This is a genomic window from Dyadobacter frigoris (assembly GCF_005280585.1).
GTDB lineage: Bacteria > Bacteroidota > Bacteroidia > Cytophagales > Spirosomataceae > Dyadobacter > Dyadobacter frigoris.
In genome coordinates this window covers 173,014-288,356 of the sequence record NZ_SZVO01000008.1, presented here as the reverse complement: position 1 = coordinate 288,356, position 115,343 = coordinate 173,014, and the positions used below count along the sequence as shown (strand labels likewise).

The window sequence follows — 115,343 nt, the reverse complement described above, 5'->3', positions numbered from 1 at the left end:
GATATATCGACAACAACAAGTTTGATCGATATAGCCGCGGCGGTTCCGTTGTGATTTGCTTTCAAAATTCGATCTTTGATATATCGACAACAACTGGGATATGCGGGGAACGCTGAACGTCGAGTTGTGATTTGCTTTCAAAATTCGATCTTTGATATATCGACAACAACCGGATGGCCTTTTTTTATGTGCAGTACCTTGTTGTGATTTGCTTTCAAAATTCGATCTTTGATATATCGACAACAACCCTTATGATCAGCAAAGGTCTTGCGTGCCGTTGTGATTTGCTTTCAAAATTCGATCTTTGATATATCGACAACAACACGGCAATGTCCCTGTAATAATTAGATACTGTTGTGATTTGCTTTCAAAATTCGATCTTTGATATATCGACAACAACTTAAAATGCCGCGTTGAACTTTCTGCATTAGTTGTGATTTGCTTTCAAAATTCGATCTTTGATATATCGACAACAACATCTTGAATATAGCAAAGATCGCGCAGGGCGTTGTGATTTGCTTTCAAAATTCGATCTTTGATATATCGACAACAACTTTACAGGAACTGATGAAATGTTAGACAATGTTGTGATTTGCTTTCAAAATTCGATCTTTGATATATCGACAACAACCCAGCAAACTCAGCAGCTTTAACACCTTCCGTTGTGATTTGCTTTCAAAATTCGATCTTTGATATATCGACAACAACAATCTTTCTGCACATCCGGGACAGTCCACGGTTGTGATTTGCTTTCAAAATTCGATCTTTGATATATCGACAACAACTGGCAATTAATTCTTGAAACAGCTCAGGGTGTTGTGATTTGCTTTCAAAATTCGATCTTTGATATATCGACAACAACCCTCTGGTAGATGTTCGCTCAGTATCCATAGTTGTGATTTGCTTTCAAAATTCGATCTTTGATATATCGACAACAACTAAGATGTAGAGTTAAATAATAGGCTTACGTTGTGATTTGCTTTCAAAATTCGATCTTTGATATATCGACAACAACTTACAGTTTTTCCTTTACCTCTCTCTATAGGTTGTGATTTGCTTTCAAAATTCGATCTTTGATATATCGACAACAACTATAAACAATTTAACCATGCTCCATGTCAGTTGTGATTTGCTTTCAAAATTCGATCTTTGATATATCGACAACAACAACAGCTGATTTTTGTACCTGCAGCACCGCGTTGTGATTTGCTTTCAAAATTCGATCTTTGATATATCGACAACAACCGCTTCTTGCAGCCAGCCCATGACCTGTTGTTGTGATTTGCTTTCAAAATTCGATCTTTGATATATCGACAACAACTAGAGAATTCCAAGCAAGAATTAATGAGCTGTTGTGATTTGCTTTCAAAATTCGATCTTTGATATATCGACAACAACAAGAATTCCCACATAATGTCCTGCATTGTCGTTGTGATTTGCTTTCAAAATTCGATCTTTGATATATCGACAACAACGAACCTGAAGTATTTCATTATATTTTGTCAGTTGTGATTTGCTTTCAAAATTCGATCTTTGATATATCGACAACAACATCAAAACCTTTGGCCGTACCAAGCTCCATGTTGTGATTTGCTTTCAAAATTCGATCTTTGATATATCGACAACAACTTCTCGTATCTGGGAGATTTGCAAAGCTAAGTTGTGATTTGCTTTCAAAATTCGATCTTTGATATATCGACAACAACGCATCGTCTGCACAGACGATGCAGCTCCTAGTTGTGATTTGCTTTCAAAATTCGATCTTTGATATATCGACAACAACACCGTCCCGTCGCTTTGGATAACAATTTTGGTTGTGATTTGCTTTCAAAATTCGATCTTTGATATATCGACAACAACAGATATACTAGCAATTGACTACGATATGCTGTTGTGATTTGCTTTCAAAATTCGATCTTTGATATATCGACAACAACCAACGGTCAGATACGACACAATTAGAAATAGTTGTGATTTGCTTTCAAAATTCGATCTTTGATATATCGACAACAACTAAAATATGCCCTATACCTCGTGCCACTGGTTGTGATTTGCTTTCAAAATTCGATCTTTGATATATCGACAACAACCCGGTTAGTTCGTTGATAACGAAAGAGCGGTTGTGATTTGCTTTCAAAATTCGATCTTTGATATATCGACAACAACTTTATCAAGAATTTAGAAGCTCGTTGTATTGTTGTGATTTGCTTTCAAAATTCGATCTTTGATATATCGACAACAACAGGTGTAAATTTACTTCCTTCACTAACTTAGTTGTGATTTGCTTTCAAAATTCGATCTTTGATATATCGACAACAACTATATACCTGATAATGAGAATACTACAGTGTTGTGATTTGCTTTCAAAATTCGATCTTTGATATATCGACAACAACAAGTTTGGCAATTCCGTTTCTGCTGCCTAGTTGTGATTTGCTTTCAAAATTCGATCTTTGATATATCGACAACAACAATTTCGAAAGAAAGTGTTTATCCTAACAGTTGTGATTTGCTTTCAAAATTCGATCTTTGATATATTGCATATTCCGGGAAAACTTTACCACCGTTCCGAGCTGTATATTTACCAGTAATTCCGAAGGAAACTTTACCAGCAGCTAAGTACTTACATCACTGAGGATGTCAAGTTGAACATTCAATATTAGTTTTTTATTTTCGTCTTCTCAAGGAGCTCCCCACAAGATCAATTTTATTTGCCGATGCTGTCAGTCGATCGAGCACTGCGTCGGCAACTGAAGGTTCGTTTATGAACTCATGCCATTTGTCTACGGGCAGCTGCGAGGTAACGATAGTAGCGGATTTTCCATACCTGTCTTCCAGAATATCCAGCATAGCCAGCCTTGCGTCCGGCGATAGTGGTTTCAGACCAAAGTCATCAAGAATCAGTACCTGATGGCCCGCTATATTACGGATCCATTTCAGGTAAGAACCATCGAGCTTTGCCTGAGACAGGTTTTCCAGGAATTTATTCATCGAAAAGTATAAGGTCTTATAGCCCAGCAAGCAGCAGCTGCGACCTATTGCGCACGCTAAAAAGCTTTTACCTGTTCCGGTTTGACCACAGATAAGTATATTTTCAGCTTTCTCAATAAACATTCCGTCAGATAACCGTAGCAGCATCTCTCGGGACAGCCCCCTTTCGGGGGTGCAGATAACTTCTTCAAGCAGGGCGTTGTAACGTAGTTTGCTGTTCTTTAGCAACCTTTCTGTTCGGTAATGATTTCTGTATTCGAGCTCGGACTGGCACAGTAAAGCAATGAGTGAATGTGCGTCTTCTTGTTGATGTGAGGGCAGTGCCAAAGCGGCTTGATAGCGTTTAGCCATGCCCGTAAGTTTAAGAGCATTTAGCTGCTCCACAGTGATTTGAGTGTTCATGATCAGTACTGTTTATTAAATTGTTTTATAAAAATCTGCACCTCTGATGTTGGTATGGGCCGGAATCTGGGAAGGTAATTCGGTAAGTTCTACGATCAGATCCATATTGTTTTTAAGGATCGTTTTAACTACACCATAATTGTATTTACTTCCCATCAGGGCTCTTTTACAAGCTGATTCCACTCTGGCAGGACCATATTCTGTAATGAGCCTCAGTATACCAAGGCAAGGGCCGTAGGCCTGGTGAATCGTTATTTTACTTTGCATTAGCTTATCAAAAAACTCCCGGGTAAAGACACCATTTTCAGAGGCCTTTCTGAGGTAGTATTCCGGATTCCATCCTTTTTGTTCAGCAATCCTTTTATGATTCTCGGGCATGTGCTCCCATTCGGTAGTGTAGGCATGTTTTTTAAAACTTCTCTTATGAAGAGCAATCCGCTCCTGACGGTGGTAGATCTCTACACAATCGCTATCGTACACAATCTGTACTTCTTTACCTACATAGGTGCTGGGAACGCTGTAAAAGTGCCAGTCTTCGCCTACCACGACGTAGTAGTTTTTATGTACTTTGCCCCGTGTGTAATGACGGAGTTCATAAGGTGTCTGAGGCAAGGGTTGTAATAAGGGCTTTTCCTCAGAGTTAAATAGCTGGTATCTGCTGTATGTTTTCTTTTGAAAGTTTTGCCGGTGATGTTCTTCAAGCTTTTGAAGAATGGCGTTATTCAGCTCGGTACGGCTATGGAAAGTTGTATTGCGGATCAGGGCGTAAACACGACGGTAGGTGATCAATACCTGATTCTCTACAGAAGGCTTGTCTTTGGGGAAACCTGGTCTGGTGGCCAACAGGCCTATGTGGTTATGGATAGACCACTGCTCAAGCATCTGTGGAAAGGTCGGCTCATAACGACAGGATTTGCTTACCCACTGTCTCATGTTGTCTGAGATTGCATTTAAGGGCACTCCACCCAGGTAATTGAGCATGTTGTTCAAGCCTTTGATTACCTGCGGCAGGCTCGCATTGTCAAGGGCTTCCACATAAGCGTAACCGCTGAACGGCAGCACACCGATTAGTACGGGACATTCGATTATCTCACCACTTTTCTTATCGACATAATGCAGTTTTGAGCCCGCAAAGTCGATCTCCATCAGCTCGGCTGGATTATGGCTAAAATGCATACTGGGCTTCCTGCGGCCCGTTTCTATATCAAGAAGTTCACAGAACCTGGAGTACTGAAAACCAGAAGGGTGCGCTTCGAGGTATTCCTGCCAAAGAAGCTGACGGGTGACACCAACCCTTTTTAATTCCAGTATAAAGTAATCAATCTGGTCTAAAAACTGGCTTTTACGCGTATCCCGGACCTGCTCCTTTTCTGGTTTATTCCCTTCAATAATGGAGTGCAGCTGATGATCACTAAGGGTTAAAAGGGTATTATAATCACTTCCGGTTTCCAAAAACAATCTGGCGTACTGATGCACAGTCTGCCTTGAAATGCCGGTTTGCTTCACAATAGAGCGCTCGGAATAGCCTCGTTTCAGGAATAAAAGTATCTGACGTAATTTTTGCATACTAAGTGATTTATTAGCCATTCTCCGGATAGTTTTTGATCGTAATCAAATGTATCCCAGAACGGTATGAAATCCTCAGTGGTAAAGTATGTAGCGGAAAATCCGGTAAAGTATCTGTCGAAATGACAGATTTTTAATGCCCTGATTTTACTTCCAATTGGTAAAGTTTGCAGCGGAATAACTGGTAAAACCTACCGCGGAATAACTGGTAAACTATTCCGGAACACTGGTAAAGCATGTTCGGAATTTCTGGTAAAATATGAAATCGGAATCGTGGTAAACTATAGAGTGGAATATGCAATATATCGACAACAACTTACCAATGTCTGATTCAATGATCCTGCATGTTGTGATTTGCTTTCAAAATTCGATCTTTGATATATCGACAACAACTATGTATATGTTGGGACTTTTTCTACTGAGTTGTGATTTGCTTTCAAAATTCGATCTTTGATATATCGACAACAACCACTGGCTGTTTTATCCTTTTCTACTTCACGTTGTGATTTGCTTTCAAAATTCGATCTTTGATATATCGACAACAACTTCAGTCCCTTCTGGCATCGCTCAGAGATAGTTGTGATTTGCTTTCAAAATTCGATCTTTGATATATCGACAACAACTTGTCCGAAATCCTTTATGACATCGATCATGTTGTGATTTGCTTTCAAAATTCGATCTTTGATATATCGACAACAACGATCTTCCAATTGATTGGTCTATTGGCTGGGTTGTGATTTGCTTTCAAAATTCGATCTTTGATATATCGACAACAACCCTGAATCTTTTCAGGGAACAGAAAAGGGTGTTGTGATTTGCTTTCAAAATTCGATCTTTGATATATCGACAACAACTGCAAGAGCATTTAAAAAACTTGGAAGTAGTTGTGATTTGCTTTCAAAATTCGATCTTTGATATATCGACAACAACGCGCAACGTCTATAATTGAATTTAGCAACGGTTGTGATTTGCTTTCAAAATTCGATCTTTGATATATCGACAACAACATACTATGGATTATTTATCTAGTAATCAATTAGTTACAGTCGACATATCAAAGAAAAAAAATCGGAATATCTTAACAGATTTCCGATTTTTTTTGTCATTTTAATTATCCTATTCTAAAACATTTCAAGCTGTTGAGGGACATTTGGCCTGTCTTTCACTTTTCTGGCCTGAAATAGCTCCATCATTCCAAACTGTTTGTCAGTAATTGTTAAAATTCCTACGTACCCTTTTTCAGGTAAAAACCCTTTAACCCTTTTGATATGTACATCTGCATTTTCGCGGCTGGAACAATGTCGCAGATAAATAGAAAACTGAAACATAGCGAAACCGTCTTTCATCAAATCCTTGCGAAATCCGGCATGATCTTTCTTCTCCTTTTTCGTTTCAGTTGGCAGGTCAAAAAGTACAAGTATCCACAAAATTCTATATTCGTTTAAACGCATGATAGACAGAGTTATGACCAATTTAATCCGGGAGATGAATTACAGAATAATTGGATAATTGATTTTACGTTGCTTTCCCTCATAACATTTCACCAGTGATGAGGTCGTTTTTTGAAGTCCAACCATTAATGGGCTGGTTTCGTTATCAATCATAATATCACAACTGGCTATATCCATCAACTTTGATTTCAGGGAAGTTGACAATTCCAGAAAGTTTTCGCCATTATCTTTAATTTTCAAGACAATTTGATCTACAAATGGCCGGTATGGTTCCATAATATCATCCGCCAGACAATAGGCATTATATTGATTGTGATGATGAATACCCAACGTGGGCAGAAGCCCGGAAGAGACCAATCCTCTTGCTACAATGGCACGTAAAATCGCGTAGCCATAATTGAGTAAATTGTTAGGTGGATTACCTTCACGTCCTCGAAAAAATTCGACTTTCTTTGGAAATACATTTTTCCAGTAATATGCGGCAGCCCTTCCTTCAAAATTATCAGGATCACCGGAACGAACACTTTTTACCCAATGAAGCATATTTTCCATTGGAATTCCACGCTCACGAAGTACTGCCGCCTGATTATAGATCTTAGCCTGAATAGTTTGTTGCCACAATTGTTTTTTAAGCGGCTGTGAAGCTTCTATCTGGTACCGGTAGGTTTTACTTTGTAATCCATTACCTTCAAGCGGCAGCAATAAGCCGGTAGGATGATGAGAATGATTGCAGGTGATAATCGCGACATTATTTTCAAGCAATGCCGCAATACAGCCATGTGTGATGGTAATTTGTTTATGTTCCAGAATAAGTACACCAATATCTTCAATCGCTATTGATTTCTTGGAATGTTCTTCTCCAAATTCACGCAAATGTGGAAGATCAATACTTAATTGGGCATTATTAAGGCTCAGATATGCGGGATTACCGAAGTGAAGCGTTCGTTTAATCATATAATTTGGGAGGATTATGACATTGAGTCCTCCCAAATTATAAATTAGTAGTTACATATCGAAAATTCCGTCGGAATTGTTATTTAACGGCAGTTAAAATACTAATATTCACCGACTTTCACAATTTTCCCAATGTGGTTGACACGAACTTTGATTATGTTCTCAAAATTTGACACACTCTTTATGCTTTTATAGGCTACATCCTTTAAAGCCTTTTTTTCTTCAACAGAAGTTTCAAGATGATGTCTAAAAACATAGTCACGAACAGAAGAATTTCCATACGTGACTTTTGAAAATTTTTGAACTCTGAATAAATTTGGGCTAATTAGTTTATTGTTAGCCGAATTCAACAAATCAACCTCAGAAGGATCAAAATCGGATGCAGGAAAAACAAAATACTCATTTTGTTTCATGGAAAAGAGAAATTTCCATCCTTTATCTTGATTATATGATCGGTCAATGATAGAAAGTCCCTGATTAACGCGCTCAACAGTTTCATAAAATGATATTACCTGATCCTGCAAGTTTCCTTCCTCATCACGGTATATCGCTACATGATGATTACTTCCCGTACTCACAAAATCAGTAGGAATACGTTTGCCAAGATTATCTTCAACGTAATTACCAAGATTATCCTTCTTATAATGAAGAGACTCAGCATTTTTCACACCGCTTATCTTCACTCTTTTTATAGCAATTCCCGCTTTTTCATTTAGCCAAATTGGATTTTTATCAAGATTCGAGAACGCTTCTTTGGCATTACCATCAAAATCCATTAGTCTGTTTTCCAAAATTTTGCGAATACCGGAATCAATAACTTTGTCAATTTTCAAATCAGGCGTAATTTCTTTCCGAATTGTAAAATCATCTTCAAGCCACACAAGTTTTACTTTTTCAGGGACAACATCCACTTTTCCAGAATTAATATAAATTGGTTTTTTAATTAATGAATTGGCTCCGGTAAAGGCTTTTTTAGGATCATTTTCATTGTTAAGAAGTCTGTCTGTTAGCAAATCCCGGTAAGTACTGTTAGCGACAGTTTTAATAGTTTCAAGGTCAAACTTAGCACCTATTTTTTCTTCTTTCGTTTTGTACTGCCGGATTCTTCCATAAACAGTCTCTTTGTGCAATGCGCCACGTGGCGTTAATTCAATTCGCGTTTTAGTGCCATTTTTAACTTTTACCTTATTTTTATTTTTCGTAGTAACTTTATTTTTTGATTTACAAGAGATCAGAAGATTTTCAAGATGACTTTTAGCTTCATTTCTGAAATTAGGAAGTGGTGCTTTAAACTTTCTTTTCTTACTTCCGTTTTCTCCTTCTAGAAAAGTTATCTTTTGTTCAATACCGTAAATTTCTTTTCCTTTTTTATCCTCTTTATTCTTAGCATTAAGATTATTGAGATATTGAATATGTTCGTGTCGTGTAAATGCAATCGTTAATGCATCCATACCATGGTGACGATGATCATTTCTCTTTGTCCATTCAGTGATTCGTTCCTTAAAACTTCCATCCTTTTTTTCGACCATTTCAGTCAGACCAAGTTTCCGGAATTTATCCATATTCAATTCCTGCATTACGTTGACAAGGTTCCAATCTTCCCGGAGACGATCTGTAACGCTTCCAGTTGTCGATACCACCGTTCTGCAAATCCGGAGTAACATTTGTTTCGCCTTTTTTGCAATGTATTGGCTGTCCCGAAGATCTCGTTCAATAAAGCCCTCTCCAATATCGCTACCTTTCATCAGCAATTTTTTATATTTTGCTTTACTGATAGACCCATCTTTTGTTTTAAACATCATTTCCACTCTGGCCAAATAATCTTTGAGATCATTAGAATAGGTGTTGGAAATAAAGTCGTATGCAGTTGCCTTATCCTTATTTGCATTTACAGACCTTGGAACAATGGTTTTATTTGAAAAACTATCGTCAAAGAGCCTGGACTTGGGAATGATATGTTCTATATCATATTTATTTGTAAACAATTCCTGCGGCGAAATATAATGATTCGTGTATAAATCTTTATAACTGTTCAGTTTTAATTCATCATATAATTTGAACCTAATGATATCATTTCTTGTAGGATTTTTAACACCAAACTCATTTATCAGTTTCTTTCTAATAGCCTCATGATTAGTCTTTGCCGAGTTAATCTGAGAAGTCATCTCCTCACGCTCTTTTGCATTCTTTTTTAGCTCCCTTGCCAGTTCAATTCTTATCTCATCCGGCCTACCCAAAGACGGATCATCAATAATTGCATTTACGACATTTACCATTTGATTGAGAATCTTTTCAACCACAGGGTTTCGCAAACTGTTTTTTGGTAATATTTTCAATCTTTCCTTTAAATCACGATTGTCGTTTTCTTCTTTTGTGATTGAAGAAGAATCCTTATAGCCGGCTAGTAACCTGGCACTTAAAGAGCCGTCAAATTTAGATTCACCTGATAGCGGGTGTCCCGCCTTTAAAAAGGGAAGTATTTTACGAATCGCTTTGGCACTAAGATTTCCGTAATCATTTTCAAAATTAATGTTGGACAACAATATTGCATGCTCCTTTTTGAAGCCAAATTTAGATTGAAGTATTTCCAGAAGTTGTTTATCACCAGTTGTACTACTGTCATCCGTGTAGGAATAAAGAAGATGCCAGAACAGATAGGCAGGTTGTTTTTCAAATGCCTTACCATCCAGATCAGCACTAAAATTAAGTATAGAAATTTCAATACCCATTGATTCAAAAAAGGAAAGAATTAATTCTTTAATCTCTTTTCCCGAAAAATCAGATAAGACATACTCTTCGTGCCCTTCCAATTCCAGCATTTTTAGAAATGTTTCATAAAATATCTGATTGGTCTTATTTCCTTCCAGACTCGAAAAATTGGCATCCCATTCTTTTGGATTATATCCCAGTATATTAAGCGCATCATCAGTTTTCAAATTTCCTTTTGAATTCAGTTCTTCAAAAAGAATTCCTTTCGCGTCCAGATCCAGTGGAATAATTTCTTTCGATTTCTTATTTTGAAAAAGTAGATTATTTAAATTTTGCCAGATTTTGAATTCCTGAAAAAGCGGGGAAGATTTTGGTATGACCTTTGCTCCAATAGTCCGCGTAACCTTTTTGCCATCTATTTCAAGATCAATTTCCTTGTTTTCTAACTCGCAAATACCTACCTGGCCTTTTTGCGATTTTAGTTTTCTCTGGTAAAAAATGATTATATCTCTAATCTCAATTTTCAAATCCTTGGTAAGCTCCGAATGATATCTAGACTGAGTTTCCCAAATTGTTTCAAATTCATCAAAATAGTCCTGACGATAAAAAACCTGACCTTTCATTCTCGAATGGGGGCTAACCAATAATTGTTTGTACAAATATTGGCCAATAGTTTCCTTATTGAAATAAAGCTCTTTACTTCTGTCACTAATCTCGCCAAGGTATCCGCTGGAATTACTGATATTGTTGTTCACTTCCGTCAGGACGTAGGCAACCTCTTCCGCACTGAGTTTTGTGTTAATAGCCTTACTTCTCCATTCATAACTTCTCAGTCTCTTTTCAGCTTTTGTCCCCTTATTTTCAGCAGTATTAAACTTATACCTATTCCAAAATGACGCCGCTGTTGCGCGCTGACCCTTTCCAGCAATTTCATTTTTAAATCCATCAGTTAAAATGTCCGGATAAAATGATTGGTGAAAGTCCCAAATCCCGTTAAACTCAGTTTGTAGATCAGAGCGATAAAAATCAGGGAGAACCTTTCTACCTTCTTTCAGTAATGCACAACTGAGTTGCCCAGGCGTTAAATTTTCATCATAAAGTCTTTTGGCAATAGCCATTCCGTCAATAGCCTGGCCTTCTTCTTCGTTTTTAGCCTTTCTACTGCTTTTATAACCCCGTTTTTTATTTATCATTAACAAAATTCTGGCGAGTTCCTCTTTTTCAACTTTCTCGGAAGCTGCTCGTGCTCTAATCTCAAAAGTAGAATGAGTGGTATTTTTATCGTTTTCAGCCAAAACTGAATCACTTGTAATAAGATTATTATTTTTTAAAACCTCTACCAGATTTTCACGGCGTTGTTTATAACGTTGTAAATTTCTTCTAGCTCCTCTTTTAAGTGTTCTGTCTGCGTTAACAGATACAGGCTTACCTTTTTCAAAATTGGTCTGTTCGTCTGTTGTAAGCGGATTAACTCTTACACCAATTTTCTTAATTTCGGAATATTCTTGGTTATCAGCTTCTATTACAAATGCCCAACCAATTGAGGTTGTGCCTAAATCAAGACCTAGTATTTTTTTGCTCATATTTGGGAGGGACAGTTTTATTTTATCAAAAATAATTTAAATATCCAATATTTTGTCACTTGTTTTATATTATTCATATATTTGCATTGAAGCAAATCACAATAAGGATTTTTCCGCTGTGAAAACATTAAGTTCGTCTCTCGACTTTTAACGGGAGACATTTTTGTTTTTAGACCACTCCAAAATTCCCTCCCCGAATTGCCCTGGTACACTTTTTTAACACCATTAAGCATCACAACTAAAATAACCAGCTTAATAATTAAAAAATGAATCTTGAATCTTACGGAATGAATCCTGAAAACTTATTGATGGCCAAGACAGATCTTGCCGTACTAAGAGATCTGTTCCACACGCTTAATGATGCCGGCATCAGCTTTTCTTCTTTGAATTGCTCCATTGCCTTACTTGAAGAATATATTGAAAAAACAGATATTGAATCAATAGTTACCGAAACATTTGTAAAAACGAAGCCTAAAACTACGCAGGCAGGAAGTTACAAGATGTGGAGAAATAGTAACGTTATATTCGCGCATTGCGCAGTTTGAGGAAACGGAATTAAAAGAAGCCAGGTTAAGTTTTGCTTGACCTGGCTTTTTCATGATTAAATAATTGTTACTTCTTCGTTACCCTGATTGATATACGCCGATTCTCAGCTCTGCCTTTTTCAGTGTCATTAGATGCAACCGGATGTTCTTCGCCGTAACCTTCCGCTTCCAGACGTGATTTATCAATACCCAGATCTTCCAGTGATTTTTTTACTGATTCCGCCCTTTCGCTTGAAAGTTTAACATTGGCGGCCGCGTCTCCGGTATTATCCGTATAACCTCCCAGCTTGATTGCCACATCAGGATATGCTTTTAATATTTCGGCAACATTTTCAAGCTGTTCCTTAGACTTTTGTTCAAGTTTGTCACTTCCGGTTTTAAATAATAAACGGTCAAAATCAAACCAGGTTTCCTTGTCCACTTTTTTATCAGATTTGATAAAATCCAGCAAAGCAGCTTCCACAGGATTTCCCGAGGCGGCGATATTTAGCTTCATTCCGTTCAAATCAAGTATAGTCGTTTCCACTTCTGTCATAGGCATTTCAATAATTTCTTCTTCAACTACCTCTACACCAGCAGGAATAACAGCGATATGCGGGGCGATTACCAAGGAAACAATTGACATCAATTTGATCAAAATATTCATCGATGGTCCGGAAGTATCTTTAAATGGATCACCAACCGTATCACCCGTCACCGCGGCTTTATGTGGATCGGAGCCTTTGTAATACGTTTTGCCATTAATGACAGCACCTTTTTCAAAAGATTTTTTCGCATTATCCCAGGCACCACCGGCATTGTTCATAAAAATACCCATCAAAACCCCGGAAACTGTTACACCCGCGAGAGTCCCGCCCAATACTTCGGGGCCAAAAAGAAACCCGACAATAACGGGTACCAGTAAAGCAATCAATCCGGGAGCCACCATTTCTTTGATAGAAGCTTCCGTAGAAATCGCTACACATTTATCATACTCGGGTTTGGCAGTTCCTTCCATAATTCCAGGAATTTCACGGAACTGGCGGCGCACTTCTTCCACCATTTTCATAGCGGCACGACCTACTGCGGCAATAGCAAGAGAAGAAAATATAAACGGAATCATCGCTCCTACGAAAAGCCCGGCCAGTACATTGGCTTTGTAAATATCAATGGAACTGATCCCAGCCACACCACAAAAAGCAGCAAAAAGAGCCAGTGAAGTAAGTGCAGCCGACGCAATTGCAAAACCTTTTCCGGCAGCGGCGGTAGTATTTCCAACAGCATCCAGAACATCCGTACGGCCACGAACTTCTTCCGGCAAATGTGCCATTTCCGCAATTCCACCCGCATTATCTGCGATGGGGCCGAAAGCATCGATGGCAAGCTGCATAGCCGTAGTCGCCATCATGCCAGCAGCAGCAATGGCCACACCATATAAACCAGCAAATTCATAACTGATAAAAATCCCGGCAGCCAAAACCAACGTAGGAATAACCGTTGATTCCATACCCACAGAAAGTCCGCCGATAATGTTGGTAGCATGGCCTGTTGAAGACTGATTTACAATGGATTGAACCGGACGTTTGCCCATTGCAGTATAATATTCCGTTACCGTTGACATAATAGCGCCAACAATGGAACCTAGTAAAATCGCGTAAAAAACATGCATGGAAGTGAACTCAACGCCGCGAATGGTTAGTATCCCTTCCGGTAACATCCACATCGTCAAAGGATAACAGGCAATTAATGTCAAAACAATTGATCCCCAGTTTCCCCGGTTTAAAGCACCTTGCACGTCACCATGATCACCACTGATCCGAACGAAAAGCATACTGATAATTGATGCGATCAAACCCACGCCTGCGATTACCATAGGCAATAATATAGGTGATATTCCTCCAAAATTATCTGTTCCTTCGGCAATGATTTCTCTTCCCAAAACCATGGTTGCCAGAATCGTGGCCACATAAGAACCAAACAAATCAGCTCCCATCCCGGCAACGTCGCCCACGTTATCACCCACATTATCAGCAATTGTAGCCGGGTTTCTTGGATCGTCTTCGGGAATTCCTGCCTCTACTTTTCCAACCAAATCGGCTCCTACGTCAGCGGCTTTGGTGTAAATCCCACCACCTACACGTGCAAAAAGTGCGATAGATTCTGCTCCAAGAGAAAAACCGGCCAGTACTTCAAGCACCTTCTCCATGCCAAGTCCGTTGACATCACTGCTATTTCCCACAAAAACACTGTAAAGAATTATAAACAAACCGCCCAATCCGATCACGGCCAGACTCGCTACCCCGATTCCCATTACGGAACCGCCGGTAAATGAAACTTCAAGCGCTTTGGTTAGACTTGTACGCGCAGCCTGCGTGGTCCGCACGTTGGATTTGGTAGCAATATTCATCCCGATATATCCTGCAAAGGCCGAGATGAAGGCGCCAACCAGAAAGGAGGCACCAATAAAAACACTGGAATTTGCAACCAGTGTGCCGGAAAAACCTAATAAAATACTAACAATAATACCGAAGACGATCAGCACCCGCCATTCGGCTTTGAGAAATGCAAGAGCACCATCTGCGATAGCATCCGCAATTTCTTTCATGTTGCCGTCCCCGGCATCCTGCCTGATTACCCACCCTCTTTTGAAAAACATAACCACCAAGCCAATCAGGCCTAAAACTGGCACTAAATAGGTAATATTACTCATGCGCGATATGAATTAGTTAAAAGGTTTTAAATTCTCGTAAATATAGAGAATGCGACCTCATAACAAAATCAAAAACGGCTTATTTTTGTTTAATTCATATTTTTTTTGTGAAAAAATACAGAAATAAAATGTGAGTAAATTAATAAAAAAATTAACTGGTTAAAGTTAACTATACCAATAGTATATTTATATCACTGTTAATCAACTTATTAATCAGAAAGCTGGCTCAATATGATAAAATTTGGAGAGAATTTCGTATAATTCAGGATGTTTGCGCTGGAATTCTTCCGGATTATTGAAGAAATATTCACTAACAACAGCGAGAAATTCTGCATTGTTTGTAATCGCATAAGGATTTATATCTGACTCGCCGCTCCGGATATTTTGCATTTCTTTTTTGATCAGATGAAGCCACGGTAAAGCGTAAGCGTTGTCTGCAAGTCGTTCAGGAACTCCGTCGGTATCGCCATCTTCCCGATCCAGAAGATGGACGAATTCATGAATACCTACATTATTTTCTCCTTTCCTTCCATTGAATCCGCTTAACAACGCAGGTTTTGACAAAAGCAACGAATGGTTCATATATCGGTTACCAACCATGCCTTCAATATTTTCATCATGCTTGTGTGCCCCGATTTCAAATTTTTCGCTGAAGGATGCAGGGTAAACCAAAACCTCATTTAAATCAGGATAATCGAATGCAGGGAATGCAAAAGTCGGAATGATAGAACTGGCCGCCACTAAGACCCGTATTTCATCGTCAATTTCAGTATCGATGCCCTCCACTCTTTTTCCAATCAAAAACAATTGCACTCTTTTTTCAAATAGCGTCTGTTTTTGACCATCAAGATTTTTAAAGAAAACCGAATGTTTTTCAAGAATCTGACGCCATGCAGCCGGAAACGGAGTTTTAAAAACAGCCAGTCTCTTGTAAGATTTGTTGTGATAGCGGCGATGAAAAATGGCTATTATTCCTACGACTAAAAATCCGGCAAGGTATAAAACCGTTTTATGACTAAAATAAGCCAGCAAACCAAATAAAATCATAACACCCAATTCCCAGCCGATAGCCCTTACCCGCGCCGATCTGAAAAGATTCTGGTAATAATTTTTCAGGTCTTGTGCAGTCGTAATAGTAGTGCTCATAGTTGGTAATTGATTTGGATGAAGGAAGTAATTTGAATTGATTTATCCGAAAAATCATGCCTCTTTTCTGAGCACTTTAAAAATAAGCCACGAAATACCAAAAGCCAAAAGGCCTGTGAAGGAAGCTAATAAAGTACCGCCAAGAAAATACTGGACAAAGTTTTTATTGATAGAATCCAGCGTAAGATCTTTAATTGAATCAAGCTGGACGCCATTTTTATAAAACAAACCACCGAATTTATAACTGAAAAAGATAATAAGAGGAATAAGCGGCGGAAGACTGATATTGGCCGCTGTAAGAAAAAGGACTTTGTTCATTTTGAAATAAACGGATAACGGAATACCAACCAAAAGCTGAAAACCCCAGATTGGAACGATTCCCATAAAAACGCCAAAAGCAATTGAAAGCGCCTTACTGTAATTACTCTCATCCGGTTTGACCGCCTCCTCCTTTATGATCTCCCAAAGTCCTTTTTTTTTTACAAAAAGGAAAAGGCGTTTGGGTAAATAATATAACAAAGTGAGAATGACGAAATAAGTGTTTAAAATACTTATTCTGGTAAAATCCTGAAACGGACGAAAGTGGGTTACCCGTTCATTGCTATCGTAAATCACCTGAATATCAATGGGTATAATCTTAACGTTACGCCAGGCCAGTTTTACAATAACCTCAATCTCTGTTTCAAATTTCGTTGTGAGAAGTCTGATTTTGCTAACTTCTTCAAGCGGATAAAGCCGAAAACCAGTTTGCGTGTCCGGTAAAACCAGTCCAGTTTCAACCTTGAACCAAAAGTTAGAAAACTTATTCCCAAAAGAGCTTTTTCCAGGTACGCCTTCCTGCTCCATGTTACGGGAGCCCATCAATAAAGCACCCGAATTTTGATAAGCCGTCTCTATAAAAAGAGGAATATCGGATGGCAAATGTTGTCCGTCTGAATCTATTGAAATTGCATTTTTATAACCCAGATTAAGCGCTTCTTTGAATCCACGTCTCAGCGAATATCCTTTTCCCCTGTTTCTATCGTTATGAATTACCTGAATTCCGCTTCCGTATTCCGATAAAATACTGACTGTTTCGTCTGTTGAACCATCGTTAATAACAATGATATCTTCGCCGCCACTATAAGCCAAAACGCTGTCAATAACGCGACGGAGCGTTTTTTGGTTGTTATAAGTAGGAATCAGAATGCAGCAGTGTATATCTTTTAAAATCATTAGATCAGAACGATGAAACGGAAATTCTTATGTTGACAGCAATATGTTGCATGAGCAGGAATGTTAAATATAAGAAACTTGTGCTTTAAAAAAAGTTGCGTTTTCCCAACTTCCGGAGGCCACAACTTCTAAAAATTCACCGTTCTTAAATTTGATGTCAATATATACGTCCTGCGTTTCTTTTGGATTTATTACCTTAAGAAATTTACTGGTTCGCATGGTTTTCATTTTCAAAGTTTTCCCAAAGTGTTTTTCCAACAATTCTTTCACGATTTGCAGCTGCACAACTCCAGGCATTACAGGAGAATCAGGGAAATGCCCTTCAAATATAGCATGATCCGGATTTATGGAAATAGTAGCTAAAATTGTTTCCGGTGTAACATCTAAACCGGTTATTTTATAAAGACTATCGAGAAACATTTGTCAGGTAAATTTGAGAAAACCAGGGTTGAAATCTACATTATAAATTGGTAAAAACAGTCTCCGCAATAGGCTGATTAAACTTTTCGTTCTGGAATTTCATAATACTTTTATCTCCGCCTTTCTCAAAAAAAGTAAGCTCTTTCAACCGTAAGCCATTTTTGGGAAACAATAAATTAATTTTAGCATATACATTTCTCATCCGCTTGTTTGTCGGTGTTAATGTGACCTGATAATAATCTGCATTTTCCATACAAACCTGCGTAAAAGTCTTACTTTTCTGAAAATCCCCATTGACAAGTCCAAGCATAACCTGCTTTATTTGTCCGGCCATTTTTCCTGCGGAACCTACATTTTTCTCTTTTCCGGCATCCAGCACACGGAGTTTTTCGCCGTTAATCAGGATTACGTATTTAAAGGGTGTTTGTTGTTCCCAACGCATCTGATCTTCTTTTTTGTAATAAAATACACCAGATGATTTTTCAGGTTCTTTCAAAAAAGACAAGTATTTCTCTTCTCTGAAATCGGCCTGGATGGAAGAAGTTGCCAGCGATGATTTTCTTAGATCAGCCAATATTTTATCCGGATTAGCTGCCGGTTTAAATTCCTGTGCAAGTATTGTCCCGCCAAATAAGCTGAAAAACAGTACGAAATATACTTTAAACGGTTTCATAAGGTTCTTTATTAATGATTATTGAAAGCGGCTGGATTTCGATATTTTTATTGAAACAATGTTCAATAAGATCTTCCAGCGCATCGGCAGTGACGGCACGGTTGTCATGCAGCAAAACGATATCTCTTCTTTTTAAATTTGAAATTACTTTTTCAATCAGCTGGTATTTGTTTTTCGCCCGGGTATCAAAACTGCGAAGCGACCAGCCAATCGACTGCATTTTTAATCCCTTCAAAACGTTTGCATAACGTGGGTTAGTTACACCAAAAGGAGGACGAAAAAAAACAGGCGATTTCCCTAGTGCTGCTATTATCGCTTCGTTACAATGAGTCAAATCCTGATTCAGTCGTTTCTTTGAAAAAAATCCGATGAGATGATTATGACTGTAAGAATGATTGGCCACAATATGTCCCTCTTCATCAATCTGCCTTAGTAAATCCGGATATTTTTCAGCCTTTTCCCCAATCACAAAAAAGGTCGCTTTCACTCCTTTTTCTTTTAAAACCGCCAAAATTCGAGGTGTGATTTCCGGATCAGGCCCGTCGTCAAAAGTGAATGCTACCGATTTTTTATTGCCTTTGTGGATGGATTTTACAAAATAATTTGCCCTGATTTGAAAGGATCCGTAAGTCGTACTGGCCAGATAAAAAATCACAATCAAACCGAGGATTATCTCAACATAACCTGTTTCCCAAAAGGCAAACCCGCACAAAACGAGGGCTATAGCGGAAATTGCCGTAACGATGTTATGCTTCAATGGATTCGATTAATATTAAGCCCAAATTTATTTTATTTAATCCGTTAATGATCAATACAGATTTTATCTTATTGTTATCCCGAATTCTGTCTACCGCATAGTGTAATGCAAAAGCAGAATTTGACGGGTAAATGCCTATAATATTCGTATAATTTATTAATTCTGAGCTATTTTCAAAACGTTTAAAAACATCCGAAACCTGACCAGAATCTTTTAAATCGTTAAAATCACTATAAAGAACCAGATCAATTTCAGATTCTTTCAAAGTATTGTTTATCAGAAAATTTTCTATCGATTCCTGAATATCCTGCACCAGCCCAACCGTTTCAATATCTTTAATTTTAGCGATTGATTTGCCGGACTGTTCCTTAGATACAATAAAAAATGATGCGCCGGAAGTTAAATTCACTTCTGGTTTCACATGCAAATGTTCTCCGATTGTGCTCAGTATTTCAATGTATTCATCCGCAGCACCTACAATAATATTGTCATTTCCTTCACCCAAAAGCAAACCGGCATCGATCAAAGCATGTTCGAAAGAAAGTGTGTTTTGTGTGTGCGTCATGTTATAGCCGTGATTTCCAATGCTTAAAGAAATCTGTCCGGCTATGGTATTATGCGTAGATTGAATAAATGAAGTCGGCGGTAAAAGTCCCTCAATCGTCAGGAAGTTATTGAGGAATTTTTCTGTATCCTGCAAACAACCCAAACCAGTTCCCACAATTATTGCTCCTGGCTGATCAACTTCTGCCTGTTGCAAACAATCTTTTGCAGCTGTTACAGACATCCGCAAAATCTTGCTCATGCGGCGAAGCAAACCTGCGTCAATATATTCCTTAAAATTAGGGCTGATTAATTCAGAATCAATTTTTAATGGCTCTATCAATTTCGAAAAACCTGCATTTTTGAATGTAGGCTGATGAGAAATCGTTGAAGCGGCAGTTATATACATTTGACTTTTAGTGAAAATCGATAGCAAAAAACGCGTCAGTTATGAATTATTAACTGAGAAAACCAATGAAGAATTATTCCCTCCAAAACCGAATGAATTGGATAACACCGAAGTCACGGGCTGATTGGATTGAAATTCAGTAATGGGTATAAGTCCTGTTTCAGTAATGGCCCGACTATAATTCAGGTTTGGAAAAATGATACTGTTTTGGATTGCTAATACCGAAAGAACTGCTTCAATTGCCCCAGCCGCTGCAAGTGTATGTCCGGTAAACGGCTTGGTCGAGCTAAAATCAGGACAATTATCTCCAAAAATATTAAGCAAAGCAACCGACTCGGAAAGATCATTATTCTTCGTTCCGGTGCCATGCGCATTGATGTAAGAAATATCCAAAGCACTTAATCCCGAAACTTCAATGGCATTTTGAATGGCCAGCGTCGCTCCTTTTCCATCCGGAGAAGAGGCAGTCTGATGATAAGCATCGGCGGCATTTGCCCAGCCGCTTAAACAACACAGGGTTTCGTTGCCGGAAAAATCTATACTTTTTTCATTTTCCAATAACAAAAACGCAGCACCTTCACCCAGATTCAGCCCGCTTCTGGATTCATCAAAGGGCCTGCACCACTGATCGTCGTAGATCATTAAAGAGCGGAAACCATTCAATGTAAATTGTGTCAAAGCGTCCGTTCCTCCAACCAGAACACGGTCAAGTTTCCCCTGTTCGATCAGGCGTGCACCCAGCATAATCGCATTCGCCCCGGAAGAACAAGCCGTTGAAAGTGTGTTTATATAACCTGAAATACCTAATTCAGCAGCAATCCGCTCTGTGGTATTCCCGCTGTCGTGGCATTTCAAAACATGAAAATCAGGATTATTCTGATTCAGATAATCGCGGTAAAAATGTTCGGTCTGGTCCATTCCGCCAACCGACGTAGCCGAAATGATACCGGTTCGTAATTTGGATGAATGTTTGTTTTCTCCCCAGGCTTCTCTTGCCGCGGCCAGTCCCAATAATGACGTTCTGGAAATTGGCTGTGATTTCACGCCAAGTCTACTTATCAATTCCCGATTTGAACACTTCACTTCACCCACCAGATAGTCTCCCTTTTGATCAAGATATTGTATCTTGCCAATACCGGATTTGCTGTTTTCAAGTGAAGACAGATTTTCAGCAACAGTTAATCCTATTGCTGAAACAATTCCAATACCTGTTATTCGAACGGACATTTTTTAGTGGAAAGTTGAGAGTCAATTTCAGTAAACACTTTTTAAGTTCTTCTTTTCGCTATGTAATCGGCCATGGTATTAATTGACAGGAACGCTACTTTTCCTTCCTCAGGATTTGTAACCTGAATGCCGTAATATTTTTCCATCAGCACGATCAGTTCAAGTGCATCAATCGAGTCCAGGCCAATTCCATCCGTACTGAAAAGCAAAGCGTCGTCATCAATGTCCGATACCTGCAAATCTTCAAGATTCAATTGTTCTATAATGTGTTTTTTTAAATCTTCCTTTAATGTGTCCATTGATAATAAATCGTTTATTCAGCTTGCTGTGAGTATCCTTTTTTATTTATCCGATTAAAAACCGGCGTATTTTATAATATTTTCTATATCAAACGGCTCGCCCTTATTGCTTTCTGTTTCAACTAAAAATAGAAAAACCTCGACCCTTCCCTCCAATATTCCAAGCCATCCAGCAAGTACTGCTTTTGAACCTGTAGTTAATAAAACCATTCCATATTGAACGAAAAAATCCGGTGTGAATTTAGGCAAAACGGCAAACATATTTTCACCAAACCATTTATTTCTAATTGCAATTTCACCCAAAACAATATTAGGCAGCGTGTATACAAATAAGGATGGGCTTGGTGTTTTCTTATCCAAATAAGATTCTTTAAAACGAATATCGGTGTCTGCGCTGGATTCGCTATTGGCAAAAAGAAGTGCTATTTCATCGTCATTGTAATTTGAAATCAAATCAGGATTTGCTCTTTTTATTAATTCTGATCCGATAAAACCTGCTTGGGAAAGCATATCCATTTTATAAAATTTTGGATATTCTATGGCGAGGTCCTTATACAATTGTTTGAACCAGCTATCCGAAGATTCCTCGTTTTTCTGTAAAACAGTTTCGCCGTTTACAGAACAGGAGTTTTCGTCAATATGACAATAAACGGTAATAAAACTCATAATTTCCGAATGACTAGGGATGCATTACAACCTCCGAAACCTGAGGCCGTTTTCAAAATCGTATTTAATTCGGAAGATTTATTTTCTGTTGCAATATTTAAAGTTTTTGAAGTACCCGACTCTTTATAACCAAGACTTTTAACAAGTAAATTATTTCGCATCATTTGTATGGAAATCGCCGTTTCAATAACCCCTGCTGCTCCCAGTGTATGCCCAAAATATCCTTTCAGGCTATTCAGCGGTTTATCGTTGATTTCCAGACGATCAAAGGCAATGGCTTCCATTTCATCATTAAAAATGGTAGCCGTTCCATGTGCCGAAATAAAATCAATTTCATCAACAGAAATCTGATTTTGTTCAAGCGTTTTCTTTACACTTCTAAACAAACCTTCGCCTGTCCGGGAAGGACCGGAAATATGATTTGCATCATTAGCCGACCTGCCAGTAAATAGCTGGAAAGAAGTTTTCTTGAATATTTCTTTTGAATTGGACAAGACAACTGCGGAGCAACCTTCTCCCAAGGTAATCCCGTTCCTGTTTGCATCGAATGGCGCGCAAGGCGTAGAACTTACTGCAAAAAGGGATTGAAAACCATACAAAACGAAGTCAGAAATGACATCGCACCCTATAACAATGGCGTGATCATATAATCCTGTTTTGATAAAATTGCCTGCTGCATTGATTGCCAAAACACCGGAGATGCATGCATTTGAAACAACTAGCGGCTCGTTTGCCAGCTTAAAATATTTAGCAAAAGCTGCAATGGAATCAGTAAAAGGACTAGAAATATTTCTATCCAAATCTCCCTTTGTTGAACTGACAATTACAATAGTTTTTTTTGAAGAAACAATTTGAGGATCAATCTGTTTTAATACATTTTCCAGTATGTCAATCAGCAGATACTCAAATTTATTCTGACTTGAAATAGAAGTAATTTTTGACAAATGAATCGATTCATCATTAAAACCAGCATGAGGAATTAAAGAGACCCCCGAACGGTTTTCACAAACCGCCTGGAAATTTTCTTCCATATTTTGTCCTAACGGACTTATTATTTCCTCGGCACCGATATAAATCATTCTGCAATTAAAATTCTGTCAAGTATTATTAAAGTGTAACGTTTATCCAACTAAGCAAGATTATCCTCTTTCCAAATCCGGTAAAAATCCGGTGTTAACAATTCCAGCGTTCGCGTTTCACGGTCCAGAAATACCTGCATTGTTTTTCCTACGGCGCAAAGTTCATTTGTAGACAAGTTAACCACCTGATATTCAAACATTATTTTTGCGGCTTTGGAAGAAACAAATTTGGTAATAACTTTAATTTTCTGTCCGTAAAAAACCGATGCTTTATGATCAATTTCCGACTTCACAATGGGTGTAAAATAGCCCTTATCGAAAATTGTTAAATATTCCAGTCCGTATTCCCTGCCAAAAGCTTCTCTTCCATCTTCAAAAAATTTGAGATAGTTGCCATGCCAGACAACGCCCATGGCATCTGTTTCACTAAACCGTATGTCAATTTCAATTTCAGAAGAAAGCATATTTTTTATAATCAGTTACGTCAATCGCGGACTAAAACGATTTAAGTAACCACAATTTTAATTTCACATTCAAGCAATTTACGTCCATTACAGTAATTTCCCCCTTTTACAAGAAAAATATTCCCTAACTGGTGGGTTGGCGTAACAACCGTTTCGATTTTGGATAGAACCAGAGGAAGCTCAAAGACTTCCAGTTTTGTCACGGCGCCAATAAAACCGATTTTGGGTTCTGCCCCATTTCCGTGATCAAGATATCCAAAACCGGCAGCGCAGGTTTGAGCAATATTTTCTATTAAACCAGATTCTTCAAAATAACCAGAACGAACTAAGACATTGTTTTCCTCAATAAAAAAATCCGATTCGAAACGCTCTCCGTTTGCAAGAATCAGATTATCTATCATTAGAAACGGTGCTCTGTGCGGAATGAAATTCGTTATATTTTCTTTTGTTATGATCATTCCTGAAAAAAATTGAAATAGTTAAACCATTGCTCCGGATACTGCCGGACTTTCCGCTCTAACTCTGCCACATATAATTGAGCAATTTCTTCCGGCTTCATTTTGCCCTCAATCGGAGTAGTAGCACTTAAATGATAACTGAATTTTCCATCTTTTGCAGCAAAAACAAACGTTACCGGCGCGTCAAATTTCGATGCAATTACAAAAGGTCCGTAGGGAAATTTTGCTTTTTTACCCAGGAAATCCAGTTCGATAAATTTTGCACCTTCCAGATAACGGTCTGCATGAATTGCTACAAACTCATTGTTCAACAACGCATTACGTATTGAAATAACGTGAGACAAATCGTTTTTGATAGGTATGATCTTAAATTTGGAACCTCCTGTGGAAAGATCCATGAATTTTTTAATGCTTTCTACCTCGGCATCCAGCATGACAATATTAATTGTGGGAGTAACTCTTCCTTTAAGCAAATTGCCCGCAGTTTCCCAGTTTCCCAGATGCGCGCTCAGCAAAATACCTCCTTTTCCCTTATCTCTTATATCGAGTAAATATTGCTCGTTTTCAAAAGTATGGGTAAAGTTCTTATCCTTACCTAAAAGAAAAGCAGCCCGGTCAAGCAAAGTTTGGCCGAGAATAAAAAAATTTTGTCTTACCAGATGAAGCGCCGGCTTACCTGAAATATGTAGTGCTTTACTATAAAAATCAAGAAGTGCTTCCTTCGCTTTTTCGGCAAACAGATAGTAATAATACGACACTATCCGCAAAAGCCCATAGGCAAAATTAAGGCCCAGGGCGTTAATCAGAAAAAGGAAAATTTTATAGCCTAATAAAGATCCTTTGGTTTTACCATCCCAACGGTTCATTCGTTAAAGAGATAGTTTCTTTTGAATGAGTGCGTAAAAATCGCCGAAAGTTTCAATTTCTTTGAAATCTTCACCGGTAACTTTAATATTTAAATTCTCCTCAATCAACACAACGAGATCAACATAATCCAGACTATCCAGATCCAATGTCTCTTTCAAACTATTCTCAGGAAGAATAAGATCTCTATCTACCTCAAACTCCTCTGACAAAAAATCCCTGGTATCCTCGATAATATCTCCCAATCCCATTGTAACAAATGTTTCATTCATGAGTACAAAATTAATTTATTCTTTGGTTATAGTTTTCAAATTCGCGTTAATTTTTAACATATAATCTATTATTTCATATAAATTTCACACAGATTATAATTTTTCAGCACATAAAACGTTACCCGCCAGCTTTATAAGTACAAAAATGTTAAAATTTGCTTTGAAACTATGAACCGGTCAGTAATAATAGCAAATGATATTATTCTATGGCAATCGCATAGTTTACCAGTATTCCGGAGCTTTTACCAGAATAAAATAGTCTATGCGTAACTTCTGATTAGATTTTTTTTATTATCAATGTAGAATTAGTACCACCAAAACCAAAAGAATTTGAAAGAAAACAATCAATATTCTGCTCTTTGGTTTGCGAGATAATATTGATTTTAGCAGACTCTTCGTCCGGATTTTCAAAATTGATATTAGGAGCTACAAAGCCTTCCTTCATCATTAAAAGTGAATAAACAATTTCACTGGCACCAGCCATCCAGCATTCATGTCCCGTCATGGATTTGGTTGAACTCACCGGAACTTCACCTCCAAAAACTTCGTAAATCGCTTTTGCCTCACTACTGTCGCCAACCGGTGTTGAGGTTGCATGTGCATTGATATAGTCGATTTCACTAACCGAAGTACCGGCGTTTTTCAAAGCCATTTCCAAAGATCTGACCTGTCCCTGCATACTTGGATTTGAAATATGATCCCCGTTTGAAGAAAAGCCGTACCCTACAACTTCGGCAAGGATCGGAGCTCCGCGCTTGACAGCGGCTTCATACGATTCAAGAATAACCGTTGCTGCTCCACCGCTTGGAACCAGTCCGTCTCTGTCACGGTCAAATGGTCTGGATGCTTTTGCAGGATCAGACTCGTGAACAGAAAAAGTGCCTAAACCATCAAAACTGCACATAGCTGCCATGTTGATTTCCTGGGCACCGCCACAAATAATTCTATCCTGCAATCCCTGTTTGATCATAATATATCCCATCCCGATCGAATGAGAACCGGAAGCACAGGCTGCGCTTAATGTAAAATTGATCCCTTTCAGCTTGAAAATAGTCGAAAGATTCATATTCACTGTGCTATTCATATTCTGAAAAATAGCACCGCTTCCGATTAGTGTCGTATCAAATTTTTCTCTGGCTTTGTCAAAAGCTTCTACAATAGAAGCGGCCGTGCTGTCATTTCCAAAAATTATTCCGGTTTCTGTCGTTTCAAGAAAATCAATATCAAGACCAGACATTTCTATCGCTTCCTTTGTTGACATATAGGCATACATAGCGGGCTGGTGCATGCCCAAACGCTGTCTTCTTGACAAAAAAGGTTTCAAATCGGGCTCTTTTACAAAACCGGTAAGCGCAGAACGGAATCCAAAATCTTTTCTGGGCTGATCAAAAATAATACCACTTTTTCCGGCATATAATGACTTGGTAACCTCTCCGAGATTTTCTCCCAGACAAGAATAAATGCCAATTCCGGTGATAACGACTCTATGGTTCATTATGAATAAATTCCTCCGTTGATATTAATTACTTCTCCTGTAATATAAGAAGCTTTTTCCGATGCCAAAAAACTTACGAGGTGCGCAACCTCTTCCGCTTTCCCAAAACGATTCATCGGGATCATTTGTTTCAATTCATCCTCGTTAAGATCTTTGGTCATATCGCTGGTGATAAAACCGGGAGCCACTGCATTAACTGTTATTTTTCTTTTGGCAACTTCCTGAGCCAAAGCTTTTGTTGAAGCGATCATGGCACCTTTTGCCGCTGAATAATTGGTTTGTCCGGCAACGCCCTTCAATCCCGATACCGATGCGATATTAACAATCCGCCCGGTTCTTTTACGAAGCATTTGCTGGATTACATTCTGTGTCACATTGAAAAGTCCTTTGGTTGAAGTATTTAGCACATCATCCCAATCCTTTTCGGGCATCCACATAAATAATCCGTCGCGCGTGATACCCGCATTATTAACCAGAACACTAATAAAATTATCGGGATTTGCTTCTTTCCAACCATTCAAGGCTTCATCTACTTCGGTTTTGGTTTGCACATTAAACTGTAAAAGTTCGCCGTTTCCGCCATTTGCCTTTATTTCTGTGAGCGTTTCCTCGGCTGCTTCCTGGTTTGTTGAATAATTGACCAGTATAAAAAGTCCATGATCCTTAGCCAATTGCACCGCTATCGCTCTTCCCAATCCTCTGGATGCTCCTGTTACAAGTGCGCAATTCATATCGTAAACGGGGTTTCCTTAATTAATTGATATACATCAGCGATGCTTTCCGCCGGCGGAACATCTTCTTTGATAAATGAAGCTTTCGTCCGAATTTGTGCATAAATAGCTTTTGTTTTTGCTGATAATCTTTCCTTTTCTTCCGGTTCCAGCAAGTCAATGGCCTGACAAATGGCCATAATATGGATTGACATCACCTGATAAGAATTTTCCAGAACCTGTTTCGCAAGAACGGCACTATTTGTACCCATGCTCACAATGTCCTGATTATCATTATTATTTGGAATGCTATGGATATAAACCGAAGTCGACAGAGCCTGGCTTTCAGCCGTTGTGGATGTAGCGGTAAACTGAATTCCCTGGAACCCGAAATTTAATCCCCAGGTTCCTGCATTCAGGAAAGGCGGGAATTTACCGTTCAGCTTACTATTCATCAAAAAGTTAAGCTGGCGTTCCATCAGCATGGAAAGTTTTGTCAGTACAATTTTGACCTTATCCATTTCCAGCGAAATATAATCTCCGTGGAAATTACCGCCATGGAAAACATTATTTTCATCCGGTCTTACAATCGGATTATCATTTGTAGAATTCAATTCATTTTCAATAACTTCCTGTGCATAATTGATCGTATCAACAATGGGCCCGATAATTTGCGGTACGCAACGGATTGAATAATATTCCTGAATTTTCCTTTCAAATTCTCTCGTCTGAAGCGCAGTATCGTCCTTAAACAATTCCTCACGATTACGGATCATTTCACTTCCTGCAAGGAAATCACGCATCTGTGCAGCAACATATTGCTGGCCTTTGTGATGTTTTACAGCATTTAATTCCTTTGAAAAAGAATCATCAAAAGCTTCCATAATCTCATTCAGCATCGATGATGCCGCGATAGACCACTGAACAAGTCGCTGGGCATAAATCAAATTAACAGCTGCAATTCCCGTCATGCAGGACGTTCCGTTAATCAATCCCAAGCCATCACGAAGTTCCATTTTCAAAGGTGCGATACCATGTTTTGCCAAAACATCTGCCGTTTTCTGACGGACGCCATTTTCATAAACATACCCTTCACCAATAAGATTTAACCCCAAATGCGAAAGCTGAACAAGATCACCGCTGGCACCAACGCTGCCGTGTTCAAAAATTTCAGGAACAATTCCCTTATTTAAAAATAGAACTAATTGCTGAATGACACCAGTGCTGATTCCAGAATTTCCCTGTAAAAATGAATTCAGACGGGCAACCATCACACTGCGCGCATATGTTTCATCCAGCGGTTTGCCAATTCCACTGGAATGGCTGCGGATGAGATTATACTGCAGATGATTTAATTTATCCGTGTCAATCCGGTACTGCGCCATAGGCCCAAAACCGGTATTGATACCGTATATGATTTTATCTTTTGAAAATTCAGTTAAGAAATCGAATGACTTTGAAACGTTGTTGAGTGCGTCTTCAGCTAGTAAAAATTCTTTCTTATCAATGGCATATTGCTCGATCTGAGCTAATGAAATACTATTCATTTATAGTTACTGTAATTAAAACCCATGTAAAATAAATCTTTTTTTATGGCTTTGACAAGAAACGCAATTTACCGGCAAGGACATCAATATTTTGTCAGGACACGTACATTTGTATAAATTTACCCCAAACTCACGTTCAAATCCATGATTGGAGATTTATTACTTAGGCTAAATACCCTCCTTTCCCGCCATAAAACCGCTTTCTTTCTCTCGCTGCTCTTCATCATTGCCATTCTTGGTTTTGGAATATCACGGTTAAAGATCACCGAAAGTATTTTTTCAACCTTACCAAAAGGCAAAACATTTGAAGAATTCAACAGGCTGGTTGAAAATAAAAGCATCATTAATCAGATTGTTTTTTCTATCAATATAAAGGAAGAAACCGATACCGAAGATGCCAAAACGTTGGCGGAGAATTTTGCCGGCGCTCTCGAAAAAAATACAAAAGGATATATCAAAAACATTCAGGCAGTGCGGCCAAACATTCAGCAGGATGTTTATGAATATACTTTTGGACGATTTGCTGAACTGATCGATTCTTCATATTATCAGCATATTGCTAATAAAACAAATACAGATTCCATAAGAATTTCTGTTTCAAATTCTTACAAACAACTGTTAGCTCCCGGCGGAACATTTCTTCGTCAGTTTATATTGAATGACCCGCTGGGAATTTCAGGTAAATATTTCAGCGACTTAAATGCTATCAATAATTCAAACGGCATGACGGTTGATGACGGTTTGATGTTTTCCAAAGACCGAAAGCAGATCATCGTTATGGCCGGTACAAATTACGATTCCGGAAATTCTGCCAAAAACATTGAATTATATAACCGTGTTGAAGATTTTAAAGCCAGTTGGAGCAAACAACATCCTGATAATCAGTTCTCCTATTTTGGCACTTTTGAAATTGCAGCACAAAATGCAATACAGGTAAAACATGATTCCTACACGACGATGATCATCGCTTTATCGGCGATTCTTCTCATTATGATCTTGTATTACCGGAAAGTTTTGATTCCGTTTTATATCGTATTGCCGGCTATTTTTGGTGGTGTTTTCGCATTAGGGATTATCGGTTTTTTCAGACCGGAAATTTCCGGAATTTCCTTGGCAACAGGCGCAGTTTTGTTCGGTATCTTACTCGATTATTCCTTCCATTTTTTTACACATCTCCGGCATACCGGATCGGTAAAAATTGCTGTCAAGGAAGTTAGTGAGCCGCTTTTGACAGGAAGTTTGACAACAATTCTGGCTTTCAGCGCACTTCACTTTGCCAATTCTGTCGTTTTGCAGGACTTTGGATTATTTGCTTCTTTAAGTTTATCAGGCGCAGCATTTTTTACTTTAATGGGCTTGCCGGTTATTTTACAGGCTTTTAATTTTGATTACAAAAATATTCCGGGGGAAATCAAGTTTTTCAACTTTCCGAAAATTCCGGTAAAATTCCGTTCGGCCATTCTGTTTTTAGTAGCAATTCTGACTGTTGTTTTTCTCTACTTTTCTCAGTTTACAGAATTTGACAACAGCTTCGAAAACCTGAGTATTCATAGTGCCGATCTTAAAGAAAAAGAACAGTTGCTCACCGGAATAAATCCCGAAAATGAGAAAAGAATTTATGTTTTTTCAATGGATAAAAACAAAGAAAAAGCGGAAGAATTGAATTACCAGGTTTTTCAAAAACTGACGGCACTTAAAGCAAATAAAAAAATCAACGGTTTCGTTTCGTCGGGCTCATTTCTTATTCCGGAAAAACTAAAAAAAGAAAGAAAAGAACGCTGGCTTAACTTCTGGAATACTGATAAAAAAGCGCGGACTTTTTCAATAATGGATCAATCCGCTTCTCAAAACGGATTTAACGACACTGCTTTTGATAATTTCAAAACATGGATTTCAGGAGAAAATGAAAATCCGGTTGACGAAAAAGAATTGTTTTCTGAATTGGGGTTAAACAATCTGATTGAAAGCAATCCCGGAAAAACGACGCTAATTACTACAATTGTAGCTAAACAGGATCAATTATCGGCCGTAAAAACTGAATTAAGAAAAATCAGCGGTGTTGAAATTTTTGATCGGGGCGAACTGGCAGCGGAACTTCTGACGATGGTAAAAGATGATTTCAATTACATTCTGATCATTTCTGCCTCCATTGTTTTTCTGACTTTGTTAATTGTATACGGCCGGTTTGAATTGACTTTTTTGTCATTTATTCCCATGGTAATCAGCTGGATATGGATTTTAGGAATTGCCGCTTTATTGGGAATAAAATTCAATTTTGTCAATGTTGTCATAACCACATTCATCTTCGGACTTGGTGACGATTTCAGCATTTTTGTAACAGAAGGACTTTTAAGTAAATATAAATATGGAAAAGATACACTCCGCTCCTACCAGTCCGCGATTGTACTTTCTGCTTGCACAACCATTGTCGGAACAGGCGTTTTAATTTTCGCAGAACATCCCGCCATTCATTCGATTGCGCTGATAAGCGTTTTAGGTATTGTTTGCATTCTTTTTGTGTCCTTCATTGTTCAGCCTGTTGTATTTAATTTCTTTGTTGAAAACCGTATCAAACGTAAAAAAGCGCCGGTAACGTTGCTTCCTTTTATTCTTAGCATCAGCAGTTTCACCTATTTTCTTTCAGGCTGTCTTTTTCTTCATTCCAAACTGGTACTTATCATTCTTCTGCCAATTTCAAAAATCAGAAAAAAACAGATGATCAATAATTCCCTGGCATTTTTCGCTAAAAGTGTCATCTATTCTGGGCCGCATGTGAAGAAAAATTTTTCTGGTACTGAGAACATGAACATCTCAAAACCAGTCATTTACATAGCAAATCATACTTCTTTCCTTGATATTTTGCTTGCCATTATGATCAATCCGAAAATTGTTATGATGGTGAAAGGCTGGGTTTATAATTCGCCGTTTTTTGGGCCGATAATTCGTTTTGCAGGTTATATTTATACAGAAGCAGGCCCGGAAGAAAACATTGCCCGAATGAAAAAACTGATCGAAGAAGGTTATTCGATTCTTGTTTTCCCGGAGGGAACGCGTTCCGAAGATGGGAAAATTGGCCGCTTTCACAAAGGCGCATTTCACCTTGCCCAGGAATTAAACCTTGACATTCAACCTATATTAATACACGGTGCTTCTGATGTTTTGCCAAAAGGCGATTTCCTGATCCGTCCCGGTGCATTGAATGTGCGGGTTTTGCCAAGACTAAGTTATAATGACCCGAAATGGGGAGAAAGTCTTCGCGATAAAACAAAAAATATCTCGGCGCATTTCAAATCAGAATTTGAGTTGTATAAGGATGAAATGGAAGATACTACCTATCTCAAACCGAAAATATTCACAAATTACGTTTTCAAAGGGCCGGTTCTTGAATGGTATTTCAAAACAAAATGGAATCTGGAAGCGAAAAATTATACGTATTACAACGAATTAGTCGGAGATCGGAAAAACATTCTGGATATTGGATGCGGCTACGGTTATCTTTCATTTTATCTTCATTATAAAAATGAAAACAGAGTAATTACAGGAATCGATTATGATGAAGACAAGATCTTAATTGCTCAAAATAGTTATAACAAAACCACCAATCTGCAATTCCGGTATGAAGATATTATGGCCACCGATATGGCAAATCAGGATATAATATTTTTAAATGATATACTTCATTATCTTTCAGAAGAAAAACAGCAGATAATCCTTGACCGATGTGCAAGAGCCCTTAATCCGGGTGGAATTTTGTTCATCCGAGACGGCATTACAGACCTGAAAGAGAAACACAAAAATACAGAACGCACAGAAGCATTGTCGACCGGGTTATTTTCATTTAATAAAAAAGATAGCGAATTTCATTTTTTCTCCTCCTCCGATATAAAAACATTTGCCGAAAAAAATCAACTGGATTTTGAAATGCAGGAGCACTCAAAAAATACATCCAACGTATTGATCATTCTAAGAAAACAAGCGCTGACTTATGTCGCGGAATAAGTTTTGAGAAGTTGAATTAGGATTCACTACCAATAACCGTTCAATCAAAAAAAGAGAAAATAACAAAATATTTATAAATCTTGTCGGGTTTTCCGGCCGGATAATAAATTTGAAACAATCAGTTACATGCAGCAGGAGTCTGAAAAGGAGTATGATTTTGTAATCGTTGGCAGTGGTTTGGGAGGATTGGTGTGTGCATATATTCTGGCTTCGGAAGGCCACAGCGTGATTGTTCTTGAAAAAAACCACCAGATTGGTGGCCTTCTTCAGGTATATAGCCGTGATAAAACCATTTTTGATACAGGCGTACATTATGTGGGAAGCTTGGATAAGGGAGAAAATCTTTATCAGTTTTTCAAATATTTTGGCATTCTGGATAAAATGAAGCTCAAACGAATGGACGAAGAAAAGTTTGATGTCATTCGTTTTGATGATGGGTCAGAATATTTTTATGGACAGGGATATGATCAGTTCAAGAAAAATATGATTGGATATTTCCCTGACGAAAAAGATGTAATTGAAACGTATTGTACCAAAATAAAAGAGACATGCGGCAAATTTCCGCTATATAATCTGACGGTTACAGGACCAAGTTATCAGATGGATAGCGATATGATGGAGCTCAATGCCTATGATTATATTGCTTCGCTGACTACAAATGAAAGACTGAGAAATGTACTGGCCGGTACAAATCTGCTCTATGCCGGCGTAAAGGAAATGACCCCATTTTACGTTCACGCACTTATTTTAAATAGTTATTTATCAGGATCTTACAAATTCATAAACGGTGGCTCTCAAATTGCTATTCAACTCAGCCGGGGGATAAGAAATTTTGGTGGTGAAATTTTAAAAAGGAAAAAGGTAGTCGGTGCACAGTATAATGATGCGGGACAAATTACCAGCGTTGTTACTGAAAACGGCGAAATTTTTAGAGGTAAAGAATTTATTTCAAATATACATCCAGCCGTAACCATTGATATTTTTGGAGAAAACCGGTTTTTACCCGTTTACCGAAACCGTATTCGGTCACTTAGAAATAGTATTTCAACCTTCATTGTACACCTTACTTTTCAGGAAAATTCTGTTGAATACCTGAATTACAATATTTATCAGCATCATAATGAAGATGTTTGGGGAGGTGTCGAGTACGATCAGGAAACATGGCCGCAGACTTATTTTGTTTGCACGCCCTTCATTTCTAAAAATGAAAAATACGCAGAATCCATGTCCATCATGACTTACATGAAAAGTGAGGAAATCGAGGAGTGGAGCCATACTTTGCGAACCGTGTCTGAACCCGGAGAACGTGAAGCGTCCTATCTCAGATTTAAAAAACACAAAGAAGAACAGGTCATGGTGCGGGTTAAAAAACTTTTCCCGGGCATTGAAGATAAAATCCGATCCGTTCATAGTACGTCTCCGCTAACTTTCAGGGACTATATTGGTAATAAAGACGGGTCTTTATATGGTGTTTTACAAAATTCTTCTTCACCCACCAGAACTCAGATTAATACAAAAACAAGAATTCCGAATTTGCATTTAACCGGACAAAATATTGCCATGCACGGCATATTAGGTGTTACCGCCAGTGCGTTTGTGACCTGCTTTTCATTTGTAGATAAAGATAAACTTATTCAAAAAGTCAAAGATGCCTAATCATGCCAAAGTTGATGTGGTGGTTATCGGTGCCGGACCTGCCGGAACCGTTGCTGCATCCTATTTAAAAAAACAGGGATATGATGTTACTATTTTAGAAAAAGAAAAGTTTCCACGTTTCCAGATCGGCGAAAGCCTTCTTCCCTGCTGCATGGAACACCTGGATGAATCAGGACTTTTGGAAGCGGTTATTCCAAAAAATTTCCAGAAAAAAACCGGAGCAGCATTTATGCGTGGCGAAAATCGCTGTGAATTTTTCTTTTCTGAACAATTTACAAAAGGCTGGACATGGACATGGCAGGTAAAGCGTGCTGATTTTGACTTGACACTCGCCGAAGCTACCCGTGCGAAGGGTGTAGCTGTTAATTTCGAATGCGAAGTTTTAAACGTCACTTGCAGCAAAGACAAACAAATTGTTGACTATAAAGACATTGATGGAAATAAATTTACGATTGAAGCAAAATTCATAATTGATTCCAGCGGTTATGGGCGCGTTTTGCCACGATTATTTGATCTTAGCAAACCGTCCGCATTCTCGCCTCGTGGTGCTATTTTCGCCCACTTGGAAGATAAAAACCGGACAGAAAAGGCTAGTAATAATATTTTTGTGCACTCTTTCGACGATAATAAATCCTGGATCTGGGCGATTCCATTTTCTGATGGCTCTACTTCCGTCGGTGTGGTTGGGAATCGTGAGAAAATTGAAGAGATGGCCGAAAATGGCGGGGAAAAATATAAAAATTTCATCCGTGAATTTGAGGATTTAAAAGGCCGTTTTAAATCCTCAAAGTTAAAATGGGAACCTAAACATATCCTTGGTTATTCGGTTGGGGTGAAACAGATGTACGGTGAAGGTTTCGTATTATCCGGAAACAGCACAGAATTTCTTGACCCGATTTTTTCATCCGGCGTTACGTTCGCTACGGCGTCAGGATTACTTTCTGCTAAAATGACCCACAAACATTTGCAGGGAGAAACAGTGGACTGGAAAAAAGAATATGAAGATGTAGTTCAGGGAGGAATCAACGTTTTCAGAAGCTACGTAAGCGGCTGGTACACAGGAGACTTCCAAACGATTGTTTTTGCACAACAGATAAATGAAGAAATAAAAAACCAGATATGCTCTGTTTTAGCAGGTTACGTATGGGATCAGTCTAATCCTTTTGTAAAAAAACATGACACCATTTTGTCGACGCTTGCGAAAGTTATCAAGATGAAAGAAAGCCCCAAGGCGGATTTGTAATGGTATAACTTAAATGCTCCTGACCTCAACTATATTTTGTCAGGAGCATTTTAGTTTCCAACTATCGCAGGCCTGACATCAGGATAAATCCATGCTGAATTCCCTTGTGATGGTTATAAACAAGGATTTTCTCTGACTTCCTTTTTACTACTTTCGTTAGCAAAGTCTCGTCCGGCATTTTCTTTCCGGTCAAAATATGAACGCCCATCCAGACCGCAAAAGCAGTAGCGGTTGGAAACTCTCCTACCAGGTTTTTATAGTTATAAACTACACTTTCAGAAAATAGGTTTTCGTGCAGCCAATTATACCAATGATCACTTCGACTATCGCCGCTGTAACCTAAAATCAGTGTATCAATTTCTGAAAGTTCAATATTATTTTTGCTTAAAAAATAAATCAGCTTTTCTTTTACCTTGTCTTTATCGGCATAGCTAATCTGCTCAACGTCAACAATTTCAACCAGTGAATCAACCGATTTTTGAGCTTCAACAACAACCATTACAGCCGCTTCACCGCAAACAGTTCCCGGTGTAGCTGAGTTCAGCAGTGTTTCGGATGTCGTTTCCTCCTTTTTCCAGGAACCGGCAAGCATGTCGATATTATAATTGTAATCCGAAATTTCCTCTATACTTCCCAATAGCAAAGACTCCGCTTTTCCTTCATCGAAAAGTAAAAATGCATCCATTAAAGCACCTTCAAAAGCCAGACCTTTATTAACATGTGTGGCATTGTAACCAGTATTTTTGCTCATCAATGCCAGATTTCCGGCAACCGCATTGGGAGTGCTCTGGACAAAATTGGTGGGTGTTAAAGTCCCTTCGTTGTAATCAACGATCTGATTCAGAAATTTAAGACAATCTTCCAAACCGCCGTTTGCTGTTCCAAGTATGATGCCATCAAGTTCCGCATTTTTCTGTATCAGTGGAAGTCCAGCCCCCACGCCCATCCGAACCGCCTTTCCCATTCTTCTGAGTAAACCGGCGGGTATTAAATTTCCATAACCTGGCTCCAAAGCCGTATATCTGTTTCCTGTATTTACTCTCAGCTCAATTTCAAAGAAAGCATCGTCATATGTTTGCTGAGCTGAAATACAGGATAAATCTTTTATAAACATGTTCTGTTTTTCACTAAAACCGGCTGTTACACAGCCAGTTCGCCTGCGGCAGTTGCCATAAATTGCTTTATTTCCTGACTATATTCCAGAATATTTTTTTCTTTCAGGGTGCTGCTCCATCCCAGTTCCTCTCCCATTAGATCCGCTACTTCGGGCAGACATTTCAACGTTGTGTACCAATCCGTAATTTCCAAACGGATTCTTCTTGCCAAAATATCTCTTGGCGTTATCGCCATTTCTTTACGGACACTGTAAATTATTTCTGCTTTGATATAAGGATAATTTGAGTCAAGTTTTTCGTTAAGCGCAGGATTGTCCCTAACAAGTTTTCCAATTTCACTAGCCCTTGAACCATATTTACTCACCAAATGCTTGCTCACATCTTCCGGCAAATTAAAATCCTTGACAAGAAACTTCCAGGAATTATAATCAAAATTCGCGCCACCAGTCAGTAAATGATCTGCTGTTTTACATTCATTACTTTTTCCAAAAATAAGATCTGCCTGATCAATGGTATCTTTCGCCATCAAACGGTACGTCGTCCACTTCCCACCTAACAAACTTACAAGCCCGGAAACCTTATCTATTTCAATTTCATGGTCTCTCAGCAATGTTTTTGTGGACTTATGCGGATCAGCAGACAGCAATGGCCGTAATCCACCATAACCCGCTTTGATTTTTGAAATATCGATCTCTTTATCCAGATATGGATTTAAGGTATTTACCAGATAGTCAACTTCTTTTTTATTTAAAACAGGCTCATTTACGATATCTTGCGAATCTGTATCGGTTGTCCCAAGCAGCATAGAACCTTCAAAAGGTATAGCAAAAACGACTCTTCCATCCGGTGTTTTCGGAATCAGCATGGCGTTTTCACTATTCAAAACTTCATAAGGAAGAACTACATGAACCCCTTTACTCGGCCTGATCCGGCTCTGTAAAGCACTATTTGCAAAATGCCGGATTTTATCAGAAAATGGTCCGGTACAGTTAATCACAATTTTAGTATTAATCGTAAATTCTTCCTCAGACTGTGTATCCCGAACCTGAACACCATTTAATTTCCCATCCTGACTTTTTTCAAATCCGCTCACTTCGATATAATTGGCTACTGCTGCTCCCGCTTCCGAAGCAGAAGTTGACAAGGCAAGACAATACCGCGCATCATCCAGCTGACCATCATAGTACATAACAGCACTGTGCAATTTGCTTCTGTTCAGTGTAGGCATTTTCGCTAAGACCTCTTCCTTTTTTAACCACTTGCTTTTTGGCAGAGAATCGTTTGTTGCAAACCAGTCGTACATTCTAAGACCAATACTAAAATAAAGCCCTTCAATCCAGGAATTTACAGGAGTCATTAATGCCAGTGGCCTGGCCAGGTGGGGTGCATTATTCAATACAATATGCCTTTCTTCAAGTCCGTGACGCACCTGCTTTAATTGTGCAAAATCAAGATTTTTGAAAGCTTGTTCAAGATAACGAACACCACCATGAATCAGTTTTGTAGAACGTGAAGAGGTTTCTGAAGCAAAATCTTTTCGGTCAATTAGCGCCACTTTATAGCCTCGTAAAACTGCATCCAACGCGCAACCCGCACCGCTTGCCCCCGCGCCAATTATACAAATATCAAAATGCTCATTTTTTAATCTTAGGAGTGACTCGTTACGATTCATGCAAAGCGGGTATAATATTTGTTTTAGTTCTTCAAATGCAAAAGTACAAAGTTGAGCATTGTTATTGCATTAAATTATTGATAAAATAAATTCTATAAATGATGTGACCACTTTGCTATTTTTCCGTCTGAGAGTTGTTGTATTTAAAAAATACAGTAGCTTTGAACTCAATAGTTAAACTTTTTTTACACACAAAAAACAAATTTTACAATGGGACTAATGTCATTTTTTCAGGGAGTAGGAGAAAAAATTTTCCACAAAGAAACCGCAGCAGCTCCAACGCCGGAGACAGAACCACTTCGTGCCAGCGCTCTTTTAGCTCACGTAAAGCAACTTGGACTGGCATATAATTCCCTTTCTGTAAAAACTGCTACCGATACTGTAACCATCGAAGGGGAAGTTGCCAAACAGGAAGACGCAGAAAAAATTGCTCTTGCAGTTGGCAATGTTGAAGGAGTCAAAATTGTAGATAACCGCTTAAAGGTTGCTACGCCTGCTCCGGAAGCTACTTATCATACTGTTGTAAAAGGAGATACACTTTCTCTGATTGCGAAAGCAGTTTACGGAGATATGATGAAATATCCGATTATTTTTGAAGCGAACAAACCGATGTTAACGCATCCTGATAAAATTTATCCGGGCCAGGTTTTGAGAATTCCGGCACTTTAATTTAGCTGTTGCCTTTTAGGTATTAGCTTTTAGCTAAATATCAGACATAAAAAAATGACAACTCTTTCGGGTTGTCATTTTTTTATGTCGAAGAAGACTGATAATTAATCTTCTGCTGCGATTACGTTCAAAGTTACTTTGTGTTTCACTTCTTTGTGTAGATCGATAAGTGCTGAGTAAGTACCAACAGATTTTACATCATCAACAGTAATTTTCTTACGGTCAATATCAAAACCTTTTGATTTAAGTACGTCTGCAACCTGAGTGTTGGTAACACGTCCGAAAATACGGCCGCTTTCTCCCACAACAGTGCGAATGTCAATGATCAAATCGCCGATTGCAGCAGCAACATCTTCTGCATCTTTCTTAAGCTTTTCAGCTTTGTGAGATGCCTGACGTACGTTTTCAGCAACGATTTTACGATTAGAGTCATTAGCCAATAAGGCAAAACCCTGCGGAATAAGGTAATTACGACCGAAACCCGCTTTTACGTTCACGATGTCGTTCTTATAACCTACTCCGGCAATATCAGTTATTAGTATGATTTCCATTGTTAGTATCTCTTTCTATTTTATTTCAATTGATCAGCAACAAATGGCAATAAAGCCAAATGACGTGCTCTTTTAATTGCCTGAGATACTTTACGCTGGTATTTCAAGCTAGTACCTGTAAGACGACGTGGCAAGATCTTTCCTTGCTCATTTACAAGTTTCAACAAAAAGTCAGGATTCTTGTAATCAATGTATTTGATGCCTGCTTTCTTAAAGCGGCAATATTTTTTGCGGTTGATATTTTTTTCAACCGGTTCGTTTACGAGTGACATAGCTTATGCTTCGGTTTTAGATTCAGTTGTTTCTTCCTTCTTTCTGCCAATCAGACCTTTACGTTTTTTCTCGTTGTAAGCAAGAGAATGTTTGTCAAGGGCAATTGTTAAAAAACGCATAATGCGTTCGTCGCGACGGAATTCCGTTTCCAAAACATCAACAACGGCTCCATCTTCTGATGAATACTCAAACACATTGTAATAACCTGTGTTTTTCTTTTGAATGGGGTAGGCTAGCTTACGCAATCCCCAGTTTTCTTCGTGTACAAGTGAACCACCATTCTCAGTGATCAGCGTACGGAATTTTTCAACGGCGTCCCTCATCTGAGCCTCAGACAAGATGGGAGTTAGAATGAACACCGTTTCATACTGCTTAGACATACGGCAAATATTTAAATATAAATTGATTTTAATACTCATTCGGGATTACTGGAATCCATAATGAGGGTGCAAAAATAGGGCTTGGAATTGACAATTCCAAGCCCTATTTGTATTTATCAGAAAGTTAGACTGTTATAGGTTATTTAACCGTAAAATCTCCCTGTCCGATTTTGAATCCTTCGCTATAAACTTCAACTGCATATTTACCATCTTTCATCGGAATTCCACCGCGGCCATAGAAAATATCGACTGACTGACGGCTATTGGTGAAGTTAACAGTTTGCTTCGAGCTGTAAATCATTTCTTTACCATTGAAACTGAATGCGCCTGAGCCGGTTGCCATATCCGAAAGTACCGCTCCATCAGGATCCAGAATGCGCAGATAAATATCTTTCTCGTTTTGTTTCGCGACTGCATTTTCTCCAAGTTTGAAGCTAACTCTCAATTTATCAATTCGTTTTGCTCTGAACTTATCACCGTCACGTTCTTTTCCTTTTGCAGAAACTGCATGAATCAAAAGTTCTTCAGTACGTAACGCGGATGCCAACGTTACTTTGTCCGCCAACTCACGGTTTTGAGCCGAATAGTTATTAACCGAATCATTCAATTGCTGTTTTTCAGATTCAAGTCCCGTTACCTGCTGGCTCAGTTCCTGGTTTTTATTTGTTACAATACCCAGTTCTTCACGCAAATTAGCAATTTCGGTATCCTTCTGAGATAAAACGTTTTCATAGGATTTAATCTTCTTGTTGAAATTCGCAGCAGAGAAATTATTTACATTTTTCAGCTCCTCTTTATCTTTTTCAAGTTGTTTTTTCAATTCAATCAAAGAAGAAACGCTTCCGCCCAATTGTTGTATCTCTGCAATTTTTGTATCAAGTTCGGCAGATATAGAATCAAGTTTTGTTTTGGTAAACAAAACTTCTTCGGTTTTTGCTGTGATAATATCGTCCTTAACTCTATTTTCCTGTTTTTCGTGATAGATAAAATAAACAAGTACCAAATTAAGCAACCCTAAAACAGCCAGAGCAGCCCATAAAAGAGTTTTTCGATCTTGCTTTTGTTCTTGATTATAGTCCATAAAGAGAGTTAATTTTTTAATTAGTTGGTAAAAGAACTATGTTTTTTTCAATTTTGAAATAAGTTAGAGCCTATTTGTGAAAACTAACTTTCAAATATTCGGTATAAATCATTCATTATCAAAAATTTCATATCCATATAATGCCTGAAATTGCTCAAAACATCAAGCAAATTGAAGATCAGTTACAACAAAAAGCACGGTTAATTGCTGTAACTAAAACTAAACCAATTGAGGCTCTGGAAGAAACCTATCAGGCAGGATTCCGTTGTTTTGGAGAAAACAAAGTTCAGGAAATGACGGCAAAGTACGAAGTTTTACCCAAAGATATCGAATGGCACATGATTGGGCACCTTCAATCGAATAAGGTAAAATACATGGCACCCTATGTTTCCATGATTCATTCCGTTGATAATTTCAAACTTTTAAAAGAGATCAATAAGGAAGCGGCAAAAAACAAACGGGTTATTGACTGTCTTCTTCAAATATTTATAGCTGAGGAAGAGACAAAATTTGGCCTGTCTGATGAAGAAGCAAAAGAAATCCTGGAATCTGAGGCACTCGTTTCGCTTACCAATATCCGGATCGTTGGCCTGATGGGCATGGCTTCCAATTCTGATGATGAAGAAAAGGTACGCCTGGAATTTCGTCATCTAAAAACGCTTTTCGATTCTTTCAAAACATATGAGAAAGCTAACGTTGAAATGCGTGAACTTTCCATGGGTATGAGCGGAGATTTTCTGCTCGCAGTGGAAGAAGGAAGTACGTTAGTGCGGGTTGGCAGCGCTATTTTCGGTGCAAGATAATTCACTATTAATTTTAAAGAGGGAATTATAAGAATATTATTCTCTCTTTAAAATAGCTTTATCAAGCACACTGACCACTTTTTCTTTTACAAATTCAAAGGAAAGCTCAGAACACATTTTCCCTTCCTGACGTACAAAAAAAGCATTTTCCTGCCGCCCGTAACTTCCCGAATAAGGGTTATACGAAGGAAAAGCGCCCAAAGATCCCATTAAAATAACGCCTGCTGTACCTACAGCATTAGCCAAATGCGACGGACCACTATCAAGACCAATGAAAAAATCAGCCCTTTTGATAACTTCGGCGGTTTCCAGAATGGACAATTGTCCGCACAAATTTCTGTAATTCATTTCCTTTGTTGTTAAATTACTTTTCAGACCAATTTCAACAATTTTGTAAGAATAATTTTCAGAAAGCCATTTCACAAGTTGATCCCAACGCTCTGCGGGCCAGTCTTTTGGCACATAATTGGATTGACAATGTATGACAACAAAACGTTCCGGCAAATGTAGAGAATCAGCTTTTTGCCTATGCTGATCCTGTAAATATAATCTGGGCTGATCATCAGCCGGAAATGAAATTTTGCTATTAATTAAATCTGCCGTCTGAGCAAAAACTTCAAGTAAATTTCCGAAGTTAAAGTAAGTATGTACATTGATTCCTTTTCGGTCAGCAATTGGATTCCCGATGGAAACCTGGCATTTGGTACAATGATTATTGTTGCTGAATTGAAGTGGATATATCTTATCAAAAACATTTTTTTCAAACAAAACCCTACGCTGGGTTACACAAAACTCTCCGAAAGTTTCATCCACCGATGGGTTAAAATCGATTAATTCGTGATAGGACGGCTTAACAAACCATACGATATGAGCATTTGGATGTAGCGAACGGACATATCTGCCAATAGGTTCAGCGGCTACAATATCTCCGAAATGTTCGGTTCTTACAATCGCAATCAGTTTCTGTCCTTTTGCAAATTTCGCCTTTTTTGTTTTGAAATAAATCCAGGCCTGGTAAGCCAAAAAGTGAGCTTTAAGAATATGTGAATACTTAAAATAGCGGTGTGTCCAAAGCTGCCTGAAACGTTCTATTGTCATTTTGTAATCTTTTCCCGGATATTATATTTCAAGATTGCTGATTCTGCCTGCAAGTTAAAATAAATTTCCGTCAAAGAGTTGGTTGTCCTTTTTCTCAAACCTAACTTTGCTCATAAGTAATCACGACAGAGTAGCAAACTTTCAACGCTCAGTTTATATGAAATTTATTATTCAGGCAGGCGGCATTTTTGGCGCCTTAGCCGTAGCACTTGGCGCTTTTGGCGCACACGCATTAAAAGGAATGCTTGAAGCATCTGGCAGAATGGAAACTTTTGAAACTGCAGTAAAATATCAATTCTACCACGCTTTGGCCATGGTTTTGGTGGGACTTTTGCTGCAACGGGCGGGAGAAGATGCAGTAAAATTATTGGCTTGGTCCGGTCATGCGTTTATTTTTGGGGTAATCATATTCTCAGGATCATTATATGCGATCTGTTTCACAGGTATAACAAAATTTGGTGCAACTGCGCCTATTGGCGGTTTGCTTTTGATTGCAGGCTGGATTTTGTTAATAATGGCGGCAGGGAAATTGGCTTAAATTTCTTCTATTAAGCAAGGTGATTCCCATTAATTAACTGATAATTTACAGGTTGACTGTTGATCATAAGTTTATTATATTTGTTTAAAAGGATAACAAATGATAATTGAACAGCAAAATCAGGATCTGATTATAAGAGTTACCGCACCGGCTGATATCAGAGCGACTCAAAAGGTTGTGGACTACCTTAATTTGATGGAATCTATTTCCAAAAATCAGGGAACAGAGGAGCAAGCTACCGAATTAGCTCGTGATGTTCACAACGAATGGTGGATAAAAAACCGCAGTTTGTTCATTAGATGATCGTCATCATTGACATGAATATTATGTTTAGTGCAGTAATTGCACCAGACAGCCGGATAGGACAAATAATTGCTCACCCCTCATCTCCATTTGAGAAAATAAGCTGTTATTATGCTTTCATTGAGTTATTTAAACATCAACCCAAAATTATAAAATATTCAAAAAGATCTCAAAACGAGGTTTTGGATATTTTGTATGCAGCACTCAGACATATTGAGTTTTTTAACGAGACACTAATCGAACAACAGCATTGGAAAGAGGCTGAACGTTTAACCATTGGTGTCGATGCTTTTGATATTAATTATGTAGCCCTGGCTTTGCAGACAAACGGCTGGCTATGGACAGGAGATAAAAAACTAGTCAACCATTTAAATGCGTTAGGCTTTGACCGTACAATTAGCACTAGCGAATTATTTGAAAAATTGATTTAAACTTTCTCTATAATTTCTGTAAAAATTATCCTCTCGAAAGCGTAAACGGTCTTTGCGCATCTATCTTTAAAAAGATAAAAAGCAAAACAGAAAATGACCATAATGAAGATCCTCCATAACTGAAAAACGGCAGAGGAATTCCAATAACCGGCATTAACCCGATTGTCATTCCGACATTTACCAAAAAGTGGAAAAAGAAAATTCCGGCGACACAGTAACCATACACACGTGCGAATCTGCTTCGCTGTCGTTCTGCCAGGACAACAAGACGGGAAATCAGTAAGATAAATAGAGAAACTACTACCGCGGTTCCAACAAAGCCGTGCTCCTCGCCTACTGTACAGAAAATAAAGTCGGTACTTTGTTCGGGTACGAAGTCAAATTTTGTTTGTGTTCCCTGTAAAAATCCTTTTCCTGTAAATCCGCCCGAGCCAATCGCAATTTTGGATTGAATTACATTCCAGCCAATTCCACGGGGATCAGAATCCGGATCCAGAAGTACCATAATACGTCCACGCTGATGCTTTTGTAAGACGTTATTCATGAAAAAATCTACCCCAAAAACAATTGATATCATGACAAAAGCAATTAAAACAGTTGCCATAAGTCCTCCCCTCCGACGCGTCATAACCGGCATTACCCAGATCACAATTCCTGCAATAAAGATAATTGCACCGGCAATGTACCAGGAGTTATAAAGCAAAGAAATAATTAGCAAGGCCGCTGAAACGATACCAATCGCCGGAATAAAACCAGGCATTCCTTCCCTGTAAAGAATAATAGCAAATGATGCAAAAACAAGCATGGAACCCGTTTCATTTGACAAAAGAATCAAAAAAGAGGGAAGTGCGATAATTCCTAAAATTGGGTAGTAGTCTTTGAGCTTTCTGGTTAAACTAATGGCCGGATCACTTAAATATTTCGATATCGCTAAACTAACAGCAAGGTTCGCAAACTGAGCTGGTTGTAAAGAAATAGCTCCAAACTTGATCCAGGATCTTGATCCATTGATATTAGACCCGGCAAATAAAACGACGACCAATAGAAATATTACTATCGCATAAATGATAAACGAGAACGTCTCATAAAATTTATAATCGATGACTAAAATGCAGATAATCAATATAAAAGTAGTACCGATCCACATCAGCTGCTTACCGGCATTATTCGATAAATCGAAAATACTGCTATGTGTTTCCGGATTGTAAACAGCTGCATAAATATTGACCCATCCTATGCCAAGACATGCGATATAGATCAGCACGACCATCCAATCGACATTTTTGGTTATGGGTTTTCCCTCTTCCATTACTTAACTTTTATACTATTGATGAATTAACGACTATTGAACTGACTGGAATCAAAATCTCTTAAACCAGTTAATCTCCGACGGAATTGGTTTTTCAAGCGGCGCCATCGGAATTCCCTGTCTTCTTTTAACTGTATCTTTGGCAACTGGCTTAGGCGGAGCTGGCAGAATTACGTTTTTCATAAAATCCGCTTTCATGATCCTTTCTTCCAACGCCTTGTTTGTAATTTTCCTGGTCAGGTATTTTTCAATGATAAGGTTGGCAATCGGTGCTGCTGCTGAACCGCCTGCACCCGCATTTTCAACAAAAACTGCTATGGCGATTTTCGGATCATCCACTGGCGCGAAAGCGATAAAAATAGAATGGTCCATCCCTCTTTTATTTTGGGAAGTCCCTGTTTTACCAGCGATTTCAATCCCTTCAACTTTTGATCTTCTGGCCGTTCCACCTTCTACTGCCCCCACCATTCCTTCAATCACCGGTTCAAAATTATGAGGCGCAACACCGGTTTCATGTCGTACTGTAAAATCAGGATTTACTGTTCTGCTTTCTCCAACACTATGAATAACGTGAGGAGTATAGTAATAACCCCTGTTTGCAATAATGGCAGCCACATTCGCCATTTTCAAAGGCGTGATCAAAATTTCACCCTCCCCGATACTTAATGAATAAATGTTTGAGAATTTCCAGCGATTTTCTCCGTAGATCTTATCGTAATATTTTTTATCAGGTAAATTACCTTTTCGCTCACTTGGCAAATCAATTCCCAGCTGTTGGCCTATACCAAATTTACTGATCCTATCATGCCAGACGTCCAACCCGGCAGCGGATGCTTTGAAGGTGTTTGAAATTTTATTATTGTAAATAATCCGACGAAAAACATTGTAGAAATAAGGATTACAAGAATGCGTTACCCCCAGCGCAACTGTTGGGGTACCGGGGTGATTGTGGCAGCCAATCGGACAATTTGCGTGGGTGAAACCACTATTTGGTGTAATGACTCCTTCCTGCAAACCGATCAGGGCCTGAATTAATTTAAAAGTAGAACCTGGTCGGTAACTCGCCATGACCGGACGATTAAACAAAGGCTTGTATGGATTCCGGTAAAGTGCCGTATAATTTTTCGAAAAATGCCTTGTCGCCAAAAAATTGGGATCGTAGGTCGGAGCAGAAACCATGGAAATAATCTGCCCGGTCTTTGGTTCGATCGCAACGACACTTCCTACTTTGTTCATCATTAAACTATCCGCATATTGCTGAATATCGATATCTATTCCTGAGTAAAGATTGGCTCCCGCAACCGCCATCGTATCCAACTCACCGCCTTTCCAGGCACCCTTGTAAACACCGCTTACATTTTGCATTACAAACTTGGTACCGCGTTTTCCCCGCAGTTCGTTTTCATAAATTTTTTCGATACCCGTTTGTCCAATATAATCGCTTTGACGATAGTACGGCTCTTCCTGCTTTTCCAGCTGTTTTTTACTAATTTCACTTACATAACCCAACGTGTTGGCAAGCGTCGCACCTTTGTAAGTCCGCATAGAACTTTTTGCAAATTCAAAACCGGAATAATCCACCATAATATCCTGGATAGATGCGAAATCTTCCTTGGATAATTGTCGCAAAAACAACGACGGTTTAACTCTGGAATAAGCACTGGCTGCGGTAATGAGGCTGTCAAATTCACGTTTTTCAATGCCAAGTACTCTGCAAAAACGCAGCGTATCGTCCACCTTTACTTTGTAAGGCGTAACCAGCAAATCATAAACAGGTGTATTGTATACAATCAATTTCCCGTTGCGGTCATAAATCTGGCCGCGGAAAGGAACTTCAATTACACGTTTGATGGAGTTACTGGATGATTCTATGGAATAACTTTCATCCAGGACTTGTAAATAAAATAAACGAAACAGGTAGATAAAACCTATTAAAGCAAAAAAGCCAATAATAACAAAGCGACGATTTTCAAGCATTCTGCACTAAATATTCCTGTTCTCACAATTTTCACACGAAGTTCGTGATATCGAAAGACTTATCAAAGCGCTTTGATACCTAAAATATCATACTTTATTCTCCCGTCGGAACCACCATGATTACATCCTCTTTATCAATCACTACGGCACCTTCCGGAAGTCCTTTGGGTTTACGAACATATTTTTTTGGGGTAACAATAACCGGACACAAACTATCCGTCCGCCTTTTTGAATGCCAGGCGGCCAGCTGTGCGGCTCTTTCGATCACAGGAGCAGGAAATTTTTTACCTGATTGATGTTTTATTACAACGTGAGAGCCCGTAACGTCTCTTGCGTGCAGCCACAAATCTTCCTTATGCGCATATTGTTTGGTTAGCAAATCGTTGTTTTTAGCATTTTTCCCGATCAAAATCGAAAAACCCAGAAAGTCTATTTTTTTGAATAAATCCGCTTGTTCTACCGAAACTGCATTTCCGCCACTCAATCCATTTGCTTTGATAAATGTACGGAGCTCTCGTAATAATTCGATGGCTTCAATCGATTTTACAAACCCCGTCATTCTCTCTTTCTCCTTTTCTCTTGCATCAAGACTATCGTGCAAACGGGCAATTTCTATTTTTTCGTTTTTTGATTTCCGATAATATCCCTCCGCTGTTTTCTGTGGCGTAAGATCTTTTTTCAGACGTATTTTTATTGGTTGGTCACGATAAAAATCATATAATTCCACTGTTTCTGCCCTTTCTGGAATCTGATGAAGATTTGCCATAATAATATTGGCGATTTCATCATTTTTGGTTCCCTCTTCCAGCTCGACTAATTTTTTAAATGTATTCTCGAGATAATTTTCAGTTTGCGAAATACGCTTTTTCAGTATTCTTAGTATCTCCGCTTTTTCTTTTTCAATACCCGTCAGACGAATAAATGCATAGTAATAAGCATTTAACGCTTCAATCGGATTGCTATAAGTTTCTACAATTTCTCCTGCCGGCAACAAGGAAAGTACCGGTACAAGCTCGATGTTAGTAATATAAAAAACAGGATTTTTAAGTTGATTTAAAACAGACTGAACAATATTCCACCGCTCTTCTGGTTTGGTTATTTCTTTTAATAAACCATTCAGATATTTATTTACAAGTTTCCCAAAAGTCGGAAAAAGAGGCTCAAACCGCAGGTCATTTTTTTCAAAAGCTTCAAAGGACTGATCAATCGGCCGGTCCAGCGTTTCGAGCGAAAGTGTTAAGTCAGTTGCAAGCTTATTATTAAATAATTGATTAACAGCTCCGTTCTTATCAAAAGCAATAAGGTTGGAACGGTTTCCAAATAGCTTTAAAACCAGAACTTCACCATTTTTAAAAATGATTTCAATAGCTCTTTCATTTGTAAAAACCCGCACATGAACAATCTGCCGGTTGTATAAATGTGTGAAAAGATTGACACTGTTTCTACGCGCCCGGTCAAACTTGTCTGGAAAGCTCAGACAGGCGAAATCAGAACGTAAAGTAGCTTTGATAAAGAAAGGTTTTTGTAAAACCTCATCAATTTCAGATTCAGCAAAAACCAAAACAATCTCATCCTTTTCCTGACTGAATGCTTCAATGAATTTTTTTCCGGTCAATTCCTGATTAAGGCGCGGAGCAAGTTTTTTTAAGAAGTAATAATTTTGGTGCACTTTGTTTGTTTTAACTTTTTGTTTTTCTTGCGATTCTTTCGTCAAAACCTGCTTTTCCTACTACCAGCTATGGTTACACAGAGAAACACGGAGCTAAAAAGAGGGGCACCGAGTTTTTTATTCAACTCAAATTTATCGCCAACTGATGTCTCGAAACTTCCTCTGAATAACCATTTATTTCAAGCCATTCTTCATTATAATAAGTATTCATATAACGTTCTCCCGAATCACATATTAGCGTAACAATCGAACCCGCTTCTCCGTTTGCTTTCATTTCTTTTGCCAATTCCAATACGCCCCAGAAATTTGTTCCGGTTGAACCGCCAACTCTTTTATTTAGCAAAGTAGTAAGCTTTAACATGGCAGCAAAACTTCCCGCATCAGGTACCTGAATCATATGATCAACAACTGTTCTTAAAAACGATGGCTCTACTCGCGGCCTGCCGATTCCTTCAACTCTTGATCCAATTTCACTGCAAAGTTCCGGATCGTTATTTTTCCAAAAGTCATAAAAAACCGAATTTTCAGGATCCACAACGCAGATTTGCGTGGCATGTTGTTCATAACGCACATAGCGGCCAAGTGTCGCCGAAGTTCCTCCGGTGCCGGCGCCTGTTACAATCCATTTTGGAACCGGATGATTTTCATATTTCATCTGACGGAAAATAGATTCGGCAATATTGTTGTTTCCCCGCCAGTCCGTTGCCCTTTCTGCGAAAGTAAACTGGTCCATAAAATGTCCTCCGGTTTCCTGCGCAATCTGGTGTGAAGCCTCGTATACTTCTGCCGGATGATTTACAAAATGACATCTTCCACCATAAAACTCAATCGCCTGAATTTTGTCCGGACTAGTTGATTTTGGCATAACGGCCACAAATGGCAGCCCTAAAAGTTTTGCAAAATAGGCTTCTGAAACTGCCGTGGAACCGCTTGAAGCTTCAACAATTGTCGTTCCTTCATGGACCCAGCCATTACAAATCGCATACAAAAATAAAGATCTTGCCAACCTGTGTTTCAAACTGCCGGAAGGATGTGTAGATTCATCTTTGAAATAAAAATCAATATCCGGGAAAGAGGGAAGTTGCAGGAAAATAAGATGTGTATCTGCGGAACGCTGGTAATCCGATTCAATTTTTGAAATGGCACTTCCGATCCAGGAAGTTTTATCTATATGTAATGGGTGGTTCATTTATAGGCTGATCTTAGACTTTGCAATAATTTACACAAAGATTACAGCTTAATTATGGAAAGCAATTTTGATAATTGATTTTACATTACTTATGATAGATGCTATTACTTCGATTTACTTAAATTCCATTTTATCATGGACTAATTCTTAGAGGTAATTATTGAAGTAAGCTTTATTTTTAACTGATATCTTGTTATTCAGAATATTTCCAGCAACATTTTCCTTAGAAATGTTAATAAACCCCAATAGCAATACGCCGAAAGTGAAAAGTCTGGTACCGTCCAATTTCTACAATTCCAAAACCAACCCATCATAAGCCAGCCTCACATTCGGCGGCAATTCCTTTTCAACCTCAGCGTGCAATCCAAGTTTATGACTAATATGTGTCAGATAAGCCATCGGGACATTGAGTTTGTCAATTAATTCCAGTGCTTGTGAAAGTGTAAAATGAGAAAGATGCGGTTCTTTTTGAAGTGTGTCAAGAACTAAAACCCGTGTTCCTGCAATTTTTTCCTGTTCTATTTCGGAGATATAATTCGCGTCGGTTATGTAGGTAAAATCACCGACACGGTAGCCATAAACGGCTAACTTATAATGCATCACTTCAATTGGAATAAACGTAACACCCTGAACATCAAAAGGTTCGTTTTCTATTGGATGCAGCTCAAAATGTGGAACGCCGGGATACCGTTTTTCCTGAAAGGCGTAAGCAAATTCTACCTGAATCTGGTTCAAAACTTCCTGACGCCCATAAAGCGGAATATCTTTCCCATGACGATGATTGAAGGCTCGTGCATCATCCAGACCAGCTGTATGATCTTTATGCTGATGTGTATAAATGATAGCATCAAGCTCCCGGACATTGGCACAAAGCATTTGCTGCCGAAAATCCGGACCGGTATCAATTACAAAAGATTTTCCATGAACCTGAATCCAGACGGAGGTTCTGAGTCGTTTGTCGTGGAAATCAGTTGAACGGCAAACGACACAATCACAAGCAATAACGGGTACTCCTTGTGATGTGCCGGTTCCTAAAAATGTAATCTTCATGCAACAAACTATTCTGTCAAATGCGCAACCACTTCTACCAAACGGTCAAAGTTCAACGGTTTCATAAGCGCATCGTCGAATCCGGCTTCTTTAAAGTCTTCTTCCGAATAGTTTTTGGCGTTGCCAGTTATCGCTACAATTGGTGTTTTCGCCTTGTCAGCATTTGCCAATTTTCTAATATTCCGTGCACACTCCATTCCATCCATCACAGGCATATTGATATCCAGCAAAATGATGTCAAAATCTTCCTTTTCAAGAAGCTGTAACACTTGTTCTCCATTCTTTACGGAAGTAATCTCATAATGTTGAAATTCCAGAATCTTCCTTGCCAGATTTTGAATTACTGAGCTGTCTTCGGCAATGAGTACTCGTTTTGTGTAGGACATATAATGGATCAGGTATTGTTTTTTAATTATTTGGCAGGTGAATTTAGGTATATTTCATTCAACAACGCAAATTCCGGAGCCGGGAAGTTCCAAAATTATCATAAAAAAATAAATAATCCGGTTCTGATTTTTACAAACGCATATTTCAGATGTAAGTTTGTAATTCTTTTTACTAATTGATTTGCAATATTATGTTCAAAAATAAAGTAATACGCTGGAGTACCCTGGCGATGCTTGTGGCAATCCTCGCTTATTTTTTTATTGAAAATTTTAGTTCCGGCAATGCTGAGGCCGATAAAGATGATTTGATAGCAGCAAATCCTCAGCAATACATCGACAAAATCACACAGGAAAGGGTTTCGAAAGACGACCAGTTCCGGACAACAAAAGACTCCCCTATTCAGGATAAAGATAACTTTCACGGGCTTCATTATTTTGACATCGATCCATCTTTTCGTGTTAAAGCATTTATCACACCTTACGAAAAAAAGGATATTGAACTTAAGGTTCCATATACTGACGGAAGCACAACTACCTATGAAAAAATGGGTTATGCTAATTTCAGTCTGAATGGCGTAGCACAAAAACTTTTGCTGTTAAAAAATGAAGCCGTTATATCTGTTCTTTTCAAAGATGCAACCAGTGGAAAAGAAACGTATGGCGGCGGAAGATATCTTGATTATCCTGTTTCTAAAATAAAAGGCGATTCACTGGTCCTTGATTTTAACACGGCCTATAACCCATATTGCGTTTATGCGCCAACCTACGCGTGCCCTGTACCCCCAAAAGAAAATACTTTATCAGTAGCAATTCGCGCGGGAGAACAAGGAAATCATTAATTTTGTTAAAATATTAATCAGGGAATAAAGATAAGAGGTTTAAAACCACTTCTCACCTCGTACCTATATAAAATACCCGCATGAAGATCTCGTATAAGTGGCTTAAAGAATTAATTGAAATTACTGAATCTCCCGAAGAAATAGGTGTATTACTCACCGGAACAGGCCTGGAAGTAGAAGGAATTGAAGAAGTTGAATCCATAAAAGGTGGCTTGAAAGGCGTTGTAATTGGTGAAGTACTGACTTGTGAAAAACATCCTGAGGCAGATCGTTTAAAAATAACGACTGTTGATGTTGGTTTGGAACAACCCCTGAATATTGTTTGCGGCGCTCCAAATGTAGCGGCCGGACAAAAAGTAATTGTAGCCACCGTTGGTGCTACATTATATCCAACGGGTAACGAAGAACCATTGGTTTTGAAAAAATCAAAAATCAGAGGAGCGGTTTCAGAAGGTATGATTTGCGCAGAAGATGAATTAGGTCTTGGCGAATCTCACGCCGGAATTCTTGTTTTGGATACTGATCTTCCAAACGGAACACCGGCATCAGAATATTTCGGAATTTCGTCTGATTTCATGATCGAAATCGGATTGACACCAAACCGTGCGGATGCAGCCTCACATTATGGAGTAGCGCGTGACTTGAAAGCGGTGTTAAATCGTGCAATCAAATTACCTTCGGTTGAATCTTTTGCTGTTGAAAATCATAATTTACCAATTACGGTAACGGTTGAAAATGAAGAAGCTGCACCACGTTATGCAGGTGTTACGATTACAGGAATAAAAGTTTCTGATTCTCCAGAGTGGTTAAAACAACGCTTGGCGACAATTGGAATTCGCTCCATTAATTCAATCGTTGATATTACCAATTTCATTTGCCATGATCTTGGTCAGCCAATGCATGCCTTTGATGCAGATAAAATTACTGGTAATAAAATTATAGTAAAAACGGTAGCGGCTGAAACTCCATTTGTGACGTTGGATGGACAGGAAAGAAAACTTTCTGATCTTGATCTGATGATCTGTAATGAAACGGAACCGATGTGTATCGCCGGAGTTTTCGGTGGATTAACTTCGGGTGTAACGGCAGAAACAACTTCTATATTTTTAGAATCTGCTTATTTTGATCCAGCCTGGGTTCGTCGTACGGCACAGCGTTTTAGTTTGAAAACAGATTCTTCTTTCCGGTTTGAAAGAGGTACAGATCCACATATGCCGGTTTATGCGTTAAAACGTGCGGCGCTTTTAGTGAAAGAAATCGCGGGCGGAACAATATCGTCTGATCTTATTGATTTATATCCAAACGCCGCTTATGATTTCGAAGTGAATGTCAAATATCGCCACATCGACAGGCTTCTCGGAAAACCTCTGGATAAATCTTTGATCAAAACAATTCTTAACGGATTGGATATCTCGGTTGTTGACGAAGATGAAAATGGGTTCCTTGCTGTCGTCCCTCTTTACCGTGTGGACGTGCAGCGCGAAGCGGATGTGATCGAGGAAATTCTGCGTATTTATGGTTTTGGTCAAATTGAATTATCAGCCGGTTTAAGTTCTGATTTCCTTTCTGATTTCCCGGTTAACGATCCTGAGAAATTAAAAATGCGCCTTTCGGAATTGTTGGCTGCCAACGGATATAACGAAATCATTACAAACTCTTTGACAAAACCTGAACCGCAGGCTTCGTTGGGAGAAAGTGTTTTTGGCAATCCGGTTAAGATTTTAAATTACCTGAGTGAAGATTTGTCGGTAATGCGCCAGACTTTAATTTTCTCAGGTTTAGAGGTAATTGCTTACAATACGAATCGCCGCCAGAAAGATCTTAAGATTTTCGAATTCGGTAAAACATATCATGAGTTAAATGGAAAGTATTCTGAAAAAGAGCGTCTGGCGCTTTTCATCTCGGGAAATTTCCAGGAGGAAACCTGGCTTGAAAAGTCGAGAGATGTGACTTTCCATGATCTTGCTGCTTCTGTAAACCAGGTATTGTCAGCAATGAAAGTAAAAAATGTTGAGAAAGAAGCTGCAGACGCTAATATTTTCCAACAAGGCATTACTTTGACTTTGAATAAAAAACCGCTGGTAACTTTTGGTTTATTAAAATCCGCAATTACCAAAAAAGGTGATATCAAATCTCCGGTTTATTTCGCTGATTTCGACTGGGATTATTTGCTTCGCCAATATAATTATGCCGTTCAGTTCAAAGAAGTTTCCCGTTTCCCGGAAGTAAGAAGAGATTTATCGCTGGTTGTTGAAAAGAAAATCACGTTTGAAGAACTTCGTCAGATCGCTTATAAAACAGAAAAACAATTATTACGTTCAGTAAATGTTTTTGATGTGTACGAAGGAGCAAACCTGGAAGGGAAAAAGTCTTATTCGATCAGTTTCATATTACAGGATGATCAGCAAACGCTGACCGATAAAGTAATTGAAAAATCGATGCAGCGGTTGATCACTACCTATGAGCGCGAATTGGGAGCAGTCATTAGAAAATAATGGTTATGCTCCGTTTTGTTGATACGGATTTTAAGGGAAATAAAGGTTTTGTAAAACGTACAAACGATAGTAGAACCGGGCGGGAATCCGTTCGGTTTTAGATTTTAACTGCGGCTAGCTCCGCTTTCGTCAAAAAAATGGAAGAGCTCACTCCCCGAATGATTGAAAGAAAATTGTCCGACTTGGAGAAGAAGTTGGACATCTTAATCATGACGAAAGAGAAACTAAGTTGGTCAGTTTCAGAATTACTACGTGAAAACTCGGAGTTGCGCAATAACAACAACGAGTTAAAAGAAGAAGTAAAAGAAATAAAGAAAAAATACACTACTTTGCAAAAAGACTTTAATAAGTCTAAAACTTTCGTTAAAATTGTCACTAGTAAACTGACACCAACAGGCGGTTTGGCCGAACTGAAAGAATCCGTTGAACGATATATTGAAGAGATCGATAAGTGCATTGAATTGCTTGAAGATACCTTATGAAAAATAATCATATACCCAATCCCGATGTTTCAGTCTTCATTAAGATACTTGACAGAGGTTTTAAGTTGAGTGTTCCGGCGGACCAGGAAATATTTTACAGGGATGGTTATGATACATTCATGGAAAGAGTACGAATAATTAAGAATAAAGGAAAAGGGAAAGGTTACGACGATATCGAGGCTATAGCGCTTGCTTCTATTGAGTGCCTGGTGGCATTGCAAAGGAATCAGGCAGAGACGGAACGTCTTATGTCAATGTTCGATAACAGGGTGAATATTCTGGATGAAAAAGTGTCAGAAGGTATCCCTAATTAAGTCAGTAAATTTCTGCCTTGCAGACAGATAAGTAGTTTGTCTGTAATCATTTAAACTTTTTATTAATCGTAAAAGATCTCCTTATAACCGTAAAACAGAGAAGTTCGGCATTTTAAACGCATGTAGTCGGTAGAACCCAACTATTGTAAACACATTACTAAAATGTCAAATTCTTTAATTTTTATTGTCCTTCTATCTGATATCATTGCACTGGGTGTAGGGGTATTTGCAGGTAAATACATTTTCAAAAAATCTTTCGATCAAAAAGAAAAAGAAGCCCAGGACAGGGCCGCGGAGATCGTACGCAATGCAGAGCAATCTGCTGAAAATATTAAAAGAGACCGTATTCTTGAAGCAAAGGAAAAGTATCTGCGACTGAAAACAGAATTTGAAGAAGAATCGAACAAGAAAAGAGTAATCCTTCAGACAAACGAACAAAAACTGAAACAGCGCGAACAAAGTCTTCAGCAAACTGTTGAGCAGAGCAAGCGCAAGGAAGCGGAAGTTGAAACACTCAAAACAAACCTGACGCATCAGCTTGAAACCGCTACTAAAAAACGTGAGGAAGCTGAAAAAATGCTAAGTCAGCAAGTTTCACAACTTGAAAAACTGGCTAATTTGACTGCTGATCAGGCAAGAGAACAATTGGTGGATGCATTGAAAGCAGAAGCTGATACCAGAGCAGGTTCCTACGTGAAAAGCGCCATGGAAGAAGCCCGTCTGACTGCGACAAAAGAAGCGAAGAAAATCGTTATTGAAACCATCCAGCGCACGGCCGCAGAACATGCGATCGAAAACTGTGTATCCGTTTTCAATATTGAAAATGATGATATTAAAGGTAAGATTATTGGACGTGAGGGACGCAATATTCGTGCTTTGGAAGCTGCAACCGGCGTTGAGATTATAGTAGACGATACTCCGGAAGCGATCGTAATTTCCGGATTTGATCCTGTTCGCCGTGAAATTGCCCGTCTTTCCTTACACCGTCTGGTTCAGGATGGACGTATTCACCCGGCACGTATTGAAGAAGTTGTTGCTAAAACGCGTAAAAATATTGACGACGAAATCGTTGAAATTGGCGAGCGTACTGTGATTGATATGGGTATTCACGGTTTGCACCCTGAGCTTGTAAAAATGATCGGCCGTATGCGTTTCCGTTCTTCTTATGGACAAAATCTTTTGCAGCATTCAAGAGAAGTGGCAAAGCTTTGTGCAACTATGGCGGCGGAATTAGGGTTAAATACTAAACTGGCAAAACGTGCGGGTCTGTTACATGATATCGGAAAAGTTTGGCCGGAAGAATCAGATTTGCCGCACGCAATTCTGGGTATGGAGCTTGCCAAAAAATTCAAGGAAAATCCGGAAGTATGTAATGCAATCGGAGCTCACCATGATGAAATTGAAATGACAAGCATTTTGTCTCCGATCATCCAGGTATGTGATGCGATCTCAGGTTCCCGTCCGGGAGCTCGTCGCGAGATGATGGAATCTTATATTCAGCGTCTGCGTGATCTTGAAAATATGGCCATGTCCTTTGATGGTGTTGAGAAATGTTATGCAATCCAGGCAGGTCGTGAACTTCGTGTGATCATCGATGCCGATAACGTTTCTGATGAAAAAGCGGGTATGCTTTCTTTTGACATCTCGCAAAAAATTGAAAAAGAAATGCAGTATCCGGGACAAATAAAAATTACTGTAATCCGCGAAATGCGCTCAGTGGCTTATGCGCGGTAAACTAGCCTAATGATACATGAAATATTCAGAGCTGACAAGTACACAAACATTAGGCATTCATACGCTTGGTGAATTAAAAAAAGCTGGTTATGAATCCCGTTCTATCAAGCAGGAACTTCGGGATAACCTTATTGAAAAAATAAAAAGTAAAACAGAAGTTTTCCCCGGTATCTGGGGATATGAAGAAACAGTAATTCCTGATGTTGAGCGTGCCATTTTATCAATGCACAACATCAATTTATTAGGTTTGCGCGGACAGGCAAAAACACGTATTGCCCGTATGATGGTGAATTTGCTGGATGAATACATCCCATACGTGAAAGACTCTGAACTTCACGATGATCCGCTGGCTCCGTTATCACGTTTTGCCAAAGATATAATTCAAGAAAAAGGTGATAATACCCCAATTGAGTGGCTTCACAGAAATGAACGCTACACAGAAAAACTGGCTACGCCGGATGTTTCTGTGGCTGATTTAATTGGTGATGTGGATCCGATCAAAGCGGCTACTTTGAGATTGCCTTATTCTGACGAACGTGTAATTCATTATGGTTTGATTCCACGTTCACACAGAGGAATTTTCGTGATCAATGAATTGCCCGATTTGCAGGCACGTATTCAGGTTGCTTTGTTCAATATTTTACAGGAAGGCGATATTCAGATCCGTGGTTTTAAATTAAGATTACCTCTGGATATTCAGTTTGTGTTCACTGCCAATCCGGAAGATTATACAAACCGTGGTAGCATCGTAACACCGTTGAAAGACCGTATTGAAAGCCAGATTGTAACGCATTATCCAAAAACACTTGAAGTCGGTAAGAAAATTACTGAACAGGAAGCTGTTGTTAAAAAAGAGCAAAAAGAGATTGTTAAGGTTAATGAGTTGATTAAAACATTGATCGAACAAATTGCCTTTGAAGCACGTGAAAGTGAATACGTAGATAGTAAAAGTGGTGTTTCAGCCCGTTTGACGATTTCCGCTTATGAAAGTCTGTTAAGTTCTGCTGAAAGACGTGCACTTATTAATGGTGAAGATTCTACTTATGTACGTATTTCTGATCTTTACGGAGTAATCCCTGCCATTTGCGGTAAGGTTGAATTGGTGTATGAAGGTGAAGTTGAAGGACCGGTTATCGTTGCACAAAACCTGATTGGAAAAGCGATTCGTACACAATTCCTGAATTATTTCCCGGATCCTGAAAAATCCAAGAAAAGCAAGATCAATCCATTTGCGAAAGTAATTGAATGGTTTGGTTCAGGAAACGAGATGGAAATGATCGGTGATATGCCGGATCGTGAATATATCGCCCGTCTTAAAACCATAGATGGATTAGACGATTTCGTGGATATGCTAAGTGCTTATGGCGATGCCAATGAAAAACTTTTCATGATGGAATTTGCATTGCATGGTATGGCTGAATATTCATTGATCGGAAAACAATCGCTTGATCAGGGAATCAAATTCCAGGATCTTGTGAGCAGCATGTTCTCCGGACCAGATGATGAAGATTTCGATTTTGACGATGATGATGACGAAAAAGGAAGATTTTAAATCAACCTTTTCAATATAAAAGTAAAGCCCTCCGGAAATTTTCCGGAGGGCTTTACTTTTATATCCTAGTCAAAAATATTCTTTGAGAATAAATTATTCAGGGGCTCCTTCATCAATAACATTAGGTTCCAGCGTATCAACCAAAACATCTGGCTCGCGATTTACTTTTGCACGAACTTTCGCTTCCAGTTCATCCATCAATTCAGGATTATCTTTAATAAGCGCCTTTACTGCATCACGGCCTTGTCCAAGACGGTTTCCGTCATAACTGAACCATGAACCTGATTTCTTAACAATTTCAAGCTCCACAGCAAGGTCAATGATCTCACCTACTTTCGAGATCCCTTCGCCATACATGATGTCAAATTCAACCACTTTAAACGGAGGAGCCACTTTATTCTTAACCACTTTTACACGTGTACGGTTACCAAGAATCTGGTCTGCACTTTCTTTGATCTGACCAACACGGCGAATATCCAAACGAACAGAAGCATAATATTTCAATGCGTTACCACCCGTAGTAGTTTCAGGGTTACCAAACATCACACCAATCTTCTCACGAAGCTGGTTGATAAAAATACAGCAGCATCCCGTTTTACTGATAACACCCGTCAGCTTACGCAATGCCTGAGACATCAAACGAGCCTGAAGCCCCATTTTACTGTCTCCCATTTCCCCTTCCAGTTCCGCACGGGGAACAAGCGCCGCTACCGAGTCAATTACAATAATATCAACAGCACCACTGCTTATCAAATGTTCAGTAATCTCCAAAGCCTGCTCTCCGCTATCGGGCTGAGAAATCAACAAATTGCTTGTATCAATACCCAGTTTCTCCGCATAGGCACGATCAAAAGCATGTTCAGCATCAATAAAAGCTGCAAGTCCCCCTCTTTTTTGAGCCTCTGCAATGCAATGCATTGACAAAGTTGTTTTACCGGAAGATTCAGGGCCATAAATTTCAACCACACGACCACGCGGAAGCCCACCTACGCCTAATGCCAGGTCAAGCCCAAGAGAACCTGTTGAAATTACAGGAATATCCAACACCTTCGTATCACTCAAACGCATTACAGTTCCTTTACCGTAAGTTTTGTCAAGCTTTTCAAGCGTTGTCTGAAGTGCTTTTAATTTGTTTTCTTTATCCGTTGTTGTTGGTTGTGCCATAAAGCAGGACAAGTTGATTTAGTTTGTACATAAAAGCGGCTTTTTATTTCAAAACCGCATGAAATCACTTATTTGACAAGTGTAAATTTACCTATTCTTAATGAAACTTAAAAGATAAATTTGCTCACATAACGTATTAAATAACTGAATTTACCAAAGCCAAAAATTGCCATCAGATAAACTCAGTAACAAAGATATGATATTTTCCGTATCAATTAAAATATTATGCAAAATATTTGTAACAGAATATTAAAGAGACGTTTACTTCCTAAAACAGGATCAATTTCATTTATTTCTTACCACGATTTCAATAAATCATAATTCGAAATCAACTTAAATAACTGGCTGCGTAAATCAATATCGCAGGCAAAATTAATTCCCCTTTAAAATTTATTTTGCCCGCACGCACCAAAGTCTTCCTGAGAACTGATATTTATCAGATTTCTTTAATTCTTGCCGGAATAACTTTGTTCCATTGAAATCAAGTTTGTCTTTTATATCCCTTAAATGATCATTTTAATCTTTTTCATTGCGCATTGGTATTTGTCTTTATTGATGCAAACTTTTTTTCTGCATCGTTACGCGGCCCACAAAATGTTTACCATGAGTCCGGCCTGGGAGAAATTTTTCTATACAGCTACCTGGGTTTTCCAGGGTTCTTCCTTTTTGAGCCCGTATGCATATGGCGTTATGCACAGACTTCACCATGCTTATGCAGATACAGAACTCGATCCTCATTCCCCCAGTTTCTCTGACAGCATTGTTGATATGATGTGGAAGACGAAAAATTACTATAACAACATCGTTCACAAAACTGATACGATTGAACCGAAATTTAAGAAAGGTGTTCCGCATTGGGAATTCATGGAAAAACTTGGAGATTCCTGGATTTCAAGAATTGGCTGGGGTGTTTTTTATGTGGCTTTTTATATCCAGTTTGCTACGTCCTGGTGGATGTTTCTATTGCTGCCGATCCATTTTTTAATGGGGCCCGTTCATGGAGTGATCATCAACTGGTATGCGCATCGTTACGGCTATGTCAATTTCAAAGTGGATGATACTGCAAAAAACCTGCTGCCTTTTGATTTTTTGATGATGGGAGAATCGTATCATAACAATCATCACAAGTTTGGCGGACGGGCAAATTTCGGGTTCAAATGGCATGAATTTGATCCAACCTACCCATTCATATTACTTCTCAACAAACTAAAAATAATTCACCTCAAACCCAATAACGATTTGAATTATATGTAATCTTTATTCTTTTGCCACTAATGCGCGAATTTTCACCAATTGAATTTACAAACATCCGGCTAAACAGATTATCAGTTTCCTGACATTAAGAAATTGTAATCCGGTAAATTAAACCAGCAGGTTTTCTCTATTTTTGTTTTATCGAAAAAGGCCGGTTATATTGACTGGCCTTTTTTCGATAAAACAAAATATTGTATCCGTGATAAAAAAAATATTTCTTGGCTTATTTATATTGCTGACCTTGATTGCCATTTACTATCACGACCTGGTCAGCTATGGCTGGATGCAGGCAAAGGGCCAGGTTACAATTCTTATGAATGTTCAGGATGTTGAAGAGGTTCTTGACGATCCGGCATTCCCCGATTCCTTAAAATCAAGAATTCGGCTGATTGAAGAAATCAAGCAATTTGGTGTCGATTCGCTTGGTTTGAGTCCTTCAAAAAACTATACAACTTTTTATAACCAGCATGGGAAACCGCTTATCTGGGTTATCAATGCTTCGGACAGATATCGTATTAATGCTTACAAATGGTCATTCCCGATCATTGGAACATTTCCTTATAAAGGATATTTCGATTCAACGCGCGCTGTGCGGGAAGAGAAAGTTTTGAAACAGGAAGGTTTTGATACAGACATTGGGGAAGTTTCGGCATGGTCTACATTGGGATATCTCAAAGATCCGATTCTTTCAAGTATGTTAAGAAGACGCGAAGGAAGTCTCGCTAATTTAATCCTTCACGAACTTACTCACGGTACACTTTTTGTAAAAAACGACCTTGAACTAAATGAAAACCTGGCCAGTTTTGTCGGGGATTTAGGTGCAATTCGTTTTTTAAAACAAAAATATGGTCTGAATTCGAAAGAACTTCGTACATATGAATTTTCAAAAAAGTATAACGATGCCTATTCGCAGCATATGCTCCGAGGAATTTCAAGGTTGGACAGCTTATATAGTTCTTTTGATAAAGTTAAACTGGACACCGCGGCAAAGGATGTTTTGAAGAATCAGGTAATTTCAAAAATACTTAATGATGCCGATACACTGTTTGCTGACAAAAAAACGTTGAAAACCAAGAGTAGGTGGGACGGTAAAAACCTGCCTAATAATGCTTACTTTATCAGTTATCAAACTTATAAATCAAAGCAAAATTTATTTCGTAATGAATTTGAAACAAAATTCGGAGGGAATTTCAGAAAGTACTTGTCTTATTTGAAAGAAAAATATCCTTCCTTATAGTACTACAACGATATTTATGAAGAGATTGAAAATTACGATTATTGCAGTTTTATCGGTTTTGGCAATCCTGGCTTTCAGGCAGTATGAACAAAATAGAATTATCGTAAATAAAAGTTTCAGTTTTGGTGAAAAAGTAGAGTACCGTGTTCATTACGGTTTTATCAATGCGGCAGAAGCCAGAGTTGAAATTGCCAGAAACTTATCCATAGTCAATAATCATCCCTGTTACAAGATCAATGTTACGGGCAGAACTGTGGGTGCCTTTGACCTTATCACGCGCGTACGTGACAATTGGCGGTCTTATGTGGACACGCTGGCTATTGTTCCTCATATGTTTTACCAGAGTATTCAGGAAAATAAATACAGGAAAGAAGAGACCATTGTTTTTAATCACGACAAGGACCAGGCGACTTCCACAATTAAGGAAGAAACCAAAACCTTCAATACGCCCAACAATATCAATGATATCATCAGCGGTTATTTTTTCCTGCGTACGATAAATTTTGAAAAAATAGCCTTGGGAGAAGTCATAGAAATCCCGACTTTTTTTGATGGTGAGGTTTATAAACTTCGTATCAAATATGCTGGAAAAGACGTAATTAAAACGAAATTCGGGAAGATAAAGGTTTTGAAATTAAATCCCTTAATCCCTGATAATAAATTATTTAAGGGAGAGGGAGCCGTAAAATTGTGGGTTTCAGATGATGTGAATAAAATTCCGCTCAAAGCCGAAGTAGAACTTGCCATCGGATCTCTTGAAATGGATATCAAATCTGTAAAAAATCTTCAGACGGAGCTTGAATGGTTTTAATTTATTTTCTTACCCGCCAGTTTTGAATTTGTTTAAAAGGAAACGGCAGATCGTTTTTTCTGATTGAAAAATAAGAAACCGGATCAGCGCCAAAACTTTTATAGAAATCTGAAATTGATTTTATCTCCGGACTTTCAAAGTCAAAACACAGCGATTTTCCGGCGTTTAATTTGAAGTAATGATCGATTAAAATGGATCTTGCGTTCTCTTGCCTTCCAACTAAATCTGCCGAATTAAACAGGAAAAGCACATTCTTACCTGTTCGCACAAACAAAGCTCCCGCATTAATCTTGTCTTCCTTTTCGGCATAAAAAACTTCGGCAGCTTCATACATTTTTAATGTTTCGAACAGTTGCGATAAAATTTCATATGCTTTATTAGAAACTCCACCCGAAATACCAGAGGCATGATGATCCTGAAATAATTGAATAAGCGGTTGAATATCATCACTGGATTTAACCGTCCAGTTAAATCTTTTACCTCGTTTTAAATTCGCTTTTCGATCAGAAGAATATTTTAATTGAATATCAGGAAGTGAATCAGATAACAAAAGCCGGTAAGTATGATTTTGTTTTACTTCGAATTTTGGAAACTGATGCAAAACATCTTGTAGAATCCCTGTATTATCAGGATGAAAATTGTAGGAAGAAATGTAGAGAAAAGAGGAGGAAAGTTTTTCCAGAAACAGGTAAAGCTGTTGTTCTGAAATTTTATCTATGAAAAATAAGCCAAGATATTGGCAAAATAAAGGCTGCTGAATTACCTCAACTTTCCACTTGCACTTAATTGGCAAGGGCATTACAATTTGATAATCTTCCGCAGAAGGCCAAACGAGTGCTTTCCAGCTGTCACAGACGATATCAAGATACCAGCTATAACCATAAACCACCGACTGTTTCGATTTTGCTGCCAGCTCATTCCAACGCTCATCATTAATTTCGGAGCGCGGAAGCAGGATAGGCAAAGTCATGAACAGACGACCTTTTACTTAAAGTAACTACGAAGTTTTTGCAAAGTTTCTTCTACGTCTGGTGTTTCACCCATAAGCAGATTTACGCTTTGAATCGAGTGAATAACCGTACTATGATCCCGTCCACCAAAATGGTAACCGATTGATTTTAAAGGCAAATCGGTATATTCTTTTGCAAGAAACATAGCAAGCTGGCGCGGATAAACGACCTCCTTTTTACGGCTTTTACTTTTCAGATCGGCAATTGTCACTTTGAAATAATCGGCTACAATTTCCTGAATCGTATCAATTGTCACTTCTTTCTCTTCGTTCATTACGATGTTTTTCAGCGTATTTTTCGCCAGTTCAACATCAATTTCACGTCGGGTTAAAGAAGCCTGAGCCATCAAAGAAACGATCACACCTTCCAGTTCACGCACATTCGAATTCACGCTATGCGCAATATATTCAATCACATCGTAATCGATCTCAATTCCTTCTGCCTGGATTTTCTTTTGAATAATGGCAATACGCGTTTCAAAATCCGGCGTTTGTAAATCCGCCGTTAAGCCCCATTTAAACCGTGAAAGCAAACGATCCTGCAAACCTTCCAGCTCTCTCGGCGGACGGTCACTGGTCATGATAATTTGCTTTCCTAACTGGTGCAGGTGATTAAAAATATGGAAAAACGTATCCTGTGTTTTCTCTTTTCCTGACAAAAACTGAACATCATCAATCGCCAGAACGTCCACTTTCATGTAGAAATCCGTGAAGTTTTGCAGCGTATTGTTTTTGATCGAGTTGATAAACTGATTTGTAAATTTCTCGGAAGAAACGTAAAGTACCAGCTTATTGTCAAAGTGATTCATGATATAATTCCCGATCGCCTGCACAAGGTGGGTTTTACCAAGCCCTACGCCACCGTACATCATCAAAGGGTTAAAGGAAGTCAAACCAGGACGCTGCGCCACAGCAAAGCCGGCAGAGCGCGCCAAACGATTACAATCTCCTTCAATGAAATTATCAAAAGAATAATTCGGATTCAGATACGTGTCAAGATTCATCGAATCCTGATCCTTCACGTTATTATTATTTGAACCCATTCTTGGGTCCGTAGCAAAATTATCAGGTTTCGAATATTTAGGCGACTTCACAGTCGACACATTCATGGTAAGCGGCTGATGCTTCTCATTTCCTGTATCAACAATTATTGAATATTCCAAAAGACCATCCCGGCCAATGGCATAGTCCAAAGCTTTTCTTAAAAGATTAACGTAGTTATCTTCCAGCCATTCGTAAAAAAACTGACTTGGTACCTGAATCGTAAGGACTTTACCATAGATTTTCAGTGGTCGGATTGGCTCGAACCACGTTTTAAAACTCTGCTCAGGAATATGCTGCTGAATCACCCTGAGGCAACTATCCCATATTTGGTCTACTTCTCTATGTGCGGTTACTCTTTCCAATGTCAAACTTTCGTAATCAGATATCATAAATCAAAAGGACGGCAAAGATAAGAAAATAGATGGTCTCTGCAGATAAACCAGTGTTGAATTTAAAACCATTCCCAAGGAATAGCAAGCCGGGAAATAAATCCATTGGAATAATCCAACCTATTGACGTCCAATTTCCTGTCTGGTAACATGAGAATTAAAAAAATGTAATCTCAAATTAGTAGCTTTGTTAAAGCAGCCTGTCTATAAAAAAAAATGTTCTGCCAAAATTGAAATTATGTCAAAACTGCTGTTTTCCGAATTCAAATTATCTACAAAAGATGCCTGGGAAAAGCAGGCAGAAAACGAATTGGGAGAAAATAATACAAGAATCGGCAGCTGGGAAATCGCTCTGGATTTATTCGTAGATCCCTATTACACAGCGGAAAATATTAAAAGTGAACAGATCCTTGATTTACAAAACTGTCAGAAAAAAAATCCCGGATGGCTCAACATACCTTTCATTTCTTTTGACAAACCCTGGTCAACCAATGCAAAAATAAAATCTTCTTTGGAATCCGGTGCTGATGCAGTTATTCTGGATATGGAGGAAACGGATCTGGTAAAATCCGAGCTTTCGAAAACACTTCATGCGATCAGGCTGAGTGACACGCCAATTTTTTTTCGTACAACAATAAATTCTGAAAATTTATTTGAAGAAATTTCCCGCGGGGCCGGATATTACCTGAAAGGTGGGATTTATAACGATCCTTTGGCAAACTGGATGCGTACCGGAATTGCTTTTGAGGATGCCGTAGAAAATATCTGTAATGTACTTGACAAGACAAAAATGATGCGTGAATTCCGGCCATTAATGATTGAAAGTCATGTATTTCATAATGCCGGGGCAAATGTGGTTCAGGAACTCGCTTTTCTAATTAATTCAACCGTTCATTATCTTGACAAATTAACCGATGCCGGAATTTCTCCGCTCCATGCTCTGAATCGTTTTTTTTATTCAATATCCATTGGAACAGCGTATTTGACGGAAATCGCAAAACTCCGTGCGCTAAGATTTCTATACCGTAAAATCAGCCGGGCTTATCAGGTACCCGACGAACTTTGCCAGGTTTTCATTCACGCTCAGACTTCTTCATTTTATGATTCCGCGCATTCTGCAGAAACCAATATGATCAGATCTACCTCGGAGGCCATGAGTGCGGTTATTGGCGGGTGTAATGGGTTGACGGTGCAGGCTTTTGATCATTCTTTTACCAAACCAACCGAATTCAGTGAGCGTGTGGCCAGGAATGTTTCCTCTTTGCTGGCCAATGAAAGCTACCTCAGCGCGGTTGCTGATCCGGGAGCAGGCTCCTATCAAATTGAAATGATGTCGCTGAAAATTGCCGATGCAGCCTGGAAATTATTCTTGCAAACGGAGGAAAAAGGTGGTTTGATTTCATGTTTCAAACAAGGTTTTATACAATCCGAAATTGAAAATTCCTGGCAAAAAAAAATTGCAGATCTGAATAACGGGGAAATTATGATTGGCGTTAATAAATACAAATTAGAGGAAGATTCCATTAACCTACCTGACAATTCAATACTGAAAAATAATTCCGCAGATTTTGTAACCTTACCAAACAGAAATTTGTCCGCAACAATTTTCAAAAAATAGAGGAAGTCTTTTACCGAATCTGCTTTTAAAATAAAACCTGAAACTATGAAGCCTGATTTTAAAAATATTGCGCTTCAAAAAAGTGAAGAACTCGTATCGGTTTCTGAAAAGTCAGCGAAGCCTTTTTTAACTCAGGAAGGAATAAAATTAAAGTCATCCTACAAAAAAGAAGACTTAGCTGAATCGGAGCATCTCGGTTCCGGTGCTGGCACAGCCCCTTATCTTCGGGGTCCTTATGCAAGTATGTATCTGGAAAGACCCTGGACAATACGCCAATACGCCGGTTTTTCAACCGCTGAGGATTCCAATGCATTTTACAGGCGCAATCTTGCCGGTGGACAAAAAGGACTTTCTGTGGCTTTTGATCTGGCCACACACCGGGGTTATGATTCGGATCATCCGCGTGTGACGGGTGATGTTGGAAAAGCAGGTGTTGCAATTGATTCGGTTGAAGACGTCAAAATTCTCTTTGATCAGATCCCGCTAAACGAAATGTCGGTTTCCATGACCATGAATGGGGCCGTTATTCCGATTATGGCATTTTTCATCGTTGCAGCCGAGGAACAGGGCGTATCCGCTGAGAAACTTTCCGGGACGATCCAGAATGATATTCTGAAAGAATTTATGGTCCGCAACACCTACATATATCCGCCGGCGCCTTCCATGCGGATTGTGGGAGATATCTTTGCTTACACCTCTCGTTTCATGCCAAAATTCAATTCCATCAGCATCAGCGGTTATCATATGCATGAAGCCGGTGCGCCTGCGCATATTGAACTCGCTTATACGCTGGCTGACGGACTGGAATATATCAAAACAGGCTTAAAAGCAGGAATGCAAATTGATGATTTTGCTCCGAGATTATCCTTTTTCTGGGGAATTGGCATGAATCATTTTATGGAAATCGCTAAACTGCGCGCCGGAAGATTGTTATGGGCAAAAATTGTTAATCAGTTTAATCCTAAATCTGATAAATCGTTAGCATTGCGAGCACATTGTCAAACCAGTGGTTACAGCCTCACAGAACAAGATCCTTTCAACAATGTCGCCCGGACTTGCGTAGAAGCCATGGCCGCAATTTTGGGACATACACAATCGCTTCACACGAATTCGCTGGATGAGGCGATTGCATTACCAACCGATGCATCGGCCCGAATTGCCAGGAATACGCAGTTATTTTTGCAGCATGAAACAGACATTTGTAAAGCAGTTGATCCTTGGGGAGGATCCTATTATGTTGAATATCTTACCAACGAACTTTCACAAAAAGCCTGGGAATTGATTGAAGAAGTTGAAAAACTTGGTGGTATGACAAAGGCGATCGAAACAGGATTGCCAAAAATGAGAATAGAGGAGGCAGCTGCCAGAAAACAGGCAAGAATTGATGCAGGAAGGGAAATCATTGTAGGTGTAAACAAATTCCAAACCGATTCCAAAGAGATTCTGGACATACGCGATATTGATAACAACAGTGTCCGGGAAGCTCAGATTAACAGACTTATCAAAATAAAATCGGAAAGGAATCAGGAAGAAGTTACTGAATCGCTATTAGCAATGACAGCTGCCTGTAAACAATCCGGGGGCAAAAATATGGAAAGTAATTTACTGGCACTAGCTGTGGATGCTGCCCGTAAAAGAGCTACTTTAGGAGAAATATCTGACGCGATGGAAAAAGAATTCGGACGATATAAAGCAGTGATCCGGTCAGTATCCGGGATTTATAAATCAGAGGTTTCTGATGATGAAAATTTCCGGCTAGCTCAGGAAATGGCCAATCAGTTTGCTGAGATAGAAGGCAGAAGACCACGTATATTAGTCGCTAAAATGGGTCAGGACGGCCACGATCGAGGAGCTAAAATAATTGCCACAAGTTTTGCCGATCTTGGGTTTGATGTAGATATAGGTCCACTTTTTCAAACACCGGAAGAAGTTGCAAAAAACGCAGCCGAAAACGATGTTCATATTGTTGGTACTTCAAGTCTGGCAGCCGGACATAAAACACTCATTCCGCAGCTTATTGAGGAATTGAAAAAAATAGGACGGGAAGATATTATGGTCGTGGCCGGTGGCGTAATTCCATCTCAGGACTATCAGTTCTTATATAATGCTGGTGTGAAGGGAATTTTTGGGCCGGGGACAATTATCTCCGTGGCTGCACAGAAGATTTTGAAGGATTTGATGGAGGATTAACGGAATTCAATCAATAGAAAGGGATTTCTAATAGTCAAAGTCCCTTCAATTATTTGTCCGTCTGCATATCTTCTGAATAAAGAGTCGTACAATTATTCTCCAAGGCAGCAGCAATAATCAAACTATCATAAAAGGAAAAAGCATAACGTTCTGCCAAATTACAAGCCAAGAAAATAGTTTTTTCATCATTAACATGAAGATTATTATTTTGGCTGCATTCTTGTAATGATATTACAGCCTGAGTATAAGTGAACTTAAACTTGAGCGTAACGATATTGCATAATTCCTGCAATACCTGAGTACTAATAAATGAATTGTTCTCCTCAATGACTTTCCGGGCAATTTTTTGTTTGCTTATTTCCGAAGACGAATAAGAATATACCAAAATGTTACTGTCTAAAAAAACATTATCGCTCATTAGCTTCCTCGCGATTAAATTTATAACCTTTTGTATCTATTAATAAAGCATTAAAGGTTACCTGTTTTTTAATTACCTCTTCTTTTACAATTCCTTCATCTCTGGCAAATGCAATAACTTCAATTTGCCACCCTACATAATCTTTTGGTATTTCAAAAGAGATAATTTGCTTATTGGGAATTACAGTGGTTCGTATCATAACCAGTTCTTTAAAATCATGAATCAGATGATTAACTACATAAAGTTACAACCTTAATCGTCAAATATAAAAGATACTTAAACCATTATCTAATGCACCCTCCCCAAAACCAAAGAAGTACAATTCCCACCAAAACCAAAAGAATTAGAAAGCACATACCTAACCGGAATCCCGGTTTGAAACTCAATCACAGGCTTTAAATCATATTCTTTCATATTTGTTTCAATATGCAGACTTGGATAAATTTCTGAATACTGAATACTGAATATACTGAAAATGGCCTCAACCGCTCCTGATGCTCCCAGCGTATGCCCGGTATAAGATTTTGTGGAGTTAAAAGGCGGTACTTTTTCAAAAAGTTTTGAAATACCAGTCAACTCGACCTTATCGTTATTGGGCGTTCCGGTTCCATGTGCATTGATGTAATCAATCTCAGAAACACTTATCCCGGCAGATTTTATCGCTTCTTTCATTGAAATAATAGCACCAACTGCCTCATCTGACATAGCCGAAGGATGATGCGCATCATTCGAATTACCATATCCGGCTATTTCCGCATATATCTTTTTATCGCCAACAAGGTCTTCTGATTCCAAAACAAGGTAAGCTGCTGCTTCACCAAGATTTAAACCATCCCGGTTTTCGTCAAAAGGTTTGCAGGGAAATTCCGAGAGGATTTTAAGCGCATTGAAACCGTTGACCGTATATTTTGCCAGCGCATCAACGCCTCCCACAATCACACGTTTGGCGCGACCGGATTTTATCAATCTGGCACCCATCATAATAGCATTTGCGGACGAAGAACAGGCAGTATTGATCGTATCTGTAAATCCGTTGATCTTATATTTTTCAACCAGTTTCAACGTATGCGCACCACAACCGTAAGCTTCCAGATATTCAGATCCTTCGGATTTTAAATTCGCATCTTCATATAGCTGATCTGTGAGACACATCCCTCCTACGGTACTTGCAGAAATAAGGGCGGTATCAAAGGAAGAAATTTCCTGCCCGGTTAAGGCGGCATCATTTACGGCTTCTTCAAATGCCTTTACCGCCAAAAGAGAAGTTCGGGTATACCCTGGCTCATTTTCAAGTCCTAAAACATTTCTCAGTTCATCATTACTAAGTTTCACCTCACCAAAAGGCAAAACAGAAGTGTAATATGATCCGAAATGAACTGCCTTTCCAATTCCTGCTTCTCCACTAAGTAATCCGGCATGATTTCCTTTGACATCATTGCCCAAAGCGGAAATAATACCTATCCCCGTCACATAAACCTTACCCGAAACTTTACGCTTTTTTTGCATTATTGATAATAAACTCTGCCATATGGTTTACATCAACCAGGATTTTCCGGCCTTCAGCAGGATTTGTAATTTTAATTCCATACTCTCTCTCCAACAATACCACCAGTTCGAGCGAATCAATCGAATCAAGGCCCAAATCACCGCCAAACAGAGGTTCGTCGTCTTTTATATCCAGAGGGTTTACATCCAGTAAGTTCAAATATTCAACGATTTGTCCTTTTATAACCGGCTTTAAGCTTTCAATTTCCATTAGTATCAGATAATTTTTTCTATTCTAAGTTTAATATACGTGCAAAGTTGGCAAATCAAAATGAATACTCCCAAAAACAGCATTACCCACCTGAGTTCATGCCAGCTTCCGCCTTTCAAAAAGAGGATGTAAAATCCCTCCAGACACCAGTGCAAAGGTGAAAAATTACTGGCAAACTGCATAAATTCCGGCATCACAAAGGTAGGTACTAAAATGCCGCCAATGGCACCAAAAATAATGATCGATATAGCGCCAAAACCATTTGCCTGCTCCTGTGTGTGTGCCAAAGCTCCGATCAGCAAAGCGTAACTTACCGCTGCCAAACTGCTGATCAAAACGACGGCAGCAAAAGCCGGAAAATTAGTAGGGATTGTTAATTCAGGCAAACCGATTTTTGGCAAAATCCAGACTCCAACCGAAAATGTTAAAGCAACCTGCAAAATAGCTACAATGACATAAATCGCCATTTTACTGAACATGACGAGCATAAAGCTGGTCGGCATTGTTTTTAATCGCAGAAAACTTCCGTTCACACGTTCCTTTACAATATTACTTCCCAAAGAAACGACCATAAAAAACATAGCAAAAATAGTCCAGGCCGGTACGTTATGCTGGGTTGAATTGGGGATAACTGCGGAATTATTATTACTGGCAATAATCTGATTGATCCTTACCCGGTTGGTCGTCATTTTTGCATTGAGCTTATCAGACTTAGCGCCCAGATCCATATCCGAATAAATCCTTTCGATCATCATGGATTTTTCGATCATACCCATATAGGAATCAATCACACCGGTGATAGACGCGCTGTAATTTTCCTGCAAAACAGGATCATGATAAAAAGAAAGTGCAGGCATTTTCTCCATTTTGATTTGTGCAGAATCTTGTTCCAGTCCCAGATCTTTCATCATAATATGGCTCACCTCTCCGGCATTACTTTCCAATCCGGCACTAAACCCGGATGGAATATAAAGTGCGATCATCTTTCCTCTTGCCAGAAGTTCTTTTTTCAAAGCACTTTCAGGAAGATTATTCAAAGTATCAATTTTGAAAAGTCTGGATGTAATCAGCAAATTGAGCAATTCAGCTCCCTGCCGGCCCTCATCATGATTGACAACCAACATAGGAATTTCATTTTCATTCACAATTTTGTAGGCACTATCCTGAATAATCGTAATGATAAAAACCAGAAGAAGGGGCATCACAAACATAAGTGCCAATCCTACTTTGTCGCTGACAAGCAGTAGAAATTCTTTACGTACAGATGAAAAAATTTTGAACATCATATTAATCCCTGTACTCCTCTCCTGTCAGTTTTATAAACAATGATTGCAAACTGGACGCCTCGTTTTCTACCAATAATTCCTGCAAACCACCTTCCACAATAACCTTTCCATGATCGATCAAAGCAATACGGTTACAGAATTCTTCGGCCTCCGACATATGATGAGAAGTGTACACAATCGTTGTGCCAGTTTGGTTAATTTCTTCAAGATATTTGATAATTGCATTCCTGCTCTGCACATCAACTCCTACGGTTGGTTCGTCAAGAAATAAAATGGCAGGGTTATGAATTAGCCCAATAGCAAGATTTACGCGCCTTTTCATGCCTCCTGAAAATGTTCCAACTTTTTTATCTGCCGATTTTGACAAACCCAACGCTTCCAGTAATTCATCAATTCTTGGTGTTAATTCTCTTTTTGACAAATTATACATTGCCCCGAAATAATCCAGATTTTGCCGGGCCGATAATTCCAGATAAAACGCATATTCCTGCGGAACAAAACCTACGAGACTCCTCCGTTCCTGCTCAAAAACCGGTTCTCCTTTTATGAAATAATTGACGCTTCCCGCAGAAGGCGAAATTATTCCGCACAGAATAGAAATAAGTGTAGTTTTTCCTGCGCCATTCGGCCCCAGTAAACCAAAAACATCTGATTGATTTATTTGCAGATTGACTTGGCTCAGACTGTCCTCGCGCGTAGATTTGTACCTTTTGGTAATATTATCAATCTGGATGGCAGGACCGTTGTACATAGTGCAGCAATGTTGAATGGGAAAATTATTATTTCCCCAGATTCAATTTAGAGAGTTTTTGAAAAGCTTCCTTTTCAACAGAACGGATTTCAAGAAGTCTGTCAGCAATTTCATCAAAGCTTTTTTGTTCAGTTAATCTGCCTTTGTAAACGCCAGCCATCTGGATAGCGCCTGCCCGCCACATATCTCCGGATTTTGTAAATTCTTCTGAAATTCCTATCAGGCGATCGTCCTGCAAGTAAGCGGCTGCTTCTTCCAGAAAAGCACCGTATAGAAAACGGAATCCACCACCGCCGGTACCAATTTCTTCCTGCATTCGTACGATCTGACCAAGAAATAAACCAGCCTTTTTCAAACCAAGTTTATCCCGCCATTTCCTGATATTGTTTGAAGTATATCTGATTCCATCCACCCCGGCAAAACTGCCGGGAATATGCAGCATATCACGCACATTCCTGCGAATGCCTTTAACAATTCCTTTTCTGATCATCTCATCACTTACTGTCCCAACGTTTTCAGGATAATAAATGTGTCCTTTGGGAGCAAAAGTACCTTTGGCAAAACGAACCTTATTGAGTTCTTCCACGCTTAAAGATGTAACATCTTCCATGGTCGGATCACTCAATAAATATCTTCCTTCTTCTTTTCCATACACAATAATATTATGTGCATTAAAATGAAAACGGTACTCTTTTGGGAAATAAGTCAAATGAAAAACACCAACCTGACAGCCCACCGGAACATGTTCACTGATCTTTTTATTTAAAAACTCCTCAGCCGATTCAGGACTACCAAATCGTTTACTTTTTACATCAACACCAATAGATTTGCAAGTTCTTTTGAAAATAGCACCGGGCATTGTCCGGAAGGAAATTGCCGGTCCGTTGTTTACAGTCAGAAAAGGAATCTGTATGTAAAAAAGCCCTGAACCCATACCAAAAGCGAGTGGCTCGGTCATGAAGTCAAGGCCATTGTGACGCAACAAAGCTGTGGTCACACCGTTTTCACAATGTGCAGTCTGTACGTGCTGAAATTCTTCTATCTGACTATCGTAGCTCAACGGGATTAACCTTTAAAATTTTTCAATTCGTCCAATGTAATATCAAAGGCGTCTGCGTATTTCTTCAATTTAGTATCACTCAAACCCTTAAAAACCGAAGGTTTGAAATGTCTTTTCACGAAAAAGCTAAGGAAACCAGTATATCCTGAAAGCAATGGAATGTCCATTAACCGAAGCTCCATGAAATAATAAACCGGACTTTTTTCACCGTTTATTACACCTTGGCGTGCTTCTTCAATTCTTTCATTTACATCAACCCAGGCATTATCCAGTGCTTCCTTTTTCACATCCCAGCCTTCACTAAGCGCGGTTTCATACTTTCCATCCTGGTTTTTGACGTAACATACCTCTCTTGTAAAATTGGCAAGTGCGCCCGGATCCTGCGGTAAATCTTCCTTTTTCATTTTATCAAGGTTTTGGATGATTCAACTTATTTCTATTCGATCAACAAACTGTCAACAAACAAAACATGTAGGAGAATCGCGCACTTTCAGGAACAACCAGAAGTATCTTCTCTCCTTTTTTCAATTTACCACTATTAAAAACTTCTTCCAGCATCATATAAATAGAAGCGGCTCCCACATTTCCCTTACTTGCCAGATTGGTAAACCACTTTTCTTTTGGAACTGAAATATCATTTTCAATAAAAAAATCTTCTATTTTCTTTTCAAAAAAGAAACTGGACAAATGCGGCAGGAAATAATTGATTTCATTCATATCCAGCCCACGCTCAGCAATTATATTTTGCAGTTTTACAAAACCAAGTTTTACGATTTTCTCACCCAGCAACTTCACATCCTGTTTTATACTGAATATCGACTTGTCCAAAACTTCCTCGGGTGAAAAGTCTTTGTAACTTTTCAAATTTCCGTCACTCTCCTTATCTGAGCCCATATACATGCAGGCTTCCTCTTCATTTGCAAAAGAACATCCTTCAATCCAGTCTATTTTCAAAGAAATGGCTTCAGGATTAGGCTTATTTTCTATCAAAAAAGCACCCGCTCCATCTGATAACATCCATCTTAAAAAATCTTTTTCAAATGCCAGATATGGATTTTGTTCCAGTTTAATCAATTGCTGCACTTCATCTTCGAACTGACCAGCTCGTAAAACAGGCGACAAACGCTCGGAAGCGCAGGAAACTGCTTTTTTCTTTTCACCAATTTTCACCGACATGTAGGCATATTTCAACGCATGCATTCCGGCACAACAAACGCCTGACGGAGAAACTACCTCAATCGAATCAGTTTCAGGAAGCCACCCGTGCACCATAACACCATGTGACGGCATCAGCTGATCAGGACTTGAAGTAGCACAACTCAGTAAATCAATTTCACTCAACTCTTCGGGCGCATTTGCAAACAAATCTTTAATAGCCAAAGCTGCCATTTCTGCGTTTGTGTGTGTTGCAGTTCCCTCCTTTGTTAATGCATAATACCTGCTTTTTATTCCATTATTGCGGAGAACAATCGCTTTGGATTTCGATGGTTTTCCATTGATATAGCCCAAATATTGTTCCATTTCATCATTAGGAACAGCTTCATTAGGTAAAAATATTGAAATCCTTGTAATATATGCTTCTGACATTATGCTCTGGTTTCTAAACCACAAAAATATTCTTTTTTCTTTTTAATTGAACGTGATGTAAAGGGTGCAACCAACAAATTATAAACAAAAAGTATGATCGGCGCTACAATAAACAGGGCAATCAGAAGATAGTACTTAAAGAAACCAACAAGGCGTTTCCTCTTTTGAGGCGTTGTTCCTTTTTTCTTTATCAGACCTGCCCAAATTCTAAAAATCTTTTTTGCCCTTTCTTCAATGAATAAAATATCCGTAGGAATTTCAATCAATCCAAGACTTAGAATGTTATTTTGAAGATCTCCATAACTTTTGTTTTCCAAAGCATCGTAAACAATTGTACCAAATCTTGACGAACCTTCAATATCCTGCTTGCTAACACCCGGAAGCGGAAAAATATTCCATTTGCTGTCTTTTCTACCGGTAAGCATCCAGTGTAAAATGGTCACTGCGCTGATCAGATTGGAAGTCCTGTCCATTAAAGGAATGTTTGCTACCAGTATCCCTCCCGCATTTTTGATATAAGGCTTCACGCTTTCCTGGGCATTAATCCACATATTTCTGCCTGCAATAATCGTAACAACAGGTTTTCCATTGACCAGGCGCTGAAAAGCCCGATCTTGTAAAATTGACGTGGTGGGGAGAGAAGGTGACAAAAACCAGGGTTGGTAACCGAGTACTATCAAATCGTAATCGACTGATGCATAATTCACAGGCTCCAATTCAATAGCCTCTTCCACTACACATTCAGGCATGGTATCAAAAAACACGTCTGACGTCCATGGAAACGGGAATGGTTTCTTCGGCTTTAAATAAATTCTTTCTACTGAAACAGTATCAAATGGCAACAGAAAATGATCAATAACCTCATCCAGTTGGCCCGACTGCGAATAGCTAATCACCAGGATCTTTTTCAATTCTTATAATGTATTAAGCATGGCGGGTGCGAATCGCCATTCCGTTAGGGTTAAGTAATCAGTTACCTAAATCAGACGCTTTCAGAACTTTCGAATCTTTCGCATAGTTTGAAATGACTGATTTTAAATTTGAATTCAATTTAGAAAATCCATTTACAACGACGGATTTGTCTTCGTACTTATTTTTATTATAACCAAGTATTCCTGGTGCATGCTCTTGTATGGCCAGTCTCAAAAACCGGTATTCCGTATTGGATGGATCTTTCTGAATCACATCTTCCAGCAAATGGGCACCTTTTTTAAATGTTTTCACTTTCCCGTTTACGCCTTTTACAAAACCCGCTTTTTTCATATAAAGTGCTCCCTGATAAGCCGCAACAAGGGAGGATGATTTTTCCTGGTCAAGTCTGTTGATCATGTCATCAATTCCATCCTCAGTAGCACTCGAAAAAGCTTTATAAAATTCAGTTTTATCCACCTCTCTTACGTGAAACGCAGAGAAAATGAAATAAAAAATTAAAAGTATAAACGGCTTCATTTCGCTGAACCTCTGTTTATTAGTCAGAAACACTACTAATTTATTAACAAATACTTATACCCTTTTTTTACATTCCAGAATCGTGTGATAGCTATCTCCGATCAAAGGATAAGTTTCCACTACTTCAAAACCTGCTTCTTTAACCAAAGATTTCATCACTTCAATCCGGTACATTTTACTGTTTCCGTTCGCCATAATTGTAAAATACAACGATGTCGCGACCAGACTAAAATGGGCTGCCGGATAGTTCTGATTATCAAAAAACGGTTCAAGTATAAACAATCTTGTATTCTCAGAAGCCCCTTGATAAGCATTTTTCAATATACAAACTATTTCTTCTTTTGAAAAACAGTCCAGAAACTGGCTCATCCAGATCACATCAGCTCCGTGCGGAATTTTTTGTTCCGTATCCAACAAATTGATCGGATAAAACTCGATCCTGCCGAGCAATCCTTTTTCAGTAGCATTTTGTTTGGCTACTTTAAGTTGAACCGGCAGATCCAGTATTTTTATTTTAACATCCGGATCGTATCCGCAACAGGCAAACGACCATTTTCCCGTATTTCCACCGATATCAAAAATTGTGCCTGTTTTTTGGCTGAAAACAATTTTCAAAGCTTCCGGAAAGGCACCATCCGAATAATAATGATCGAACTCAAACCAGGATTTCTTTGCAGGTTCCGGCAAGATAGATAACCCTTCATAAATCGTAGGCCAGTCGCCAAGTACTTTCAGGCCTTCCGGTTTCCCGTTTTTAATGCTATCCGTCATCGCTTTCGCTCCCAGATAACACACGTCATTCATGAAATTAACATTCACTTTGGTCATTTCATCTTTCAAAAGAAAAAAACCAACCTTGGTAATTTTAACCTTTCCTTCGTCGAAGCATTCAACTACACCTAATATTTCTGCTGCCTCAATCAGCAAATCGACACCGTATTCGGACACATCCAGTTTTTCAATAATCGTTGAAATACTAACTCCTTTACGGTGATTATTTATAAATTCAAGAATTCCCAAATCTCTCAATGCAATGACCGACTGAAAATACATCGGGCCAAAGGCTATTTTTTGTGCTTCAAATTTGGCTTCTATTGCCGATATTTCTTTTTTCATTGTACAAATTAAGGTTCTTTACTCAACGCACCCGAGGAAATCATGCGGTCTTTAAATCTTCGTCTGTATTTTTTCTTTTTCAAATCTTCCTCATGCCAGATAATATACTTGCCCATTGTTCCCTTAATCCGCTGGAAGAAATTCTCTCTGGAAGACAGTTTTACAAACCCGTCTTTCATTGCAAGTTTAGGATCAATTTTGGGTTCATACAAATCCAGCGTCTTCAAAGTATCAATTGCCGTCGGCAAAAGTGCAACAGGTATTTCAAATTTCCGCATAAATTTTCCCATATAGCTGCTTTGGAACGGATCCGTAGCAAGGGCAATTTTCTTAAAACCAAGTCCTTTGGCTAAGCGATAAGAATAATACACGTTTTCCGTGCTGTGTTCCGCCTTTTCTTCCGTAAAAATATTTTGTTTAGGAATACCCAAAGCCTCGGCGTAATAAGCCATCACTTTGCTTTCTACATAAGGCGTAGCCACAGCTGAGCCGGAAAAAATAATATTTTTTGCGTAGCCCTTTTTAAATAAATAATAAGCCCAGTGAATTCTCATTTTATGGACCATATCCCATTCATTTCCCTGGTACGGAAAACCGGGAACAATGATGACATCGTAAGGCTGGTTCTGCTTATCTTTTTCAAATGCTTTAGCTGCTGATCGATAAAATATTTTAGCGCATCCCTGCAACAAGGACATACACAGGATCAACAGGATAAATATTCTTTTCAAAGTACCGGATCGTCAGTTAAGTAAGAAGCTGTACACTATCCTTTTTAAAGGAACCATGTACAGCTTCCGACAGCAATATTATTTTTTTATATTAATAATCAATGGATTATAAAATCAAATATACTTTAAAGACCCATATCTAATTTTATTTTAATGTTTTACTCCACTGTTTGTAATATTTTGAATCAATAGATTTATTGATTTTGTACACGCCGCCTGCCCAATAATTACGAAATCCAAAGCCTCCGGCAGAACCTTCCAGTTTCTCGGTATACAATACTTTTTTGGTCTTCAAATCAATAAAAGTGACCCATGCGAATAACTTTTCAGCGTTTTTATTAAGGCTTTCAACCACATAAACCAAGCCGATTCCGTCTTTCACACTAAGTGAATATTTTGATACTGATTTTTTTACCTGATCCTCTGTGATCACATAAGCATCTTCGGTGATATTATCTTTCACGTCAGCAGATTCATTCAGTTTGATCATATCAGAAACCTTGGTTTCATACTGATCCGGCTTTAATTTAAATACTTCCTGAAGAGAAAATTTCTTCGGCTCGTATTCAATTAAATTGTTCCAGCTCACTATGTGCTGGTTTTTAATTGCAACCGGATCTACAAAACCGGCGCGACCAATGTACTTTGCCTGTGTAAAATCCAGACCTAGAAATACCAGTTTAGCGTTTCCTGCAAACAAATCCGATAAAGTCTGGGCTGAAACCTGACCGGCAAAAAATAATACAATTACAAATAATAGTGATTTTTTCATGACATTGAAATTATGGTATGCTTTCAAAAATATAAAATATTGGTATTATTTCAGCTGTTTTTCAAGAAAAGCTGCCAGAATTTTCCCAGCCTTGGCATAAGATTCTGCAATGCGGGTGCCCGAATCATAATCAAATCCACCAAACTGCCCACCGGCTACATTACTTAAAATAATCTCAGCCACAGTCTTTTTACCGGCTGATTCAACAAGATCAACTTTATAATTTAAATAGGCGTTTTTACGCATTACACCCACATTGAAACCTGGTTCCACATAAGTTGTGCGCACAATAAAAGTATATTTGGCGCCAGTACCCGGTTCGGCTTTTAGTCCTTTGCCTTCCATACCTTTATTAAATAATTCTTCAAATTTCGGTTCATATTTGTTCTTGCGGTCTGCTACCCAGGTTTTCTTCCATTCATCGCCTTTCCCAGGCTCCTTGGCATTATATTCGGCAGATTTTTTATCAAGATATTCCTTTTCCGCAGCAAATTTCCCAACACCGAACTCGGAATAATCGTACTGTACATTAACGGTTTTTTCTCCTGAGAGTACACTAACATCACCTGATCTCAGGTCCACTCCTCTTTGGGCGAAACCGGTTTGAACGGCGAAAAACAGAACGGTAAAAATTGCGGCAAATGTATTCTTTTTCATGCTCAGGGATGATTTTAAATGATAGAAAATCAAATATATATCAACTTTTCCGGTTTCCTTTTTTCCTGTTTGAATATCCGGTGATTTAATTCTTGAGCGGTTATAAATTTCAGCAAGGGAGTAACGCGAAGCCTCGATTTGAACAAAGAATGCAGTTTTTCTTTAAATAAAGGCGTTTCGAGATTCATCGTTAACAGTATCGAAATTTCATCATTTCCGAATTCATTTTTAGAAACAACGACCTGGTATAAATCAATTTCGGGTACCGTATCCAAAACATCAAAAAGTGCCGGTGGAAAAATTGTCGTGCCTTTAAACTTGATCATCTGTTGTTTCCGCCCGACAACAGGCCCCAGCCTCGTTGTATTTCTTCCGCAGATACAAGGCTCATAATATACATTGCAAAGGTCACCGGTTTTATATCGCAGCAGCGGCATTCCCTCAACGCCCAGGGTCGTCACAACAACTTCTCCCAATTCTCCTTCGTCAACGATATCCCCTTCTTCATCAACAACTTCCAGTATCAGCAAATCAGGATTTAAATGTCCGCCTTTTCCTTCCTGGCATTCGGTAAAAGCTGCACCCATCTCTGTGGATGCGTAGGTTGAATATAATTTCACGCCCCATTGTGAAGTGATGCGTTTACCTAATTCGTTATAAGAAAAATCAGGATTACGAATAGGTTCTCCGATACACAAAATTGATTTTACAGAAGAAGATTTAAAGTCAATATTATTTTCCAAAGCATAATCAATCAGCCTGGGAATGAAGGATGGAATTGCAATAAGAACTGTTGGAGAAAACCGCTGAATGGATTCCCATTGTAAAAACGGTGCCCCGGGCCCGACACGGATCATACCTGCACCCATTTTGCGCGCGCCCATCCAATAGGCAAGTCCGGCCATAAAACGACGGTCGATGGTAGTCATCAATTGGTAAATATCATTTTCTGAACCGTTTGCACACCGAAATGCTTCGGCCTCGTTCGTTGCCAATCGTTCAACGTCTTTATCGGTAAGATAAAAAGCAACCGGATCGCTCAGCGTTCCAGAGGTTGTTACAAAGTCAGAAATCTTACTTTTGGGAACACAAAGAAAATCGTCATTATAAAGCGCGAGATCATCTTTTGTAGTGAAGGGGATTTTCGTCAAATCCTCTACTTTTTTTATCGTTTCAATATCAATTCCTTTTTCGGCAAAAACCCTTTTGTAATAGGAGGAATTTATATTGATATATCGAAGAATCTCTGTTAATTTTTCGCTTTGTGATTCGCTAATTTCCTTTGTCATAAACAGGATGAATTGTTAGGGCTGAAATATTCCGGTTGATTTCAGACTTTATAGATCTGTCGGCAAAACTCTCGAAAAATTTCGATCTGCTGAAATCTATTTTCAAGATTTACCCTTTTTACATGCTTCAATTTTGGCCTGTATTGCAGTAATTTCATTTTTAGAAGAAACTACATGCTGCAATGATTCCTGATAATACCCGATAGCTTTATCGTAGTTCTTCTTTTTTTCATAATATTCTCCCAAGGTCAGGTAGGTCACATAACTTTCCCGATTATTACTCACCATTGCATACTCTTCCTTGGCCGACATTTTGTAAGGAACGCCCAGCATGACATACTTATAGATTTTTTGCTTTGTAACTTTGAAAGCTTCAAACCTTCGGTAAGCATCCGTAGTTAAAAATGGATCAGCCTGAATAGCGAGAGAATCAATGGAATGAAATGTTTCCGGATGGCTAAAAACGTCTTTCAGATCATAACAAATAAAGGCACCCAGCTGATAAGGCGGCGTAGAGATCCAGAGTTTTCTTTCCGACGGCTTGAAAATAATCCCATGATGTGCGATAAGCTGATTTAACGATCTCGAATTTCCGTAACCGATAAAAGTATCATTCACACCCTCTTTATTACGCAAAATATCAGCAGCTTCCTGAACATCCACCGGATAGGAGCGCACCATAAGCTGGTTCATCCTGTCAAATCTTGCCTTTGAATCGGTATCCGCTATGTTTTTCAAATTGACCGAATCTTTGATAAACGCAGTTCCCTGGTAATGATTCGCACAAACCAGATAGTCAGATGCTGACGAATATAAATCCATTTTCGTTGGCGACTTTTCAATAATTGCTGCTTTATTATCCTGTGCAGAGCCTATCAAAAGTGACTCTGAAACAAATGTGTCACGTTTTTTTGCTATCGCATTTGCTTCTTCAATGGTGGATGCATATTGTAAAATTTCCCTTGCCAGCAAAGAAATCGGCTCCTTGGCGCCGTATGGAATATCAGATTTTGAAGCATTTAAAGTTACCGTAATTCCCTTTTCGTTAATTCCGGAAACTACGCCCGTTAAACCTGCCCAGGCATAGGAAGCGAATTTGTAACCTTTGTCAGGATTGACAAAAACGATCAGCTTATCCTCAGCAAAAGCATCACCCATGTAAAAATCAAAGTTTCTTCCAATCAAAAGACTTGAATCAGCCGAAAGCGAATTGTTGACCGCAAAAGAAGTACAGCCAACCATATTCAAATCCGTCAGCGCGTGTCCTATATCGTGCGCCGCGTGATAGTTTAAAATGCGGTAATATTTTGGGCCGATATAATTAAACTTATCAGAAAAAGATTGAGAAACTCCATAGATTTCCTCCAAATTTTCGTCCTGAATATATTTGTAGATATCTTTATTAAACCAGGCGACAAAACCTTTTAGCACCTGTAAAAAAAAAGCATTAGGAATAATTTCCCTGATCTTGGCAACGAAGTGAACTTCCTGCTTTTCCATCAGCTCCTTCGCCAGAACTCCATAAATAAGACCACGTTCATAAGGACTTCCTTCCAGATACATTTCCCAAATGCCATATTTATTCTTTTTAAGCCAGCAGTTATCAACTTTATAATGATCCGCCCCGAGTTGAATACGAGTATAACTTTCAGGGGTTTTATTACTTGCTATCTTTGGCGTGGGTAACTTCACAGCCCAGATAAAAAGGCCAAAAATCAAACCTGCGATTAACAGGATAATACTTACTGATTTGAGAATGGTACGCGCTAATCTATTTTGGGGCCACATATACTTTGCTGGGAATTTCAAATTCGGGAGTAAATTTCGTTAAACATAACATTTTGAGAACTTAAAATTTCTTCTCATAAATTTACTCCTTTTCAATAACGCATAAAATTACAAATTAAATGGGCTTGGTCTACAAAAAGGTATTGAGCGGGAAAGCACTTCTCGGATTATGGGAAATTACTGAATCGCTGGAGGATTTATTTGCAACTGCGCAAATGTCTCGTTCCCAACAAGAAAAACTACTGAAAAAGGTCAATACAAAAAGGAAGAGAGAGTCGTTGGCGGTACAATGTTTAGTAAATCAAATGCTTGACGAAAATTCGGAAATTAGTAATAATGAAGATGGAAAACCATTTTTGCCGAATAACGATTACCATATTTCCATTTCTCATTCAGAAAAATATGCGGTTGTTTATTTAGATAAAGGAAAATCAGCTGGTGTTGATATTCAGAAAGTAAAACCGGATATAGGTAAAGGGATTGACTTTTTCCTGAACAGCAACGAGCAATTGTGGGTTGCTAAGACCGATTTCATTCTGATTAATATTCTCTGGTCTGCCAAGGAATCGGTTTATAAATATGCCGGAATAAAGGATCTTGATCAAAGAAATGCAATATCGGTAAATTCTTTTTCCGCGAAACCTGAAGGAATAATGACTGCCACTTTTAATGAAGAAAACCCGGAAACTATATCGATTCATTATGAAGTCTTTGAAGATTACGTCCTTACCCGTACATTGTAGTACGAAAATCGAACATTTGCGAAATCCCGTGCAAGACAATACCAAAGCCCAAAATCCCTTATGAAAAAAATTACGATTGCAGTTTTACTTTTTATCTCTTTCCAGATCCGGGCGCAGGTTCCTACCCTATCTTCCAGTGAAATTTATCAGGGCATAAAAAAATTAAACGTTCTCGGATCGGTGTTGCACATTGCTGCACATCCTGATGACGAAAATACCTTAATGTTATCTTACATGTCAAAAGATCAACTGGTCCGGACTGGTTATCTTTCTTTGACCCGAGGTGATGGCGGACAAAACCTTATCGGTGCGGAACAGGGTGCCAATATTGGAGTAATCCGAACTCAGGAATTGTTGGGCGCTCGTAAAATTGATGGAGCTACTCAGTTTTTTTCCCGCGCATATGATTTTGGTTTTTCAAAAACCAGAAAAGAAACATTGAATTTCTGGGATCAAAATAAAGTTTTAGGTGACGTTGTCTGGATGATCCGTAAATTTCAACCCGACGTAATCATCACACGATTCCCGCCAGATCCTCGTGCCGGTCACGGCCATCATCAAACATCCGCTTACCTTGCAGAAGAAGCTTTCAAACTAGCAGCCGATCCTAATGCCTATCCTGATCAATTGAAATTTGTAAAAACCTGGCAGGCAAAAAGATTGGTTTGGAATACGTTCACACCTGGTTTTACCAACAAGCAACCCGAAGGTGAAAAAAATCCATTTATCTCTCTTGAAATTGGCGGCTACAATTCGGTCCTTGGAAAATCTTATACTGAAATAGCTGCGGAAAGTCGCAGTCAGCACAGAAGCCAGGGATTTGGCAGCGCGCCGGTACGGGGTGAAAGAATTGATTATTTTCTGCACAAGGAAGGTACGCCTGCAAAAAGCAATCTTTTTGACGATGTGGATATTACCTGGAAACGGGTTGACGGAAGCCAGAAAGTTCAGGCATTGGTTTCCGATGCGATCAGGAATTACGACATCAGCAATCCGTCCGAGACTGTTCCTGCATTATTAAAAATCAATCAGGAATTGACAAAACTGGACTCAGCTAATATCTACGTAAAAGCTAAAAAACAGGAAATTTCTGATTTACTTGTTCAATGTCTTGGGTTATTTTTTGAAACTAACCCGGTTGAATTTTCTTCCGTTGCAGGTGATCTGGCAGATATAAAAGTGACGGTAGTTAAGCGTTCAAAATATCCCGTTAAGTTAATTTCTCTAAACTGGACCGGTGTTAAATCTGACAGTATTTTGAATCTGATCTTAGGCGAAAATGAAATGAATGCTTTCAATAAGAGAGCTGTTTTGCCGTCAGATTTAAAGACCACTCAACCTTACTGGCTTCTAAAACCGATTGATAAAGGTATTTTCCAAATTGATAATCAACAGGATATTGGCTATCCGGAAAACAGACCGGAAACAAAAACAGATTTTGTTTTTGATGTTGATGGACAAAAATTTACTTATTCCAGACCTTGGACTTATAAATTCACCGATCCCGCTTCGGGAGAAATTTATCGTCCTTTTGAAATTCGTCCGACAATTACAGCCAACATCAATGAGCCTGTTTTCATCTTCCCAAACACAACGTCAAAAACATTAAGTGTCATGGTGGAAGCACAAAAAAGTTTGGTAAAAGGTATTTTAAAACTGGATTTGCCAAAAGGCTGGAAATCGGATCCGGCCAGTGTAAATTTTGATATGACAGAAAAATATCAGGAACAGACTTATACTTTCAACATCACGCCGCCTGCAAAAAATGAAGAAGGGATAGTAAAAGCAGTCGCGATTGTCGATGGAAAAAACTATGACAAATCAATAAAAACTATCGATTACCGCCATATCCCAAGCCAAACCTTATTTCCTCCCGCAGAAGCAAAACTTGCCAAACTGGATGTAAAAACGACAGTGAAAAATATCGGCTACATTGCGGGTGCAGGTGATGATGTGCCAATTGCATTACGGCAAATGGGTTGTACTGTTACTATGCTTAATGAATCAGCACTTTCCAAAGATTTAAGCGGTTATGATGCCATTGTTGTCGGAATCAGGGCTTATAACACGGAAAACCGCCTGACCTATTATCAGGAAAAATTGATGGAATATGTAAAAAATGGGGGAACGATGGTTGTGCAATATACAATTCCCCAACGTATGAAAGTAAAGCAAATCGGGCCTTATCCACTTCAGTTAAGTCAGGATCGTGTGGCAGAAGAAGATGCTGAAATGCGTTTTCTGAAACCTGAACATGCGTTATTAAACTACCCAAATAAAATCACGCAGAAAGATTTCAATGGCTGGATACAGGAAAGAGGTTTATACTTCGCAAGCGACTGGGACAAATCAAATTACGAAGCGATTTTTTCCAGTAATGATACCGATGAGAGCTTGAAAGAGGGAAGTGTACTTTATGCTAAATATGGCAAAGGACATTATATCTACACCGGACTTTCCTTTTTTCGGGAACTTCCTGCTGGTGTTACAGGTGCCTATCGCCTGTTTGCCAATATGATTTCAGTAGGTAAGAAATAAAAAAATAACCGGTTTTAAAAGCCGGTTATTTCATATTTTTTCTGCGGTTTCTCTGGAAATCTTCCAGTACAAATCCGCCTAAACCTTGAAGATTACTATAATAAGCCCGTCCATTATTTACTTTGGTAAAGTTTTGCACGAATTGCTTCAAATAGGGATCCGTCGCAATCATAAAAGTAGTAACCGGAATTTCCAAACGGCGGCATTGCGCAGCCAGGGTTAAAGTTTTACTAATGATCTTCCGATCCAGACCGAAACTGTTTTTATAATATTTAATACCTTCTTTCAAACAAGTAGGCTTACCGTCGGTGATCATGAAAATTTGCTTGTTTCGGGTTTTCTTACGGCGAAGAATATCCATGGCAAGTTCAAGTCCGGCAACGGTATTGGTATGGTAAGGACCGACTTCCAGATACGGCAGATCTTTTAATTGGATCTGCCACGCGTCGTTTCCGAAAACGATAATGTCCAATGAATCTTTTGGATATTTTGAACGGATCAACTCAGCCAAAGCCAACGCAACCTTTTTCGCCGGTGTTATTCTGTCTTCACCATATAAGATCATGGAATGGCTGATATCGATCATCACAACCGTTGCAGTAGTTGTTTTTTGCTCACGCTCAACAACTTCCAGATCGTTTTCCATCAGCATAAAATCACCAATTCCGTGATTTACCTGTGCATTTTTGATGGATTCTGTCATCGCAATCTGATCGAGTGTGTCACCGAACTGGAATTGACGAATATCACTGCTAAGTTCATCACCCGTTCCCATGTAAGGCGTGTGATGGTTCCCTCCTGATTTTGATCTTTTCAGTTTTCCAAAAATCTCATCCAAAGCACTTTTACGGATGCTTTTTTCAGCTTTTGGCGTCATGATCAGCTTACTTTCACCTTCGCGTTTTTCTTCTGAAATGTATCCCTTTTTCTTTAAATCATCGAAAAAGTCACCAATTCCATAAGAATCGTTTGTAAGATTATATTGTCTGTCCAACTCGCTTAGCCATGACATAGCTTCGCTTACGTCACCTGATGTCATCAGCAGCAACTGCTGAAAAATATCAAAAAGCTGATCAAACTTGTTATTCCCTGTTTGCTCGGCTGGTACAAATTTGCTGAAACGATGTCCTTGCATAAAACTCAGATTTGAAAAATAAATCTACAAAAAACAGACGGCTACTTTCGAATAATTTTGAAAGTAGCCGTTTAAAATATCAGAAAGAATTAATTATGCTTCTTCTGCACAAAATTCTTCGTATGCCATTTGCAAATGCTGAGCAATCATTTCAGCAGAACGGCCTTCAATGTGGTGACGTTCAACAAAATGGATCAACTCACCATCTTTGAAAAGAGCGACCGCAGGAGATGACGGAGGATACGGCAAAGTATATTCACGCATTTTCGCAACAGCCTCAGAATCGAAACCAGCAAAAACAGTCGCCAATTGATCTGGCTTCACTTCACTGCGTTCCAAAGATGCTCTCACACCCGGACGGGCAGCACCAGCAGCACAACCGCAAACTGAATTGATCACTACCAAAGCAGTGCCTTTCATGTTTTGCATGAAGTTGTCTACTTCTTCCGCACTTGTCAAATCCTGAAAACCGACATTAGTCAACTCCGCCTTCATAGGCGCTACTAACTGTGGAGGATACATATTTTCTTAAAGTTTAAAGTTAGAATTTGATTAGCTCGTAGTCATTAGCAAATTCGCCTCTGGCTATATAAATTGTTATTATCTTAGGTTTGATTGCCGACAGCTGAAAGCCGACGGCCATAATCACATAAATCCCAGTTCAAGTTTCGCTTCTTCCGACATCATTTCAGTCGTGTAAGGAGGATCAAAAGTAAGCTCGATACTTACGTCATTCACACCTTCAACTTCTCTGATTTTTTGCTCAACTTCACCAGGCAAAGTTCCCGCAGACGGGCATGAAGGCGAAGTCAATGTCATTGAAACGAATACATTATTAACCGGAAATATTTTCAAATCGTATATCAGACCAAGCTCGTAAACATCGACCGGAATTTCCGGATCATAAACCATCTTGATCGCCTTGATAACCTCTTCACGTAATTCTGATTCGCTCATTTCTTTTTTAGTTATGATAACAGCAAGTGAAGCGTCTTAGTTTTCACTTTTGATATTTTTTTAATTGGCAGCCTGATAAGCGATTCCGTAAGCTCTCATTTGTTTCAGCATTGACGCCAGTCCATTCGAACGGGTTTGTGCCAAATGTTGATGCAAGCCCACTCTTTCCAGAAAATAAAGGTCTGCACTTGCAATTTCTTCGGGTGTATGTCCCGACAAAACTTTTACAAGCATACCAATCAAACCTCTTGTAATAATCGCGTCACTATCAGCTTCAAATTTCAAAAGATCACCATCCTTGTATGCATTTAACCACACTCTGGACTGGCAGCCTTTTATTATATTTTCTTCGGTTTTGTATTGTTCCTGCAATGCCGGAAATTGTTTTCCGAGATCAATAATGTACTCGTACTTGCTATCCCAATCATCAAACAATTCAAAATCCTCGATTAGTTCGTCTTGTGCTTCGTTAATTGTCATAATTTAAAATTCTGATAATGGCCTTAATGAATGTCTTATTGCCATAATCTCAATTACATTATTCTTTGCAACATTATATATAACACGATACTTGCCTACTAAAATCTCTCTAATACTAGTTAATCTTGTTTCCGGAACCGTTCTTCCCATATTTGGGAATTTTTCAAGAAGTTCGATTTTACTAAAAACATCATTGATCCACTTTTTAGAGTAAGACAAAGATTCTGAATTCAATCTAAGAAAAATTGTATCTAAATCTTGTCTGGCTTCTTCGGACCAATTTATTCGAGCCATTTTTTATAGGCATTTTTCACTTCTTCGTGTGTATGAAACTCTCCGCTATCCAACTGCTTTCTTGAACGTTCAATTTTAGATAACAAAATGATTTGTTCAATCACTTGCTCTACTTCCAAATTATCTGGCATTGCTTCAAGCGACTCTATCAATATACTTTTAGGAATTGTTTCCATTTTCTGAATAGTAAATAGTTTACCTAATGAAATATACAAATAATTAAGAAAAAATCAGATCAACCCAACATCTTCTTCGCCTTATGAAGTCCTTTGATCAAACCATCAATTTCTTCAATCGTGTTGTAAACAGCAAAAGAGGCACGGGTGGTTCCTAAAATTCCTAAACGTGACATTAAAGGTTGTGTGCAGTGATGACCCGTACGAACTGCGATTCCCTGGTTGTCCAGAATCACAGCAATATCCTGATGATGCAGCCCATCAATCACAAAAGAAAGTACACTGACTTTTTCCTTAGCCTGACCGATAATCCTCAATCCCGGAATTTCCTTCACCGCTTCTGTCGCATACAAAAGCAGATCATTCTCATGTTTGGCGATGTTTGGTTTCCCTAATGTATCCACATAATCGATCGCATATTTCGCAGCCACAACATCCGCAATATTCGGTGTTCCCGCTTCGAATTTATAGGGCAATTCGTTGTAAGTTGTTTTTTCAAACGTTACTTCCTTGATCATTTCACCGCCGCCACGGTAAGGAGGCATCGCCTCAAGCAATTCTTTTTTGCCATACAAAATACCCATTCCTGTTGGTCCGTATATTTTATGAAGAGACAAAGCGTAAAAATCGACATCCAGCGCCTGCACGTCAATAGTCAAATGTGAACTCGCCTGAGCGCCGTCAAGTAAAACCTTCGCTCCTACTTTATGCGCTTTTTCGATAATTTCAGCTACCGGATTTATCGTTCCAAGAGCATTTGAAACATGCACAACCGAAACAAATTTCGTTTTCTCCGAAAGCATTTTTTCGTATTCATCCATCAAAAGTTCTCCCTCATCATTGATCGGGATCACTCTTAAAACGCAGCCTTTTTCTTCACAAAGCATTTGCCACGGAACAATGTTCGAATGATGTTCCATCGTGGAAATGATAATTTCATCTCCTTCTTTCAGAAATTTACGTCCGTAAGTTTGTGCTACCAGATTAATACTATCGGTTGTGCCGTAAGTAAAAATAACTTCCTCAGACAGCTCAGCATTAATAAATTTCTGTAATCTGCGACGCGATTCTTCAAAAGCCGCTGTTGCTTTTTCTGCTAAATGATGAATTCCACGGTGAATGTTGGCATTATAATGTTCGTAATATCCCGACAGCGCATCCAGTACAATACGAGGTTTTTGTGTTGTAGCGGCATTGTCAAAATACACAAGTTGTTTTCCGTTAACGATCTCATTAAGAATAGGAAAATCATTACGAATGGACGCTATATCTGGGAAATTAGTCATTTTAATGAAGTATTAAGAAAAATGCCCAACCCAATTGAAGAGAAGGCTGGGCATTATAATAAGTATTTGTAAAAACAGAACGAGAATTAGTTCTTAGAAAGTTTCTCTGCAATTACATTTTCAAGATATTCCCGAATTGAATCGATTTTGATCTGGGAAACTACATCTGCACAGAACGCAAACATCAAAAGTGACATCGCTTCCGGCTTGGAAATTCCACGTGAACGCATGTAAAATAATGCTTCCTCGTCGATTTGTCCGGTTGTAGTCCCGTGTGAACATTTCACATCATCAGCAAAAATTTCAAGCTGAGGTTTTGTGTACATCGTCGCGTCAGTTGACAAAACGATATTTTTACAAGACTGAAATGCATTGGTTTTCTGAGCATCAGGACGAACAAATATTTTCCCGTTGAAAACACCTTTCGACTTATCCCGCAAAATTCCTTTATATAACTCGTTACTTTCAGAATTTGGTTTACAGTGATCCGCAACCGTATGGTTATCAACATGCTGTGATCCATCCGGGAAGTAAAGTCCGTACATATGCGCCTCACAATGTTCACCATCAATAACAATGTTCAGATTGTTTCTTGTAAACTTTCCGTTCAACGTTACCGTAGCCGCGTAAAAATGAGATTTCTCCAGCATACGAACCTGGGTAGTTCCGATATGATAAGCATTTTCACTTTCATTCTGCACTTTGTAATATTCAACACCGGCCTCTTCACCTACATTAATTTCAGTAACAACATTCGTAAAAGAACGTTCGTCACCAATGGTCCTGAAAGCTTCCGCAATTTTCACATGCGCATTTTTTCCAACAGCGATGATATTACGCGGCTGACTTCCAACATTTTCTACACGTGCGTCACTAACAAAACGAAGAATTACCGGATGCTCAACAGTCTGATTGTTTGGCACATAAATAAAAACTCCGTCGTGAGCAAAAGCAGTATTTAGGGAAGTAAATGCATCCGTATCATTTTTCACCAATTCATCAAAATAAGAATTGACAAGATCCGGATTGTTTTTGTAGGCATTTTGTAAAGAATCTATAATGATCTGATCCGTAGAAGAAACCACCGTAGAAAGTGCGGGATTGTAATGACCGTTTACAAAATACAATATATTGGCAGCCTGCTCCGGCATTTTCAGATCAATAAGATCCTCAGCCGAAAGCGTGTCGCTTGTATTAAAGTTATAGGAAGCACTGATCAAGTCACGAACATTGCTGTATTTCCATTCTTCGTTTTTAGGCGTTGGGAAACCCAATTCCTCAAACTGAACAATGGCAGCACGTTTTTTCTGGTGAAAAGCAGATTTTGCTTCACCATTCATCACGGATTCCCGTGCGTGAAAATCAGTGATTAATTTCGTTCTTAAATCTATTGTTTCGGTACTCATTCCGTTTTTGGTATTGAAAGTGATGTTATTTGATCAACCCGCTGGTCAATCCAACCATAACCTGAAAATTAAAACTGACAGATTATTAGTTTACTTCCTGAGCCTCAACTTCGGCTTTAATCCAGTCATATCCTTTTTCTTCCAATTCAAAAGCAAGCTCTTTTCCACCGGATTTAACGATTCTTCCTTTGTAAAGTACGTGTACAAAATCAGGAACGATATAATCCAAAAGACGCTGATAGTGGGTAACAACGATCGCAGAACGCTCAGGAGAACGAAGTGAATTCACTCCTTCTGCAACGATACGCAAGGCATCAATATCAAGTCCTGAATCCGTTTCATCCAAAATCGCCAGTTTCGGTTCAAGAACCGCCATCTGGAATATTTCATTGCGTTTTTTCTCTCCACCAGAGAAACCTTCATTCAAAGCACGTTTCAAAAGTGAATCGTTCATGCTAACCAATTTCGCTTTTTCACGTACCATTTTAAGGAAACGTGCCGCATCCAAAGGTTCTTCTCCGTTATATTTACGAATTTCGTTAACCGCAGTTTTCAGGAAATTTATAGTAGTAACACCTGGAATTTCAACAGGATACTGAAAAGCAAGGAAAATTCCTTCTGCTGCTCTTTGTTCTGCTGCAAGTTCTAATAAATCTTTTCCGTCGAAAGTAACCGTTCCTCCTGTTACTTCATATTCCTCTCTTCCTGCCAAAACGGATGCCAAAGTGCTTTTTCCTGATCCGTTTGGCCCCATGATCGCATGAACTTCACCTGGTTTAATTTCCAGATTGATGCCTTTTAATATTTCTTTACCTTCTATCGAGGCGCGTAATCCATTAATTGAGAGCATAACTAAATTTATACTTGTATATGTAGTTCTTGGTAAATTTACCGCAAAAGTAGTAAGCTTTGGTCGTATATGAAAATAACCACCCCGGTTCAAAACAAACAATATGATAATACATCTTTATTAACCTTTTTCAAGGCGTCTATGTTCCATAAATATGGATATTTTGAACATACTTTGTTATAAAAGTAGACAAAGCAATCAACAAATATCCCAATTGTAAATTATCCGCGTTACTTTGCGGCCTGAGTTTAAGTTTGATATCATGGTAAAAGCATATAAATCCCTTTCATCCGAAATACATGTTTCCACAGAAGTGGGTACGTTAAGAAGACTATTAATCCACAGTCCGGACCGTGGACTTGGCAAAGTTGTTCCTTCCAAGGCTCAGGACTGGCTTTTCGAAGATATTGTTCATCTGGACACGATGCGAAAAAAGGAATATGATTATTACGTAAAACTGCTTTTATATTTCCTCGACCCTGAAAAGATTAAAGGAAAATTAAAAGAAATAAACGATGACAAATCCCGCTCTTTTTATATTCCGGGCTCTGAAAACTATTTTAATTCAGACAAAGTCGTTGACATTCAGAAGCTTTTGGCAGAGATTTTGCTTGATGCAAACATCAGAATCAAGTTAACGGCAGCGATTTACGGGATTGAACGCTGTTCGTATCAAACACAAAATGAACTAAATACTTTTGACGCGAACGAGCTGGCGAAAATCTTTATTTCCGGCTCGCTTTCTGATAAGCGGATGTTGTTTGCTCCTTTGCCCAATCTGATTTTCATGCGCGACATCGGGATTGTTATCAATGATCACATTTTGCTAAACAAACCAGCGAAATCTGCACGAACGAGAGAATCCATTTTAGCACAATTTATTTTCTTTCACCATCCGATGTTCGCCTCTTTTAAGGACAACATTATCGAAATCCCGGAAAATGAGCGGCATTTTTTGCTTCCTGATGATGAAAAAGTAAGTGATTACCAACGCTGTACTTTGGAAGGCGGCGATGTGATGATGGTCGCGCCAGGACATTTGCTGATCGGTTGCAGCGAGCGTACCTCCGTTTATGCTGCCCAGCAAGTGATGAAAATATTGTTTGAGAAAAATGTGGTAGAAAAGATCTCGATCATAAAAATTCCAAAAAAACGGGATTACATGCACATCGATACCATTTTCACACAGGTCAAAAATAACGTCTGGGTTTTACTAAGCAGTATCGGCAGACTTGGCGACGAAGCGAAAAAGAAAGATGTTTTGCATTTCTTCGCTCCCAAGGTTTCGAATCCCGAATTTCAGATTTTCCAATTCATAAAAGGTGAAGAACAAAATCCGGTTGAGATTGAAAACCTGGAAGATTTGTTGACCGATATCAGTCAAAAAGATCTTAAAAGCGAAGAAGATGTCCAGTTTATTTATTCCGGAAATGATGAATTCCCGTATGGTGAGCGTGAACAATGGACAGATTCATGTAATTTATTAGCAATAAAAAATGGCGTTGTGATCGGTTACGACAGAAATGATAAAACACTGGAAGCTTTTCGGGAAAAGGGTTTCAGGATTATTAAAGCAGAAGATCTGATTGAAAAATTCGAAAATGAAGAATTATTTCCGGAAACTTTGACGGATACGTTTATTACACTTCCATCTGCTGAATTGTCGCGGGCAAGAGGTGGATCGCATTGCATGAGTATGCCCATATTAAGAGATTAAGAACGATTGTAAACCGACTTTTTAGGTTGTAAATTGCATATACTTCTCAATTACTTAAATCATTAACTCCTATGCGCCCGATAGCCACTTCCATTTTCACACAACCACAATCTACCGCCAGGATCATGATGATCCGTCCGGTTCAGTTCGGTTTTAATAGCGAAACTGCCGGAAGCAATGAGTTTCAGCAAAAAGAATATGCCGTAAAAACGAACGAAATCGCGCACGAAAAGGCACAGGAAGAATTTGACCTGATGATTTCGCAATTGTCATTGACCGGACTGGATTTACATATTTTCGATGATACAGACGAAGTTTACAGACCTGATGCCGTTTTCTCAAATAACTGGATTTCTTTCCATCAAAGTGGAAAAGTGGTTTTGTATCCAATGATGGCTGAAAATCGCAGAGCAGAACGCAGACTCGATATTATTGAAGAACTTAAAAAAGACTTTCTGGTTGAAGAAGTTATTGACCTTACGCATTTCGAAAATGAAGGGAAATTTCTGGAAGGCACCGGAAGTATGGTTTTGGATCGTCGCTATAAAATTGCTTACGCCTGCCTTTCACCCAGAACACATCCGGAAGTACTGGACGCTTTTGCGGAAGCACTGGGATATGAAATTGTCACTTTTTCTGCTTCCGATGAAAATGATAAAGCAATTTACCACACAAACGTGCTCATGTGTGTTGGTGATATTTTTGCAATCGTTTGTCTGGAAGCGATTAAAAACCCGGATGAGCGGCTGAAAGTCAGAACCATACTTGAAGACACAAATAAGTACATTATCGAAATCTCTCTGGACCAGGTTAGGCATTTTGCCGGAAATATGCTGATGGTAAGAAATCTGAAAGGCGATAAATTTTTGATGATGTCTACACAGGCTTATGATGCATTAACGGAAAAACAGCATGAAATTTTACTGGATTATGCAAAAATCATTCATACTGACTTGTCCATCATTGAAGGTTATGGCGGCGGTTCTGCCCGTTGTATGATGACTGAAATTCATTTACCGCTGCGATAGAAAATTTTGTTTATCGTAAAACCAAAAACAGTCGGCTCAAATTTTGAGCCGACTGTTTTTCAATATAATATTTTAAAGCTGATTAATCTTTCAAATCTGCTTTGATTTTATCCATTTTGGTACGCGTTTCAGATTTGAAATTGTCCCATTTCTCGTCAGTTTCAGCCTGCATTTTGTTTAGAGATTCTTTCAAATCTTCTTTTTCTTTTTGCAGTTCTATTTTGCGTTCTTTCCACTTGTCTTTTTCTTTGGCAGTCGCTTTATCCATTTTTGCATCAGCCTCTTCTATTTTGTTATCGATTTTACTGATAGCGCCATCGATGTCCGTTTTCATGGATTCCTTTTCATCTTTAAACTTAGATTTGAAATCATCGCCGGCATCCTTCATGTCACTTTTTGCCTCATCAAGGTTTTCTTTTGCGTCATTTTTTGCTGCCTCAGCAGTTTCGTCAGCAGAGTTTTTTGTTTTTTCAGAGCAACTGCTAAAAGTTAACATTCCAATTGTTAACATTGAAGCCACGATCCAGGTTATCTTTTTCATTTTTTTTGTGTTTTAGATTAATATTTGAATTAGCGTAGTAATTCTGATGACAGATTAAAAATATCCTACCAGTCTTTTATTTAATACAAAATCAGCTTTGCTGTGGAAAAACCTACTCATAAAAATCGATTTTAACCAAGAAAACCATCTTCATTCATGTAGAACCTGTTTTAGACGAAAAGTATAATTTTAGTCACAAATGCCTTTCCTTACTACATCCTTGCTTGTTAGTATCCCTTTTAATGGAGAGCTTTGTTCTACATTCCTAACCAAAACTTATGTCACGATATTTATTAATTTCATTTTTTTCCTGCCTGCCAATTTTTCAAAGTTTTGCCCAAACGACGATTCAAAACGACACGCTTACGGCAAAACAACTTGATGAAATAACAGTCAACGCTTTTGAATCAAAAACCAACCGACTTTCAACGACTGCAACGGTAGGTTTACTTACTGCAAAATCAATTGAAAGATTTTCTTCAACTACCTGGACAAATGCAGTTAATGCGATTCCGGGTGTCAGAATGGAAGAAAGATCGCCGGGAAGTTATCGGTTTTCCGTCCGCGGAAGTTTAATCCGCTCTCCATTTGGCATACGTAACGTCAAATTTTACTGGAATGGCATACCTTTCACAGATGCGGGTGGAAATACACCGTTGAATTCGCTGGATTTTGGAGCGGTTCAAAGTATGGAAGTGATCAAAGGGCCCGGCAGCAGCCTCTATGGCGCCGGAACGGGTGGCGTTGTTTTAATGCAAAGCCGTACCGACAATCCTGGCATGAACCGGGTTGAACAAAGTGTTGGCTATGGAAAATATGGGTTTCAAAGCAGAAGTACTACCTTGCAGGTAGGCGATATTTCTGTTCAATATGGTCATCAGGAACAGGACGGCTATCGTAAGCAAAGTGGAATGGTACGTGATGCTATCCGTTTTACATCAAATAGTAAAGTTGGCAAAGGAACACTTTCTCTGCTTGGTATGTATTCGGATCTAACGTACCAGACTCCCGGTGGAATTACCCTGACCCAATATAAAACAGATCCAAAACTTGCCCGCCAATCCTCTCAGACAGTGCCAGGAAGTGAAGCGCAACATGCTGCCATTTATACCAAGTTCGCTCTTTTGGGAGGCAATTATTCTATTGCTCTTAACGATAACTGGATACAAAGTACAGCGCTTTATCTGACGACTAATGATTTTGCCAACCCGTTTATTTCCAATTACGAAAAACGCGATGAACAAGGCTTGGGCGGAAGAAATATCTGGCAGAATACTTCGCAAATTGGCAATGTAAAGACAAACTGGACGACGGGTTTTGAATGGCAATACAGCAAATCCGCACAAAGAAATTATGACAACCTTGCAGGTATTCCAGGAAAACAACAAACTGTTGAAGATGTTCGGACAAGTGCATTAACTGCTTTTACACAACTGGAAGCGGTTCTTTTTTCGGACTTAACCGTCACAGCAGGTGTAAGTTATAATACATCAAAATATAAATACGAACGTTTCTTCGCACTTCCTTATAGTAAAGAACAAAGGACTTTTGACGGGATTTTTGTTCCGCGATTTGCCCTTAACAAAATCATTGCCAAAACCTGGGCCGTTACTGCCTCATACAGCAGCGGTTTCTCCCCTCCTACTTTGCAGGAAGTTCGTCCGTCAGCTGGTGGGTTTCACAGAGATCTTGAAGCAGAACGTGGCATGAATACTGAAATCGGTATTCGTAAAATCAGTAACAGGATTACAGCGGAAGTTAATGTTTATCATTTTGGCTTGAAACAAACCATTGTCAGAAGAACAAACGAAGCGGGTTCAGAATATTTTATCAATGCGGGAAAAACAAAACAAATTGGTTTGGAATGGAACCTTGGATATGACCTCATAACCAATCCAAAATCACCTGTTTCATTAAGAATCTGGGATTCAGGAACCTACACCAAATATACCTACGACAACTACCAGTCGGGTGATGTCAACCTTAGCGGAAAACTGATTCCCGGAATTCCAAGACTTATTCAAACTACTGGTCTCGATGCAAAGTTCAAATACGGATTTTCATTTTACGCCACGTATCAGCACGGCAGCTCACTTTATCTGAATGATGCGAACACTGTAAAAAATACGCCTTACAACCAATTCACAGCCCGCGCTGCCTGGAAAAAAAGCTGGGGAAATCATTTTTACAGCGAACTTTCTGCCTCTGCTGAAAAAGTTAATGCCGCTATTTACAGCCTTGGTTATGACTTAAACGCATTCGGAAGCCGCTACTACAACAGTGCTCCAAAAAACAATCTTTGGGCTGGCGTAAAAGTTGGATGGGAATGGAAGAAGAGATAATTGTTAATGGTTAATGGTTAAGGGTTAAGGGTTAATGCTGGCGGTTTGGGATTTTTCGACTTGTTCTATCTATTTGCTTTTTGGGTAGTTTCTTGGGCTAGTTTTTTCGGCTTGATTATCACAAAATGAAACTCCAAATCTTTTTCTCCTGTTTATTTGAAACCGTAACTAATTCATTGTGGATAAAAATTGTAAATGAGCCTACCTTAACAATTAACCACTAACAATTAACCATTAAATTTTGCATCTCTACGTTCATATTCCCTTTTGCAGGCAAGCCTGTCACTATTGTGATTTCCATTTCAGCACCAATACTAAAAATAAACGTGCGATTGTGGAAGCCATTGCAAGAGAGATTGTTATAAGAAGAAATTATCTACCATCGAAAGAACTGGAAACCATTTATTTTGGTGGCGGAACACCTTCCTTGCTTGATGAAGAAGAACTTTCTTTTTTGATGGATACAATTCACACTCACTTCCAGGTAAATACGGATGCAGAAATAACACTTGAAGCTAATCCGGATGATTTGAGCAGGGAAAAACTTATTCAGTTTTACAAGGCCGGAATTAACCGTTTAAGCATAGGAATCCAGTCTTTCCATGAGCCGCACCTGAAACATCTTAACCGGATCCATGATTCTTATGAAGCCCGAAATTGCGTAAAACTTGCACAGGAAGTTGGCATTACTAATATTTCTATTGACCTGATTTATGCCATTCCGGCTCCTGATCATACGATTCTTCAATCTGATATTCAAAAAGCATTTGAACTTGATGTAGCACATATTTCAGCTTATTGCCTCACAATTGAACCACAAACTGCTTTTGGAAGCTGGTTGAAAAAGAAAAAGATCAAACCGATTGATGAAGAATTTGCTGCGCAACAATTTGAGATTTTAATGGACGGATTGGCTTTAAACGGCTACGAACAATATGAAATTTCAAATTTTGCGAGAAACGGAAAATACAGTCGCCATAACAGTTCGTACTGGAAACAACATCACTATCTCGGCGTTGGGCCAAGTGCTCATTCGTATAATGGTATGAGCCGGGAATACAATGTTTCGAACAACACTCAGTATCTGGCAGCAATTGAGCAGGATAAAATCCCTTCGACGATTGAAATTCTTTCTCCTGCTGATCAGGTAAATGAATATTTACTGACAGGACTTCGTACGAAGTGGGGATGCGAAATCTCAACGCTTAACACATTATCCGACAATCAGTTTGAATTACAAAACCGCGCCGAAATATCCATGATGGCACAAAAAGGCTGGTTATTTATTGACAACGGAACTATTCTATTAACCCAGGCAGGAAAATTATTTGCCGATCGCGTTGCCAGTGATCTGTTTTTAGATTAAAATTTCTACCAGTCAGCACTAAAAGCCAATCTCTATCAGCTAAAAAAGTCAAAAGGGGTATGCAGAATCACAGATTCCACACACCCCGATTTGATTAAAATTCAAAGTTCAACTTAGGTTAGGCACTGTCTTTACTGCTTTACAATTTTGGTGGTACTTATTGAACCATTTATTTGTTGCAGCTGAATGATATATATTCCGGCACTCACATTTGACAAATCGATTTTGTCAGAAGCTGCCGACATTGAAATTCTTTTTCCTGCGGTATTGATCAGAAATACTTCTTTGACTTTACTCCAATCCTGGGTTTCAATGGTTGCCTGGTTTACCACCGGGTTTGGATAAACTGAAACAGTTGATGGCCTGTCAAGTGAGATTTCAACCACGCGGCTATATGCAAACGTAGCATCCCTGTCAATCATTTTAAGTCTGTAATAATTTTCCCCGTTTGCAGGATCGGCATGAATAAACTGATAATTTGATAGTATCGTACTTTCTCCTTTCGAAACAACTGTTCCGACTAAATTCCAGCCTTTCGCATCAATGCTATGCTGTATTTCAAAACGATCACTGTTTGTTTCAGCCGTAGTAGCCCAATTTAAAATAGCCTGAACCCCTTCTTTTTGCACTGAGAAGGAAGTTAAAGTAACGGGAAGCGGTGTGGCAGTTGGTGTTGTAAATGAAGAACACAAATTATGAAATTCGAAACCGTTTGTCTGCTCAACATTACCGCCGATTACGGCCTGTCCGTTAATATTGCCCCCATTTCCTGTCAGATCTGCCGACGGCGCCAACACCGCAGCCTGAAGCGCATAACTGGCTAAAGAAATATTTGTAGCCAGGGGGAAATTAAAGAGCATTCTTGTTCTGTAACCATCCGGCATAGAACCTCCATTTATATCTACAATTTTATTAGTTACGTTTACTAATATCTGAGATGCAGCCGGAATATTGTTGAAAGTCAAACCAAATGTTTTTCCGGTCGGAAGGGTCAGACTAAATACATTGGTAGAGGCCGGGGTGCCGTTTAATTGAATGTCAACATAATTACCATAATCAGTGTAAACAACCGTTCCCGTTGTTGGAATGGCGGCCAGAGTATTGGATAAGTTTATATAATTTGTTTTAAGGGTTCCAAAGGTAAGACGATTTGTTATCGGCCCAATATTGGTTCCTTGTCCGCTGGCATGTGTTGGATATTGTGATCCCGATGTTACAGTGTTATAGATAAAATTGCCCACAATCGAATAGTTGTTCGCATTCGTAAAATTACCATTCACAATAAAATTATCGGTATTATCAGGCGCCGGAGCACCAATAGATCCATGCCCGACACTATAACTTCCGGGAGCAGTAAAATCGCCGGCAACAGCCAACCTTCCCTCAGTGTCACCGCCGGTAGCATACAGATTTCCAAAGACAATCGCATTAAAGTTACCGTTACCATTATATCCTGAACCGAAATAATTAGCTGGTACCGTTAGAGCAGCCGTTGAATTACATTGAGCATAAATCCGGTTCAGTGAACCGAGAAAAAAATTGATAAGAATCAGGCTCGAAAGCTTGATATACTTTAATTTGGAAAACGTTTTCATAGTGTCCGGGCCAAGTTAAACAATTGCACTATTCTAATTTCAAAGAAAAATTATCATCATGTACGTATAATCATAAATTTCACATCAACCGCTACGAAATTATTTTCAATAAAAACTACAATATGCTTATATATAGAATATTAACCAGGACAAATATAATAATCATATTAAGCTTCTAACGCATAAATGATTATAAAAAGCTTAGATTTATTGTTTTGTAGAAGTAATTTTTATTGCATTTTACATATATGTAGATATTTATTGTACATATGTAAAAGTATCATTACAAGACTTTCGAATTAATTGTATTACTGTGAAGCTGTTGGAAAGATTGGAAGAACTAACAGATCCAAAAAGCTATTTTCCTGTTATTATTTATTAGAAAATAAATTTTGAAAGAGCTTATCTGTGCAGACTGGAAATATGTAATGTTATTTTCAACAAAAAAATGGCAGTTTGAATGATTAAAAAATCATTCAAACTGCCAGCATTCAATTCAAAAGAACTGATTACAACTTATGCAAGTAATTCAACTTCCAGCGTTTTTTCTGCATTTAAAACTTTCGAAACAGGACATTTCTCTTTAGCCGCATGAGCAATCTCGTCAAACTTTTCAGCCGTGATGCCAGGCACTTTTCCTTTCAAAACCAAAGCGCTTTTAGTAATAGCCCCTTGTGAAGGATCAAGTGTAATAACAGCGGAAACGCTAAGTTCGTCAGCGGTAAAACCAGCTTCGTTTAAAAGAAAACTCAATTGCATTGCAAAACATCCTGCGTGTGCAGCTGCGATAAGCTCCTCAGGGTTTGTTCCTATTCCGTCAGCAAAACGGGTATTGAAAGAATATTGTGTATTTTCAAGGACATTGCTTTGTGTACTAATTAAACCGGTTCCTTCTTTTCCGGTTCCTTTCCAAACGGCATTTGCTCTACGGTTGATCATGTTTTTATTTATTTTTTTGAATAATTATTAGTGTTAATCTTATCGGTGTGAAAAATACTACCTTACAATTACCAATGCAAATTATTTAATTATTAAAGCCATGCCAGTTTTGATACCTCTGGCATTATTTTGTCAATGAAAAGTTAACATGTCCACTTTATTAGGGCTTTTAAAAAACTTAGCGCACATTTGTGCAAGTAACAACTCTTAAAATCTAAATAGTCATGACAAAAAAGCTAATTCCGTTATTATTCGTTATTGCAATTCTTTTTCAGGGATGTAAAGGGGACGATGGTGCTCCGGGTGTGGATGGAGGAACCGTATTAGGAACAACTTTTGACCTTACTAAGGTTAATTTTACTGCTGCAAATAAGTATGTGACAAGCTATACTTTTGCCGCAACTTCACCTAATGTTAAAGTTTTGGAATCCGACCTTGTATTAATCTATATTTATTGGGGCCAGGATGTACTTGGGAATGCGTTAGATACATGGCGCTTAATGCCGCAAACTACTTACGATACCGGTTTGGGAGCATTAATTTATAACTTCGATCGAACAGTAACCGATTTCTCGATTTTCCTCGACGGAAATGTGGATTATTCCAAATTACCGGCATCTTATACGCAAAACCAAACTTTCCGTGTTGTCATCATTCCTTCTGATTTCAGTTCAAGAAAAAGTGGTACAGTTGATTACAGCGATTATGAAGCTGTAAAAAAATTCTATAATATCGACGAAAGCAAAATAGCGAAGTATCCTGCTAAATAATGTTTTGAAGCCGGTTTGTAGCTGTACTTTAAAATGGATACAGTTGGAAAAAATCACAAAATCCGGTAACTTTTTACCGGATTTATTTTTTTACTCGATATGAAAAGTATTCTTAACCTGGCATTATTATTAATTATTTGTTTTTCTGTAAAAGCACAGAACTTTGAAAAAGAGACTGAACTTTTCAGGAAACACTATAAAGAAGATTTTTTAAAATCAAAAAATTCTCCTTTAAAAAAGGATGACTTGACCTACATTCGTTTTTTCGATCCTGATTCTACCTACCGGGTAAAGGCAGTCTTTAAAAGAATCCAGAAAAGCAGGCCATTTGAAATGCCAACTTACAGTGATACCAACAAGACTTACGTTAAATACGGACTTTTAAAATTCCGTTTGCACGGCCGTAAACAATCACTGACGGTTTACAGAAGTCTGAGTTTACAATCTCTTCCACAATATCGCGACTATCTGTTTTTGCCTTTCACGGACAAAACCAACGGTTTGCAATCTTACGGTGGCGGCCGGTATATTGACTTAAAAACAGGCGATATTAAGGATAACACGGTTGAGCTCGATTTCAATAAAGCCTATAATCCGTATTGTGCGTACAGCGACGGATATCATTGTCCGATTCCACCGGCTGCCAATCATTTGACGGCAAAAATCGAGGCTGGTGAGAAAAATTTCGACAAGGAACATAAATAAAATTTGCTATGTTTCTTAGACTATGTCTGATTCACCGCTATCTCACCGTAAAATAATCCATATTGACATGGATGCATTTTATGCGTCCGTAGAGCAGCGTGATTTTCCGGAATACAGAGGAAAACCTTTGGCCGTGGGCGGCTCTCCAACAGGCCGGGGCGTAGTGGCAACGGCAAGTTATGAAGCCAGAAAATTTGGTGTGCGCTCAGCCATGTCTTCCCGAAAAGCAATTCAGCTTTGTCCGCAAATAATTTTTGTTTTCCCCAGATTTGACGCCTATAAAGCCGTTTCCAGAAGCATCAGGGAAATATTCCAGCGTTACACGGATATTATTGAGCCACTATCCCTGGATGAAGCCTTTCTGGATGTGACACAAGACAAACTCCAAATCGGCTCTGCACTTGAAATAGCCAAACAGATTAAAAAAGCAATCAAAGATGAGCTTAATCTGACCGCTTCTGCCGGTATTTCTACCAATAAATTTGTTGCAAAAATTGCCTCCGATATTAATAAACCTGATGGCCTGACTTTTATCGGCCCCTCCAAAATTGAGACATTCATTAATAATCTGCCGGTTGAGAAATTTTTCGGTGTAGGAAAAGTTACAGCCCAGAAAATGAATAATATGCAATTATTCACGGGAGCCGATTTGAAAAAATTGACCGAAATCGAACTGGTAAAAAATTTTGGAAAAGCAGGCCATTTTTATTTTAGAATCGTAAGAGGAATTGATGAGCGGGAAGTACAAACGCATCGGGAAACCAAATCTTTGGGTGCCGAGGATACTTTTACCTATGATTTAAGTACGGTTGATGAAATGCATAAAGAGCTGGATATCATCGCCGAAACGGTTTTCAGAAGATTGCAAAAAAGTCAATTGAAAGGGCGGACTATCACCTTGAAAGTAAAATATAACGACTTCACACAAATCACCCGGAATTTCTCCTATACTCATCCGGTCGGAGATTTTGAAACTATTTTCAATACTGCCAAACAGCTTTTGGAAAAAGTTGACATGGAAGAAAAAACGGTTCGTTTGCTGGGAATCTCTCTTTCAAACTTTGGAGAGCCTGAAACCAAACCAAGAAAACCACGCGATCCCGAGCAGCTGGAATTATTCTGATTTTAAGATTCACAAAACGAAAGCTACAAAAAAACGCTCTACCGACCGAAATCTAAGTAAAGCGTTACGTAACAATTGAGCGTAGGTTAAATCTTTTCTGGCTTTCGGCAGTCGGCTTTCAATTGTTAATTACAACGAATTCGTTTACGCAACCAATTGATAGCTGACGGCCGATAACCTCTTTAATATTTCATTATTTTCTTCGTAAGCGTTTTTGTATCAAAAACAGCCTTGACTATATACAATCCTGCCGCCGAATTTTGGAGGTTAAAATCAAAAACATTGGTACTAACTTCTCCGCTTGGCAATGTCAGTTTTGCTACTTCCTGACCCGTGACTGAGTAAATTGTAATAGATTGTAAACCTGTTGGATGCGGATAAAACTGAACGGATATTTCTCCACTTGTCGGATTCGGCGTAACAAGGAAACCGGCTTCTTTAAGGTTTGGATTGACCGTTACCGTTCGGATATTAATGTCGTCCAGATAAATGTCATTCTCATTTCCATTGATATTCAGGAAGGCAATAAGCACATTTCCGTTATTGATATAGTCAGTGATGTTCAGCTCTTCCTGCCGCCATTCTGCTGCTGTCGGGGTAAATGCAGTTCTGGTAGCAGCCGTCCTCGTTATAAGATTTGGCCCCCATTTTTTATACAAACTCGTATAGGACAACCCGCAATCGGTACTGATCATCACCTGAAGCGTATCCCATACATTCCCTGCACTTGTAGATGACGTATAGGTTGCAGCCGCTACCTGAAACGAAACAAAGGCAGAATCGACTCCGGCAATATTTACAGTAGGACTACGTAAATAATCCTTCTGGCCAATTGCCAGATAGTCGAAATTTCTCATTCTTGCAGAAGCATTTCCGTTTTTTGATGCTTCGGTTGTTTTTTCCCAGGTTTGCCCGGCATCCGGGTTAACAATATCCCAGGCCGTTGGCGGGAATGCGCCTTCAAAACTTTCTATAACCGGTGCAGCAGAAGGTAAATAATATATAAAATCAAAGCTCAGCGCATCATTTGAAGTATCCTCGTCCTGAGCTCCATTTGGATTAACTGACGTAACGGTCAGTTCATGGTTTCCCTCAACTGTTGACATACTTGCGAGTGTAACTGTTGTTTCAGCATAACTTGCCAGTGAGCCTGTCCATTTATAACTTACCACAGGGCCATTGTCAACGCTGGCATTAATTGTCAAAGAAGTAATGGTCTCGCTTCCACGGTTTCTGAGTATAACCCGGGGCGTAAAAGTGTGCGTGCACAAACGCTGATCAGGCTGGGTAATTTGTTTGATCGCCGCATCTTTCCCCTTCAGATCCAGTGGCTGACATCCCTTTGAAGAACTTAAAATAGACCGATAATTGGCATAAGCGGTTTCCATCCTCGCCACTTGTTCAACCGTAAACATTAAAAGACAGGCATCAGCCGTGTAATCCATATAATTCTGATACATGATACCCGGAGAAGTTGTGGTACAGTTGTCAGTCACAACGCCCGTTCTGCAAGTGCTGGAACTATTCCCCTGGTTTGGCGTATCGGATACACCATCACTTCCTGCACAACTTCCGTTGTCGTCACCCCAAATATGTATGAGGTTAAAATAGTGGCCGATTTCGTGTGTAAGTGTTTTACCTGCATTAAAACCAGTTGCACTACCTCCGGGCAAACTATTATACGCAATTACAACGCCCTGCTCCTCAGGACTTCCATCGTTTGGAAAAGTAGCATAACCCAACGTATTATTGGACAAAACACAAATCCAGATGTTTAAATAGCTGTCAGGATCCCAGGCAGTAGCACCACCGCTACCTGAATGTTTTACATAATTATTTGTATAGTCGAAAGATGTTTGCGTAGTGCTATATCTGACAATACCCGTTGTAGGTTCATCATTGGGTGTACGCTGAGCGAGGCAAAACTGGATTCCGGATGACCCGAACAAGGATTTAAAATAGGACGGAATTTTAGAATACCCGGCGTTTAGTCCCGCATAGTCTTTATTAATTGTATCAAGCTGCGCTTGAATCTGAGCATTTGTTACCTGCGATTGATTATTCATCACAACGTGAAAAACAACAGGCACAGTCACCAACCCACCTGTTTTCATCGATTTCCTGCTTGCGATACGCTCGGCGACGAGCTTGCGAAGCTGTCCTTCTCTTTCGCTGAATTTTAACCTTAAACCAGGATTTGCCGAAAAGCGCTGTTCCAAAAGCGGCATCGTCGCGCATCTTTCCTGTGCTTTCACAAAAAATGGAAATGCCAGAAGAGAAATTATAAGAACCAGTTTGGATAAATTTATTGCATCAATATATATTTTGGACATTTTTCAATATGGTAATGTTGTCGATTCAGATCGTGTCAGGGGCCTCGGTTTTACTCGTTGTGCCGATATTTATAACTTACGAAAAAAAGACTGCGAGTGATGCAACTGTATTCTCATTTAATTTTAATTTAATATTCTGCATACATAATATGTATACGTTTCACTGCGAAGTAACCGCAAAGTGAATTCATATTCTAACATATTTTACAGAAATAGTCAAATGGTGTCAATATATTTCAGCATCATTTTTAAACCAGCTTCATCCGTAAGTTTCCCATAACCAGCTCCCATATTATCGACAAGATGTTTTTTATCAGATGTCCCCGGAATCACACAGTTAACCGCAGGATTTGCAAGAATGTATTTCAAAAAGTACTGCGCCCAGCTTTTGATATCATAACCGGCAGCCCAATCAGGCAATTCTTTACCTTTTACTATTTTGAAAAGAGAACCACTATCAAAAGGTTCATTGATAATAACAGCCACTCCATTGTCCTGCGCAGCTTTTAACAAACTTTTCTCAGCATTTCTTACTTTGATGGAATAATTGACCTGAACGAAATCAACCATTTTTGATTTCACAATCTGTTCAAGCTGCTCATGCGCCGAAGCCGAGTAATGTGTTATACCAACATATCTGACTTTTCCCTCTTCCTTCCATCCTTTCAATGTTTTCAAATGCGTTTGCCAATCCTGCAAATTGTGCACCTGCATCAGATCCATTGTTTTCCTTCTCATTTTGAGAAAAGATCCATTCATCTGATCAATTCCCGATTGTTTTCCGGTTGTCCAGACTTTTGTTGCGTAAAAAAAGTTATTATTAAAATCCAATCCCGCAGTCAGATCACCAATCACTTGCTCTGCCTTCCCATACATCGGAGAAGAATCAATTACTTTTCCACCCAGTTTATTCATATTGGTTAAAACTTCTGTAAGTCCTTCTTTTTCGGAAGGTGACTCTCCAATATCAAACTGAATCCAGGATCCCAATCCCACAACGGGCAACTTTTCCTTTGTGCCAGGAATATTTCTTTGCAACATAATTTGTTGATTACCAGCCAATATATTTTCACAATTCAACAAAACAGCAGCACTTAAAGAGCCTATCTGCATCATCGCCTTCCGTCTTGATATCTCATTTTTCATAACTTCTATTTTCCGTCCTATGTTAAAAAGTTATTCCGGAAGTGAAATTTATTATCCTTTTTCCAACCATTTAGTAATCGGCGGGTCTCATATCAAAATGAAATTCCCGAAAAAACACAATTTCGTGTGCTTTTTTAAAATTAAAACGGGTGCTTTTTCGTTGTTTAATATCTTGTCTCAATATAAATCTTGAAAGGGTTCCATCCCTTATGGCATAAAAACTTATCTTTGTGCCTTTAAATAAAAAATGAAAACATACTTCCGACTATTATCTTTTGCCAGGCCAATTGAAAGATTCGCCATTCCATACGTCATATTTACGCTTTTGGGTGTAATTTTCAATACGTTGAACCTTGCCCTTCTCGCACCTTTAATGGGGGTTCTTTTCACAAGTAAAGGAGGTGGTGCCGCCGAAATTGTAGAAAAACCTGATAGTTTTCTTAATATCCCTGGTTATCTGAATTATTTCGCACAACAAGCAAATCTTTCCTATGGCCCCTACGGTGCTTTGCAAATTGTTTGCGGTATTATTGTCCTTTCTGTCTTATTGGGTAATGTCTTCCGTTATTTTTCAGGAAGAATTATGGAAAACCTTCGCATCCACACGTTATTAAATTTGAGAAAAACAGTTTTTAATAATGTAATGAATCTCCATGTTGGATATTTTAGTAATCAACGTAAGGGAGATATTATTGCCAAAATTGCCTCAGATGTTGGGGTTGTTCAATTTTCGGTAACCGGAACTTTACAAGTTGTTTTTAAGGAGCCTTTACAGTTGCTTGCCTATGTATTTATGTTGTTTGCAATTTCTTTCAAGCTGACGATTTTTGCCATTATGGTAATTCCGATTTCTGCTTTTGTGATCTCTAAAATTGTAAAACGACTGAAAGAACAGGCGAGTCAGGCACAGCATATGTTTGGCCTAATGATCAGCTACCTCGACGAAGCTTTATCGGGTATCAAAATCATAAAGTCCTTCAATGCTACGGAAGCGATAAAAACAAAGTTTGATTCTGAAAACGTAAGATATTCTGATCTTGGACGAAAAATGGCGCGACGCCAGCAATTGGGAGGCCCCGTTTCCGAATTTTTAGGTGTAGCTATGGTTAGCTCCATCGTTTTATATGGTGGCTCATTGATTCTGGACAATAAATCTGATTTAAGCGTGTCTCAGTTTATCGCTTACATTGCTTTGTTTTCTCAGGTAATGCGTCCTGCCAAAGCGTTGACAGATTCTTTCAGCACAATTCACGCAGGTATAGCCGCTGGTGAACGCGTACTCGCCTTAATAGATGAAAAACCCGAAATCACAGATTCTCCTAACGCAGTAGCCATTACTTCATTCAACGAAGCAATCCGTCTTGAAAATCTGTCATTCACTTATTCAGAAAGAACCGTTCTTAAATCAATCAATCTGACTATTCCAAAAGGAAAAACCATTGCTTTGGTTGGGCCATCAGGTGGTGGAAAATCTACCTTAATGGATTTGATTCCAAGATTTATTGAAGCGGAAAAAGGAAAAGTTACCATTGATAATGTCGATGTAAAAGATATCACGATGGAATCTCTCTGGTCATTGATTGGCGTGGTAAATCAGGAATCTATGCTTTTCAATGATAGTATTTTCAATAATATCGCCTTTGGTATGCCCAATGCTACGCAGGAACAAGTTGAAAACGCCGCAAGAATTGCAAATGCACATGACTTTATTCTTCAAACGGATGAGGGTTATGAAAGCAATATCGGTGATCGTGGAATGAAACTTTCCGGTGGACAAAAACAGCGAATCTGTATTGCGAGGGCAGTTTTGAAAAATCCACCGATTATGCTTTTGGATGAAGCAACTTCGGCTCTTGATACCGAATCAGAAAAACTGGTTCAGGAAGCGTTGAATAATCTGATGAAAAACAGGACTTCGCTTGTTATCGCCCACAGATTAAGTACAATTCAAAACGCTGATTTAATTGTGGTGCTTGAAGATGGACAAATTATTGAAACAGGAAATCATATGCAGCTGATGGCAAGTCACGGTTTATACAAAAAACTCATTGATATGCAGCAGTTTACAGAAGTATAAATGGCAGAGTTATTATTAATTTTTAGATCAATATATAATTTTACATCTAATCATTTTTATTGAATAGATAGATAATTTTGTTCAAACACCATTAAGGAATGTTTAAGAAAAAGAACCTTTTTTCCAAGCTCTGGCTAAAACATACAGATAAAATCCTGTATAAACAATACAAATGGGAGCTCAAAAACCATAAACAATTGGAGTTTGCCAACTTTATTACAGAAGCCGAAAAGCTGACAAGCCCAGCCAAAATAATAGAATACGCAAAAAAAAACAATAAGGTCTGTTTAAGCCATAGCGGGAATGCCGGTGATATTATTTATGCACTTCCAACCATCAAACGAATAAAAGAAATTACAAATGTTAGGATCGAGCTTTATCTAAGACTAGGCCAGCCACTTATACTTTCTGGTTATGATACACATCCGCTCGGGAACGTAATGCTGAATGAGCGTATGGCTGAAATGCTGATTGCTCTACTGAAACCTCAGCCCTATCTTGATACTGTTGAAATCCATGTGGATCAGACAATTGATATAGATCTGGATTACTTCCGTGCTGGAGGCATTCCCTTGGATAAAGGAAATATTGCTCGCTGGTGTAGTTACCTAACAGGAATTAATCCAGAACTTTGGAAATCATGGGTAACCGTTGAACCGGATAAAACTTATGCTAACACGATCGTTATGGCAAGGAGCGAACGTTATCGAAATTATACGATTAATTATAAGTTTTTGAATGATTACAAAAACATCGTTTTTATTGGTGTCGAATCCGAATATAAAGACATAAAAAAGACGATTCCGCACATTAAATGGATTCAAGTCAATGATTTCATGGAAATGGCCCAGATAATTGCCGGATCAAAATTTTTTATTGGAAACCAATCTTTCCCGTTTTCAATCGCTGAATCGTTAAAAGTTCCAAGGGTTTTGGAAACCTCCTTTGAAGTTATAAACGTAGTTCCGGAAGGCGAAAACGGATATGACTTTTTCTTTCAGGAACATCTGGAATCCATAGTTAAAATGCTGGATAATAAATAATTATGAAACCTTGGTTTTATGAAAGACAAAAAACAGGTTGCAGTAGTTATTCCAATTTATAAGAAAGGACTGTCAGAATTTGAGAATATTTCGTTGACCCAATGTCTGAAAATTTTATCAGGCTACCCTATCATCGCAATAAAGCCGGAGTCTTTAAAGTTGGACACGATTTTAGGCCAGGAACAGTTTGACGAGATTTTGTCTTTCGAAGATTCCTTTTTTGACGGAATTCAGGGTTATAATAAATTGATGCTATCTCCCGATTTTTACCAGAAGTTTCTGGATTTTGAATTTATTTTAATACATCAGCTGGATGCTTTCGTATTTCGCGACGATCTCCGTTTTTGGACTAAGCAAGACTACGACTACATTGGAGCACCGTGGCTTAAACGACTTGCAAATCCGGATTTTGTGAAAGAATTAAAGACAAGATTAAACACACGCTATCACATATTCGTCAACACCTACGAAAATAATTTACCCAGTGACAGGCAGTTTGACAATATGGTTGGGAATGGCGGTTTCTCTTTGAGAAGAGTCCGGAAACTTTATGATTTGTCAAATAAATTTGAAACTGAAATACTGCAATATCACAAAAGGCATGAGCATCAATTTCATGAAGATGTGTTCTGGAGCATAGAGGTAAACAGGAAAATCCCGAATTTGAGGATTCCACTTTATAAAAAAGCATTGCTTTTTTCTTTCGAAAACCGTCCGGAACAATCTCTTATGCATACTTCCGGCAGGCTTCCTTTTGGATGTCATGCCTGGGATCAGCACCTTGATTTCTGGCAACCTTATTTTGAAAGATGTGGTTACCTGGTCTCGATTTCCGGAAAATAACTTATTTGCTTTTTATTTTCTGTCTTTCCAAACCCGCCCCAAGTCAAGATAAACCTTAAAAAGAATTTTTGGTGGGAATATTCGTGAACGTCTGCTGTTCCAAATGATTGTCACTAGTTTCGAATAACTGTAACCGTCGTCCAGCATCCGTTGAAAAAAGATTTTAAAGGCTCGGCGTTCGTATCGTTTTAGCATTTTTTCCTCCAATTTATCAGTATTGACTGGAAGAATCCAACTCCATTTCGTATGTAGTTTTAAGGTATCTTCCATCCAAGTTTGGCCGAAATTCCCATCCGAAAAGTGTTTTAACAAAATTTCGTATGTCACCGCAACTTGATATTTCTGATTTACAGAAAGCGAAAAGTCAAGATCATATCCGTGGAAATTTTTCAATAACTTTTCGTCAAAAGGATATTTCAATGCAATTGACTTTCTGGTGCCCATCCAGCAGCCGTCGATGCACGCAACCCGGGAAAGTTTTTCATTTTTTGGATTTCTGTAATCATAAAGATCAGGCCGGCCGGCATATTTAAAACCCTGAATAAGACAGCAGTAAAACTCACCATTCATTTCCAAATCTGCATTATACCAG

103 protein-coding genes and 2 CRISPR repeat arrays (2 of these 105 only partly in view) are annotated in these 115,343 nt (G+C 38.8%); of the genes, 32 read left to right on the top strand and 71 right to left on the bottom strand.

Annotated features, from left to right (window positions below; translation table 11 throughout):
- A CRISPR array of direct repeats spans positions 1-2,548; the repeat unit is 47 nt; unit sequence GTTGTGATTTGCTTTCAAAATTCGATCTTTGATATATCGACAACAAC; it reaches 1,944 nt to the left of the window's first position.
- A 119-nt stretch (positions 2,549-2,667) separates the two neighbouring features.
- From istB to cas9, 5 genes are all read right to left on the bottom strand, one after another.
- The gene (gene istB / locus FDK13_RS18440) at positions 2,668-3,393 is read right to left on the bottom strand and encodes an IS21-like element helper ATPase IstB (protein WP_137341485.1); all 726 of its coding nucleotides are present in this window, start codon (positions 3,391-3,393) and stop codon (positions 2,668-2,670) included.
- Positions 3,394-3,408: 15 nt separating this feature from the next.
- The gene (gene istA, locus FDK13_RS18435; protein WP_220417381.1) at positions 3,409-4,980 is read right to left on the bottom strand and encodes an IS21 family transposase; all 1,572 of its coding nucleotides are present in this window, start codon (positions 4,978-4,980) and stop codon (positions 3,409-3,411) included.
- Positions 4,981-5,305: 325 nt separating this feature from the next.
- Positions 5,306-5,966: direct repeats of the CRISPR family, unit length 47 nt; unit sequence GTTGTGATTTGCTTTCAAAATTCGATCTTTGATATATCGACAACAAC.
- Between the two features lie 114 nt (positions 5,967-6,080).
- A complete protein-coding gene (cas2, locus tag FDK13_RS18430; protein ID WP_220417380.1) occupies positions 6,081-6,410 on the bottom strand; it encodes a CRISPR-associated endonuclease Cas2 in 330 nt (109 codons plus the stop codon).
- A 39-nt stretch (positions 6,411-6,449) separates the two neighbouring features.
- Complete coding sequence (gene cas1, locus FDK13_RS18425) at positions 6,450-7,364, bottom strand: type II CRISPR-associated endonuclease Cas1 (RefSeq protein WP_137341484.1); 915 nt, start codon at positions 7,362-7,364, stop codon at positions 6,450-6,452.
- 101 nt (positions 7,365-7,465) lie between these two features.
- Positions 7,466-11,656 carry a type II CRISPR RNA-guided endonuclease Cas9 gene (gene cas9, locus FDK13_RS18420; RefSeq protein ID WP_137341483.1) on the bottom strand — a complete coding sequence of 1,397 codons (4,191 nt, stop codon included), beginning with the start codon at positions 11,654-11,656 and terminating at the stop codon, positions 7,466-7,468.
- Between the two features lie 266 nt (positions 11,657-11,922).
- Here cas9 and FDK13_RS18415 point away from each other — a divergent pair, with 266 nt between their 5' ends.
- Positions 11,923-12,201 (top strand): hypothetical protein, encoded by a 279-nt coding sequence (locus tag FDK13_RS18415; RefSeq protein WP_137341482.1) that lies wholly within the window; start codon positions 11,923-11,925, stop codon positions 12,199-12,201.
- A 67-nt stretch (positions 12,202-12,268) separates the two neighbouring features.
- Here FDK13_RS18415 and FDK13_RS18410 read toward each other — a convergent pair whose 3' ends face one another.
- From FDK13_RS18410 to flxA, 18 genes are all read right to left on the bottom strand, one after another.
- Entirely contained in the window at positions 12,269-14,890 is a 2,622-nt protein-coding gene (locus tag FDK13_RS18410) for a sodium-translocating pyrophosphatase (RefSeq protein WP_137341481.1), read from the bottom strand.
- A gap of 213 nt (positions 14,891-15,103) precedes the next feature.
- A complete protein-coding gene (locus FDK13_RS18405) occupies positions 15,104-16,036 on the bottom strand; it encodes a M90 family metallopeptidase (protein WP_137341480.1) in 933 nt (310 codons plus the stop codon).
- Positions 16,037-16,090: 54 nt separating this feature from the next.
- Positions 16,091-17,251, bottom strand: coding sequence for a DUF2062 domain-containing protein (locus tag FDK13_RS18400; RefSeq protein ID WP_137341479.1), 1,161 nt, complete (start codon positions 17,249-17,251; stop codon positions 16,091-16,093).
- A gap of 63 nt (positions 17,252-17,314) precedes the next feature.
- Positions 17,315-17,671 carry an ApeI family dehydratase gene (locus tag FDK13_RS18395; RefSeq protein WP_137341478.1) on the bottom strand — a complete coding sequence of 119 codons (357 nt, stop codon included), beginning with the start codon at positions 17,669-17,671 and terminating at the stop codon, positions 17,315-17,317.
- Positions 17,672-17,711: 40 nt separating this feature from the next.
- Positions 17,712-18,344, bottom strand: a complete 633-nt coding sequence (gene lolA2, locus FDK13_RS18390) for a flexirubin biosynthesis/transport protein LolA2 (protein WP_137341477.1) — start codon at positions 18,342-18,344, stop codon at positions 17,712-17,714.
- A complete protein-coding gene (locus FDK13_RS18385; protein WP_137341476.1) occupies positions 18,331-19,101 on the bottom strand; it encodes a polysaccharide deacetylase family protein in 771 nt (256 codons plus the stop codon). The genes lolA2 and FDK13_RS18385 overlap by 14 nt, the downstream gene beginning before the upstream one ends.
- Positions 19,091-20,053: a beta-ketoacyl synthase chain length factor gene (locus tag FDK13_RS18380; RefSeq protein ID WP_137341475.1), complete on the bottom strand. Its 963-nt coding sequence runs from the start codon at positions 20,051-20,053 to the stop codon at positions 19,091-19,093. Before FDK13_RS18380 ends, FDK13_RS18385 begins: the two co-directional genes overlap by 11 nt.
- A gap of 39 nt (positions 20,054-20,092) precedes the next feature.
- Entirely contained in the window at positions 20,093-21,280 is a 1,188-nt protein-coding gene (locus tag FDK13_RS18375) for a beta-ketoacyl-[acyl-carrier-protein] synthase family protein (RefSeq protein WP_137341474.1), read from the bottom strand.
- 41 nt (positions 21,281-21,321) lie between these two features.
- Positions 21,322-21,579, bottom strand: coding sequence for a phosphopantetheine-binding protein (locus FDK13_RS18370; RefSeq protein WP_137341473.1), 258 nt, complete (start codon positions 21,577-21,579; stop codon positions 21,322-21,324).
- A 54-nt stretch (positions 21,580-21,633) separates the two neighbouring features.
- Positions 21,634-22,245 (bottom strand): hypothetical protein, encoded by a 612-nt coding sequence (locus tag FDK13_RS18365; protein ID WP_137341472.1) that lies wholly within the window; start codon positions 22,243-22,245, stop codon positions 21,634-21,636.
- On the bottom strand, positions 22,242-23,324 hold the full coding sequence (locus FDK13_RS18360) for a beta-ketoacyl-[acyl-carrier-protein] synthase family protein (protein WP_137341471.1): 1,083 nt from the start codon (positions 23,322-23,324) through the stop codon (positions 22,242-22,244). The genes FDK13_RS18365 and FDK13_RS18360 overlap by 4 nt, the downstream gene beginning before the upstream one ends.
- Before the next feature lie 50 nt (positions 23,325-23,374).
- Complete coding sequence (locus tag FDK13_RS18355; RefSeq protein WP_137341470.1) at positions 23,375-23,788, bottom strand: acyl-CoA thioesterase; 414 nt, start codon at positions 23,786-23,788, stop codon at positions 23,375-23,377.
- Between the two features lie 41 nt (positions 23,789-23,829).
- Positions 23,830-24,246, bottom strand: a complete 417-nt coding sequence (locus FDK13_RS18350) for a hotdog family protein (protein WP_137341469.1) — start codon at positions 24,244-24,246, stop codon at positions 23,830-23,832.
- Entirely contained in the window at positions 24,243-25,112 is an 870-nt protein-coding gene (locus tag FDK13_RS18345; RefSeq protein WP_137341468.1) for a lysophospholipid acyltransferase family protein, read from the bottom strand. The genes FDK13_RS18350 and FDK13_RS18345 overlap by 4 nt, the downstream gene beginning before the upstream one ends.
- A 3-nt stretch (positions 25,113-25,115) precedes the next feature.
- On the bottom strand, positions 25,116-25,382 hold the full coding sequence (locus FDK13_RS18340; protein WP_229216096.1) for a phosphopantetheine-binding protein: 267 nt from the start codon (positions 25,380-25,382) through the stop codon (positions 25,116-25,118).
- A 277-nt stretch (positions 25,383-25,659) separates the two neighbouring features.
- Positions 25,660-26,877: a beta-ketoacyl-[acyl-carrier-protein] synthase family protein gene (locus FDK13_RS18335; RefSeq protein WP_137341467.1), complete on the bottom strand. Its 1,218-nt coding sequence runs from the start codon at positions 26,875-26,877 to the stop codon at positions 25,660-25,662.
- Entirely contained in the window at positions 26,877-27,608 is a 732-nt protein-coding gene (gene flxB, locus FDK13_RS18330; RefSeq protein WP_137341466.1) for a flexirubin biosynthesis SDR family reductase FlxB, read from the bottom strand. The genes FDK13_RS18335 and flxB overlap by 1 nt, the downstream gene beginning before the upstream one ends.
- Positions 27,605-29,134 carry a flexirubin biosynthesis tyrosine ammonia-lyase FlxA gene (gene flxA, locus FDK13_RS18325; protein ID WP_137341465.1) on the bottom strand — a complete coding sequence of 510 codons (1,530 nt, stop codon included), beginning with the start codon at positions 29,132-29,134 and terminating at the stop codon, positions 27,605-27,607. The genes flxB and flxA overlap by 4 nt, the downstream gene beginning before the upstream one ends.
- Before the next feature lie 144 nt (positions 29,135-29,278).
- Here flxA and FDK13_RS18320 point away from each other — a divergent pair, with 144 nt between their 5' ends.
- From FDK13_RS18320 to FDK13_RS18310, 3 genes are all read left to right on the top strand, one after another.
- Positions 29,279-33,133, top strand: coding sequence for a trifunctional MMPL family transporter/lysophospholipid acyltransferase/class I SAM-dependent methyltransferase (locus FDK13_RS18320; protein ID WP_137341464.1), 3,855 nt, complete (start codon positions 29,279-29,281; stop codon positions 33,131-33,133).
- Between the two features lie 126 nt (positions 33,134-33,259).
- The gene (locus tag FDK13_RS18315) at positions 33,260-34,789 is read left to right on the top strand and encodes a phytoene desaturase family protein (protein WP_137341463.1); all 1,530 of its coding nucleotides are present in this window, start codon (positions 33,260-33,262) and stop codon (positions 34,787-34,789) included.
- Positions 34,782-36,032, top strand: coding sequence for an NAD(P)/FAD-dependent oxidoreductase (locus FDK13_RS18310; protein WP_137341462.1), 1,251 nt, complete (start codon positions 34,782-34,784; stop codon positions 36,030-36,032). Before FDK13_RS18315 ends, FDK13_RS18310 begins: the two co-directional genes overlap by 8 nt.
- Before the next feature lie 61 nt (positions 36,033-36,093).
- Here the strand turns inward: FDK13_RS18310 and FDK13_RS18305 are convergent, their stop codons facing one another.
- On the bottom strand, positions 36,094-37,146 hold the full coding sequence (locus tag FDK13_RS18305) for a beta-ketoacyl synthase chain length factor (protein ID WP_137341461.1): 1,053 nt from the start codon (positions 37,144-37,146) through the stop codon (positions 36,094-36,096).
- A 26-nt stretch (positions 37,147-37,172) separates the two neighbouring features.
- The gene (locus FDK13_RS18300; RefSeq protein WP_137341460.1) at positions 37,173-38,819 is read right to left on the bottom strand and encodes a glycerol-3-phosphate dehydrogenase/oxidase; all 1,647 of its coding nucleotides are present in this window, start codon (positions 38,817-38,819) and stop codon (positions 37,173-37,175) included.
- Positions 38,820-39,029: 210 nt separating this feature from the next.
- Between FDK13_RS18300 and lysM the strand changes: the two genes are divergently transcribed.
- Positions 39,030-39,488 carry a peptidoglycan-binding protein LysM gene (lysM, locus tag FDK13_RS18295; RefSeq protein ID WP_137341459.1) on the top strand — a complete coding sequence of 153 codons (459 nt, stop codon included), beginning with the start codon at positions 39,030-39,032 and terminating at the stop codon, positions 39,486-39,488.
- A 104-nt stretch (positions 39,489-39,592) separates the two neighbouring features.
- Here lysM and rplI read toward each other — a convergent pair whose 3' ends face one another.
- From rplI to FDK13_RS18275, 4 genes are all read right to left on the bottom strand, one after another.
- Positions 39,593-40,039: a 50S ribosomal protein L9 gene (rplI, locus tag FDK13_RS18290; protein ID WP_137341458.1), complete on the bottom strand. Its 447-nt coding sequence runs from the start codon at positions 40,037-40,039 to the stop codon at positions 39,593-39,595.
- A 20-nt stretch (positions 40,040-40,059) separates the two neighbouring features.
- Entirely contained in the window at positions 40,060-40,311 is a 252-nt protein-coding gene (gene rpsR / locus FDK13_RS18285) for a 30S ribosomal protein S18 (protein ID WP_015811483.1), read from the bottom strand.
- Positions 40,312-40,314: 3 nt separating this feature from the next.
- Positions 40,315-40,692: a 30S ribosomal protein S6 gene (rpsF, locus tag FDK13_RS18280; protein ID WP_137341457.1), complete on the bottom strand. Its 378-nt coding sequence runs from the start codon at positions 40,690-40,692 to the stop codon at positions 40,315-40,317.
- A 139-nt stretch (positions 40,693-40,831) separates the two neighbouring features.
- A complete protein-coding gene (locus FDK13_RS18275; protein ID WP_137341456.1) occupies positions 40,832-41,773 on the bottom strand; it encodes a DUF8428 domain-containing protein in 942 nt (313 codons plus the stop codon).
- A 140-nt stretch (positions 41,774-41,913) separates the two neighbouring features.
- Here FDK13_RS18275 and FDK13_RS18270 point away from each other — a divergent pair, with 140 nt between their 5' ends.
- Positions 41,914-42,576, top strand: coding sequence for a YggS family pyridoxal phosphate-dependent enzyme (locus FDK13_RS18270; RefSeq protein ID WP_137341455.1), 663 nt, complete (start codon positions 41,914-41,916; stop codon positions 42,574-42,576).
- Between the two features lie 36 nt (positions 42,577-42,612).
- Here the strand turns inward: FDK13_RS18270 and FDK13_RS18265 are convergent, their stop codons facing one another.
- The gene (locus FDK13_RS18265) at positions 42,613-43,674 is read right to left on the bottom strand and encodes a glycosyltransferase family 9 protein (RefSeq protein ID WP_137341454.1); all 1,062 of its coding nucleotides are present in this window, start codon (positions 43,672-43,674) and stop codon (positions 42,613-42,615) included.
- 157 nt (positions 43,675-43,831) lie between these two features.
- Between FDK13_RS18265 and FDK13_RS18260 the strand changes: the two genes are divergently transcribed.
- From FDK13_RS18260 to FDK13_RS18250, 3 genes are all read left to right on the top strand, one after another.
- On the top strand, positions 43,832-44,212 hold the full coding sequence (locus FDK13_RS18260) for a DUF423 domain-containing protein (protein ID WP_137341453.1): 381 nt from the start codon (positions 43,832-43,834) through the stop codon (positions 44,210-44,212).
- 99 nt (positions 44,213-44,311) lie between these two features.
- Entirely contained in the window at positions 44,312-44,515 is a 204-nt protein-coding gene (locus tag FDK13_RS18255; RefSeq protein WP_137341452.1) for a hypothetical protein, read from the top strand.
- Positions 44,512-44,946: a PIN domain-containing protein gene (locus tag FDK13_RS18250; protein ID WP_137341451.1), complete on the top strand. Its 435-nt coding sequence runs from the start codon at positions 44,512-44,514 to the stop codon at positions 44,944-44,946. The genes FDK13_RS18255 and FDK13_RS18250 overlap by 4 nt, the downstream gene beginning before the upstream one ends.
- A 25-nt stretch (positions 44,947-44,971) precedes the next feature.
- On the opposite strand, the gene rodA is transcribed toward FDK13_RS18250, so the two are convergent.
- From rodA to FDK13_RS18220, 6 genes are all read right to left on the bottom strand, one after another.
- Positions 44,972-46,255, bottom strand: a complete 1,284-nt coding sequence (rodA, locus tag FDK13_RS18245) for a rod shape-determining protein RodA (RefSeq protein ID WP_137341450.1) — start codon at positions 46,253-46,255, stop codon at positions 44,972-44,974.
- Between the two features lie 51 nt (positions 46,256-46,306).
- Positions 46,307-48,232, bottom strand: a complete 1,926-nt coding sequence (gene mrdA / locus FDK13_RS18240; protein ID WP_137341449.1) for a penicillin-binding protein 2 — start codon at positions 48,230-48,232, stop codon at positions 46,307-46,309.
- 94 nt (positions 48,233-48,326) lie between these two features.
- Positions 48,327-49,901, bottom strand: coding sequence for an NFACT RNA binding domain-containing protein (locus FDK13_RS18235; RefSeq protein ID WP_137341448.1), 1,575 nt, complete (start codon positions 49,899-49,901; stop codon positions 48,327-48,329).
- Between the two features lie 121 nt (positions 49,902-50,022).
- Complete coding sequence (locus FDK13_RS18230) at positions 50,023-51,090, bottom strand: PLP-dependent cysteine synthase family protein (RefSeq protein WP_137341447.1); 1,068 nt, start codon at positions 51,088-51,090, stop codon at positions 50,023-50,025.
- A gap of 288 nt (positions 51,091-51,378) precedes the next feature.
- Positions 51,379-52,140, bottom strand: a complete 762-nt coding sequence (locus FDK13_RS18225; RefSeq protein WP_137341446.1) for an MBL fold metallo-hydrolase — start codon at positions 52,138-52,140, stop codon at positions 51,379-51,381.
- A gap of 8 nt (positions 52,141-52,148) precedes the next feature.
- A complete protein-coding gene (locus FDK13_RS18220) occupies positions 52,149-52,526 on the bottom strand; it encodes a response regulator (protein ID WP_137341445.1) in 378 nt (125 codons plus the stop codon).
- A gap of 191 nt (positions 52,527-52,717) precedes the next feature.
- Between FDK13_RS18220 and FDK13_RS18215 the strand changes: the two genes are divergently transcribed.
- The 6 genes from FDK13_RS18215 to FDK13_RS18190 all read left to right on the top strand — a co-directional run bounded on the left by FDK13_RS18215 (position 52,718) and on the right by FDK13_RS18190 (position 59,942).
- Positions 52,718-53,365, top strand: coding sequence for a DUF1684 domain-containing protein (locus tag FDK13_RS18215; RefSeq protein ID WP_137341444.1), 648 nt, complete (start codon positions 52,718-52,720; stop codon positions 53,363-53,365).
- 80 nt (positions 53,366-53,445) lie between these two features.
- Positions 53,446-55,860 carry a phenylalanine--tRNA ligase subunit beta gene (gene pheT, locus FDK13_RS18210; RefSeq protein WP_137341443.1) on the top strand — a complete coding sequence of 805 codons (2,415 nt, stop codon included), beginning with the start codon at positions 53,446-53,448 and terminating at the stop codon, positions 55,858-55,860.
- A gap of 137 nt (positions 55,861-55,997) precedes the next feature.
- Entirely contained in the window at positions 55,998-56,342 is a 345-nt protein-coding gene (locus tag FDK13_RS18205) for a hypothetical protein (RefSeq protein WP_137341442.1), read from the top strand.
- A complete protein-coding gene (locus FDK13_RS18200; protein ID WP_137341441.1) occupies positions 56,339-56,656 on the top strand; it encodes a cell division protein ZapA in 318 nt (105 codons plus the stop codon). Before FDK13_RS18205 ends, FDK13_RS18200 begins: the two co-directional genes overlap by 4 nt.
- A gap of 162 nt (positions 56,657-56,818) precedes the next feature.
- The gene (gene rny, locus FDK13_RS18195) at positions 56,819-58,390 is read left to right on the top strand and encodes a ribonuclease Y (protein WP_137341440.1); all 1,572 of its coding nucleotides are present in this window, start codon (positions 56,819-56,821) and stop codon (positions 58,388-58,390) included.
- A 16-nt stretch (positions 58,391-58,406) separates the two neighbouring features.
- On the top strand, positions 58,407-59,942 hold the full coding sequence (locus FDK13_RS18190) for a sigma 54-interacting transcriptional regulator (protein ID WP_137341439.1): 1,536 nt from the start codon (positions 58,407-58,409) through the stop codon (positions 59,940-59,942).
- Positions 59,943-60,035: 93 nt separating this feature from the next.
- On the opposite strand, the gene recA is transcribed toward FDK13_RS18190, so the two are convergent.
- Positions 60,036-61,106 (bottom strand): recombinase RecA, encoded by a 1,071-nt coding sequence (gene recA / locus FDK13_RS18185; RefSeq protein ID WP_137341438.1) that lies wholly within the window; start codon positions 61,104-61,106, stop codon positions 60,036-60,038.
- 507 nt (positions 61,107-61,613) lie between these two features.
- Here recA and FDK13_RS18180 point away from each other — a divergent pair.
- The 3 genes from FDK13_RS18180 (at position 61,614) to FDK13_RS18170 (ending at position 64,408) form a co-directional block, all read left to right on the top strand.
- Positions 61,614-62,360, top strand: coding sequence for an acyl-CoA desaturase (locus tag FDK13_RS18180; RefSeq protein ID WP_137341437.1), 747 nt, complete (start codon positions 61,614-61,616; stop codon positions 62,358-62,360).
- A 199-nt stretch (positions 62,361-62,559) separates the two neighbouring features.
- A complete protein-coding gene (locus FDK13_RS18175) occupies positions 62,560-63,597 on the top strand; it encodes an aminopeptidase (protein WP_137341436.1) in 1,038 nt (345 codons plus the stop codon).
- Positions 63,598-63,613: 16 nt separating this feature from the next.
- Complete coding sequence (locus FDK13_RS18170; protein ID WP_137341435.1) at positions 63,614-64,408, top strand: DUF3108 domain-containing protein; 795 nt, start codon at positions 63,614-63,616, stop codon at positions 64,406-64,408.
- 1 nt (position 64,409) lies between these two features.
- Here the strand turns inward: FDK13_RS18170 and FDK13_RS18165 are convergent, their stop codons facing one another.
- Both FDK13_RS18165 and dnaA read right to left on the bottom strand, forming a co-directional pair.
- Entirely contained in the window at positions 64,410-65,378 is a 969-nt protein-coding gene (locus FDK13_RS18165) for a hypothetical protein (protein WP_137341434.1), read from the bottom strand.
- Positions 65,379-65,392: 14 nt separating this feature from the next.
- Positions 65,393-66,850, bottom strand: a complete 1,458-nt coding sequence (gene dnaA, locus FDK13_RS18160) for a chromosomal replication initiator protein DnaA (RefSeq protein ID WP_137341433.1) — start codon at positions 66,848-66,850, stop codon at positions 65,393-65,395.
- Between the two features lie 238 nt (positions 66,851-67,088).
- Here dnaA and FDK13_RS18155 point away from each other — a divergent pair, with 238 nt between their 5' ends.
- Together FDK13_RS18155 and scpA are read left to right on the top strand one after the other, a co-directional pair.
- Entirely contained in the window at positions 67,089-68,468 is a 1,380-nt protein-coding gene (locus FDK13_RS18155; protein ID WP_137341432.1) for a methylmalonyl-CoA mutase family protein, read from the top strand.
- A gap of 45 nt (positions 68,469-68,513) precedes the next feature.
- Complete coding sequence (gene scpA / locus FDK13_RS18150; RefSeq protein WP_137341431.1) at positions 68,514-70,658, top strand: methylmalonyl-CoA mutase; 2,145 nt, start codon at positions 68,514-68,516, stop codon at positions 70,656-70,658.
- A 49-nt stretch (positions 70,659-70,707) separates the two neighbouring features.
- Here scpA and FDK13_RS18145 read toward each other — a convergent pair whose 3' ends face one another.
- From FDK13_RS18145 to FDK13_RS18065, 17 genes are all read right to left on the bottom strand, one after another.
- Entirely contained in the window at positions 70,708-71,076 is a 369-nt protein-coding gene (locus tag FDK13_RS18145; RefSeq protein ID WP_137341430.1) for a PIN domain-containing protein, read from the bottom strand.
- Entirely contained in the window at positions 71,066-71,275 is a 210-nt protein-coding gene (locus FDK13_RS18140; RefSeq protein WP_137341429.1) for a hypothetical protein, read from the bottom strand. The genes FDK13_RS18145 and FDK13_RS18140 overlap by 11 nt, the downstream gene beginning before the upstream one ends.
- A gap of 89 nt (positions 71,276-71,364) precedes the next feature.
- Positions 71,365-72,582 (bottom strand): beta-ketoacyl-[acyl-carrier-protein] synthase family protein, encoded by a 1,218-nt coding sequence (locus FDK13_RS18135; protein WP_137341428.1) that lies wholly within the window; start codon positions 72,580-72,582, stop codon positions 71,365-71,367.
- A complete protein-coding gene (locus FDK13_RS18130; RefSeq protein WP_137341427.1) occupies positions 72,566-72,832 on the bottom strand; it encodes a phosphopantetheine-binding protein in 267 nt (88 codons plus the stop codon). Before FDK13_RS18130 ends, FDK13_RS18135 begins: the two co-directional genes overlap by 17 nt.
- A gap of 5 nt (positions 72,833-72,837) precedes the next feature.
- A complete protein-coding gene (locus FDK13_RS18125) occupies positions 72,838-74,118 on the bottom strand; it encodes an ABC transporter permease (protein ID WP_229216094.1) in 1,281 nt (426 codons plus the stop codon).
- A 1-nt stretch (position 74,119) separates the two neighbouring features.
- Positions 74,120-74,869, bottom strand: coding sequence for an ABC transporter ATP-binding protein (locus tag FDK13_RS18120; RefSeq protein ID WP_137341426.1), 750 nt, complete (start codon positions 74,867-74,869; stop codon positions 74,120-74,122).
- Between the two features lie 28 nt (positions 74,870-74,897).
- Complete coding sequence (gene darH / locus FDK13_RS18115) at positions 74,898-75,929, bottom strand: BtrH-related acyltransferase DarH (RefSeq protein ID WP_137341425.1); 1,032 nt, start codon at positions 75,927-75,929, stop codon at positions 74,898-74,900.
- 5 nt (positions 75,930-75,934) lie between these two features.
- Positions 75,935-76,333, bottom strand: a complete 399-nt coding sequence (DarG, locus tag FDK13_RS18110) for a flexirubin biosynthesis protein DarG (RefSeq protein ID WP_137341424.1) — start codon at positions 76,331-76,333, stop codon at positions 75,935-75,937.
- A 40-nt stretch (positions 76,334-76,373) separates the two neighbouring features.
- Positions 76,374-77,516, bottom strand: a complete 1,143-nt coding sequence (gene darB / locus FDK13_RS18105) for a dialkylresorcinol biosynthesis protein DarB (RefSeq protein WP_137341423.1) — start codon at positions 77,514-77,516, stop codon at positions 76,374-76,376.
- Complete coding sequence (locus tag FDK13_RS18100) at positions 77,516-78,427, bottom strand: hypothetical protein (RefSeq protein WP_137341422.1); 912 nt, start codon at positions 78,425-78,427, stop codon at positions 77,516-77,518. The genes darB and FDK13_RS18100 overlap by 1 nt, the downstream gene beginning before the upstream one ends.
- Positions 78,428-78,485: 58 nt before the next feature.
- Positions 78,486-78,965, bottom strand: a complete 480-nt coding sequence (locus FDK13_RS18095) for a hypothetical protein (protein WP_137341421.1) — start codon at positions 78,963-78,965, stop codon at positions 78,486-78,488.
- A gap of 54 nt (positions 78,966-79,019) precedes the next feature.
- Positions 79,020-80,081 (bottom strand): methyltransferase, encoded by a 1,062-nt coding sequence (locus FDK13_RS18090; RefSeq protein WP_137341420.1) that lies wholly within the window; start codon positions 80,079-80,081, stop codon positions 79,020-79,022.
- Positions 80,082-80,089: 8 nt separating this feature from the next.
- Positions 80,090-80,812 carry a YdcF family protein gene (locus FDK13_RS18085; RefSeq protein ID WP_229216093.1) on the bottom strand — a complete coding sequence of 241 codons (723 nt, stop codon included), beginning with the start codon at positions 80,810-80,812 and terminating at the stop codon, positions 80,090-80,092.
- 145 nt (positions 80,813-80,957) lie between these two features.
- Entirely contained in the window at positions 80,958-81,584 is a 627-nt protein-coding gene (locus FDK13_RS18080; protein WP_137341419.1) for a hypothetical protein, read from the bottom strand.
- Positions 81,585-81,629: 45 nt separating this feature from the next.
- Positions 81,630-82,241 (bottom strand): hypothetical protein, encoded by a 612-nt coding sequence (locus FDK13_RS18075; RefSeq protein WP_137341418.1) that lies wholly within the window; start codon positions 82,239-82,241, stop codon positions 81,630-81,632.
- Between the two features lie 29 nt (positions 82,242-82,270).
- Entirely contained in the window at positions 82,271-83,530 is a 1,260-nt protein-coding gene (gene flxY, locus FDK13_RS18070) for a flexirubin biosynthesis putative acyl-CoA ligase FlxY (protein WP_137341417.1), read from the bottom strand.
- 102 nt (positions 83,531-83,632) lie between these two features.
- Entirely contained in the window at positions 83,633-85,318 is a 1,686-nt protein-coding gene (locus tag FDK13_RS18065; protein WP_137341416.1) for a C45 family autoproteolytic acyltransferase/hydrolase, read from the bottom strand.
- A 119-nt stretch (positions 85,319-85,437) separates the two neighbouring features.
- Here FDK13_RS18065 and FDK13_RS18060 point away from each other — a divergent pair, with 119 nt between their 5' ends.
- A complete protein-coding gene (locus tag FDK13_RS18060) occupies positions 85,438-86,061 on the top strand; it encodes a 4'-phosphopantetheinyl transferase family protein (RefSeq protein ID WP_137341415.1) in 624 nt (207 codons plus the stop codon).
- 60 nt (positions 86,062-86,121) lie between these two features.
- Positions 86,122-88,599 carry a PIG-L family deacetylase gene (locus FDK13_RS18055; RefSeq protein ID WP_137341414.1) on the top strand — a complete coding sequence of 826 codons (2,478 nt, stop codon included), beginning with the start codon at positions 86,122-86,124 and terminating at the stop codon, positions 88,597-88,599.
- 25 nt (positions 88,600-88,624) lie between these two features.
- Here FDK13_RS18055 and FDK13_RS18050 read toward each other — a convergent pair whose 3' ends face one another.
- The 9 genes from FDK13_RS18050 to sufC all read right to left on the bottom strand — a co-directional run bounded on the left by FDK13_RS18050 (position 88,625) and on the right by sufC (position 95,183).
- On the bottom strand, positions 88,625-89,734 hold the full coding sequence (locus tag FDK13_RS18050; RefSeq protein WP_137341413.1) for a vWA domain-containing protein: 1,110 nt from the start codon (positions 89,732-89,734) through the stop codon (positions 88,625-88,627).
- Between the two features lie 93 nt (positions 89,735-89,827).
- Positions 89,828-90,256, bottom strand: coding sequence for a BrxA/BrxB family bacilliredoxin (locus FDK13_RS18045; RefSeq protein WP_137341412.1), 429 nt, complete (start codon positions 90,254-90,256; stop codon positions 89,828-89,830).
- A gap of 123 nt (positions 90,257-90,379) precedes the next feature.
- Positions 90,380-90,691 (bottom strand): SUF system Fe-S cluster assembly protein, encoded by a 312-nt coding sequence (locus FDK13_RS18040; RefSeq protein WP_137341411.1) that lies wholly within the window; start codon positions 90,689-90,691, stop codon positions 90,380-90,382.
- Between the two features lie 60 nt (positions 90,692-90,751).
- Positions 90,752-91,171: a SufE family protein gene (locus FDK13_RS18035; protein WP_137341410.1), complete on the bottom strand. Its 420-nt coding sequence runs from the start codon at positions 91,169-91,171 to the stop codon at positions 90,752-90,754.
- A 3-nt stretch (positions 91,172-91,174) separates the two neighbouring features.
- Positions 91,175-91,465 carry a type II toxin-antitoxin system RelE/ParE family toxin gene (locus FDK13_RS18030; protein ID WP_137341409.1) on the bottom strand — a complete coding sequence of 97 codons (291 nt, stop codon included), beginning with the start codon at positions 91,463-91,465 and terminating at the stop codon, positions 91,175-91,177.
- Positions 91,453-91,641 carry a hypothetical protein gene (locus FDK13_RS18025; RefSeq protein ID WP_137341408.1) on the bottom strand — a complete coding sequence of 63 codons (189 nt, stop codon included), beginning with the start codon at positions 91,639-91,641 and terminating at the stop codon, positions 91,453-91,455. Before FDK13_RS18025 ends, FDK13_RS18030 begins: the two co-directional genes overlap by 13 nt.
- Before the next feature lie 59 nt (positions 91,642-91,700).
- A complete protein-coding gene (locus tag FDK13_RS18020) occupies positions 91,701-92,927 on the bottom strand; it encodes a cysteine desulfurase (protein ID WP_137341407.1) in 1,227 nt (408 codons plus the stop codon).
- Between the two features lie 86 nt (positions 92,928-93,013).
- On the bottom strand, positions 93,014-94,333 hold the full coding sequence (gene sufD, locus FDK13_RS18015; protein WP_137341406.1) for a Fe-S cluster assembly protein SufD: 1,320 nt from the start codon (positions 94,331-94,333) through the stop codon (positions 93,014-93,016).
- Between the two features lie 85 nt (positions 94,334-94,418).
- A complete protein-coding gene (gene sufC, locus FDK13_RS18010; RefSeq protein ID WP_137341405.1) occupies positions 94,419-95,183 on the bottom strand; it encodes a Fe-S cluster assembly ATPase SufC in 765 nt (254 codons plus the stop codon).
- 262 nt (positions 95,184-95,445) lie between these two features.
- Here sufC and FDK13_RS18005 point away from each other — a divergent pair, with 262 nt between their 5' ends.
- Both FDK13_RS18005 and ctlX read left to right on the top strand, forming a co-directional pair.
- The gene (locus FDK13_RS18005) at positions 95,446-96,900 is read left to right on the top strand and encodes an arginine deiminase family protein (RefSeq protein ID WP_137341404.1); all 1,455 of its coding nucleotides are present in this window, start codon (positions 95,446-95,448) and stop codon (positions 96,898-96,900) included.
- A gap of 71 nt (positions 96,901-96,971) precedes the next feature.
- Positions 96,972-97,928 carry a citrulline utilization hydrolase CtlX gene (ctlX, locus tag FDK13_RS18000; protein ID WP_137341403.1) on the top strand — a complete coding sequence of 319 codons (957 nt, stop codon included), beginning with the start codon at positions 96,972-96,974 and terminating at the stop codon, positions 97,926-97,928.
- A gap of 82 nt (positions 97,929-98,010) precedes the next feature.
- Here ctlX and FDK13_RS17995 read toward each other — a convergent pair whose 3' ends face one another.
- Positions 98,011-98,469 (bottom strand): hypothetical protein, encoded by a 459-nt coding sequence (locus FDK13_RS17995; protein WP_137341402.1) that lies wholly within the window; start codon positions 98,467-98,469, stop codon positions 98,011-98,013.
- 278 nt (positions 98,470-98,747) lie between these two features.
- Here FDK13_RS17995 and FDK13_RS17990 point away from each other — a divergent pair, with 278 nt between their 5' ends.
- Both FDK13_RS17990 and hemW read left to right on the top strand, forming a co-directional pair.
- On the top strand, positions 98,748-100,811 hold the full coding sequence (locus FDK13_RS17990) for a TonB-dependent receptor (RefSeq protein ID WP_137341401.1): 2,064 nt from the start codon (positions 98,748-98,750) through the stop codon (positions 100,809-100,811).
- 241 nt (positions 100,812-101,052) lie between these two features.
- Positions 101,053-102,177 carry a radical SAM family heme chaperone HemW gene (gene hemW, locus FDK13_RS17985; protein WP_137341400.1) on the top strand — a complete coding sequence of 375 codons (1,125 nt, stop codon included), beginning with the start codon at positions 101,053-101,055 and terminating at the stop codon, positions 102,175-102,177.
- Between the two features lie 131 nt (positions 102,178-102,308).
- On the opposite strand, the gene FDK13_RS17980 is transcribed toward hemW, so the two are convergent.
- Entirely contained in the window at positions 102,309-103,772 is a 1,464-nt protein-coding gene (locus tag FDK13_RS17980; RefSeq protein ID WP_137341399.1) for a collagen-binding domain-containing protein, read from the bottom strand.
- A 516-nt stretch (positions 103,773-104,288) separates the two neighbouring features.
- Positions 104,289-104,711 (bottom strand): OsmC family protein, encoded by a 423-nt coding sequence (locus tag FDK13_RS17975; RefSeq protein WP_137341398.1) that lies wholly within the window; start codon positions 104,709-104,711, stop codon positions 104,289-104,291.
- Between the two features lie 224 nt (positions 104,712-104,935).
- On the opposite strand from FDK13_RS17975, the gene FDK13_RS17970 reads away from it, so the two are divergent.
- The 3 genes from FDK13_RS17970 to dinB all read left to right on the top strand — a co-directional run bounded on the left by FDK13_RS17970 (position 104,936) and on the right by dinB (position 107,309).
- Positions 104,936-105,481, top strand: a complete 546-nt coding sequence (locus tag FDK13_RS17970; protein ID WP_137341397.1) for a hypothetical protein — start codon at positions 104,936-104,938, stop codon at positions 105,479-105,481.
- Positions 105,482-105,580: 99 nt separating this feature from the next.
- Positions 105,581-106,186, top strand: a complete 606-nt coding sequence (locus FDK13_RS17965; protein WP_137341396.1) for a DUF1684 domain-containing protein — start codon at positions 105,581-105,583, stop codon at positions 106,184-106,186.
- Between the two features lie 22 nt (positions 106,187-106,208).
- Positions 106,209-107,309 (top strand): DNA polymerase IV, encoded by a 1,101-nt coding sequence (gene dinB / locus FDK13_RS17960; RefSeq protein WP_137341395.1) that lies wholly within the window; start codon positions 106,209-106,211, stop codon positions 107,307-107,309.
- Between the two features lie 182 nt (positions 107,310-107,491).
- On the opposite strand, the gene FDK13_RS17955 is transcribed toward dinB, so the two are convergent.
- Both FDK13_RS17955 and FDK13_RS17950 read right to left on the bottom strand, forming a co-directional pair.
- Positions 107,492-109,642 carry a M43 family zinc metalloprotease gene (locus tag FDK13_RS17955; RefSeq protein ID WP_229216092.1) on the bottom strand — a complete coding sequence of 717 codons (2,151 nt, stop codon included), beginning with the start codon at positions 109,640-109,642 and terminating at the stop codon, positions 107,492-107,494.
- 216 nt (positions 109,643-109,858) lie between these two features.
- Positions 109,859-110,788, bottom strand: a complete 930-nt coding sequence (locus tag FDK13_RS17950) for an aldo/keto reductase (RefSeq protein WP_137341394.1) — start codon at positions 110,786-110,788, stop codon at positions 109,859-109,861.
- A 247-nt stretch (positions 110,789-111,035) separates the two neighbouring features.
- Here FDK13_RS17950 and FDK13_RS17945 point away from each other — a divergent pair, with 247 nt between their 5' ends.
- From FDK13_RS17945 to FDK13_RS17935, 3 genes are all read left to right on the top strand, one after another.
- Positions 111,036-112,865, top strand: coding sequence for an ABC transporter ATP-binding protein (locus FDK13_RS17945; protein WP_137341393.1), 1,830 nt, complete (start codon positions 111,036-111,038; stop codon positions 112,863-112,865).
- Between the two features lie 98 nt (positions 112,866-112,963).
- On the top strand, positions 112,964-113,908 hold the full coding sequence (locus FDK13_RS17940) for a hypothetical protein (RefSeq protein ID WP_137341392.1): 945 nt from the start codon (positions 112,964-112,966) through the stop codon (positions 113,906-113,908).
- Between the two features lie 18 nt (positions 113,909-113,926).
- A complete protein-coding gene (locus FDK13_RS17935) occupies positions 113,927-114,751 on the top strand; it encodes a DUF5672 family protein (protein ID WP_137341391.1) in 825 nt (274 codons plus the stop codon).
- 12 nt (positions 114,752-114,763) lie between these two features.
- Here the strand turns inward: FDK13_RS17935 and FDK13_RS17930 are convergent, their stop codons facing one another.
- On the bottom strand, positions 114,764-115,343 hold the 3' portion of the coding sequence (locus FDK13_RS17930) for a glycosyltransferase (RefSeq protein WP_137341390.1). It continues 311 nt past the right edge of the window; only the last 580 of its 891 coding nucleotides appear in the window; its start codon lies beyond the right edge, outside the window; the stop codon is at positions 114,764-114,766.

Coding starts and splice junctions, on each gene's coding strand:
- istB (WP_137341485.1), bottom strand. CDS start 3,393: ATGAACACTCAAATCACTGTGGAGCAGCTAAATGCTCTTAAACTTACG.
- istA (WP_220417381.1), bottom strand. CDS start 4,980: ATGGCTAATAAATCACTTAGTATGCAAAAATTACGTCAGATACTTTTA.
- cas2 (WP_220417380.1), bottom strand. CDS start 6,410: ATGCGTTTAAACGAATATAGAATTTTGTGGATACTTGTACTTTTTGAC.
- cas1 (WP_137341484.1), bottom strand. CDS start 7,364: ATGATTAAACGAACGCTTCACTTCGGTAATCCCGCATATCTGAGCCTT.
- cas9 (WP_137341483.1), bottom strand. CDS start 11,656: ATGAGCAAAAAAATACTAGGTCTTGATTTAGGCACAACCTCAATTGGT.
- FDK13_RS18415 (WP_137341482.1), top strand. CDS start 11,923: ATGAATCTTGAATCTTACGGAATGAATCCTGAAAACTTATTGATGGCC.
- FDK13_RS18410 (WP_137341481.1), bottom strand. CDS start 14,890: ATGAGTAATATTACCTATTTAGTGCCAGTTTTAGGCCTGATTGGCTTG.
- FDK13_RS18405 (WP_137341480.1), bottom strand. CDS start 16,036: ATGAGCACTACTATTACGACTGCACAAGACCTGAAAAATTATTACCAG.
- FDK13_RS18400 (WP_137341479.1), bottom strand. CDS start 17,251: ATGATTTTAAAAGATATACACTGCTGCATTCTGATTCCTACTTATAAC.
- FDK13_RS18395 (WP_137341478.1), bottom strand. CDS start 17,671: ATGTTTCTCGATAGTCTTTATAAAATAACCGGTTTAGATGTTACACCG.
- lolA2 (WP_137341477.1), bottom strand. CDS start 18,344: ATGAAACCGTTTAAAGTATATTTCGTACTGTTTTTCAGCTTATTTGGC.
- FDK13_RS18380 (WP_137341475.1), bottom strand. CDS start 20,053: ATGTATATAACTGCCGCTTCAACGATTTCTCATCAGCCTACATTCAAA.
- FDK13_RS18375 (WP_137341474.1), bottom strand. CDS start 21,280: ATGTCCGTTCGAATAACAGGTATTGGAATTGTTTCAGCAATAGGATTA.
- FDK13_RS18370 (WP_137341473.1), bottom strand. CDS start 21,579: ATGGACACATTAAAGGAAGATTTAAAAAAACACATTATAGAACAATTG.
- FDK13_RS18365 (WP_137341472.1), bottom strand. CDS start 22,245: ATGAGTTTTATTACCGTTTATTGTCATATTGACGAAAACTCCTGTTCT.
- FDK13_RS18360 (WP_137341471.1), bottom strand. CDS start 23,324: ATGATTTATATCGGTGCCGAGGAAATAATAAGTCCGTTAGGACAAAAT.
- FDK13_RS18355 (WP_137341470.1), bottom strand. CDS start 23,788: ATGCTTTCTTCTGAAATTGAAATTGACATACGGTTTAGTGAAACAGAT.
- FDK13_RS18350 (WP_137341469.1), bottom strand. CDS start 24,246: ATGATCATAACAAAAGAAAATATAACGAATTTCATTCCGCACAGAGCA.
- FDK13_RS18345 (WP_137341468.1), bottom strand. CDS start 25,112: ATGAACCGTTGGGATGGTAAAACCAAAGGATCTTTATTAGGCTATAAA.
- FDK13_RS18340 (WP_229216096.1), bottom strand. CDS start 25,382: ATGAATGAAACATTTGTTACAATGGGATTGGGAGATATTATCGAGGAT.
- FDK13_RS18335 (WP_137341467.1), bottom strand. CDS start 26,877: ATGAACCATAGAGTCGTTATCACCGGAATTGGCATTTATTCTTGTCTG.
- flxB (WP_137341466.1), bottom strand. CDS start 27,608: ATGAATTGCGCACTTGTAACAGGAGCATCCAGAGGATTGGGAAGAGCG.
- flxA (WP_137341465.1), bottom strand. CDS start 29,134: ATGAATAGTATTTCATTAGCTCAGATCGAGCAATATGCCATTGATAAG.
- FDK13_RS18320 (WP_137341464.1), top strand. CDS start 29,279: ATGATTGGAGATTTATTACTTAGGCTAAATACCCTCCTTTCCCGCCAT.
- FDK13_RS18315 (WP_137341463.1), top strand. CDS start 33,260: ATGCAGCAGGAGTCTGAAAAGGAGTATGATTTTGTAATCGTTGGCAGT.
- FDK13_RS18310 (WP_137341462.1), top strand. CDS start 34,782: ATGCCTAATCATGCCAAAGTTGATGTGGTGGTTATCGGTGCCGGACCT.
- FDK13_RS18305 (WP_137341461.1), bottom strand. CDS start 37,146: ATGTTTATAAAAGATTTATCCTGTATTTCAGCTCAGCAAACATATGAC.
- FDK13_RS18300 (WP_137341460.1), bottom strand. CDS start 38,819: ATGAATCGTAACGAGTCACTCCTAAGATTAAAAAATGAGCATTTTGAT.
- lysM (WP_137341459.1), top strand. CDS start 39,030: ATGGGACTAATGTCATTTTTTCAGGGAGTAGGAGAAAAAATTTTCCAC.
- rplI (WP_137341458.1), bottom strand. CDS start 40,039: ATGGAAATCATACTAATAACTGATATTGCCGGAGTAGGTTATAAGAAC.
- rpsR (WP_015811483.1), bottom strand. CDS start 40,311: ATGTCACTCGTAAACGAACCGGTTGAAAAAAATATCAACCGCAAAAAA.
- rpsF (WP_137341457.1), bottom strand. CDS start 40,692: ATGTCTAAGCAGTATGAAACGGTGTTCATTCTAACTCCCATCTTGTCT.
- FDK13_RS18275 (WP_137341456.1), bottom strand. CDS start 41,773: ATGGACTATAATCAAGAACAAAAGCAAGATCGAAAAACTCTTTTATGG.
- FDK13_RS18270 (WP_137341455.1), top strand. CDS start 41,914: ATGCCTGAAATTGCTCAAAACATCAAGCAAATTGAAGATCAGTTACAA.
- FDK13_RS18265 (WP_137341454.1), bottom strand. CDS start 43,674: ATGACAATAGAACGTTTCAGGCAGCTTTGGACACACCGCTATTTTAAG.
- FDK13_RS18260 (WP_137341453.1), top strand. CDS start 43,832: ATGAAATTTATTATTCAGGCAGGCGGCATTTTTGGCGCCTTAGCCGTA.
- FDK13_RS18255 (WP_137341452.1), top strand. CDS start 44,312: ATGATAATTGAACAGCAAAATCAGGATCTGATTATAAGAGTTACCGCA.
- FDK13_RS18250 (WP_137341451.1), top strand. CDS start 44,512: ATGATCGTCATCATTGACATGAATATTATGTTTAGTGCAGTAATTGCA.
- rodA (WP_137341450.1), bottom strand. CDS start 46,255: ATGGAAGAGGGAAAACCCATAACCAAAAATGTCGATTGGATGGTCGTG.
- mrdA (WP_137341449.1), bottom strand. CDS start 48,232: ATGCTTGAAAATCGTCGCTTTGTTATTATTGGCTTTTTTGCTTTAATA.
- FDK13_RS18230 (WP_137341447.1), bottom strand. CDS start 51,090: ATGAACCACCCATTACATATAGATAAAACTTCCTGGATCGGAAGTGCC.
- FDK13_RS18225 (WP_137341446.1), bottom strand. CDS start 52,140: ATGAAGATTACATTTTTAGGAACCGGCACATCACAAGGAGTACCCGTT.
- FDK13_RS18220 (WP_137341445.1), bottom strand. CDS start 52,526: ATGTCCTACACAAAACGAGTACTCATTGCCGAAGACAGCTCAGTAATT.
- FDK13_RS18215 (WP_137341444.1), top strand. CDS start 52,718: ATGTTCAAAAATAAAGTAATACGCTGGAGTACCCTGGCGATGCTTGTG.
- pheT (WP_137341443.1), top strand. CDS start 53,446: ATGAAGATCTCGTATAAGTGGCTTAAAGAATTAATTGAAATTACTGAA.
- FDK13_RS18205 (WP_137341442.1), top strand. CDS start 55,998: ATGGAAGAGCTCACTCCCCGAATGATTGAAAGAAAATTGTCCGACTTG.
- FDK13_RS18200 (WP_137341441.1), top strand. CDS start 56,339: ATGAAAAATAATCATATACCCAATCCCGATGTTTCAGTCTTCATTAAG.
- rny (WP_137341440.1), top strand. CDS start 56,819: ATGTCAAATTCTTTAATTTTTATTGTCCTTCTATCTGATATCATTGCA.
- FDK13_RS18190 (WP_137341439.1), top strand. CDS start 58,407: ATGAAATATTCAGAGCTGACAAGTACACAAACATTAGGCATTCATACG.
- recA (WP_137341438.1), bottom strand. CDS start 61,106: ATGGCACAACCAACAACAACGGATAAAGAAAACAAATTAAAAGCACTT.
- FDK13_RS18180 (WP_137341437.1), top strand. CDS start 61,614: ATGATCATTTTAATCTTTTTCATTGCGCATTGGTATTTGTCTTTATTG.
- FDK13_RS18170 (WP_137341435.1), top strand. CDS start 63,614: ATGAAGAGATTGAAAATTACGATTATTGCAGTTTTATCGGTTTTGGCA.
- FDK13_RS18165 (WP_137341434.1), bottom strand. CDS start 65,378: ATGACTTTGCCTATCCTGCTTCCGCGCTCCGAAATTAATGATGAGCGT.
- dnaA (WP_137341433.1), bottom strand. CDS start 66,850: ATGATATCTGATTACGAAAGTTTGACATTGGAAAGAGTAACCGCACAT.
- FDK13_RS18155 (WP_137341432.1), top strand. CDS start 67,089: ATGTCAAAACTGCTGTTTTCCGAATTCAAATTATCTACAAAAGATGCC.
- scpA (WP_137341431.1), top strand. CDS start 68,514: ATGAAGCCTGATTTTAAAAATATTGCGCTTCAAAAAAGTGAAGAACTC.
- FDK13_RS18145 (WP_137341430.1), bottom strand. CDS start 71,076: ATGAGCGATAATGTTTTTTTAGACAGTAACATTTTGGTATATTCTTAT.
- FDK13_RS18140 (WP_137341429.1), bottom strand. CDS start 71,275: ATGATACGAACCACTGTAATTCCCAATAAGCAAATTATCTCTTTTGAA.
- FDK13_RS18135 (WP_137341428.1), bottom strand. CDS start 72,582: ATGCAAAAAAAGCGTAAAGTTTCGGGTAAGGTTTATGTGACGGGGATA.
- FDK13_RS18130 (WP_137341427.1), bottom strand. CDS start 72,832: ATGGAAATTGAAAGCTTAAAGCCGGTTATAAAAGGACAAATCGTTGAA.
- FDK13_RS18125 (WP_229216094.1), bottom strand. CDS start 74,118: ATGATGTTCAAAATTTTTTCATCTGTACGTAAAGAATTTCTACTGCTT.
- FDK13_RS18120 (WP_137341426.1), bottom strand. CDS start 74,869: ATGTACAACGGTCCTGCCATCCAGATTGATAATATTACCAAAAGGTAC.
- DarG (WP_137341424.1), bottom strand. CDS start 76,333: ATGAAAAAGGAAGATTTACCGCAGGATCCGGGCGCACTTGCCAATTTT.
- darB (WP_137341423.1), bottom strand. CDS start 77,516: ATGTCAGAAGCATATATTACAAGGATTTCAATATTTTTACCTAATGAA.
- FDK13_RS18095 (WP_137341421.1), bottom strand. CDS start 78,965: ATGAAGCCGTTTATACTTTTAATTTTTTATTTCATTTTCTCTGCGTTT.
- FDK13_RS18090 (WP_137341420.1), bottom strand. CDS start 80,081: ATGAAAAAAGAAATATCGGCAATAGAAGCCAAATTTGAAGCACAAAAA.
- FDK13_RS18080 (WP_137341419.1), bottom strand. CDS start 81,584: ATGAAAAAATCACTATTATTTGTAATTGTATTATTTTTTGCCGGTCAG.
- FDK13_RS18075 (WP_137341418.1), bottom strand. CDS start 82,241: ATGAAAAAGAATACATTTGCCGCAATTTTTACCGTTCTGTTTTTCGCC.
- flxY (WP_137341417.1), bottom strand. CDS start 83,530: ATGACAAAGGAAATTAGCGAATCACAAAGCGAAAAATTAACAGAGATT.
- FDK13_RS18065 (WP_137341416.1), bottom strand. CDS start 85,318: ATGTGGCCCCAAAATAGATTAGCGCGTACCATTCTCAAATCAGTAAGT.
- FDK13_RS18060 (WP_137341415.1), top strand. CDS start 85,438: ATGGGCTTGGTCTACAAAAAGGTATTGAGCGGGAAAGCACTTCTCGGA.
- FDK13_RS18055 (WP_137341414.1), top strand. CDS start 86,122: ATGAAAAAAATTACGATTGCAGTTTTACTTTTTATCTCTTTCCAGATC.
- FDK13_RS18050 (WP_137341413.1), bottom strand. CDS start 89,734: ATGCAAGGACATCGTTTCAGCAAATTTGTACCAGCCGAGCAAACAGGG.
- FDK13_RS18045 (WP_137341412.1), bottom strand. CDS start 90,256: ATGTATCCTCCACAGTTAGTAGCGCCTATGAAGGCGGAGTTGACTAAT.
- FDK13_RS18040 (WP_137341411.1), bottom strand. CDS start 90,691: ATGAGCGAATCAGAATTACGTGAAGAGGTTATCAAGGCGATCAAGATG.
- FDK13_RS18035 (WP_137341410.1), bottom strand. CDS start 91,171: ATGACAATTAACGAAGCACAAGACGAACTAATCGAGGATTTTGAATTG.
- FDK13_RS18030 (WP_137341409.1), bottom strand. CDS start 91,465: ATGGCTCGAATAAATTGGTCCGAAGAAGCCAGACAAGATTTAGATACA.
- FDK13_RS18025 (WP_137341408.1), bottom strand. CDS start 91,641: ATGGAAACAATTCCTAAAAGTATATTGATAGAGTCGCTTGAAGCAATG.
- FDK13_RS18020 (WP_137341407.1), bottom strand. CDS start 92,927: ATGACTAATTTCCCAGATATAGCGTCCATTCGTAATGATTTTCCTATT.
- sufD (WP_137341406.1), bottom strand. CDS start 94,333: ATGAGTACCGAAACAATAGATTTAAGAACGAAATTAATCACTGATTTT.
- sufC (WP_137341405.1), bottom strand. CDS start 95,183: ATGCTCTCAATTAATGGATTACGCGCCTCGATAGAAGGTAAAGAAATA.
- FDK13_RS18005 (WP_137341404.1), top strand. CDS start 95,446: ATGGTAAAAGCATATAAATCCCTTTCATCCGAAATACATGTTTCCACA.
- ctlX (WP_137341403.1), top strand. CDS start 96,972: ATGCGCCCGATAGCCACTTCCATTTTCACACAACCACAATCTACCGCC.
- FDK13_RS17995 (WP_137341402.1), bottom strand. CDS start 98,469: ATGAAAAAGATAACCTGGATCGTGGCTTCAATGTTAACAATTGGAATG.
- FDK13_RS17990 (WP_137341401.1), top strand. CDS start 98,748: ATGTCACGATATTTATTAATTTCATTTTTTTCCTGCCTGCCAATTTTT.
- FDK13_RS17980 (WP_137341399.1), bottom strand. CDS start 103,772: ATGAAAACGTTTTCCAAATTAAAGTATATCAAGCTTTCGAGCCTGATT.
- FDK13_RS17975 (WP_137341398.1), bottom strand. CDS start 104,711: ATGATCAACCGTAGAGCAAATGCCGTTTGGAAAGGAACCGGAAAAGAA.
- FDK13_RS17970 (WP_137341397.1), top strand. CDS start 104,936: ATGACAAAAAAGCTAATTCCGTTATTATTCGTTATTGCAATTCTTTTT.
- FDK13_RS17965 (WP_137341396.1), top strand. CDS start 105,581: ATGAAAAGTATTCTTAACCTGGCATTATTATTAATTATTTGTTTTTCT.
- dinB (WP_137341395.1), top strand. CDS start 106,209: ATGTCTGATTCACCGCTATCTCACCGTAAAATAATCCATATTGACATG.
- FDK13_RS17955 (WP_229216092.1), bottom strand. CDS start 109,642: ATGTCCAAAATATATATTGATGCAATAAATTTATCCAAACTGGTTCTT.
- FDK13_RS17950 (WP_137341394.1), bottom strand. CDS start 110,788: ATGAAAAATGAGATATCAAGACGGAAGGCGATGATGCAGATAGGCTCT.
- FDK13_RS17945 (WP_137341393.1), top strand. CDS start 111,036: ATGAAAACATACTTCCGACTATTATCTTTTGCCAGGCCAATTGAAAGA.
- FDK13_RS17940 (WP_137341392.1), top strand. CDS start 112,964: ATGTTTAAGAAAAAGAACCTTTTTTCCAAGCTCTGGCTAAAACATACA.
- FDK13_RS17935 (WP_137341391.1), top strand. CDS start 113,927: ATGAAAGACAAAAAACAGGTTGCAGTAGTTATTCCAATTTATAAGAAA.